The organism is Streptosporangium sp. G12, assembly GCF_052983175.1.
In genome coordinates, this window is the sequence record NZ_JBRIQO010000024.1 from 55,782 (window position 1) to 171,124 (window position 115,343).

Genomic DNA, 115,343 nt, shown 5'->3' on the forward strand with positions numbered 1-115,343 from the left:
CATCCGCCCGGTCCCGCTGATGCCGAGGCCGGAAGCCATGGCCTGCAGCTCAGGCAGCACCATGGCGGAAAGGCCTGTGCCGGAGCGACGGCGCGGCTTGGCCGCGGGGCGGGTGGGGGTGTCGCCGGACGCCGGCGCCGTGCCGGTGACGTCGGAGAGGAGTTCGGTGGTGTCGCTCACTAATGGGTCCTTCCCAGGGGTCGGGCGTGGCCATGATCAGCCAATCGTCCCGGTGGTGCGATCGACCCGGTGGGACAGACCGGGTCGGGTTGCACGTCGCGATCCTCGGCGGCCCATGGAGAGCCGCCGCCACTGTCGGAGAAGGGCGGATCCAGGCCGTCACCATCGCGAATCGCCGACGGTGGGACTTGGAGGACACCCCCCCGGATTGCTACCGGCAACCAGATGTCGAGGTAGATCGAACGCGCATGTCCCCTAAAACGCCGCTTCTCGTTGCCCCAACCGAAATCTGGAGCATTCGGAGGCGACGGATTCGGGGAGGCCACTGCGGCGCTCATGTCTCACCAGGTGAGACATGATGCAGCGATGTGTGGCTGACAAGCACGCACCCAACGCGGGGCACCTGGTGCGGCTATCAGCCTAACATCACCAGCGCACACAGCTATTCCCTGAAGGTCGAAGAGTCGTCAGCGTGTCTCAAGAGAAACAACGCGGGCGCCCCTGGTTTCGACTTCCAGTGGCTGGATGTGCCAGTCATTACCCACTTCCGGTGCGATCAAATCCTGCGTATTCATCGTTGACAACGCAAGAACCGTGGGCCCCGCACCCGAGACGACCGCGGCCACTCCCGCCCTCCGCAGCCGTCGTACCAGGTCGGCGGTGTGCGGCATCGCGGGCGCGCGGTAGTCCTGGTGGAGGCGGTCCTCCGTGGCTGCCAGCAGCAGGCCGGGCTCGGGCCTGGCGGTCAGCGCCGCGACCAGCAGGGCGGCCCGGCCGGCGTTCGCGGCGGCGTCGGCGTGCGGGACCTCCTTGGGCAGCAGCCCGCGGGCGGTCTCGGTCGACAGCCGGTGCGCGGGGACGAGGACCACGGGCCTGACGGCCTCGTGCGGGAGGAGCCGCACCAGGTGCGGCACGCCTCCGGCGTCCGTCCACGCGACGGTGAGCCCGCCCGCCAGGCACGGCGCCACGTTGTCGGGATGGCCCTCGATCTCGGTGGCCAGCGCGAGGACGCCGTCGTCGGTCAGCCCGGGCGGATGATCCCGGCCGGGGTGGGAGCCGTGCTCGGACGAGGGCGCGTACGGGGTCGTGGCCAGCGCCCGGGCGGCGAGGATCCCGGCGCAGATCGCCGCGGAGGAGGACCCCAGGCCGCGGGCGTGCGGGATCCGGTTGAGACAGCGCAACCGGATGCCGCGCGGCTGCGGGAGACCCATCCTGTCGAAGGTCGCGCGCATCGTGGTGACGATGAGGTGCCCCTCGCCCAGGTCGAGCTCGCCGGCCCCCTCGCCCTCGACCGCGATGTCGATGCCGGGGGACTCGAAGATCTCGGCCTCGATCTCGTCGTGCAGGCCCAGGGCGAGTCCCAGCGTGTCGAATCCGGGGCCGAGGTTGGCCGACGTCGCGGGGACCCGGACGGTCGCCTTCGCCCCGCCGGTCATCGGGGTCCCGTGGGGGCCGTGTGGTCCGTGGGGGGCACGTCGCTTCTCCTGAGATCCACTAGGCGAGTTCGAGGGCGGTGGCCGCGGCGTGCGCGTCGATCGGGATCGTCACCGGGGTGGGCGCGCCCGAGATGGCCCAGTCGGGGTCCTTGAGACCGTTTCCGGTCACCGTGCACACGACACGCTGCCCAGGTTCGACCAGCCCCTGCGCGTGGGCCTGCAGGAGGCCCGCCACACTGGCGGCGGAGGCGAGCTCGACGAACACGCCCTCCTCCTGGGCGAGCAGCTTGTACGCGGCGGCGATCTGACGGTCGGTGACGGCCTGGATGACACCGCCGGACTCGTCGCGGGCGGCCTCGGCGAGCTGCCACGAGGCCGGGTTGCCGATGCGGATCGCGGTGGCGATCGTGTGCGGGTGGGTCACCGGCGCGCCGTTGACGATCGGCGCGGCGCCGCTGGCCTGGAAGCCGAACATGCGCGGCGTCCTCGCCGCGACGCCGTCCCGGGCGTACTCGGTGTAGCCCATCCAGTACGCCGAGATGTTGCCCGCGTTGCCGACCGGGATGCAGTGGATGTCGGGGGCGTCCCCGAGCGTGTCGACGATCTCGAAGGCGGCGGTCTTCTGGCCCTGGAGCCGGAACGGGTTCACCGAGTTGACCAGCGCGATCGGGTAGTTCTCCGACAGCTTCCTGGTCATCTCCAGGCAGTCGTCGAAGGACCCCTCGACCTGGAGCAGCCTGGCCCCGTGGACCAGCGCCTGGGCCAGCTTGCCCATCGCGATCTTGCCCCGGGGCACCAGCACGGCGCAGGTCAGGCCCGCGCGGACCGCGTAGGCGGCGGCGGAGGCGCTGGTGTTGCCGGTCGAGGCGCAGATGACGGCCTTCGCCCCGTCCTCGACGGCCTTGCTGATGGCCATGGTCATGCCACGGTCCTTGAAGCTTCCGGTCGGGTTGAGGCCCTCGACCTTCAGGTAGACCTCGCAGCCGGTCAGCGCCGACACCCGGTTCGCCGGGACGAGCGGGGTGCCGCCCTCCAGGAGCGTGACGACGGGCGTCGCCGTGTTCACCGGCAGTCGGTCACGGTACTCCTCGATGAGGCCACGCCACGCCCTGGTCATGATTGCTCCTCACCGCGCGCGGCCGGTCCGTGCGCGTGCTACCTGCGGTATTGGAAAACGAGTCTACGGGCAACACGTTCGGCTCTGGGATGCGTTGTCCACCAAATGGACAAGCCGGGCGTCCTGTCTCCAGGGAACTCTAAGGATCGACCGGTATGGTCTGCGGGGCTTGACAGAGCTTGACAGACGGGGAACACGACAAGGGGTGTCACATCATGACGGGCGGCACGGCGGCGGACCTGCCACCGATCCGGCACAACGACTACTCGCCCCTGGACCCGCCCGCACTCGGCGAGTGGGATCCGGAGCTCCCGGTGAGCGTGATCATTCCGGCCCACGGCGGGCAGCACAGGCTCGACCTCACCCTCGCCGCGCTGGCCGCGCAGACCTACCCGGACCACCTCATGGAGGTGATCGTGGTCGACGACGGCAGCGAACCGCCGTTGCGGCTGCCGGAGATCGCCCCGGGTGGCACCAGGATCGTGACCGCCGGCTCCTCCGGCTGGGGCATCGCCCACGCGGTGAACACCGGCGCCGCCCTCGCCGAGGGGCGGATCATCCAGCGTCTCGACGCCGACATGGTCGTCTGCCGCGAGCACATCGAGGCACTGGCCCGATGGCACCACCTGGCCGGGTACCTGGTCACGATCGGCGCGAAGAAGTTCGTCGAGGAGCCGTCGCTGACGGCCGCGCAGGTGCACGAGGGCGTGCGGGCGGGCTCGCTGGGCTCCCTCTTCGACCTGTCGGGCGCCCTGCCCAGCTCCACCGAGCAGACGATCTCCCGCACCGACGGCCTGCGGGCCAGCCGCAACCCCTACCACGTGTGCACGGGGCCGACGGTGTCGATGCGGCGCGAGATCTTCCACGCCGTGGGCGGGGTGGATCCCGGTGTGCTGCGGGGCGAGGACACCGAGTTCGCCTACCGGCTGGCCGCGCACGGCGTGGTCTTCGTCCCCGACATGGCCGCCCAGGCCGTCCATCTGGGGCTTCCCGCCCAGCGCCGCGACCCGCAGCGGGCGGTGCGCGTCGTCGCCCCCTACCTGGCCCACCGGGTGCCGCTCCGCCGTGACCTGCGCAGGGACCGGGGACGCCACTGGCTGGTCCCGTACGTGGAGGTGGTGCTCCACGTCGACGGGCCCGAGGAGCGGGTACGCGAGGCGGTGGGCGCCGCGCTCGACGGGTCGTTCGGCGACGTGATCGTCACCCTGGTCGCCCCGTGGTCGAAACTGTCCGGGGACCGCCGGCCGGTGCTGGACGACCCCCTGTTCGACCTGCGGCTGCTGCGCGAGCACTTCGCCCACGACGAGCGGGTGCGGTTCGCCGACGAGGTCTCCGCCACCCCCGCCCCGATCCCGTTCCGCTACACGGGCCCGGTCTCGGTCCCGCTGGGACGCGACACGCTGGAGCGGATGATCCGCGTGATGCAGGACGACCGCGCGGGCATGCTCGTCGTCGGGCTCGGCGGCGACGGCGAGGCGACGCTGGAGCGGACCGAGGCGCTGGGCCGGGCGAGGCTGCTCGGCGCGGACGACGTCGCCGCGTCGATCGAGGCCACCCACGGCGTGCGGCGTGGCGACCGGCCGGAGTTCTGGCCGGCCGGGCCCACGCCCCCGGCCTCCACTCCGCCCCCCGCCCGGGTTCCGGCCTCGCCCGGGGCCAAGGCCCAGGGGCCGGAGGCCGCGAGGCCCGCGGCGGAGCGGGCCCCCGGACAGGAGCAGCGGCGCCAGGAGGAGAAGCGCGGGGAAGGGAGGCGCCAGGAGGGGCGCGACTCCCTCCTCGGCAGGCTCCGCACCGCCCTCAGGAACTGAGCGGCGGCCCGGTGGCGGCCGGGTGCCCGGGGACGGTCAAGGCCGGCCGGCGCCGCCGGCGAGCCGGAGGCCGGGCGCACGGCGCGAGCCGGGGCCGGACACGCGCTCCGCGAGACAGAGGCCGGGCGCATGCCGCCGGCCGGGGCCGGACGCGCGCCGCGCGGGGGAGGCCGGGGGGCGGCGCGAGGGGAGGCCGGCCATGACGCGATCTCGCTCGTCCGTTAAGGGCTTCCCCAATGTTATGAGTGGCTACGATCTATGCAATTCTGAAAATTTCATTACCTGGGAGCGGCACGTGGCCGACCAGATACCCAAGGGTGTCCAGACGCATATTCCCAACGTCGCGCGCATGTACGACTACTACCTGGGAGGCAAGGACAACTTTCCGGCGGACCGGCAGGCCGCGGAGAGGGCCCTGGAGATCGTCCCCGAGATGCGGCAGGGTGCCCGCGCCAATCGCGCGTTCCTGGGCCGGACGGTCGGTTTCCTCGCCGAGTCGGGGATCGACCAGTTCCTCGACCGAGGAACTTTCGTAAAGGTCCCCTAACAATCCATCGGGCATGGGCAGACCGGAAGTTGATCTCTGCCCATGCGAGAGACCCCATCTGACCTGCGAAAACGAGCGCCATGGGCAGATAAGTCTCTAAGTTTTAGTCTCCCCGGGCATGCGGTCCAGCACGCGCGGGCGCGTGCGCGCACGCGAGGACGGCCCCCGACCCCGGACACGAGACAGGGCCACCGCTCCCTCCAGATCGGTGGCCCTGTCGGCTCGTGAGGCTCCCCTACTTCCCGGCGGGAGCGATCGATTTCCAGATCTCTTCGACGTCGCAGACCCGGCCCCGGGCGGCCTCCGTGATGATGCGTCGGCCCCCGTGGCGGACCGTGCGACGGATCACCATCTGACCGCCCTCGGCGCACAGCTCGTATTCGGCGACCCCCCGCACGACGTACGCCCGGACCCGGCTTGTACGGCCCTGCCGGGTGTACGGCCTCCACTCAAGAGCGGGGGTCATCGGGGCACCCACAGCGCGGGCAGGGGAACGCCCGGGTGAACATCGCGGAGCACGCACGACAGAAGCGGATCACGAGCGGCGGCGGGTCGTGGTCCAGCGCCACCGTGGGGGAAGTGCCTAGCTTGCCCATGGGTCAAGAGTAGGTGTGGCGGACCAGGTGCGCTAGGTCCTCTACGTGCGCCGCTCTCGCCTGGCGGATCTGGAGTACCTAGCTTGACCGTGTGGCAAAGATCGAGACGGACCCGCCGAGGTGGCGCCAGGTCCACGAGGTGATCAGCGGGCGCATCCGTTCCGGAGAGCTCAAGGTGGGTGAGCGCGTCCCGTCGCTCGTGGATCTCATGACCGAATTCGAGATCGCGAACGCCACGGCCATGAAGGTGGTCCGGCAGCTCCGTGAGGACGGCTTGATCCGCACATCGCCCGGAATCGGCTCCCGCGTGGCAGATCCGGAGCATTGGGAGCCTGCCTCCACCCCCTAGCGCACCTAGCGCGCCACGTACGCCACACTGACGGGCGTGGAGGCGTCCCGGGTCTCATCTATCCGGCCGGTGCGAGATAGGCCGTCTCCGTGGATCTGAGAGCCTCGCGATTTCCATGATCGGGCGCCCGTCACGGATCGTGACCAGACTCCGGCCGGAGGGGGTCCGGACATGCCGAGACCCCCGCCCAAGCCGAACGGGGGTCTCGTGGTTCCGGCCGGAGGCGGAGGAGATCGGGAGCCGACGCCTCCGGCCGGAGTCTGGGGTTACGCCGTGGTCGGCACGTCCAGCATGCGGAACGCGTTCGGGACCACCACGTCCGATCCGGTCCGGAACCACATGAACAGGCCGCGCTGACCGGTCGGGCGCCCGTTCGCACCCATCAGATTCGGGATGAGCTCGATCGTGGTCCCGATGCGGTCCACGATGACGAACTGCGAAAAGTCCCCGTAGATCAGGGCGTAGTTGTTCGCCGTGGCCGCCGGGTTGATCGCGCCGTCCATGTTGCTGTTCTCGTTCACGGGCCGTCCCAGGAGTTGACCACTGGCCAGCTCCGGGAACTTGAGGGCGCCGCTCGTGGTCTCCATCTGGCGGAGGGCGTTGATCGTGGCCAGGTGGCCCGTCCACTGAGCGTTGGCGGAGAACCGGGGCGGGAGCGCGTTCTGGAGAGCGAACGCGTCGGCGGCCACGAGGGCCTCCGTCCCGGTGCTGTTGATCTCGGAGGCGGTCCCGGCCAGCGCGGTCACGATGCCCTTGGGCTTCCCGATGCCGTCGCCGACCGTATAGGCCGTCGCCATGAGCTGGTCGGCGGCGTCCAGGAGGAGCTTCTGGAGTTCACGGGCGAACCCGTAGCCGTCCATGCCCACCTCATAGGAGTACGGCACCCACGCGGACCCCTTGTGGACAGGGATCTCCGGGCTCCCGAACGTCGGGGACGCGTCGGCGGCCTCGTTGGCCTCCGCCAGCCATTCGGCCGTCACTCCGGCGGAGCTCACGCCCTTCCACGTGTCCGTGACCGTCTGGACGACACGGGAGATCCGGCGGAGGGGGTTGCTCGATCCGCCGGAGGTGAGGAGGACGGTCGGGTCCAGAGTCAGGGGCACGAGGAATCCACCGGAGGCGTCCGTGAGCGACAGGGCGCGCATGTCCGCGTGGAGGAACTCCACGGCCCGGTACGCCTCTTGCTCCTCCTGGCTCCACAGCATGTGCCCGCGCTGGGGGTCACCCAGGAGGGACACGAACGCGCGCAGATAGGCCGGGTCACCCGTGGCCGTGGCCCACCGGGCGGCCATGTCCCTGTCCATCTGGGAGCCGGAGGTGATCAGCTCCACGGCGCGCTCCGCGCCGTGGTCGGGCAGGAGGCCGGAGCGGTGGGCCATGTCCACGGTCCGCCGGGCGCGGGCATGGAGGCCGTCTCCGCCGGAGTGACCGCCAGAGGAGCGCGAGGTGGGGCCCTCGTGGGAACGGATGTCCATGGCGGTGGCGCGGGCACGGGAAACGCGCTCCTCGTGCTCCTCCTGAGTCCGGCACATCTCGTCAACGTGCTCAAACTGGACCAGGAGCGCATCCGATTCCGAAGCCTGTTCCTCTGTCGGTTCGGTCAGTTCGGCCAGGGCCGCGATGTCGGCTCGGATGCTCTCGCGCTGGGCCTTGAGCTCCTCAAGGCGGGAGTTTCTACGCATGGGGTTCTCCCAGGGGTTCGTGTCTCAACCGCGCTGATCAGCGCGGGAGGTTGCACGAGACGGGCCCGGGTCCTGCGGCGGATCGATCGGGCCCCCTGGGCCGGGTCGCTCTACGCCGGGGAATGGTGCGTCTGTCGTGCTGCCGTACGGAGTGCAGGGTTCCGGCGCGGCCGGTGCGGGTCCGAGAGGGCCGTTCACGGGCGGGTCCCTCCGCCGAGGCGGTGAGAGTGCCCGGTCCCCGGGCGGGTCCCTCCGCCGTCGCGGAGTGAGTGCCCGGGGTCGTGCTGCTGATCAGCGTAAGCGATCATTCGGGCAGGGGCATGACTCCCCCGGCCTGCCACGCGGCCAGCGCCTCATCCAGCGCCTCCGCGCTCCCGTATGCCCGCTTGCCGTAGTAGTCGGCCAGGTAGGCCAGCCAGTAGCACAGCTCCCGGGGGTCCACCTGGTCCAGGATCGCCAGGGCGTCGGCCTCACTCTGCTGGAGGCCAGCGCGGAGGAGCGCCACGGCGTCGGGCAGGGTGGCCTCGTCCACCTGGAGGACTTGGATGGGCTGGGAAGAGGAGACGCGCGTCGTGTCGGTGACCATGCGCGCGGCGGCGGCAATCCGGGACTTGGCGGTCCCGGGCGTGGGGGTCTGGGGGTCGGTCATGATCAGAGCCTTTCCGAGTGCGGGCAGTCGTCACGGGGCGGGGCGTGGAACCGGCACGAGGGCCCGGGGAGGGACGGAGCGCGCCCGGGGCGTCCCTCTGCCTCCTTGCGGTAGGCGATCAGGGCCCCCGTGGACGCGCCCAACAGGGTGTTGCAGCGACGGCACAGGGTCCGGCAGTTCTCCAGGGTGCTCCGGCCCCCCTCCGCCCGGGGCTTGATGTGGTCCACGGTGGCCGCGTACCGGCCGGTGAGGGGTCCACGTCCGCAGTTCTGGCACGTCCAGTTGTCCCGGTTCAAGATCAGAAGTCGGAACTCCTTCCACGCTTGAGAACGGACGTTGTCCACTCCCAGGGTGCGCATACGTCCCACGCTGGCCTCCTTTCGTGTTTGTGCAGGTCAGGCATGATCGTTTCCTGTGACGTATCGGGGAGAGGGGAATGTCGATTGTGCGGTCGAGCTGCCGTCCGGTTTCGGCCCCGTGCCATACCCGCCCCCGGATGCCCCCTCCTCCCTCCGCCCGTGCGCCACCTTGTCCGGGGTGGCGCGGACCCGAACCGGAATGGCACACGTGGTGCGCCACCGATGCGCCATTCCGGTCCGGGGGTGGCGCAGACCTGGGCCAGAACGGCACAGAGCGATCCGAAGTGGCGCATAGCTCTGTACCGAAATGGCTCATCGCAGGTCAGCGCACCAATACGAGGACCAAGAGCAGGACCAAGACCACGAGCAGCGCGGCACAGCGGGCAACATGCCACGTGATCCACAAGGTGAACAGCGCCAGGACTCGCACGGGCACGACCACCTTGGACCACTTCTCTTGCACCGTGCCGTCGATGTACGGCGGACGAACTTGGTTAGCCCAAGGCCAGTCACGGACGTTCTGGGACGGGGTGATCAGCTGAGGACGGAAGTCCTCCGCCTCCTCTGCCTCTGCCTGCTGCACGGGTACGGGTGCGCTGGCACGCGGGAGCATGGTCATCACGCGGCCCTCCCCTCGTGGCTGTGGGCCCGGGTATCGCACGATGCACCCACGACATGGGCCACCTCCACGGCCCCCCTGCTGATCACCATGGCCGCCTTGCACTCCAGGCAAGGCGCGGGATGATTGGCGGTCAGGGACCGGGCTGATATCAGCAGTCCGGTCCCGCCGGTTGCGGTCATGATCGGCTCTCTCTCTTCCGTTCGCGGTCGCACGCCCGGCACGCTCGTGTGCCGTCCGTCCTCACCCGCGTGTTCTTCGTGTCGTACAGGTGGCCGTGCTTGCAGTGCGTACGTGGCCCTGAGGGGTCCGCCTCCCGCTCCGTGGTCATGCGCCGAATGATCAGGTCGTGGCCGGGGTCCGGAGACGTCACGAACAGGCTCACGAGCTCGGCCAGCCACGCGCCCGGCACGAGGTAGAAGGGCCCCATACGGGGGACCTCCAGGCCGTCCCGACGCGCCCGGCGGGACAGGTAGGCGTGGAGGCCAGGGTGTTCCGCGTGCTTGGAGACCCGCACGGCCACGCGTCCCGGCCAGACGTTGCGGAGGAGCCTCGGCGTGGTGGGTTCCGTGGTCATGGTCATCCCAGGGCCGACATGAACGTGAGCAGAGAGTCCCCGGCGGTCACGGCGTGACCCATGAGCGCGGTGGCCGTGTCGGCGGCCTGAGAGGGCCGGGTGATGACGAACAGGACCACGAGGGCCAGGACAAGCCAGCGCACGAGGCGGCGGCCTCGGCGTCCGTGGGAGGCGATGGGAAGCATGATCAATTCTCCTCTGCGGTGGTGATGTGGTTCCGGCGGGCGCTGTAGGTGACGGTGTGGCCCTGGCTCCGCGCGGCCTGGACGACCTTGGCCAGGGACGTGATCGGGGCGTTGGGCCCCCCACTGGGCCCCCAGGGGATGAGCTCCCCCCGGTCGTGGTCCCGCTGCCACGCCACCACGAGGTGACGGGACATGCGGGGCCCCCGCCGGACACACAGCCACAGCGGGTAGGACTGCGGGGTCAGGGTCGGTTCGGTGGTCATGTCGCGCTCCCTATGGGGTTGTTGGACAGGTCGATGAAGTGCGGGCACTCACGGTCGTGGAGCGGGCCGGAGCCGGAGCACGAGGCGCACGGCTCCGGCTGGACGGCCTCCATCTGGTTCGGGGACTCGCAGTACGGGGCGTGGACGGTCCGGAGCATGACCAGACCGTCCGGCCTCCGCCCGGCGTAGACCATGACGGGCCCGACGCAGATGCACGGCGGGACGGGCGGGGGGACGTCGAGCGGGTCGATGATCATTTCGTGGTCCTTTCTGGGGGTGCGCGTGCTCGTGCCCGGTCGGGGGTCGGGGTTGGGGGTGGGCTTCGGAATCAGATCTAGATCTTGTTCTGATCTCCGAGGCGTGCCACCCTCCCGCTTATGTGCGGGCTTCGGGATCTTGTGCGCTTTGCGCTTTAGTGCGGTTTCCTGGAGTCCACTGCTCCGGAGACAGGGTGTAGGTGTCTTCATCTACACCCCATCTCCTAGAGAGGGGGAGCTGAGAAACCGCATCAAAGCGCAAAGCGCAGATTCCGAAGCCCACCCCCAACCCCTGGCGCTTACGAGCCCGGCTCTCCCCACTTGACGATCTTGTATTTAGCTCTCCGGGTAGATGCCTCGTCCCGATGCACAGTCAGACCTCGTGACCATCTCCCGGCGCGGTGCCCGAACCATTTCCCCAGCGATTTTGTGAATCCCGCCGCGCTGCCCCGGCCCATGGCGGAGTGCTTATTTGCCATATCTCCGGGGAGGAGGGCCGCGTCAATTGCTCCGCTGCCGCCCCTGTCGTATGGGTCCGGGGTGAGCTTGTCCACGAGGTCCTTTATCTCGAACCACCGTTCTCCGAACGCGCGGTGAACCTCCTCCAGGAATCCACCCCATTCGTCGTCATCACTGGACTCCACGCGCGTAACCGCCTCCCGGTGCGCGAACTCCCCGGGGAACCCGGCCCAGGACAGCAGCCCCCGGAGGTTGGCCACCCAGTGCGCGTAGTCGTCGCTCCGGCCAGGATCCGCCGTGGGGGCTCCGTCCAGGACCCATGCACGGGCGATCGTGAGCATGGCGTGGAGCACCGCGCCACGGTTGTCCCGTGCCCAGGTCCCGGGGTTGAGCCGGAACCCTGTCCGCTCGTGGGGGTTGGGCATCTGGGGGTCGATCGTGACCCACAGACATCTCCGGGCCAGGTCCCCGCCGATGACCGCGTTGTTCCCGGTCATCGTCCACAGACGGTCATTCGGCACCGTGACGTTGCTCGTGTGTCCCAGGGGCCGGTCTGACCACGAGGCCGTGGTCAGGAGTCCCTCCAGGACCGAACTCCGGATGACTCCACGGACGTTGTCGAACGTCACCACGGGGGCCGTGGTGCCCACGAGTGTGGCCGTGACCGCCTTACGGAGTTCGTCCGCGTCGGCGGGGAACTCCGATCGCAGAACTCCGCCGTGGACGATCCGGAGCATCGTGGCCAGGTAGCTCTTGCCGGAGCCGGGGCTGGGCGCGTCGATCACGCCCAGCTGGTACGGCGGGGGGAGCATGGGCCGAAGCGCGGGCGTGAACAGCATCCCGTGCCAGTTGGCCCGGTAGTGCTCCTGGACGAACGGGAACTCTGCCACGGGCCGCATGAGGAGTTCCACGGCGGCCTTGACCTCCGCCGGGGTGGGCCGGAGGGAGACGGGCGGGACCTCCAGGCCCACGGCGGGGAGGTACAGCAGCCGCGTGGCCGTGTCGTACCCGGGGGTGTCCACCACGCTGCCGTCCGGGCGCATGACGGGCGTGTGGGACACGCCTGCCAGGTGGCGGAGGTTGGGGACCCCGTCGTTTGTCAGGGCCGCATTGTGCGCGTGCTGGGTGGCCGCAACCGGGAACAGGTGGGGCTCCCATTCCTTGCGGATCACCACCTCCTCCTCCCCGGTGCTGGGGTCGGTCTTGCCGGTCTTGCGCGGGACCTCACGACTCCGGCCCACGGCGTAACGGACCTCCACGCGCGCCTTGAGTTCGGCCATGGCCAACGGGCGAACCTGTGCGGGGCCGTCCTCGTCCCCCTCGCGCGGCGGAATGTATCCCTCCTGACCGATGCGGGGGGTCTGGACGATCAGGCCATCCCGGCGGAACACTCCGGCCAGCTGACCGCGTCCCAGCTCCTCCCGGAGCCACGCGGCGGCCACGGCATGGCTGGAGATATTGACCCTCTGGCGACCGTCACGGGATTGGCCATCCTGGACCGCTTGCTCATTTGTCAATGGACCATTTGGCGGCGTAGAGTCGTTCTTAGCGTCATTTGCATTTGAATCGCCGTCCTGGCCGGGGCGGCGATTTGCATTCTCCGACATGTCAGGCCGCCTCCCCGCTCGTGGCAGAGGAGCGGAGGAGGTTCGCGATGCGGTCCGCAGCCTCCGGCTTGAGCGGAGGCGCAGAGGAGACCACGGCCTTGATGTAGTCCGCGATCTTGACCTCTGCCAAGTCCTGGCGGAGGTCGGTCAGGTCCCGGTCCGGGTGATGGCGCCGCATCACGTTGATCCGGTTCGTGATGCTGAGTGCCTCAGAACTGGCGTTAAGGCCCACGAGAGGAGTCCCTTTCCGACTCGAATCTGTCGGCCGTGGGGAATCCTGAGCGGCCCTGCTGTTTTTGCTCCCCGGGTGCCTTCGTGGGCTTCGTACTGCTCTTTCAAGATACGTCTTACGATCGCAGTTCGCAAGTTTGCGTTTATGTCAAGCCCAGTTATCCAGCCCAATTACTTGACTTAATGGCAATAGCAAAGGCCCCGGCTATTCAGCTGAATAGTCCAGGGCCTTTGTCGTGCAGGTCAGGAGGCGTCTCGCCTCCACACCATGCGCTCCGTGACGGGAACCCGGTGGTTCTTGACCGGGGAGCGGGTGATCCGAACCTCTCCCAGGTACTCCGGCGTGAGGAGGATGGCGGCGGTCTTCCGGCGGGCGGAGACCGGGGCGGCCTCCCAGCGATCGGCGACGTCGGCCCCGGGCGCCATGAGCGCGGCCAGAGCACCGGGCGTGGACAGCTCGTGGACGCGTGCCTCCGCCTCCTTCACCTTGCCCGTGAGCTCGTCAATGAGGGCCCCCATCATCCGTACCTCCCCCAGGGTCGCGGGCTTGGCGTTCTCCGCTTCCTCCAGCTCCGCCCGCAGGCGGGAGAGCTCCGCCTGAGCCTCCGTCGCCTCGTCCGACGTGGCGCGCGAGGTCCACGACTCATAGACGTCGGGGCGCGAGAGGTAGTCCAGGATGACGCCGGTCAGGATCTCGTCCACGGCGGGCTTTTCGATCCGCACGCACCCCTTGCCCTGGCACTTGTACTCCGGCCGTCCCCGGTTGCCGAGTACACCGATCGCCGCTCCGCAGACGTCACAGCGGATCGTGGACGTGTACTCGTGCAGGATGCTCCCGGGTCGCTCGGCCCTGATCTGGTGGCCGGGCTCCGACAGGATGCGCTGGACGTCCCAGAAGAGGTCACGAGGCACGATCGCCTCCCACGTGCCCTCGATCAGCTCCGGCTTGGCCCCGGTGCCCTTAAGGGCTTTGGGGAGGTACGGCCGGTATCCGGCGTATACGGCTTTGGTGGCCATGTCGCGGAGGTGCTGGTGAGAGAACGGCTCGCCCTTGCGGTTCACGATCCCGCGCGCTGCGTAGTCCGCCGTGATCGCCTTGAAGCTGTGCCCCTCCCGCAGGCGCGTGAACAGCTCCAGGACGATCGGGGCCTTGTCCGGGTCAGCCCCCCACGTGATCAGACGGCCAGTGCGGGAGTCGTGAACGGGGACGAGGCCGAACGGGCACACGCCGTGCGGGCGACCTTGAGCCGCGTTGGCCTTGGTGTCTCGCAACATCCTGTCTCTCGTCTTGGCGCTCTCGTATTCGCTGTCCACGGCGTCCTCCAGGAGGGTCCGCCGGTCACGGGGGTTGGCCGGGTCGTAGGTGCGGCCGTGGGTCGTGACGTGGACCAGCTTCCCGCGATCCTCCAGGAGGTCAAGCATCGTGACCCACTCACCAACGCGGCGGGACCCACGGGAGGACTCCCACAGGACCAGGACGTCCGCGCCGAACCGGCCGGTCTCCAGGTCGTCCATCAGGATCTTGAACTCGTCGCGCTCTTTGGTCGAGAACCGCGATGCCGACACGGCCTCGTGTTCGGCGTAGGGCTTTCCGAGCGTGATCCCGTGGTGGTCGGCCGCAGCCATGTTCTCGTCGTGCTGCTGAGTCGTGGACTTGAGGCGCCCAGACCGGTCCTTGGAGACCCGGAGATACTCCCGGCCCGTGAGGAGGATGTGAGCCGGGAGCGCGGCGGAGGCGTCGGGGGCGGCGGTGCGGCGGCGGGGAAAGAGCGTGATCGACATACATCCACGGTACCTCTAGGAAAGTTCCTCGACCTCGGCGCCGGACTGCCCACCCGGAACAACGTGCACCAGGTCGCTCCCGGCGCCCGGGTCGTCTACGTCGACAACGACCCGACCGTCCTGGTCCACGGCAGGGCGATCCTCGGCAAGAACGAGAACGTGACCATCGTCGAGGGGGACGTCCGCCGGCCCGGGGAGATCCTGGAGCACCCGGACGTGCGCGCGGCGATCGACTTCGACCGGCCTGTCGGGATCCTCCTGGTGGCGATCATGCATTTCGTCCCCGACGCGGACGACCCCCTGGGCATCATCGCCACCCTGCGCCGGGCCATGGCCCCCGGCAGCCACCTCGTCCTGTCCCACGTCGCGACCGACGTCCGCCCGAAGGCCGCGGACGAGGTGGCCCAGGTCTACGACCGGGCCTCCGCCCCCTTCGTCACCCGTACCGGCAAGGAGATCGTCCGCCTGTTCGACGGTTTCGACATGGTCGAGCCCGGCATCGTCAACCTGCCCGAATGGCGGCCGGCGCCCGGCACCGCCGTGCCCTACCGGGGGATCGGCTCCTACTTCCTGGGGGGCGTCGGCGTCGTCAGCGACGGCGGGTGATGACCCGCCTCACCGAGGACAGCAGCCCGTACTGGACGACCTTCCTGGCGGCGGCCAGTTCCCTTCGCAGGGTGCCGACCTCGCGCCGCAGCTCGACCGTGCTCCTGCGCCAGCGGCCCGCCTCGTCGCGCCACTTGGCCACCTGCTCGCGGAGCCGCTCCGTCTCCTTGGTGAGACGGGCCACCTCGGCCGCCGCCTCGGCCCTGGCGCGGTAGGCGCCGCGACGGCCGGTGAGGACACCGGCCTCGGGCGCGAACCCGTAGGTCTCGCCGTCCACCCAGATCACGCCGAAGGTGTCGTCCACGGCGTCGTCGAGATCCTCCCCCTCCTCCAGCACGATCGCGGCGCGCGCGAACGCGGCGGCACGTTCCAGCCGCGCCCTGACGACCGTCCTCCCCGGGCCCGCGCCCGCCGCGCCCGCCGTGTCCGCCGCGCCGTCCGCGCCGCCGTCCCCACCGGCCGCGTCGTCCTCCTCGGCCAGCAGCACCGAGACCAGGCCGTACCCCTCGTCCCTCGCCAGGTCGAGCAGGCGGGCCAGGGTGTCCTCGCCTGGCACCCATCCGGCGGGCAGTCGCAGACGGTACGGGACCGCCCAGGCGGGGCCCGGCGCGGCGGAGCCGTCGGTCCGGTCGGGGGGGACGGCCGGGACGGCGGAGGCCGCGGAGACCTCGTCGGCGAAGCGGACCCTGGGCTCGTGGGCGTAGTGGCCGCGGATCAGCACCAGGTCCAGGTCGGGGTTCTTCAGGGGAGCGCGCCCCTCGGCGCCGACGCGGTCCCATGGCCCCGTGAGGGTGACCGCGACGTCGGGCAGGGTGCCGGCGAGCACGGCGTCGACGGTGGCGCGGACCTCGTCGTAGGTGTAGCCCTTCCCCGGCCACCCCGCGGGCTCGACGACCACCTCCACGTACGGCACCTTCCACTGCCGGGCCGGGTGGGAGCGGAGCCAGCGGTAGGACGGGATCCGGTCGGCCACGAAGGCGTGGCTGACCCGGTCGATCGGGGCCTTGTCGCGCATGCGCATCGTCGGGCCCAGGTGGAAGGCGCGCGACAGCGGCTCGGGCACGAAGACGGCGCCCGCCTGGGCGAGCCGGTAGCCCATCTCGGTGTCCTGGCCGAGGATCAGGTCGGTGTCCATCGGCCCCGCGGCGGCGAGCAGCGCGGCGTTGACCGAGGTCGCGCCGCCGACGTGCAGGCTGAACGCGCGGTGCGGGTTGGCGGTGAGGCCGTCGGTGCGCTCGACCAGGTCGACCAGCCAGGCGTGCGGCTCGGCGGGCTCGAAGAGCTTGGCCAGGTCGTCGGCGGCGGCGACCACCTCGGGGGCCGGCAGCCCGGCCGGGGTGAAGCGCAGGTAGCCGGTCACCACGAGGTACGGGGCGGCGTGGTGCCAGCGCATGTGCGCCTCGACCGACCGGCGGTCCAGGACCACGTCGGAGTCGAGCCAGTGGATCACGTCGCCGGTGGCGGCCGCCAGCCCGGCGTTGCGGGCGTGGGCGCGGCCGGGGACCGGGCAGACGATCAGGCGGGTGTCCGCGGGGCACAGGGCCGGCAGGCGCAGCGGCGGGCTGCTGCCGTTGTCGACCACGACGACCTCGGTCAGCGCGGCCGGGTAGGTCTGCGCGGCCAGCCCGGCGAGCGCCAGGTCGAGTTTCTCCTGGTCGCCGTACGCGGGAACGACGACGCTGACCCGGAGCGAGGGGGTCCAGGAGCCCAGGGCGGGCGGCGTGAGGCTCCGGTAGTCGTTACCGGCGATCCGTGCTGTCATGGCGCTTCCAGGATCGGGCTCGGACGGGGGCCGCGCCACCGGTTCGGCGCGACGCGCGGGAAACGGGCCGGGGAGAGCCGCCGGGTGTGCTCGGTGCCGGCCGGGCGGCGAGAACCGTGGGCGCCGCGGCCCCCGTGGACCCCGGGGGCGCGCGTCCCCGGCACCGGCCGCGGGAGGCTCACCGGGGTGGCGGGAGGGGGCGGGGGAAGGGCGGTCGGCTGCGCGGGCACGAGCGAAGGATAGCGAGGTGAGAAGATCCCTTCTCGCCGCACATCACACTTGACATCGAGGATCACCACCGAACACTCACAGCTGTCACACAGGTCACAGGAACCTTCGAATTTCCTATTTATCGACGTATCTGCACTTGAGAAGCCGATAACCTCATTTACCACCCACAAGGACAGGTAAAGACAGAGCGGCACGGAAGGTAAGCGCGGATGCCCACGCCCCGAAAACTGACGCTTCTGGCGGCGATCCTCGGCCCGGTGTTCCTGATCGCGCTGACGCTGCTCGCGAGCACCGGGATCATCTCGGTCACGGCGGCCATCGTGCTCGGCGCGATCGCGACGGTACTCGCCGTCCAGGTGCTGGCGGTCGCGACCGTACGCAGGGTCGACGGCAAGGCCCAGCGGATCGACGCCCGGGTCAAGCGCTACGAGGCGGAGCTGGCCACGGTCAAGACGGCCACCCAGCGGCTGGACCGGCGGCTGGACGAGATCGTCGAGCTGCTCAAGGATCACGAGCGCAAGCGGGACGAGGACCTGCAGGCGATCCTGGTCTCCCTGGGCGAGGACCGCCTGGCCTCCGTACCCCGGCGCCAGGAGATCGAAGAGATCGTCCACGACCTGCTGCCGCGCCTGGCCGCGGAGGAGGCCGGGACCGAACGGGCCGCGGAGGAGAGAGCGTGACCGGAACCGGCTTCGCCACCTCCGGCGCCGCCCCGTCCGCCCGCCCGCGCGACGACCGGGCCGATCGGGGAGACCGGGCCGGCCGCGCCGCTGTCCCGCGCGCCAGGATCAGGCACAACGACTACGGGTCGCTTCTCCCGCCCGACCTGGGCGGATGGGAGCCCCGGCTCAGGGTGAGCGTGGTGATCCCGGCGCACGACTGCCAGGAGGCCCTGGAGCGCACGCTCGCCGGGCTGGCCGCGCAGACCTACCCCGCGCACCTCATGGAGGTGGTCGTCGCCGACGACGGCAGTGACCCGCCGTTGCGCGTCCCCGAGATCACCCCGGCCAACACCAGGCTCGTCCGGGTGCCCGACGGCCGGTGGGGACGCGGCTGGGCCCGCCAGACCGGCGCCGCCGCGGCGGCGGGCGACATCCTGCACTGGGTCGACTCCGACATGATCCTCGACAGGGATCACGTCGAGGCGCACATGCGCTGGCACCATCTCGCCCCCTACGCCGTCGTGATGGGCGACGTCCGCTTCACCCCCGGCGGGACCGGCCCCTCCGCCGGGGAGGTCTTCTCCGCGGTGGAGGCCGGGGACGCGGAGAAGCTGTTCAACGAGTCCGCACCGCACGAGTGGCGGGCCGGGGTGCTGGAGGAGACCCGGTGGCTGCGGGACGCGGGCGCCGGGGCCTACCGGCTCCACTCGGGCGCCACCACCTCGGTCCCCGTGGCGCTGCTGCGCTCGGTCGGCGGGGTGAACACCACGCTGAACATGGGTGAGGACACCGATCTCGGCTTTCGCCTCGCGCAGGCGGGCGCGGTCTTCGTCCCCGACCCGCGGGCCCGCGCCTGGCACCTCGGGCCGTCCACGGTCATGATCCGGGAGAAGGAGGTGCACCGGCACAACTGGTCGGTGCTGCCCGACCTCATCCCCGACCTGCGCTGGCTGCGCACCCACCCGCGCAGGGCCTGGCTGGTGCCGTACGTGCACGTCGTCGTCGACGCCCGCGGCGCCTCCTACGAGGACGTGCGGGCGAGTGTGGACTCCGCGCTCGCGGGCACCCTCGTCGACGTCGCCGTCACCGTGGTCGGGCCCTGGTCGGACCTTCCCCCCGGACGCCGCCCCTCCCTCGACGAGCCGCTGCTCGACCTGCGCCTGGTGCGCAACCTGTACGTCCACGAGCCGCGCGTCTCCTTCACCGAGGAGGTGCCCGCGGGCTCCGCTCCCGCGCCGTTCAGGCTCACCTTCCCCGCCGGGTGGGCGCTCGGCGCCGACAGCCTGGCCGAGCTGGTCAAACTCGCCGAGCGTGAGGAGTACGGGCTGCTGAGCGCCGCGCTCGACGAGGGGGCCTCCGGGGTCAGGGCGGCCAGGTTCGAGCGCACCGCCGCCTTCGCCAGGGCGGCACTGGTGAACGGCGATCCCGGCGACGACCCCGGAGCCGACCTCGACGATGTCGTCCACGAGATGTTCGGCTCGCTCTGGGTGAGCGCCGCGGAGGTCGGCGTGACGACCGCCGACGAGGCGGAGCCCGTCGCCGGGGACACCGCGAAGTGGCGGGCCGACTCCGCGCGCTGGAAGCGCGAGGCGGAGGGCCTGAAGGACGAGGTGGAGAGCTTGCGCGCCGAGACGGAATGGCTGCGGGCGGAGGCCGCGCGCCTGGCGGCCGAGCGGCGGCGCGGCCCGCTGGGAAGGATCACTTCCATGGCCAGGCGTCGGGGGAGGACCGGCTGATGTCCTTTCTGATCGAACTGGTCCGCGCCGCCCTGGAGCGGAGCGGCAAGCGACGCGTCCTCGTCTACTGCGCGGGCTTCGAGACGCTCGGCGAGCTGGAGCCGTACGGGGCGATGGACCTCGACGGCGACCTCGACGGCATCCCGCGCGCCGAGGAGGGCGCCGCGGAGATCCTGGTGCTCGCCCGCACGGCGACCGACGTCCGCAGGGCCGCGAGCCTGCAGTCGCTGCTGCCCATGGCCCCCCGGGTCGTGGTCGCCGTGCGGGAGACGCCGCACTGGTACACCGCGCCGGTGATCTCCCCCACCCCCGCCCACCGCTGGCGCGCTCTCGTGGAGCTCCGCGTCCACCAGCCGAAACAGCACGCCTGGGTGGTCGAGGCGAGCTTCTCCAAGCCGGTGCCGGCGGGTCGGACGCTCGCCGCGGCCGCGAGGGCGTTCGGCGGGCACCGGATGGACGCCGTCGCCGGGCCCGTCGCCGGCCTGGCGGGGCCGGGAGCGGCCCACTGGCGCCCCGGCGACCCGAACGCGGCCCCGGCCCCCCTGACGGGGCCCGTCCCCGACAGGTTCGGCGCCCGGGGCGCCGACCTGGTCGTGCGGACGGTCGGTGAGGAGCCGCCGCCGTGGACCGGCGCGGAGACCTCGATCGACCGCCCGGCCGCCGGGCTGATGACCTGGGAGAGGCTCGGCCGTCCCGGGGGCGGCAGGATCCTGGAGAACGGCCTGGGCGACCTGTCCGAGCCCTGGACCATCCCCCCCGTCGACGACCGTTCGGTCAACCCCATGAACTTCGTCACCGTGCCGTCCCTCGGCACGGCCGACCTGTCCGCCGAGTCCGGCCGCTGGACGATCACCTGCGAGGGCAGGACGCTCACCTCCTTCGACGCCTCCGGCCGCGTCACGGACGTGGACGTCAACCGGATCAGGCAGGTCAGAGCGGTACAGGTGGACTGGCGGCGCAGCCACACCGGCCCGGCCGCCGCGCTGCGGGTCGTCACGGGACTGGCGGCGGCCGGGGTGCCCCTGGTCTCCGAGGCCGTACCGCGCTGGGCGGGCGCCCTCGGCCCCGAGCTGGCCAGGCTGATCACCTCGGTCGGCGGGCCCGCGCTCAAGGACGACCTGGAGCGCGAGGAGCACAGCATCCGGCTGCGCCGCGAGGCGCTGCGCCTCCACGGGGTCCGCGCCCGCTGGGAGCAGCTGGGCGCCCCCGCGGCGCCCGTGCCGACGGTCTCGGTGCTGCTCGTCACCCGCCGCCCGGACATGGTGGGCTTCGCGCTGGAGCAGCTGTCCAGGCAGCGCGGCGCCGAGTTCGAGGTGATCCTCGCCCTGCACGGCGTCCCCGCGACGCATCCCGGCGTGGCCGGGGCCCTGGCGTCCTTCGAGCGGCCGGTCACCGTGGTCGAGGCCGACGGCGGGACCGTTTTCGGGACCGTGCTGAACCAGGCCGCGGCCAGGGCGTCGGGGTCGTTCCTGCTGAAGATGGACGACGACGACTGGTACGGGCCCGACTTCATCTCCGATCTGCTGCTGGCCCACTCCTACTCGGGCGCCCAGGTCGTGGGCATGGTCCCCGAGTTCGTCTATCTCGCCTCGATCGGGGTGACCGTCCACCGCGAGCAGATCACCGAGCAGATCACCAACTTCATCGCCGGGGGCACCATCTTCTCCGAACGCTCCGCCTTCGAGGCCGTGGGCGGCTTCCGTCCGATGCCCGGCACGATCGACGCCCAGTTCCAGCACGCCGTGCAGGCCGCGGGCGGGCAGATCTACCGGACCCAGGGTCTGGGCTACATCCTGCGGCGTGGAAACGTCGCCAACCACACCTGGCGCGAGCCGATCGGCACGTTCCTGCGGCGCAACAAGCGCCAGTGGCGCGGTTTCCGGCCCAGCGCGCTCATGGAACTCCCCCCGGAGGCACCGTGAGCACGTCGCGGATCCCCTCTGACGCGCCGTACGCGACGCCGGTCCCGGCCGGAGGTGGCGCGAACATCCCGCCGGTCCCGGCCGGAGGCGACGTGAACATCCCGCCGGTCCCGGCCGGAGGCGACGTGAACATCCCGCGGATCCCGGGCAACGACTACGGGGTGCTGGCCGTGCCCGCCCCCGGCACGTGGGAGCCGCGCCTGACGGTGAGCGTGGTGATCCCCGCCAAGGGACGGCAGGACAGGCTCGACCTCACGCTGGCCGCGCTCGCCGCCCAGACCTACCCCTCCCACCTCCTAGAGGTGATCGTCGTGGACGACGGCAGCTCGCCCCCGCTGCGGCTCCCCGAGATCGTCCCGGAACACACCCGGATCGTCGGCGACGCCTCCGGCCGCCGGGGCATCGCCCGGGCCCTGGAGACCGGTACGGCCGTCGCGGACGGCCAGGTGATCCACCGGATGGACGCCGACATCGTCTCCTACCGTGAGCACGTCGAGGCGCACATGCGCTGGCACCACCTGGCCGGCTACCTGGTGGTGATGGGGACGCTGCGCTTCACCGCGATGGCCGGCATCCCGCCCTCCCCCGCCGAGGTCCAGATCGCCGTCGCCAAGGACAGGGCGGGTCTCCTCTTCGAGGAGGATCCCGAGCACGGGCACGACTGGATCGGCGAGCTCGTCGCCGCCCACCGCGACTTCCGCGACGCGCCCAGCTCCTTGCTGCACCGCGTCCACGTGGGCGCGACGGTCTCGCTGCCGGCCGCCCTGCTGAGGGAGACGGGAGGGCTGGACACCTCCCTGGCCCTCGGCGAGGACACCGAGCTGGGCTACCGGCTCACCCAGACGGGCGCGGTGTTCGTCCCCGACGCCGAGGCGCTGAGCTGGCATCTGGGCACGACGACGGCCATGCGCAGGCCCGCGGACGTCAGGCGGCACAACGACCCGTTCATCGCCGACCGGATCCCGTACCGTCGCCACCTGCGCACCGACGCGGGCCGGCAGTGGCTGGTCCCCTACGTCGACGTCGTGGTGGACGCCGGGGGCGCCTCCTTCGAGGACGTCAGGGCGAGCGTCGACGGGGCGCTGGCCAGCACCCTGCCCGACGTGCACGTCACCCTGACCGGGCCGTGGGCGTCACTGGCCGGCGAGCGCCCGGCACCGCTGGACGACCCGCTGCTCGACCTGCGGCTGCTGCGCGGCCAGTACGCCCACGACGGCCGCGTCTCCTTCGCCGAGCGGGTCCCCTCGACCTCGGCGCCCGCGCCGTTCCGCCTGGTCTGCCCGGCCGGGTGGGTACCGGGGGCGGACTCGCTGGCCAGGCTGATCGAGCAGGCGGAGAAGGACGACGAGGGCCTGCTGCTCGTGGCGCTGGACGAGGACGAGTCGGGAGTGCTGGCCGCCCGCCTGGAGCGGACCTCCGCCGTCGCGAGGGCGACGCGCGTGCTCCGCGAGGGCGAGCGGCTCGACGACGTGATCGCCGACCTGCACGGGGCGACCTGGCTGGACGCGGAGTCGTGGAAGATGCGGCCCGCCGCCCGTGCCTACCCCTACTGGGCCGTGAACCGCAACCGGGAGGCCGCGCGCTGGAAGGCCGCGGCCGAGTCGCGCGCGCGGGAGGCCGAGCGGGCCCAGCGGCAGGTCGCCGCGCTCAAGGCCGAGCTGAAGGAGCTGCGCGCCAAGGCCGCCAAGGGCAGCCGCGACACCGTCAGGTGGAAGGAGAAGGCCGAGCAGCGCCGCCTGGAGGCCGTCGCCCTGCGCCAGGCCCAGCAGCGCTCCCTGCTCGCCCGCGCCGCCCGCCGCCTCCGCAGACTCACCGAGGGCTCCTGACGCCCTGCCGCCACGCCCTGCCGCCACGCCCTGCCGCCACGCCCTGCCGCCGAGGACGCCCCGGACACCGGGCGTCCTCGGCGGCCCGGTCACTCCTGCCTGGGCAGGGGGCGGTATCGGGCGCCGACGGCGCTCTGCAGGGTCCGCACGACCGTGCCGTGGGCCTTGCGGCTCACCAGCCAGTCGAGGAACTGGCCCATGAGCTCGGGAGTCGTCGAGTAGAGGCCGCAGTCGTCGCAGACGCGGTGGAACACCATCGGGACCAGCCCGCCACCGTTCTTCTCGGCGTTGAGCACCTGCTGCTTCATGTGCCGCAGCAGGGTGTCCTCGCGGATGGAGCCCGGCGTGCGGATGTCGTAGCGGTTCTTCGGGCGCAGAGTCTCACCGGCCGGACAGCCGGGGCACCCCCACTCCTTGAGCCCGCCGACCCCGCGGGCCGCGTCGTAACCACACCGCCGCGCCACCGCCATGGCGTCGGAGTCGACCGCGCCGAACGGGTAGGCGAGGGTGGCGGGCCGGTACCCCCACGCCACCAGCGTCCTGCGGTCGTCGCAGATCTGGCCCTCCTGCTCGCTGCGGGTCAGCTCGGTGAGACGCACGTGGGTCAGCGTGTGACCGCCGATCTCGTGACCCTTCCTGGCGATCCCGGCGAGCCCGCGGCGGGTCAGTTTCTGCTCGCCGCCGACGGTCTCGGTGTTGACGTAGAACGTTCCACGCATGCCGCGTTTCTCCAGCATGCGGGCCACGGCGGGGTGGGAGGAGTCGCCGTCGTCGAAGGTGAGCGCGACGACCGTCCTGGCCTTCTTCGCGGGTCGCCCGGCCGCCGCGTGGGCGGCCGGGCCCAGCGCCGCCACGACGGCCAGCGCCGTGGCGAACGCCGCCGCCCGGCGAAAGACCTTCCCGGTGAGCCCTCTTTCGCGGAACGGCAAATAAAGCATGAAAACACCTTATAAGCCGATAGAGGCCACCAAATAATCTGTTACCAAATGCCCAGGAACCCGATGCCGAGCCGGCATGGCACGATCGCCGCGAGGGCCGCGACCGAGTCCCCTGACAGTGCCGGCGACGGCGGGACGCGCCCGCGTCGAACCGGCGCGGGCCGAGCAGACCAAGCAGACCGACGGGCCGACACCGAACCGGCGCGGACCGGCCCGGCCGGGCGGCGCTAGGGGGTGTCCTCGCCCTCGACGCGCATGACGCTCACCACGTCGCGGACGATGTCCAGCTCGCGCAGGCCCTCGATCGTGGCGGAGAGCGCGGCGTCGCTGGCCCGGTGGGTGACCAGCACCAGCTGGGCGTCCGCGCCGTGCCCCTCCTGCCGGACGGTCTGGATGGAGACGTCCTGCTTGGCGAACATGTCGGCGACCCTGGCGAGCACGCCGGGCTTGTCGGCGACGTCCAGGGAGACGTGGTAGCGGGTGACGGTCTCACCCATCGGGTGCACGACCAGGTCGGCGTACGTGGACTCCTCGGGCCCCCGGGTGCCCGCCAGCACGTTGCGCGCCACGGCCACGATGTCGCCCAGCACGGCGCTCGCGGTCGGGGCGCCGCCCGCGCCCGCGCCGTAGAACATGAGCTGCCCGGCGGAGCGCGCCTCGACGAACACCGCGTTGTAGGCCTCGCGGACCCCGGCCAGCGGGTGCGTCCTGGGGATCATGGCCGGATGCACCCGTACGCCGAAGGACCTGCCGTCGTCGGAACGGGCGCAGATCGCGAGCAGCTTGATGACGTATCCCATGGCCTTGGCGCTGGCCACGTCCGTCGCGGTGATCTCGGTGATGCCCTCGCGGTGCACGTCGGCGGCCGTCACCCGGCTGTGGAAGGCGATCCCGGCGAGGATCGCGGCCTTGGCCGCGGCGTCGAAGCCCTCCACGTCGGCGGTGGGGTCGGCCTCGGCGTAGCCCAGCGCCTGCGCCTCCCCGAGCGCGTCGGAGAACGAGGCCCCGCTGGAGTCCATCTGGTCGAGGATGTAGTTGGTGGTGCCGTTGACGATGCCGAGCACCCGGTGCACGTGATCTCCGGCGAGCGACTCGCGCAGCGGCCTGATCAGCGGGATGGCGCCCGCGACGGCCGCCTCGAAGTAGAGGTCGGCGTCGCCGGCCCTCGCCGCGGCGTGGACGGTCGCGCCGTCCTCGGCGAGCAGCGCCTTGTTGGCCGTGACGACCGACTTGCCGTTGTTCAGCGCGGCCAGGATGAGCGATCTGGCGGGCTCGATGCCGCCGATCACCTCGACGACGATGTCGATGTCGTCCCGGGTGACCAGGGCCTCGGCGTCCGTGGTGAGCAGGGCGGGGTCCACGTCGGCGTCCCGCCTGCGGCCCAGGCGCCGCACGGCGACCCCGGCGAGCTCCAGCGGCGCCCCGATGCGGGCGGCGAGGTCGTCGGCCTGCTCGTGCATGAGCCTGACCACCTGGGAGCCGACGACGCCGCATCCCAGCAGTGCGACTTTCAGTGCCATGCGGTCACGCCCCCTTGTCGCTCACACTGTGGACGGGTTTCTCCGCCTTACGGGCTTTCCCCGCCGCTCCGGGTCGTTTCACAGCTGTCCTCTCAGGAGGTCGTCCTCGGTCTCCCGGCGGACGATCACGCGGGACACCCCGTCCTTGACCGCGACCACGGCGGGCTTGGGGAGGTAGTTGTAGTTGTTGGCGAGCGAGCGGCAGTAGGCGCCGGTGCCCGCGACGGCGATCAGGTCGCCGGTGGCCAGGTCGGCGGGGAACCACAGGTCGCGCACGACCATGTCGCCGCTCTCGCAGTGCTTGCCGACCAGGCGGGAGAGCATCGGCCTCGCGGCGCTCTCGCGGGAGGCCAGGCGCGCGGTGTAGTCGGCCCCGTACAGGGCGGTGCGGATGTTGTCGCTCATGCCGCCGTCGACGCTGACGTAGGTGCGCAGGCCCTCGACGTCCTTGATCGTGCCGACCTCGTAGAGCGTCACCCCGGCCAGCCCGGCGATGGCCCTGCCCGGCTCGACGGTGAGCTTGGGCACCGGCAGGCCCGCGGACCTGGCCACCTTGCTGACGATCTCCCGCAGGTTGTCGGCGATCTCCTTGACGTCGGGCGCGGTGTCGCCCTCGACGTAGGGGATGCCGTAGCCGCCGCCGAGGTCCAGCTCGGGCAGCACGACGTCGTGCTCGTCCTTGATCTTGACCAGGAGGGTGGCCAGACGGGCCGCGGCCACCTCGAACCCGGCGGTGTCGGTGATCTGGGAGCCGATGTGGGAGTGCAGGCCGACGAGCTCCAGCTGGGGCAGGGCGAGGATCCGCCTGGCCGCCTCGGCCGCCGCGCCGCTGCTCAGCGAGAAGCCGAACTTCTGGTCGTCGTGGGCGGTCGCGATGAACTCGTGGGTGTGGGCCTCGACGCCCACGGTGACGCGGATCATCACCTTGGGACGCCTGCCGTGCTTGTCGGCGAGGAAGCCCAGGCGGGCGATCTCCTCGAAGGAGTCGGCCACGATGTGCCCGACCCCGGCCTCGACGGCCTTCTCCAGCTCGGCGAGCGACTTGTTGTTGCCGTGCATGGTGATCCGCTCGGGCGGGAACCCGACGCTGAGCGCGACGGCGAGCTCGCCGGCGCTGCAGACGTCGAGGCCGAGACCCTCCTGCATGATCCAGCGGGCGACCTCGCGGCACAGGAACGCCTTGCCCGCGTAATGGACCTCGCCCCCGGAGAACGCGCTCGCGTAGTCGCGGCAGCGGGAGCGGAAGTCTTCCTCGTCCACCACGTAGAGCGGGGTGCCGTGCTCCTCGACGAGGTCCCTGACATCCGCGCCGCCGATCGTGATCGAGCCGTCGGCGCGGCTCGACGTTCGCGGCCAGATGGTGGGGTCGAGCGTGTTCAGATCGGCAGGTGCGTGCGGAGGGCGCTCCTCGGGCAGCACTTCTGCATGCCGGTCACCGGCGGGGTGGGCGAATCGACTCACCCGATCGAGGCTATCGGACCCGGTGATCCCCCTGAGACGATTGCCCACCTATCGAGACGCGATCCACCTCGAACACGCGAACTTTTTACGTTATGTGCCACTTTGGCGACATATTTTAACGTCGTACGGCGGCATGATCTTCGGGAGAGACCGGAGCGAACCAGCTCCGGGGAGACCCGGGCGAGCCTAGGAGACCGACTCGGCGGGAGCCGCCCAGGTGTTGCAGGACCCCACGGTGCCGCCCTCCTGGCCACGCCGCATCCACTCGGCGCTGCTGGCCCCCGAGCCGTGCGACTGCCGGTAGCCGGCCTCGACGCCCTCGTCGGCGCCGGAACCGCGCCCGGCGAGACGGCGCAGGCTCTCCAGCCGGCGCGGCGCGGCGGCGCGCAGCGTCACCGCGGCCAGGCAGTCCGCCTGCAGTTCGAGCCGCCGCGACCACGCCTCGTCGAAGGCCTCCGAGCCTCTGCGGTCGGCGATCCCGCTGACCTCCTGGACGTGGTGGGCGTACTCGTGCGCGAGCGTGAACATCATCGGGAAGGCCCGCTCACCCTCGACCAGCACGTTGACGACGCGCGGCTCGGGACAGTAGATCCCGGCCCAGTCGTAGTCGTCGATCCCGCACGCGGCCTCCTCGGGGGCGTCGACCAGCCGCACCTCCTCCGGCGGCTCGTAGTCGATGCCCGCCCGCGCCAGGGTGGCCGCCCACATCCGGTCCAGGCACCCGCCGAGGGCCTCCAGCGACGTCGTGAGGTCGGCGTCGAGGTCCCGGGGAAGCGTGCCGCAACGGCCGTCGACCGGCCGGGTCTCCTGGTAGAGGCGATGCGTCGCCGCGGCCGAGCGGGACGAGCCCGGGGCGGTCCCGAGGAGTTCCCTGAGGTCTCCGCCCAGATAGGCGAGCCCGCCGAGGACGACGGCGAAGGCGAGCAGGGTCGGCAGCACCCGCCGGACCATCCCGGATCGGCGCGGCTCGCGCGCCTCCCAGTCCCGGGGCCCGGCCATTCACCTCTCCCCTGATCTCTTTAAGCTTCTTTGGGAGGGTCTATCACAATCTGTCGGGCGCCGTCTCGCCAAGTGCCGCCAACGCCTCGGCCAGCACGTCCCGCACGGCCCGCGCCAGGCGCACCCGGGCGGCGTGCAGCTCCGACGGCTCCTCGTCCCCCGAGGGAAGCGCGGCGGCCCCCTCGAACGCGTCGTGGTAGGCCAGGGCCAGCTGCTCGGCGTAGGCGGCCCACCCCGGGTCCCGGCTCACCCGCCTGCCGTGCACCTCGGCCAGCAGCCTGAGCACCGCCCGGTCCCTGCGGTCCTCCAGCAGCTCGGGCCTGAAGTCCCCGCCGACGCCGAGTTCCGCGGCCCAGCGCTGTACGGCGACCGCCCGCGCGTGCGCGTACCTGACGACGAACCCGGGGTTGGCCCACGTCCTGGGCAGGTCCTCCCACGGGGACCCGGCCGCGCCCGCGACCCCGCCCGCGACTCCGCCCGCGACTCTGCCCGCGCCGATGACCCCGGCCGCGCCCGTGCTCCCGCCCGTGACGGCGGGAGCGTCCGCGCCGATCTCCGTGACCAGCTCGCCGGGCACCGCCACCACGATCTCCAGGAAACCGCCGGGCCGCACCCGGACGGCCGTGATCCCCGGCAGCGCGCGGAGCCGGCCGGCCGTCTCCTCGGGGTCCTCGCCCCGGCGCAGCGCGGCCGGGGAGACGTAGAGCGCCTCCCCGGCCCACGTCCCCCTGGGGATCGGTGGCAGGCCGAGGACCTCGCCGAGCGCGCCGGGCGTCATCCCGGCAGCCTAACGACCCCCGGACGGCCCGCGCTCGGACCGGGGCGTGCGGGCCGGCCGGGCCGTCCGCCGCCGTCACGGCGAAGAACGCGCACCCGAGGACGCGCTCAGATCAGGGCGTGCGGGTCGGCCGGGCCGTAGTCGACGAGCTGGGCCGAGCCGAGCAGCCAGCGGTCACGGTCGCGGAGGCAGACGTATCCGAAGCGGTCGGCGGAGAAGACCTTGATCCCGTCCGCGCGGCACTGGCGCATCAGCACGTCGGCCCAGTTGTCCGAGACGTCGGCGAAGCCGATGCCCCGCAGGACCGCGCGGCGGGCCAGCAGGGTGGCCCCCGCCACGTCGGGCAGGTAGGAGTACTCCGCCGAGGGCTGGCGCAGCACGGTCGCCGCGACGTCGCGCAGGTGGGCGTAGTAGGCCGCCTTGCCCACGATGTCGGCGTTGGCGAACAGGAAGGCCCGGCTGAGATCGGACAGGTAGTGCTCGCCGTACCGGTCGCGGGCGTCCATCACCGCCACCAGGTCGCCCTGGCACAGGTCGAGGGCGCGGTTGAGCAGGCCGCCCGTGGTCAGCTCGGTGTCGGAGCGGCGCACCGCGACGTCCACCCCGTCGGGCATCGCCTCGCGGGCCCGGACGACGGCGTCCGGGGCGTCCGACAGCAGCACCAGCTGGACGACGCCCTTCTGCGGCGCGACCTGGGCCAGCGCGTAGTCGAGGTCGCCCCGGTCGATCATGATCACCGAGATGTTCAGGGTGGCCCTGCCGCTGGGCAGGCCGATCGCGTCCAGCAGGTCGTCGACCTTGTCGGTCATCGTGCCCGAGGCGTACGCCTGGCGGAGCGCCAGGTGGGCGCGGCGCGGGTCGGGCTCGGTGCCGATGGGGGTGCCGCAGGCGGCCAGCTCGGCCATCCGCCAGGGTTCCGTGCCCGGCGGGCAGTCGACCGCGACGGGCCAGCGGTAGGAGGTGAGCACGTCCGGGTACGACAGGTGCCCGGGAAGCAGCTCCTCCAGCGAGAGCACCCGCCCGAACCGGTCCCCGGCCAGCGGCAGCGGGTTGTGCACGCGCGGCTGGACGGCGAAGGGCAGGATTCCCAGCGAGGGCGCCCGGCGTCCCTGCTCGGGCTCCTGGGCCGCCAGCGCGGCGCCCCACGGTCCCACGGACCTGGGCAGCGCGGTCACCACGTGCTCGAACAACCTGGCCGCGGCTACGAACTCGCCGGGCTCACCCTCGGTGTGCCAGAAGACGGTGCGGATGCCCCGCTCCGCGCACCAGGCCAGCAGGGACCGCAGCCCCTGGTCGGGACTGCGCAGCTCCGCGGCCCACGGCCCCTCGGTCACCGACTCGACCAGCAGCAGGTGCGGGACCTCGGCGGCCAGCACCCGGGCGAAGTCCCTCGGCGTGAAGCCGGTGGTCTGGCGCCACTCGTAGCGCAGCAGCGCCTCGCCGTGCGGCGCGGCGATCACGGCCGCGGTCAGGTGCGGGCGGGTGTTCGGGCCGGTCGGCACGCGGTACGGCTTGAGCTTCACCGACCTGCCGCCGACGGTCCTGACGGAGCTGGTGGCCTGGAAGGACGCCCCGGGGACGGGCGCCTTGTCCCCCGCCTTGCGCGGCACCGGCTGGCGCTTGGGAGCGGTCGGGCGCTTGGCCGGCTTGGCCGCCCCGCGCAGGCCGCGCGCCAGCCGCACCGGGTTGCTCTTACCCGTCTTGATCGCGTCACCCAGCCGCGACCAGCGGGCCACCTGCACCGAGGAGAGCTTCCACCTGGCGACCTCGGCCTGGTAGCGCTGCTCCGCCAGGTCCTTGCGGAGCTTCTCCTCGGCCGCGTTCGCGGCCTCCAGCCGCTCCTCGGTCTCGCTCAGGAGTTCCTTCACCCCGCGCAGTTCCTCGGCCGCACGCTCCGCATCGGCGATCTTTGCCTGTGCCGCGTCAAGCAGGCGGGCCAGCTCGGAAGCCCTCTCCGCGTGCGCCACCGCCTCCCGCAACGCCTGTCGTGTGCTTTCGAGTTGCTCGCCCGCCACGCCGTCCTCCGTTTCGTGAGCCGGGCGAAAGGATACCCTTTGGTCAATCGCGACACAGAGGAGTCAGCACGGTGCAGTGGCCGACGTTCAATGTGAGGCCGTACGTCTGCGGTGGCATCGGGCACCTCGACGAGGCCGTCCTGGAGACGCTGCGCGGGGCCGGGCCGCGGGTCAGGCCGGCCGTCCAGGCCGGGAACGCGGCCCTGTTCAGCTCCTCCCCGCTGCCTCCCTACCAGCGGGACGAGCGCACCTGGGCCTTCGCCTGGGGGGAGCGCAAACCCGGCGGGGCGGCCCCGTGGATCACCGTGGCGGAGACCTACGAGACGCCCGGCCTGATCGACGACGGCGAGCGGATCACGCTGCACGCCGGAGGTCTCGGCCTCGTCGACGTCTACTACCTGTCCCACGGCGGGGCTGTCTACTTCTCCTCGCTGCTGGAACCGCTGCTCTCCCTGGCGCGCACGCCGTACGAGATCAACTGGGACGCCTGGGCCTCGATCATCCAGATGACCTTCCCGCTGCGCGACGACACCCCGTACACGCAGGTGAAACGGCTGCCGGGGGCGAGCGCGCTGGTCTTCGACCGGGCGGCGGGCCGGGTCGGCGTCGAGCGGATGCTGCCCAGGTGGCTGCGCGAGGAGCCCTACGAGGCGGGCCGGACCGCCGGGGAGATCCTGGAGATCCTGCACGAGGTCTACAAGGAGTTCGACGGGCGCCCGCTGCTGGTGCCGGTCAGCGGCGGCTACGACTCGCGGCTGCTGTGCTCGGTGGCGGTGGCGCGCGGGGCCGACGTGGAGTCGTGGACGACCAGCCCCGACGACGGCACCGACACCGACATCGTCTTCGCCAAGGCGATCACCCGCGAGCTGGGCGTGCGCCACCGGGTGATCCCCCAGGACGCCGCCGCCTACCCCGACGACGCGCTGGCCGCGGCGCGGCGGCTGGAGTTCCTCACCCCGCACCACGCCTGGTACACCCCGTTCGCCCGCGAGGTGCACCGGGCGGGACGCACCCTGGTCGACGGGCTGGCCGGGGGGCCGCTGCTGAAGAACTTCATGGTCAGCGGGGCCGCGCTGGACGCCTCCACGCAGGCCGAGCGCAAGGCCGCGCTGCTCGGCTCGCTGACGCTGGGCTCCCCGTCCGTGCCGTTCCTGTCGGAGGAGGCCGAGGCCTGGATCACCGACAGCGTCGGGCACGCCTTCACCCAGTCGACCGCCATGCTCAACGGCCACCGGGCGGAGCTGCCGCTGTCGGTCCTGCACACCAGGACCGCGCGGGGCATCGCCCGCTCGCCGGTCAACCTGGTCGGCCCCGAGGCCTCGTTCGCGGCGCCGTTCATCCACCCCGCCTTCTTCGACGCGGCGCTCTCGGTCGGCGTGCACCGCAAGGACCAGGGGCGCTTCTACCGCGAGATCCTGTACGCGGCCAACCCCCGCGTGGCCGCGCTGCCCTCCACCAACGTGGTCAAGCAGCCGCTCCAGCGGGTCCCGCTCCGCTCGGCCGCCGCGCCCGCCAGGGAGTACGGGCACCGGATGCTCAGCCGGGTCGCCGGCACCGTGCCCTCGCTGCTGTCGGAGCAGCTCCACGCCGTGATCGCCGAGGGTCCCGACGGGCTGGCGCGGTTCAACGGCTGGAACGACCGCTTCTGGGTACGCGGCCTGGTGCTGTTCGGCGCCTGGCTCGGCGACTACCGGGACGACCTCCCCGACCTCACCCCTCCCTGGGCCTGACCCACCCGCCCCGGTCCCACCCCCTTTTCCCCTTCTCCAGGCCCGGCTCACCCCGCCCCGGACCCACCCCTGCCCGGGCCCGACCCACCCCGCCCCGGGCTCGGCCCGGCCCCTGTGACCCACCCGCCGGACCCCTATGACGTGGTCCGGCGGAGCCTCGCGACGCCTCCGGGGGCCGGGTCTGGAACCCCTGAACCGGGGGCCGACCCGTACTCTCTCCGGGCACCGCGCGTACGGGCCTGACCTGCGGGCACAGCACGAGACCGTTCTTTCGGGGCGTCCCATGTTTCGCCTGTGAAAACGGTGAGCGACGCCACGATTACGCGGCCTCGACGCGATGCGCGCGGCGATTCCGTGGGGCGGTGGCGACGTCCCACGCCAAGGGGGGTTCCACGGCGTCGGACGGCTGGTAGTGTTCGGCCCAGAAAGCGCCACAAGGGACGGCACAGAATCACAAATTCGGTCCGCCCGAGAGCATGGAGCTCGTGGGGATGACGGCTCCCGCCGGCGCGGTCACCAAACATCATCAGCCGGAGCATCCGGTGACTTCGTCCTGCCCTCCATCACCGTGAGCGAGAACACGATGACCCCATCCCCCCTCCCCTCCCCTTCCCAAGAGTCCGTGGCCGAGGACTTCGTCTCGGCGGACCCTCAGTGGTACAAGCGTGCGGTCTTCTACGAGGTCCTGGTCCGCGGGTTCAAGGACTCCAACGGCGACGGCACCGGCGACCTGCGCGGCCTCATCGAGAAGCTGGACTACGTCGAGTGGCTCGGCGTCGACTGCCTGTGGCTGCTCCCGCTGTACGAGTCTCCCCTGCGTGACGGCGGATACGACATCTCCGACTACATGAAGATCCTGCCGGACTTCGGCGACCTCGGAGACTTCGTGGAGCTGATCGAGTCGGCGCACAAGCGGGGCCTGCGCATCATCACCGACCTGGTGATGAACCACACCAGCGACAGACACCCCTGGTTCCAGGCGTCCCGGCACGACCCCGAGGGTCCGTACGGCGACTTCTACGTCTGGTCCGACGACCCGACAGGGTATCCCGACGCGCCGATCATCTTCGTCGGCGCCGAGGAGTCCAACTGGACCTACGACCCGGTCCGCAAGCAGTACTACTGGCACCGCTTCTTCCACCACCAGCCCGACCTGAACTACGAGAACCCGGCGGTCCAGGAGGCCATGCTGGAGGTCCTGCGGTTCTGGCTGGACCTGGGCATCGACGGCTTCAGGCTCGACGCGGTGCCCTACCTCTTCGAGCGCGAGGGCACCGACTGCTCCGGCCTGCCGGAGACCCACGCGTACCTGAAGAAGGTCCGCGCCGAGGTCGACCGCCTCTACCCGGACCGGGTGCTGCTCGCCGAGGCCAACGGCTGGCCCGAGGACGTGGTCGAGTACTTCGGCGACCCCTCGGTCGGCGGCGACGAGTGCCACATGGCCTTCCACTTCCCGCTCATGCCGCGCATCTTCATGGGGGTGCGGCAGGGCAGCCGCGAGCCGATCTCCGAGATCATGTCGCGGACGCCGAAGCTCCCCGACAGCGGCCAGTGGGGCATCTTCCTGCGGAACCACGACGAGCTGACGCTCGAGACGGTCACCGAGGAGGAGCGCGACTACATGCACGCCGAGTACGCCAAGGACCCGCGCATGCGGGCCTACCTCGGCATCCGGCGCCGTCTCGCCCCGCTGCTGGAGAACGACCGCGACCAGATCGAGCTGTTCACCGCGCTGCTGCTGTCGCTGCCCGGCTCCCCGGTCATGTACTACGGCGACGAGATCGGCATGGGCGACAACATCTGGCTGGAGGACCGCGACGCGGTCCGCACCCCGATGCAGTGGAGCCCCGACCGCAACGCGGGCTTCTCCAAGGCCGACCCCGGGCGCCTGTACCTGCCCGTCGTCATGGACCCGATCCACGGCTACCAGGCGATCAACGTGGAGGCGCAGCAGAAGAACCCCGCGTCGCTGCTGCACTTCACCAGGAACATGCTGGCCATCCGCCGTGACCACCAGGTCTTCGGCACCGGTGTCTACAACGAGCTGTGGTCCAGCAACCAGGCGGTGCTCAGCTTCGTCCGCGAGGACGGCGACGACCTGATGCTGTGCGTCAACAACCTGTCGAAGTACCCGCAGCCGGTCGAGCTCGACCTGCGCCGCTTCGCGGGCATGACCCCGGTCGAGGCCAGGGGCGGGGTGCGGTTCCCCCCCGTGGGCACCCTGCCGTACCTGCTGACCCTGCCCGGCCACGGCTTCTACTGGTTCTCGCTCAAGAACGCCGACATCCCCGGCGTCGAGGGCTGAGCCCCTCCTGAGAGGGAGCGCCCCGGGACGGCCACCGTCCCGGGGCTATCGCGCGGTGACCGGGACCTGGGCGCGGGCCGCGCGCCCGGCCGGGATCAGCGTCACCAGCAGGGCGGTCCCGACCGCGACGAGCATCGCGACGGCGAGCGTCAGGGCCGAGGGCGTACGGCCGATCCCCGCCCCGACGCCGCTGGTGTGCCCCTGCAGGTCGATCAGCCCGCCGGCCAGCGAGGCACCGGCCGCGGCGCCCGCGACCACGCCCAGCACGATCAGCAGACCGGTCCCGGTGACCAGGGTGGCGGCCACCTGCCGGGGCGTGAGACCCATGGCCTTGAGCACCGCCAGGTCGAAGGCGTGGTCCCGCAGGCCCAGCGCGCTCGCCGTCAGGAGGTTGGCCAGGCCGAGCAGGGCGAGCACGACGATCAGCGCCACGATCACCACGCGGATGATCGCGAGCCGTTCCGCCGGGTTGACCACCCGCTGCACCTCCAGGGCCTCGCCCGAGGCGATCAGCAGCCGCGCCCTGACCTCCGCCGGGTCGGCGCCCGGCCTGAGCACCAGGCTGTAGAACTGCGGCGGCACCGCGTCCTTGGCCGCGAGGCTGTCGATGCCGAAGGAGAGCACCTCGCCGTCCTGGTCGGGCTCCACCACCCGGCCCACGAGGTGCACGATCAGCGGGGTGCCGCCGACGGTGAGCCGGACCCGGTCCCCGATCTTCACGTCCAGCAGGTCGAGCAGCCCCTGCCCGGCGACGGCCTCGCCCCTGGCGGCGTACATCCGCCCCTCGACGACCGAGAAGGGGTACGGCTCGGCGGAGGTTCCGGCGGCGCGGGCCAGCACGCTCCTGGTCTGCTCGGGCTCCAGCGCGGGCACCTCGGTGCCGGGGTAGACGGTGAGCACCCCCGGATCGGCTCTCGCGATCCGCAGGGCGTCGTCGGCCGGGAGCTTGTCCGGGCGCACGGTGAGCGCCGCCGCCTGGCCGACCCGCTCGGGGTGGCGCAGGAAGTCGTCCAGGGTGGCCCAGCAGCCGAGCCCGATGGTGATCATCATCATCGGGACCGCGACGCCGAAGATGCTCAGGAACGCCGGGGCGCGCCGGGTGAAGGCGTCGCGGGTGCCCAGGACCAGGGCCGGAGGCAGCCGTACGAGCAGCGCCAGGCGCGCCAGCCGCGACAGGTGCCCCCTGGGCGGCGCCGCGGGGGCCGCGGGAACGGGCGGGGTGCGGCCGCCCCGCCAGGCGGGCAGGGCCACCGCCACCAGGACCACGGCGGCGGTGCCGCCGGCGATGGCGAGCAGCGGGACCGGGGAGAGCGGCAGGATCGGAACCCCGTCCAGGACGAACGAGGCGGCGACCTGGCCGCAGACCAGCCCGATGACGATGCCGAGCAGCCCGAGCGCCCCGTGCTCGGCCATGAGCACGCCGAAGACCTGGCCCCGGGTGTAGCCGAGGGACTTGAGGGTGGCGATGTCGCGCGTCTGGCTCAGCACCCGGCCGCCCACCGCGTTGGCGATGGCGAGCGCGGCGGCGACCAGCCCGGTGATCCCGAACAGCGCGAGCAGCAGGCCGAGCAGCCGGTTGTCCAGCTCCATCGAGGCGCGGACCTCGCGCCAGGTGGACATCCGCTGGATCTGCCCCTCCAGGAGGGTGACGGCGCCGTGGACGGCGGGCAGCGTGGCCTCGCCGTCGGACAGGCGCAGCCCGGTGACCGACTCGCTGCGGCCCAGCGCGGGCTCGACCCTGGCCAGGACGGGCGCGAGCGTCCAGGCCAGGCCGGGCGTCCACTCGGGGTAGAAACCCTGGTCGGCGGTGTCGGCCAGGCCGACCACGACGAGCGGGTGGGTGGCGCCGTTGAGCGCGGTCACCGGGAAGGTGCCGCCCACCCGCAGGCTGAGCGCCCTGGCGAAGGAGCGCTCGACGACCACGCCGTCGGTGTCGCCGGGGCGCAGCGGGCGCCCCTCGCGGATCAGGGGGACGGCGACCCGCGGCGGCGTCGCGGACATCTCCCTCAGCGCGACCGGTGACTTCTTCCCGTCCAGCGTGAGGGTGACCGGGGCCGACCGGTAGGGTCCGGCGACCTGGACCACGCCCGGGAGTCTCGACAGCGCGGTCCGGTCGGGGGCGTCCTTGGTGTGTATCCACACGTGCGCGCCCCTGGACTCGGCGAACAGCCCGCGCCACGGGTTGGTGCCGTCCTCCAGCAGGGTCGCGGAGGTGATCAGCGCGGTGACGATCCCGGCCACGGCCAGCACCGTCAGCAGCGCCTGGACCCTGCGGGCCCTGAGGTCGGCCCGGATCCACCTGACGGAGGCGCGTACGGTGCTCACCGCGACGCTCCCCGCACGGCTCGTGAAACCCGTGAGGCCCGCGCGGCCGCGGGCCGGGGAATTCGCGCGGTCGCGGGCGGGGAAGGCAGGAAGCGCACCGTCAGCCTCTCAGCTCGACGACGTCGCCCGCGCTGCCCTTGGGACGGCGGCGGGCCAGCCCGGCGCCGCCGTCGTCGACGATCTGGCCGTCCAGGAGGGAGACCACCCGGTCGGCCAGGCTGGCCACCCTGGCGTCGTGGGTGACCAGGATGACGGCCTGGCCCTCGCGGTGGACCTCGCCGAGCAGGCGCAGGACGTCGCGGGTGTTGCGGCTGTCGAGGTTCCCGGTGGGCTCGTCGGCGAGCAGCAGGCTCGGTTCGTTGGCCAGCGCGCGGGCCAGCGCGACCCGCTGCTGCTCGCCCCCGGCGAGCTGGGAGGGGGCGGCGTCGGCGCGGGCGGTCAGGCCGAGCTCGCCGAGGAGGTACTCGCGGCGCCGGCGGGCCTCGCGCGTGGAGGCGCCGGCCAGCAGCGCGGGCAGCTCGACGTTGTCGGCCACCGTCATGTTGGCGACGAGGTTGAAGAACTGGAAGACGAAACCGATCTTCCGGCGGCGCAGCAGCGCCCAGGCGCTCTCGTTGAGCGTGTCGGCCCGCTGCCCGTCGAGCCAGATCTCGCCGCTGGTCCTGGCCTCGAGGCCGCCGATCATGTGGACCAGGGTGGACTTGCCGGAGCCGGACGGGCCCATGACCGCCACGAACTCCCCCGGGCTCACCCGCAGGTCGACCCCCCGCACCGCGGGCACCGGAATCCCGCCGTCCTGGTAGATCTTGACGAGGTTGACGGTTTCGACCACGGGAACCACGGGAGACGTCAACTCAGCTCCTCCTGGCAGCGTTCGAGCCAGTCGAGGTCGGCCTGGAGGTGCAGCATGGCCCCCTCGACCAGCAGGAGCGCGACGCGGTTGTCCGGGTCGGTCCGCTCGGCGAGCTCGTTGAGGTCACGCATGAGTCCGAGGTAGTGACGGCGCTGGCGGTTGATCATCGCCATCCTGTCGGCGATGCCGGTCATCGGGGCCAGCACGAGTTTCATGAAGAACTCGTCCCGGACCCTGGGCCCCTCGGTGGGCTCGTCCACCCACGTGTCGAGGATCTCGCGGCCGGCGGCCGTCAGATAGTAGACCTTCTTGTTCGGCCGGTTGGACTGCTCGACGTCCACGGCACGCACCAGGCCGTCCTTCTCCAGACGGCCGAGCGTGACGTAGATCTGCCCGATGTTCGGTGAAGGGTAGGCGCTGCCGAAGATCTGTTCAAGTGCCTGTTTGAGCTCGTAGCCGTGGGCAGGTTCCTTCGCGAGGAGCGCCAGCAGCGTCAGCCGCACGCCCCACCTCCTCGGAGAGCTCGTTACGTGAGCGTTACGGGGTTATCCGTTGACGGTGATGTTATCGCTATGCATAACATGCATGCATCTACCTAACACGTATGTAACCAACTGGAAACCGGGAGGTCATGGTGCGCCGACTCATCCCCGTCGCGCTCACCGTGCTTCTCGGGCTTCTCGGGGCGGGGTGTTCGGCGGCCGGCGAGCGGGAGGGCGAACGGTTCGGCGGGACCGGTCCGTTCACCCTGGTGATCGGACGCCCCGCGACCGCCTACCTGCAGCCGCTGCTCGACCGGTGGAACCAGACCCACCCCGGGGAGCGGGCGACCCTGCTCGAACTCCCCGAGGCGGCCGACGAGCAGCGGGCCCAGATGGTCGCCAACCTCCAGGCCAGAAGCGACCGGTACGACGTGATCGGGCTGGACGTGATCTGGACCGCCGAGTTCGCCGAGGCCGGCTGGATCCTGCCGCTGGAGCGCGCGATGTTCCCGCTCGGCCGGTTCCTGCCGCCGGTCGTCGACACGGCGGTCTACCGGGGCAAGCTCTGGGCGGTCCCGTACACCAGCAACGCCGGCCTCCTCTACTACCGCAAGGACCTGCTGGCCAAGGAGGGCTTCAGGCCGCCGAGGACCTGGGAGGAACTGCGCGCCCAGGCGCGCGTCCTGCACGACAAGTACGGCATCGGCGGCTACGCGGGGCAGTTCCTGGCCTACGAGGGCCTGACCGTGAACTTCGCCGAGGCCGTGCAGTCGGCGGGCGGGCAGATCCTCAGCCCGGACGGCACCAAGGTGACCATGGACGTGGCCAGGGCGAAGGCCGGCCTGGACTTCCTGGTGGACGGGTTCCGGGAGGGGTGGATCCCGCAGGAGTCGCTCTCCTTCAAGGAGGACGAGGCGCAGCTCGCCTTCGAGGAGGGGCGGCTGGCCTTCGCCCGCAACTGGCCGCACGCCTACGGACCGGCCACCACCTCGGCGGTCGCCCGCAAGTTCGGGGTGACCCGGCTGCCAGGTCTCGACGGCCCCGGCACCGGCTCGCTCGGCGGCTACAACCTCGCGGTGAGCGCCTTCTCCAAGCGGCAGAAGTCGGCCACCGAGTTCATCCGCTACTTCACCAGCCTGGAGAACCAGCGGCGGGTGCTCGCCGACGGCTCGTTCCCGCCCGTGTGGGCCGAGCTGTACGACGACCCCGGCCTGATCAAGCGTTTTCCCTACCTGCCGGTCCTGAAGCAGAGCATTCTCTCCGCCCGGCCCAGGCCCGCCAGCGCCAACTACGACCAGGTGAGTCTGGTGATCGCCAGCGCGGTCTCCAACGCCCTCACACCGCCCTTCACCGAGCACGACAGCGAGGACGTCGTCTCCTCCATGAAGGGCCAACTCGAAGAGATCATCCGGGCTCAATGACGCCGGGCCGGCCCCCGGCACAAGCCGTCATCCCCATTTCGGCTGCTTGTTCGTCCCATATATCGCTCCATTGTCTGCCTCAACGTCTCAGGAGGTCTGTTCAGCATGCGCAGAACCATTGCCGCGGTGACGACGGCGGGACTCGCTCTGGCACTCGCCGCGTGTGGCGGCGGCGAGTCGGCCACCCCGGCACCGACCACGAGCGGCGGCGCGTCCGCGTCGGCGCCGGCCGCCGCCAAGACCCTCGAAGGGGTGACCGTCGAGGTCGCCGCCAAGTGGACCGGCGCCGAGCAGGCCAACTTCGAGGCGGTGCTCAAGGCGTTCCAGGCGAAGACCGGCGCCAAGGTCACCTACGCCTCCACCGGCGAGGACACCGGCGCCTACCTCGGCCCGCGCATCGAGGGCGGCAACCCGCCGGACGTCGCGATCCTGCCCCAGCCCGGCCTGGTCCAGCAGTACGCGGACCAGAAGGCGCTCAAGCCGCTCACCGCCGAGGTCCTGAAGCAGATCGACGACAACTACACCCCGTACTGGAAGGAACTCGGCTCCGCCGACGGCCAGTCCTACGGCGTGCTGGTGAAGGCGGCCCACAAGTCGCTCATCTGGTACCGCGACCAGGCCTTCCAGGACGCCGGCGCGACGCCGCCGGCCACCTGGGACGACCTGATCAAGACCGCCCAGACGGTCGCCGACTCCGGCACCCCGCCGTTCTCCCTCTGCGGCGCCTCCGGCTGGACCCTGACCGACCTGTTCGAGAACGTCTACCTGTCCACCGCGGGCCCGGAGAACTACACCAAGCTCTCCAAGCACGAGATCCCGTGGACCGACCCCAGCGTGACCACCGCGCTGGAGAAGATCGCGCAGCTCGTCGGCAAGAAGGAGTTCCTGCTCGGCGGCTCCGCCGGCGCCCTGCAGACCGACTTCCCGACCTGCGTGACCCAGGTCTACGGCCAGGACAAGTCGGCGATGGTCATCGAGGCCGACTTCGTGGGCGTCACGGCCGAGCAGTCGGGCGCGAAGCTCGGCGAGGAGGCCAAGTACTTCCCGTTCCCGAAGGCCGGTGAGACCGAGCCGGTCGTGCTGGGCGGCGACATCGCGGTGGCGCTGAAGGACTCCAAGGGCGCGATGGCGCTGCTGGAGTTCCTCGCCTCCAAGGAGGGCGGCGAGGTCTGGGCGAAGCTCCCCGGCTACCTCTCTCCCAACCGCAACGTCTCGCCCGACAACTACCCGGACGAGCTGACCAAGAAGCTCGCCGAGACGATCATCGCCGCCGGCGACGCCGTCCGCTATGACATGTCCGACCTCGCGCCCAGCGCCTTCGGCGGGACCGACGGCAAGGCCGAGTGGAAGTACCTGCAGGACTTCGTCCGCGATCCCTCGGACGTCAAGGGCATCCAGGCCAAGCTCGAAGACGCCGCCAAGCAGGCCTGGAAGTAAGGGGGAGCGGCCGTGACCGATCGGTTAGACGGCCCGCAGGGCTCGCGTGGCGGCGACGCCGCCCGCGACCCCTCCTCCGGACCGGACGACACCCAGCGGCCGGCGCAGGACGCCGGCCCCGCCCACACTCCGGAACCCACCCCGGAGCCCCGTACGACCGGCACTCCGGCCGCCGCGGCCCCGGAGGCCCCTGAGCCCTCCGGGGCGACGGCCTCCGGCGAGGGGGACGGCCACCCGGCCCTGGCCGACGTCAGGTCGGACGACCCCGCCGCGCCGGTCGCCGAGCCCGTCGCCGAGCCGGAGCTCGCGACCGCCGGGGCCGCGGCGCCCGCGGCGGCGCCGGCGGTGATACCCGCCGGGGCCTCCCGGCTGGGGCCTCCGCCGACGCTGGCGCTCTGGTTCCTGCTGCCGGGCGCGCTCGTGCTCGGCGTGATGGTGATCTACCCGATCATCTACTCGATCTTCCGGAGCCTCTACGACGCCAGCGGCGGCACCTTCGTCGGGGCGGACAACTACGCGACGATCTTCAGCGACTCCTCCACCCTGACCACGATCAGGAACAACCTGATCTGGGTCGCGGTGGCTCCCGCCCTGGTCACCGTGATCGGTCTCATCTTCGCGGTGCTGACCGAGCGGATCCGCTGGGCGACCGCGTTCAAGCTGGTCGTGTTCATGCCGATGGCCGTCTCACTGATGGCCTCCGGCGTCATCTTCCGCCTGGTCTACGAGCAGGCCCCCGACCGGGGCGTGGCCAACGCCGTGATCACCTCGGTGACCGGTCTCTTCGGCTCGGACCAGGGCTATCCGGACGCCCGTCCCAGGGAGAACGACCAGTCCCCGGTCGCCCCCGGGCAGGGCGGCGGGGTGGTGGCCAAGCGGCCCGCGCAGCCCGGGCAGGCGGTGCTCCTGCCGCTCGTGGGCGTGAAGCCCGCCACCCTCGCCTCGGCCTCGACGGCGAAGGCGGCCCAGCCGGGCCCCGGCGAGCTGGCCGGGACCGTCTGGTTCGACTTCACCCAGGGCGGCGGCGGCGCGCCCAACCAGGTGGACGGCACCGAGAAGGCCCTGGCCGGGATGACGGTCGAGGCGGTGCAGAACGGCGCCGTCAAGGCCACCGCCACCAGCGGGGCCGACGGCACCTTCCGCTTCACCGGGCTCGCTCCCGGCGAGTACCAGGTGCGGCTGCCGCAGTCGAACTTCGACGCGGCCTTCGGCGGTATCCCCTGGCTGGGCCCGACGCTGATCACCCCGGCGATCATCGGCGCGTTCATCTGGGTGTGGGCCGGGTTCGCCATGGTGCTGATCGCGGCCGGGCTCGCGGCCATCCCGCGGGACGCGCTGGAGGCGGCCCGCATCGACGGCGCCACCGAGTGGCAGGTGTTCCGCAAGATCACCGTTCCGCTGCTCGCCCCGGTGCTGCTCGTCGTGTTCGTCACAATGATCATCAACACCCTGAAGGTCTTCGACCTGGTCTTCGTCATCGCGCCGGGATCGGTGCAGCCTCAGGCCAACGTGATCGCGCTGGAGATGTGGCGGGTCTCGTTCGGCGGGGGCAGCAACCAGGGGCTGGGCAGCGCGCTCGCCATCTTCCTGCTGGTCCTCGTCCTGCCCTTCATGATCATCAACATCCGCCGGTTCAGGAGGGACAACCAGTGACGACCTCCACCCTTGGCGCCCCGCCCCGCAGCGCCCTCGGCAGGATCGTGGACCGGCTGGGCGGCGGCCTGGTCCAGGCGGTACTGGTGGTGATCGGCCTGTTCTGGCTGGTTCCCACCCTGGGCCTGTTCGTGGTCTCGATCCGCGACGAGACGGCCAACAACTCCACCGGCTGGTGGACGGTCCTCACCAAGCCGGCCGAGCTGACCTTCAAGAACTACTCCGACCTGCTGGCCACCGGGTTCACCGCGTCGTTCTGGAACACCGTGTTCATCACGGTGCCCTCGACCGTCCTGGTGATCGGCATCGCCGCCATGGCGGCGTACGCGTTCGCCTGGATGGAGTTTCCCGGCAGGGACGCGCTGTTCCTGGTGGTGGTCGGCCTGCTGGTGGTGCCGACCCAGATCGCGCTCATCCCGATCGCGAAGCTGTACGGCTCCGCCGGGATCTTCGGCTCCATCGTGAGCGTGGTGCTCTTCCACGTCGCCTTCGGACTCCCCTTCGCCATCTTCCTGCTCCGCAACTTCTTCGCGGGCATCTCACGCTCGCTGCTGGAGGCGGCGCGGATGGACGGCGCGGGGGAATGGAAGATCTTCTCCACCGTGGTGTTCCCGCTGGCCAAGCCGGCGGTCGCCTCACTCGGGATCTTCCAGTTCCTCTGGGTCTGGAACGACCTGCTCGTCTCGCTGGTCTTCGCCAACACCGAGAACCAGCCGATGACCAAGGCCCTGCAGTCCCAGATGCGGCAGTTTGGGACCAACGTGGACATTCTTGCGCCAGGAGCTTTCCTGTCGCTGATCATCCCGTTGATCCTCTTCTTCGCCTTCCAGCGGTATTTCGTCCAGGGGATGATGGCCGGTTCGGTGAAGTGAGTCACAGGGGCAGGCCCGGTGCGACACGCTGATTTCCAACACTTTCCAGCACGCGCCGTACCGGGCCTAAAACCTCGATAGGGTCCTGCACATGGCCGCACGCCCCTTGAACGAAGTCGTGGAAGCCGGGTGGGCCAAGGCCCTCGAACCCGTCGCCGAGAAGATCGCCGAGATGGGCGAGTTCCTCCGGAAGGAGGTGGCGGAAGGCCGGCAGTACCTCCCCGCGGGCGCCAACGTGCTCCGGGCCTTCCAGCAGCCCTTCGACCAGGTCAAAGTGTTGATCGTGGGCCAGGACCCGTACCCCACGCCGGGGCACCCGATCGGCCTGAGCTTCTCCGTGGCCGCGGACGTGCGCCCGATCCCGGGCAGCCTGCGCAACATCTACAAGGAGCTCACCGAGGACCTCGGGCTGCCGATGCCGAGCAACGGCGACCTGACCCCCTGGACCGAGCAGGGCGTGCTCCTGCTCAACAGGGTGCTCACCGTCATGCCGGGCAAGCCCGCCTCGCACCGAGGCAAGGGCTGGGAAGAGGTCACCGAGCAGGCCATCAAGGCCCTCGTCGCCCGCGACAAGCCGATGGTGGCGATCCTGTGGGGGCGCGACGCCCGCAATCTGCGCCCGATGCTCGGGTCCACCCCGGCCATCGAGTCGGCCCACCCCAGCCCCCTGTCGGCCCGCAGCGGCTTCTTCGGCTCCCGCCCGTTCAGCAGGACGAACGAGCTTCTCGAGCAGCAGGGCGCGGGCCCCGTGGAGTGGAAGCTCCCCTAGGCAGTTCTCACCCCACCCAGGCACTAGGATTTACACCATGAGTGATGTATCGGGCACCGAACGCTATCTGCGTCTGACCGTTGAGCTGACCGTGGAGGTGCAGGACCTCGCCGCCCTGCAAACCGCCGCGCTGAAGGAGATCAACCACCCTGACGCCGATCTGGACGACGACGAGCGTAAGGAGCAGGCCGAGCTGGTCTCGGCCGACGACACCGGCGCCAGCGCGCTGCAGTGGCTGATCGAGCCGGACCACGTCCTGGGCCTGATCGAGCACGTCGACCAGATCGAGCCCCGTGAGGCCGTGCTGGGCGTCGAGCCCTCCGACGGCCCCTCGGACGAGGATGAGGACGACGACCACGCGGGCCACGACCACAGGCACTGAGACCACGGCACTGAGACGATCACCGCCGGGGCTTTTCACTGCCGGGGCTCTTCACCGCCGGGGCCCACCGGGAAGGCCCGCGCCTCAGCCGGTGACGATGACCTTCTCGCGGCGGGCCACCAGGGCGTCCCGCTGCCGGGCCAGCTCTTCGAGGCGAAGGTCCAGACCGTCGACCGTGCGCCTCACCCACTCGGCGACGTCCGCGACGGCCGCGCCGGTCTCCGCGATCCGGTGGTGCTTGATCGCGTCGGTGATGATGTTGTCGAAGAACATGTCGGCGAACCAGCGGGTGTCCACCTTGGGAAGCTTCGGGGTGACGTGCACGCCGATGTCGACGAGCTCCCTGGAGAAGGTGTCCAGCAGCTGCTGGGCGTGCCAGGCGGCCTCGTCCGCGTTGCGCAGGTGGCCGTGCTCCACCATGTCCGCGAAGCCGCCCCCGGCCAGCATGTCCCACCTGGAGGCGCCACGGGCGCCGCCGAGGCAGCGCAGGACCTCGCCGACCCCGTGGAGCGCGTCGACCCCGGCCTGGTGGGCCTCCTGATGCTCCACGAGGCCGGCGCGGGTGTCGGCGAGGCGGTTGCCGATCTCGACCAGCTCACGACCCTCGTGGGCGCCGGAGGCGACCAGCCGGCGCTCCTCCCGCTCCAGCAGCGCGTCGTACTCCTCCCGCGCCGTCCCCAGCCCGGCGAGCCCCTCGTCGACGGCCGCCCGGTCGGCGTTCAGCCATTCGAGGCGGTTGCGCTGGCCGTCCAGGCGTTGCCGTACGGCCAGCGCCTCGGCGCGCTCCCTGGCGAGCCGCTCCTCCCTGGACCCGGTGAGCCCGGACAGGAGGGCCGCGAAGCCGCCGCCCTCCAGTTTGGAGACGTCCCGCTCCTCCTTGGCGAGCTGCTCCTCAAGGTCGCCCAGGAGCGCCCCGACCTCGTCGAGCTGCACGGCCACCGCCTCGCGCCTGCTGGTCAGTTGTTCGAGCCGGCGCACCCGTTCGCGGGCGGCGAGCAGGGCGTCGGCGGCGTTGTCATAGGGGGTCACACCTGTGCGACGCGCGGGGAGGACGATTCGTTCCGAACCTCCCCGGATCATCGCTCACGGCCCCCGCCCGGCCGGGCTCAGCCCATGGACACCAGGGGCGCCGGATAGCCCGGGACGCCCGAGGGGAGCCTCCAGGGCTCGTGGATCATCCGCGTGGGCACGGCGTCGAGTTCGGGGACGTGACGGCGGACGTACTCGCCGTCCGGGTCGTACCTCTTGGCCTGCCGGATGTGGTTGACGGGCCGGTTGGGCCGGGTGTCGTTGCCGGTCCCCGCCACCCACTGCCAGTTGCCGTAGTTGTTGGCGACGTCGCCGTCGAGCAGCAGGTCGAAGAAGTGGTCGGCGCCGACGCGCCAGTCGACGCCCAGCCGCCGGACGAGGAACGAGCCCACGATCAGGCGCGCACGGTTGTGCATCCAGCCCTCGGTGAGCAACTGCCGCATCCCGGCGTCCACGATCGGAACCCCGGTCATGCCGGCCTTCCACGCCTGCGCCGCGTGGTCGTCGTCGCGCCACTCGTGCCCGCGCGGCCGGTAGTCGTCCCGGTTGACGCGCGGGAAGGCCCGTGTCACCTGGTAGAAGAAGTCACGCCAGCACAGCTGCCTGACGAACTCGTCGGCCCCCCTGCGGTCCTCGCCCTCCTCTTCCACCTCCCCCACGTCCCTCGCGTCACCCGCGCCCCCCGCCTCCCTGGCGAGCGCCTCCAGCTCCAGCGGCGAGACGCAGCCGAAGCGCAGGTAGGGGCTGAGCCTGGAGGTGCGGTTGCCCGCCATGTCGTCGTGGCCGTCGGCGTAGTCCTCCACGCAGTGCTTCAGCCACTGCTCCATCCTCCGGCGCCCGGCCTTCTCGCCGCCCCTGAACAGCTCGTACGGCTCACGCCCCGGCTCGGGCAGCTTCCCGGCCCTCAGGCCGCCGGGGACGTGCACCATGTCGGGGGCCTTGAGCACCTCCCTGCGCGGCTGCCGGGCCCAGGCCCGCAGGTAGGGCGTGAAGACCCGGTAGTGGTCACCTCCGCCCGTCGGTCTCAGGGCGTCGGGGGGTACGATCGTCAGGCCGGGGAACATCCGGAACGCCGTCCTGAGGCGCTCGCACTCCTCGGCCAGGCGCCGTTGCCTGCGTCGCGCGAGGGTGCTGACGTCCAGGCTGGTGTGGACGGCCTGGGCCTTCGTCTCCTCCGCCAGGCGCATCGTCTCGGCGACCGGGTCGCCGTGGCGCACGACCAGCTCGCCACCCCGCTCGCGGAGCGATCCACGCAGGTCGGCGAGACATTCGGCGAGGAACCCCCCGCGGTTTCCCGAGGGAATGGCGGGGTCGGAGACGAAGAGCGGTATGACATGACGTGCGCGCTCGCACGCCGCGGCGAGCGCCGGGTGGTCGTGCACCCGGAGGTCGCGGCTGAACAAAACGATCACAGTATCGGTCACGTTTTTCCTTCGCCCGGTAACGCTCCGTCGGTTGCGTCCGCCAAAGGCCCGGAACTCGAAAGAACGTTCAGGGAGCGACCGCTCCCCTCGCCTGTCACGCTGGTACCGCACATAGCAGGCTCGAAATGGGATGAGATGGACGAGCAGCGTCAAGTGGTAGCCGACGAGGAGCCCGGATACGGCATCGGAGCCGTCGCACGGCGCCTCGGAGTACCCGCCCCCACGCTGCGGACCTGGAACCTACGTTACGGCGTGGGCCCGAGCCGCCGGAGCCCGGGGGGACACCGGCGCTACGACGCCCGTGACCTGTGGCGTCTGGAGGAGATGAACCGGCTCATCAGGAGCGGGATTCCGGCCTCCGACGCGGCACGGAGGGTCCTGCGGATCGAGGTCGTCCCCCCCGCGCCTCCTGCGGAGCGGGAGCGGGAGCGGGAACCCGAGTGGCCGACCCCGAAGGGGATCCCGTCCCTCACGGCCGATCGGCGGCCGGGCGTGCCGACGGTGGCGATGCTGGCGCGGGCGGCGATGATGCTGGACAGCGGGGCCGTGCACGACTGGATCGGCGCGGCGCTGGCCAGGCACGGCGTGCTGTGGACCTGGGAGCGCCTGGTGATGCCGGTCTTCGAGACGATCTGCAGGCGCCAGTCCGAGAGCGGGGCGAGCATCGAGGTCGAGCACCTGTTCTCCGACCGGCTGATGGCCGCGCTGATCGGGCTCACCGAACGTCCCGCCCGGCCGGCCGGCCCGCGTCCCGTGCTGCTCGCCTGCGCCGAGAACGACCTGCACAGCCTGCCGATCTACGCGCTCGCCGCCGCGCTGACCATCGAACATCAGGTGGAGACCCGGGTGCTGGGCGCCCGGACCCCGTACCCGGCGCTGGCGGACGCGATGCGGCGGCTGGGGCCCTCGGTGGTCTTCGTCTGGTCCCAGCTGCCCGAGACCGGGGACCCCGCCCCGCTCGTGTCGCTGCCCGTGCTCCGCCCGCCGAGCCTGGTCGTCGCCGGCGGCACGGGCTGGTGGGAGGGCCTGCCCGCGTCCATCCCGCGCGTCGCGTCGTTCCAGGACGCGATCACCCGCGTCACGGCCGCCGCCCTGGCCTGATCCTTTCCCGGCACGCCTCGCCCCTCCCGGCACACCTCCGACCCTCCTGAAGGGCGCCTCCTCCTCTCCCGATCGGCCAGGCGCACCACCGGCCCCCGGGCCCGCTCCCCCCGCCGTTCCGCCTGCCCGGCCCCCGCCGCCTCAGGCCGCCTCAGGCCGCCTCAGGCCGTCCCAGGCCGTCTCGCGCCACCTCTCCCCGCCCACGCACCTGCGGGCACCTCCGTGCCGCTCGCTTGCGATCACGGCCGTTGAGCGAGTATGAATAAGTTTTGAGTAGCTTTTCTCGGTAAGAGGAGGCATCATGACAGACCCCCTGAACACCCGGTTCGCCGCGGGCGACGAGGCGGCGCTGGTCGAGTGCTTCCAGGTCCACGGACCCCTCGTCCGTTCCTACCTGCGGCGGTTCGTTCGCCCGCAGGATGTCGACGATCTTCAGCAGATCGTGTTCGTGGAGGTCTGGCGTTCCAGGCACCGCTTCGACCCGGCGCGCAGCCTCCCCGCCTGGATGCTCGGCATCGCCCACAAGCGGGCGGTCGACCAGCTGCGGATCCGCACCCTGCAAACGGTGCCGCTGGACGTCGTCGCGGACCGCACCGGAGCCGACGGCCGGACCGACGGTGACGGGCTGGCGGAGCGCGACCAGGTGCAGCGGGCGCTGGCCGAGCTGCCCGCACCGCAGCGCCAGGCGATCGAGCTCGCCTACTACGGCGACCTGACCCAGCGGGAGATCGCCGAGAGGCTGAGCGTCCCGCTCGGCACGATCAAGGCACGTACGGCACGCGGCCTGCGCCGCCTGTCCGGCATCCTCGGCACGGCCTCGACGGGCGGCCTGCACGCCGAACCCCGCCGGGGTGAAGTGGCCGCCGCGCGTGGCGCGGACGGTACGGGCGCGATCGGCGCGATGGACAAGGTGGGCACCATGCACGGAACCGGCCGGATCGACGAGACGGGCGAGCAGGTCGTCAGACCGAGAATCGCGGTGTCCAGCTGCCTGATGGGCGAGCCGGTCCGGTTCGACGGCGGGCACAGCCGCAACCGGTTCCTCAACGGCGAGCTCGACAGACACGTCGAGTGGGTGCACATCTGCCCGGAGATGGAGATCGGCCTCGGCAGCCCGCGCGAGACCCTCCGCCTGGAGCTCTCACCGGACGGTACGCGGCTGGTCTCCAGGAAGAGCCGGGTGGACCTCACCGACAGGATGACCGCCCTCGCCGAAGAACGTGCTCCGGCCCTGCGCGAGGTGGACGGCTACGTCCTCAAGTCCAGGAGCCCCAGCTGCGGGGTGCACGGCATCCCCGTCCACGCCGGGGGCACGACCGTGGACCACAAGGGCACGGGGGTGTTCGCGGCCGCGGTGCTCGGCACCCATCCGCTGCTGCCCGTCGAGGACGAGGGACGGCTCAACGACGCCCTGCTCCGCGAGACCTTCGTGGAACGGGTCTTCGCCCGTGCCCGGCTCCGCGCGCTGCTGGAGAGCGACTGGCGCCCTCGTGACCTGGTGTCCTTCCACGCCCGGCACAAGATGCAACTGCTGGCCCACAACCCCGCGGCCTTCCGGGAGGCGGGCAGGGTGGTGGCCCAGGCGGGCACGAGGCCCCGTGAGGAGCTGGCCGCCGACTACGCCCGCGTCTTCGGCACGGCGCTCGCCGCCAAGGCCAGCATCGGCCGGCACGTCAACGTCCTGCAGCACTGCGTGGGCATGGTGGGCGACGCGCTCGACCCGGTGCGCCGGGCCGACCTGGCCGAGGTCATCGCCTCCTACCAGGCCGGGCGGGTGGCGCTGAGCGTACCGGCGACCCTGATCCGCCACCACGCCCAGGGCCTGGCCGCCGGCTACGTGCGGGACCAGACGTACTTCTCCCCGTACCCCGAGGACCTCCGGCTGCGCAACCACGTGCCGGCCTGAGCCCGCGGCCGGCCCGGACGACAGGCTCCCCGCGGACGGCCGCCCCCTCACCGCCGCGAGGGAGCGGCCGGGGAAAGCTCAGAGGGCCGGATCCAGCCTCACCACCGCGAGCGAGCGAGGAGGCAGGAACAGCTCCTCCCCCTCCACGGTCGCCGACGGGTCGGAGGCGAGCAGGATGTGGCCGGGCGCGAACCGGCCCGTCCCCAGCTTGACCGTGAGCGCGACCGGGCCGAGGTTGGCCGCAACCCTGAGCCCTCCCCGGTGCACGACCAGCCAGGACTCGCCGTGGTCGACCCGTACCCGATCCAGCCTCGGGTCCGTCAGCTCGGGGTGGGCGCGGCGCAGCGCGATCAGGGCGCGGTACCAGTCGAGGTGGGCCCGGTGGGCGTCGTCGTCCAGCTCGCTCCAGTCGAGCTTGGAGCGCAGGAACGTCAGCTCCTCGCCCGGATCGGGAGCCTTGTCCGCCCAGTCGTCGTAGCCGAAGCCGACGAACTCCCGCCGCCGCCGCTCGCCCTCGCCCTCGCGCAGCTGCGGCTCGACGTGGTCGGTGAAGAACAGGAACGGCGCCCGCGTCCCCCACTCCTCCCCCATGAACAGCATGGGCGTGAACGGCGAGGTCAGCAGGAGCCCCGCGGCCAGCCGCAGCGCCTCGGGCGCCATCCGGTCGCCCTCGGCCCGGTTGCCGATCTGGTCGTGGTTCTGCGCGCAGCAGACGAAGCGGTAGCCGGGCACGTGGGACGCCGGGCGGCCGTGGGAACGCCCCCGGAAGGACGAGTAGGTCCCGTCGTGGTAGTAGGCGCGGGTCAGCACCTTGGGCAGGGCGCCGTAGAAGTCGTCGTAGTAGCCGTGCCGCTCACCGGTCGCCGCCACGTGCAGGGCGTGGTGGACGTCGTCGTTCCAGGCCGCCGCGAGGCCGAACCCGCCGGCCTCACGCGGGGTCATCAGCCGGGGGTCGTTGAGGTCGGACTCGGCGATGAGCGTGAGCGGTCTGCCCACCGCCGCCGACAGCGCCTCCGTCTCGACGGCGATCTCCTCCAGCAGGTGCACGGCCCGGTCGTCGTGCAGCGCGTGCACGGCGTCCAGTCGCAGGCCGTCGATGTGGTAGTCGCGCAGCCACTGCAGCGCGTTGCCGACGAAGTAGGCGCGCACCTCGTCGGAGCCGGGACCGTCCAGGTTGACGGCCTGCCCCCAGAAGGAGGAGGCGCTGGAGTGGAAGTACGGGCCGAAGGGGGCGAGGAAGTTGCCCGAGGGGCCGAGGTGGTTGTAGACGACGTCGAGGATCACGCCGAGCCCGCGCCGGTGGCAGGCGTTCACCAGGCGCTTGAGCCCGTCGGGGCCGCCGTAGTTCTCGGTGACGGCCCACAGGTCCACGCCGTCGTAGCCCCAGTTGCGCCCGCCGGGCACCGGCGGCACCGGCATGATCTCCACGAAGTCGACGCCGAGCTCCACCAGGTGCTCCAGCTTGCCGATCGCCGCGTCGAAGGTGCCCTCGGGGGTGAAGGTGCCGATGTGCAGCTCGTAGATGACCGAACCCGGCAGGTCACGGCCCTTCCACAGGGCGTCGCCCCACTCGAAGCGGTCGTGGTCGTAGACCCGGCTCGGCCCGAAGATCCCCTCGGGCTGCCGGCGGGTCCTGGGGTCGGGCAGCGCCTCGCCCCCGTCCAGCCGGAACCGGTAGTCGGTCCCGTGCCCGGCGCCGGGCACCTCCGCCGTCCACCAGCCGCCTCCGGCGGACGACATCGGGTAGCGGACCTCGCCGATCTCCACATCCACCGCCGTCGCCCGCGGTGCCCATACCTCGAACATCGGTCAGCCCCTTTCCAGCAGCGCGACAGGGTGGATGGACAGCAGGTGGGCCAGCGGGATCCGGCCGGTGTACTCGGCACCCGACAGCAGGTCCCGCCACGTGCCGTGCGGCAGGGTGAGCGTGGTGCTCCCCCAGCCGCGCCGCTCCAGGCCGACGGGCAACCGGGTGGCCACCGCCACGGCCCGCTCCCCCCTGGCGAAGGCGATCGCGTGCTCCCCGGCCTCGATCGGGACGTACGGCGCCTCGGGGTCCAGCCTCCGCCGCAGGTCCAGGGCCTGGGCGGTGACCACCAGCTTGGCCTCGTCCCACGACAGGCTGCCGGTGGCGGCGGGGCTCGGGTGGGGCTCGTCCGGGTGGGCCTGGCTCGCGTGGGCCTGGGCCGACGAGAGCATCCGGCGGCGCAGCGGGAAGTCGACCGGGCGCCGGTTGTCCGGGTCGACCAGGGAGAAGTCGGTGATCTCGTTGCCCCAGTACAGGTCGGGCACGCCGGGCATCATGAGCTGGACGAGCTTCTGGCTCAGCGAGTTGGACCTGGCGTACGGCTCGATCCTCGCGGCGAACTCCGCGACCGAGGCGCCGCACTCCTCGACGGCCCGGCCGACGAAGTCGCGGATGCCGCGCTCGTAGGCCGGGTCGGGGGTGGCCCAGGAGATCGAGGTCTTGGCCTCGCGGGCGGCCTTGAACAGGTAGTCGAAGAACCTGCCGGGCCCGATCGGCCAGGAGGCCATCAGGTTCTGCCAGGCCAGGTAGTCGAGGGCCGGGTCGAAGGAGACCTTCGAGGACCACTCGCCGACCGCCGCCGCCCACTCCCCCGGCAGCTCGGACAGCACGGCGAGCCGGGCCCGTACGTCCTCGGAGCGCTTGGTGTCGTGCGTGGAGAGCGTCGTCATCGTGCCCGGCGACATCTCCCGGCAGAACGCGTGGAACTCCTCGACCGACCCGCCGAACCGGTCGGGCTCGCCGCCCACCTCGTTGAGGCAGGACAGGGGGTACCAGCGGTAGAGGGCGGTGTCCTCGACCCCCTTGGCCATCACCGGGCCGCAGGTCTGCTGGAAGCGGGTGACCGCCTCGGCGGGCCCGTTCAGGACCCGTTCGACGACCTCCGCCACCGGGGCGCCCTCGGGCAGCCGCCCGGCGGCGACCCGCCCGGCCTCCTCGACGATCCTGATCGAGGTCTCGGGCACCGGCTCGCCCGGCACCGCGTAGGCCCGGTAGACCGGCATCGCGGCGAGCAGCTCCACCAGCGTCTGCCGGTCGGAGCCGACGACGGCGTGCAGCCGGTCGATCTCCGCGCCGAAGAACAGGTTCAGCACCTCCGCCTTGGACTCGCGGACCACGGTGGCGTAGTCGTCCCGCACCCCGGTCTGCTGGGCGAACAGCTCGACCAGCGGCTCCCTGCCCGCCGGGTCGACGAACAGCCCGGTGATCCGGTTGAGCGTCTCGTAGCCGGTGGTGCCGTCGCACTCCCAGTCGGCGGGAAACCGCTCGGAGCCGACCAGGATCTTCTCCGCCACGGTCCACACGCCCGACTTCTCGCGCAGCCGCGACAGGTAGCCGCGCGGCTCGGCGAGCCCGTCGGGGTGGTCCACCCGCAGCCCCTGGATGACCCCCTCCTTGACGAGCGAGAGGATGACGGCGTGCGTGGCGTCGAACACCTCCGGGTCCTCCACGCGCACCCCGATCAGCGAGGACACGTCGAAGAACCGGCGGTAGCCGGGCCCGCGCCGCCAGTCGACGAGCCGGTAGTGCGTGTCGGGCAGCGGGAACTCGTGGTCGTGGTAGCGCAGCACGTCGCCGTCGGCCACCACCTCGCCCGAGTCGCCGAGCACCGGCATGTTCACCTTGCCGCCGCCGACACCGCCGACGTCATCGTCCTCGCCGTCCTCGACGGACCAGTCGATGTCGAACCACGACGCGTACGGCGAGTCCCGCCCGTCCCTGAGCACCGACCACAGCTGCGCGTTGCCCGACTCGGGCACCGGGATCGTCATGTGGTTGGGCACGATGTCGACGACGATGCCGATCCCGTGCTGGGTCAGCGTCGCCGACAGCTCCCGCAGCCCCTCGACGCCGCCGAACTCCTCGCGGACGCGCGAGTGGTCGGTCACGTCGTAGCCGTGCCGCGACTCCGGCACGGCCTGCAGGATCGGTGACAGGTAGACGTGGCTGACGCCCAGGTCCCGCAGGTACGGGGCCAGCTCGGCCACCTTCTCGAACCCGAAGTCGGGGGTGAGCTGGAAGCGGTAGGTCGAGACCGGCACCGCGTACGAACCCGGCGGCGGCGGGGGCGCGGGCACCTCCTCGGGAAGGGCCCGGGGGTCGGGGACGTCCACGCCGGTCCTCGTCCCGGGAACGGACTCCGGCAGGATCTCCTCATGGGCGACCTGCGGCGGGACGACACCGGGCGGGGTCTCGGGCGAGATCTCCGGCAGCGGGTCCGGCGGCATGCCGGGCCCGGGTCCCGGCGCGGGGCCCGGCTCGGGCACCGACTCCGGGGGGACGATCCCGGGCGCGGGCTCCAGCGGAACGGGCTCGGGGGCGGGCTCGGGGACGGGCTGGGTCACGGGATCAGACACGGCGCAGCACCCTCACCGAGCGGCCGACGACCGGCACGCTCTCTCCGGCCCGGCAGACCCGGGTGTCGACCGTGATCGGCATGGCCGTGTCGATCTCCGTCAGCCACATCTCACCGTAGTCCTTGGGCAGCGTGAACTTGATGACGTCGTGGTGGGCGTTGAACAGCAGCAGGAACGAGTCGTCGACGATCTGCCGGCCCCGGCGGTCGGGCTCGGTGATGGCCTCACCGTTCAGGAAGACGGCGAGCGACTTGGCGTACCCCACGTTCCAGTCGGCGTCGGTCATCTTCTCCCCCCTCGGAGTGAGCCAGGCGATGTCGCTGAGGTTCTCCTCCGAGCCGCGTACCGGCCGCCCGTAGAAGAACCGGCGCCGCCGGAAGACCGGATGGTCGGCACGGAGCTTGGCCAGCCGCCGGGTGAACTCCAGCAGCAGCCAGTTCTCCCTGATGTCGGACCAGTCGACCCAGCTCAGCTCGTTGTCCTGGCAGTACACGTTGTTGTTGCCCCGCTGGGTACGGCCCAACTCGTCGCCGTGGGAGATCATCGGAACGCCCTGGGACAGGAACAGCGTGGTCAGGAAGTTGCGTTTCTGCTGCTCGCGCAGGGACTCGATCGCCAGCGAGGCGGGCCCCTCCTCGCCGCAGTTCCAGGAGCGGTTGTCGTCGGCGCCGTCCCGGTTGTCCTCGCCGTTGGCCTCGTTGTGCTTGTTGTTGTACGAGACGAGGTCCTGCAGGCTGAAGCCGTCGTGGCAGGTGACGAAGTTGATGGAGGCGGCGGGACGGCGGCTGTCGTCCTGGTAGAGGTCGCTGGAGCCGGTCAGCCTGGACGCGAACTCGGGCAGCGAGGCGGGCTCGCCCCGCCACAGGTCGCGGATCGTGTCGCGGTACATGCCGTTCCACTCGGTCCACCTGGCGGGGAAGTTGCCCACCTGGTAGCCGCCGGGGCCGACGTCCCACGGCTCGGCGATCAGCTTGACCTGCGACAGCACCGGGTCCTGCTGGACCAGGTCGAAGAAGGCGCTCAGCCGGTCGACCTCGTGCAGCTCGCGCGCCAGCGTCGAGGCCAGGTCGAACCTGAAGCCGTCGACGTGCATCTCGATGACCCAGTAGCGGAGCGAGTCCATGATCATCTGAAGCACGTGCGGGGAGCGCATGAACAGGCTGTTGCCGGTGCCGGTGGTGTCCATGTAGTAGCGCTTGTCGCTGTCGACCAGGCGGTAGTAGTCGGCGTTGTCGATGCCGCGCATGCTCAGCGTCGGACCCAGGTGGTTGCCCTCGGCCGTGTGGTTGTAGACCACGTCGAGGATGACCTCGATGTTCGCCTCGTGCAGGGCCTTGACCATGGCCTTGAACTCCAGCACCTGCCCGCCGCGCTGCCCCGTGCTGGAGTAGGCGTTGTGCGGCGCGAAGAACCCGATGCTGTTGTAGCCCCAGTAGTTCGTCAGCCCCCGCTCGGCGAGGACGTGGTCGGTGACGAACTGGTGCACCGGCATGAGCTCGATCGCCGTCACCCCGAGCGCGGTCAGGTGATCGATGATCTCCGGGTGGCCGATCGCGGCGTACGTGCCGCGGATCCGCTCGGGGATCTTCGGGTGGTTGATCGTCAGGCCCTTGACGTGCGCCTCGTAGATCACCGTGTTGTGGTACGGCGTGCTCGGCGGCCGGTCGTGCCCCCACCCGAAGAACGGGTTGATCACGATGGAGCGCGGCACGAACTCGGCGGAATCGGCGTCGTTGCGGCTGTCCGGATGGCCGAAGCGGTAGCCGTACACCGCCTCGTCCCATTTCACGTCCCCCTCGACCGCCTTGGCGTACGGGTCGAGCAGGAGCTTGGCGGGATTGCACCGCTGCCCTCTGGGCGGGTCGTACGGGCCGTGCACGCGGTAGCCGTACCGCTGCCCCGGGCCGACGCCCGGCAGGTATCCGTGCCAGACGAAGCCCTCACACTCGGTGAAGGTGACCCTGGTCTCCTTGTTCTCCTCGTCGAACAGGCACAGCTCGACGCGTTCCGCGGCCTCGGTGAAAAGCGCGAAGTTGGTTCCCGCGCCGTCGTAAGTGGCCCCGAGAGGATAGGGGTCACCCGGCCAAATCTCGATCATCAGTCCCTCTTGAACGTGGAGACCTCCGCCTTGAGGCGGAGGAGAGAACACGGCACGACGCCGTACTGCGGATTTCTCTCGAAAGTCTGAGCGAACTCGGCCGATGGGGGGAGGATGTCAACGCGCCGCCTTCCAGCGGTGCAGGAATATGCCCCGTGCTCGCGTGGCCATGCGCACATTCCCACTCCTGTGACGGTGATCTCAGATCCTGGCGATGACGTGCGTCGACCGAGCGTAGATCAGACCGGGGTGGAGATGTCCACCACCGGCCCGCCGGGGTCGAGCGGCGGGCGGCCGCGCCGGCCACGGAACCGGTCGCGCGGGGGCGCGACGACCGTGGTCCCGGCCGGACCGCCGGACAGGATGTCGGTCACCACACGATTGACGGCCATGCACGCTCCTCGCTCCTCCTGGCCCCCCGGCCACGGACGCCCTCAGGCCTTTACCACCTAACCCTCTCGTCGCAGGCGAAACGTGCCCGCCGGTGCGCGGGCCGCGGGGCGTCGCGGCCGATCACGCCCCCGGCGGGCGGAGCGTCTCGCCCAGCGCGCGGAGCGCGGGCCCGTAGACGCGCAGCCCCGCCCCGGCGGCGAACGCCTCGGCCGCCCACAGATGGGCCTGCGCCCGGTCCGCGTCGCCGCCGAGCAGGGCCAGCCTGGCCAGGCACAGGTCGGTCAGCGACCAGCCCAGCAACCGGCCCGCGTGCGGGGCGAGCCTGCCGTACAGGACGCTCCCCGCCGCCTCGTCGCCGAGCGCCGCGCAGATCTCGCTGACGGCGTCCGGGACGAACCGGTAGGCCAGCTCGGGACCTATCGCCGCGAAGCCGTCGCGGGCGAGTTCGGCGAAGGCGTCGCGCGCCTCGGCCGTCCTGCCCAGGTCGATCAGGGCGAGGCAGCGCAGGATCCGCCAGGGCTTCTGGCCCGGACGGCGGGCCAGCATCTCGTCGGCCAGCGCGAGCGCCTCCCCCGCCCTGCCCTGCTCGTGAACCCCGCCCGGCTCATGAAGAGCATCCGGCTCGTGGCCCCTGCCCGCCGCCCGCAGGGACAGGAAGCGGAACACCTCCCGCCGCAGCGACGCGTCGTCCCGGCCCAGCGCCCCCTCGGGATGGGCCGCGCCGGACGCGTCGGCCGCGGCGAGCGCGTCGGCGAAGCTCCCGGACAGGTAGGCCCGGACCGCGGCCTGCCAGGCGGCCAGGCTGACCATCGAGGGAAGCCTGAGCCGCTCTGCGGTCTCCCGCAGCCGGTCCAGCAGTTCCGCGGCCCGCCCGGCGGCTCCCCTGGCGGTCAGCTCGACGTACTCGTTCTCCCTGCCGATCCACTCGACGGCCGGGTCACCGGTGCGGCGGCCGATCTCCACGATCTCGCCGGCGACCGCCTCGCGGCGCTCGTGGTCGTGGCCGGAGCGCAGCAGGATCTCCAGGACGATCAGCGTCCTGGCCAGGGTGGGCTCGTCACCGGCGAGCCGGGCCAACCGCACCGCCTCCCCCGCCGTCTCCACGCTCCGCTCGACGGGCCGTACGGTGGAGCCGGTCAGCGCGGCGGCGGCGAGCAACCGGGCCCGCCACGGCGAGTCCGCGGCCAGGTCCGAGGCGAGGACCCGGTCGATGCGCCCGGCGAGCCGGTCGATGCCGGTCATCTCCTCGTACATGGCCAGAGAGATCGGGTCGGAGAACCCCAGCACCGCCCTGGCCAGCCGGTTGTCGTCGCCGAGCCGTTCGGCGATCTCCGCGGTGGCCTCCAGCGAGGCATGGGCCGCGGCGCTCATCCCCGCTGCGGCCTGCGCCTCGGCCAGGTCGAGCAGGAGGTCGCAGCGGAGCGCGTCGTCGGGCTCCGGCAACCGGTCGATCATCGCGATCGCCCTCTCCAGGCCCTCCACCGCGTCCTCGTGGGCGAACTGCGCGCTCGCCTGGGCCGCCGCGCGCCGGGTGTAGCCGATGGCCCTGCCCGCCATCCGGGAGTTCAGCAGGCCCTCGCGACAGTGGTGGGCGATCTCGGTCAGGCGCGTCCCACTCCGTTCCTCCAGCACCTCCGCGATCCGCGCGTGCAGCCTCCTGCGCCGCAGCGGCGGCAGCGCCTCGCGCAGCACGTCGCGGACGATGTCGTGGACGAAGCGGCAGCTCGGCCCGTCCCCCTCGACCAGCAGCCGGGCCCCCACGGCGGCGTCGACGATGTCGAGGACCCGCTCCTCGGGCAGTCCCGCCACGCGCGTGAGGACGTCGGTCGCCGCCTCCCTGCCGAGCAGCGCCGCGACGGTCAGCACCTCCTCGGTGCCGGGCGGCAGACCGGCCATCCGGCCGCGCACGACGTCCGACAGCGCCTCGGGGGTCTCCCCCAGCCGCAGCACCTCCCCCAGGAAGAACGGGTTGCCCGCGGTCAGCCTGCCCATCTCCGCGGCCAGCGCGGGGTCGGCGCCCGCACGTCCCAGATACTCGCGGATCTCCTCCTCCGCCAGGCCGCGCAGCAGGAGTCGCCGCACGTGCGGCAGCCGCAGCAGCGCGCCGAGGGCGTGCTCCAGCGGTTCGCCGGGGCGTACGTCGGTGTCGCGGTACGTGGCCACGACGGTCAGCTCGGGACAGAGCCGGGTGGAGGCCAGGAACTCCAGCAGGCGCAGCGACGAGGTGTCCGCCCACTGGAGGTCGTCGAGGACCACCAGGACCCGGCCGTGCTCGTTCAGCAGCCGGGCGAACGCCTCGTACAACGCGAACTGCCCAGCCTGCCCAGCCTGCCCAGCCTGCCCAGCGGGTCCGGGTCCGGCTCCGGCCAGCCGCGCCAGCTCACCGTCCCTGCCGACCAGGTCCCGCGCGGCCTGCGTCCAGGGCCAGAAGGGCGGCGCGCCGGTGCCGCCCCAGCAGCGGCCCCACACCACCCGGTGGCCGCGGGCCCGCGCGGCCCCGGCGGCGTGCTCGGCCAGGCTGGTCTTGCCGATGCCGGGCTCCCCGGCGAGCAGCACCACCCGGTGCCCGTCACCGGCGACCGCCCGTTCCAGCACCTCCGCCTCGGCGTCCCTGCCCACCAGCCCGGTGCCCTTCTCCTCCTCTTCCTCCCGCGCCGCCGTCCTTCCCTCCCCCGCCGCGAGGCGGGGCGCCAGCGCGGGATCCTGGCCGAGGATGCGCCGTTCCATCTCCCTCGACCGGGGATCGGGGTCCAGCCCCATGTCCTCCATCAGCAGCCGGCGCCCCTCGGCGAGCACGCCGAGCGCGTCGGCCTGCCGTCCCGCCTGGTAGAGCGCGTGGGCGGCGAGCACGCGCAGCCTCTCCCTGAACGGATGGGCGCCGACCAGGTGGACCAGCCCGCCCGTCAGCGCCGCCCCCCGGCCGAGCGCGAGTTCCGCCTCGGCCAGGTCCTCCTCGATCGTCAGCCGCAGCTCGGCCAGGCGCGCGCTCTCCTCCACCGCCCAGGAGGTGTCCGGCAGGTCCGCGAGCGGCTCCCCGTTCCACTCCCCCAGCGCCAGCCGCAGCTCCCTGACCGCTCCCTCGTGGTCGCCCCCGGCCCCCAGGCTCCTGCCTCCGGCCGCGTGCCCCCGCGCCCTGCCCAGGTCGATCGCGCCGCCCGGAACGTCCAGCGCGTAGCCCCCCGGCCTGCTGACCAGGACCACCGGGGGCACGTTCCTCGTCCTGCCCGGCTCGAAGACGCGGCGGAGCTTGGAGACGTACGCCTGCACGGTGTTGAGCGCCCCCGGAGGAGGGTCGCCCTCCCAGAGCGCGTCGATCATCCGGTTCGGGCCGACCGGCCGAGGGGCGGCGAGGACGCACATGGCCAGCACCAGCCGCTGCTGGTAGGGGCCGATGTCCAGCGCCGCCCCTCCGTCGGCGAACACCCCGACGGGGCCCAGCACACGAAAGTCCATCCGACCGCCTCGCTCACGAACTGAGCCGATGGTAGCCTTCCGCGTTCACCGCCCCGCCCGGCCCGTCCACCCCCGCGCGGCGACGTTCCGGCACTGTCCCTTTTCTGCGGAACACCCGGAAAATACGGAAGTTTGGCCGTCGACAGGGGGGTAGTCCGACCGTCCTCACGAGTGGAGGACATGAGTGATGGGCGGATTCAAGAAGTTCCTGCTGAGGGGCAACCTCGTCGAGCTCGCCGTGGCCGTCGTGGTCGGGGCGACCTTCAGCGGGCTGGTGCAGGCACTGGTCAAGGACCTCATCACACCGTTGATCGGAGCGATCACGGGCGGCAGGAATCCGGACTTCTCGCAGTACGTGTTCACGATCAACGGCTCCCGGTTCATGTACGGCGACTTCATCAACCACCTGCTGAGCTTCCTGATCATCGCCGCGGTCATCTACTGGCTGGTCGTGATGCCGATGACCCGGCTGATCGGTTTCTTCGACAGGAACAAGAAGGCCACCGAGAAGGAATGCCCGGAGTGCCTGAGCGACATCCCGATCGACGCCAAGCGCTGCGCGTTCTGCACCGTGGAGCTGTCGCGGGTCGCCGCCGCCGACCGGCCGCCCGCCTAGCGCCCGCCTAGCGGGATCCCCCTGGATTCCCGGGTTCCGCGGCCCGTTCCGACCCCCGGGAATCGTTAACGATCATTGACGGTCGGGGGGAGGTCGGGCAAACTTGGCCACTGCGAAACCTTCCAGGGGAGTGGTATGGACTTCTCCGTCCTGGGGCCGGTCGAAGTGAGAGCCGACCACCAGCCGCTTCCCCTGGGCGGACGCAAGCAGCGGGCCCTGCTCGCGATGCTGCTCCACCACGCCAACCGGTCCGTGGCCGACGACCTGCTCGTGGACGCGCTCTGGAGCGAGCACCCGCCGAAGACGGCCGACAACAACCTGCGCCTGTACGCCTCCCGCCTCCGCCAGTGCCTGGGCCACGAGCGGGTCCTGCGCCGGCACGGCGGCTACCTGCTGGTCGTGCACCCCGGTGAGCTGGACTTCCATCGATTCCAGTCACTGGCGAAGAACGGCCGCGACGCGTTCCTGCACGGTGACCACCACGAGGCCGCGGACTTCCTCCACCAGGCCCTGCGGCTGTGGCGCGGCCCCGCCTACGGCGATCTGCGGTTCGTCGAGGACCTGTCGGGCGAGGCGGCGCGCCTGGAGGAGCTGCGGCTCACCACGCTGGAGAACCGCGTCGAGGCCGACCTCGCGGTGAGGTTCCAGCCGGAACTCGTCGCCGAGCTCACCGGTCACGTGAACGCGCACCCGCTCCGCGAGCGCCTGCGGGCGCACCTGATGGTGGCGCTCACCCGCGCCGGCCGGAGTTCCGAGGCGCTGACGGTGTACGCCGACACCCGGCGCCTGCTGAACGAGGAACTGGGCGTCGAACCCGGGGACCGGCTGCGCGACCTGCACCGGCTGATCCTGGCCGGGGAGCGGGCGAGCCCCGGGCACGTCGCGAGCGTGCTCGCGAAGGACGACCGGGACGAGCAGCCGAGAACGAAGCGGGGGCCGGCCGAGCCGCGCGAGCCTCCCGCGGAGCTGCCGATGAACATCGCCGACTTCGCGGGGCGCGAGCAGCACGTCAGGGAACTCGTCGCGCGGCTGGACGACCGTTCCGCGACGACCGTCTCGGTCATCACCGGAATGGGCGGCATCGGCAAGACGGCCCTGGCGGTGCGCGTGGCGCACCAACTGGCCGACAGGTTTCCCGGGGGACAGCTCTACGTCGACCTGCACGGCGCGCACGAAGAGGAGCAGGAGCACCCCGGCGACGTGCTCGGGCGGTTCCTCGTCGCGCTGGGCGTACCCGGGTCGAGCGTCCCGGAGTCGGTCGAGGCCCGTGCCGCGCTGTACCGCAGCCGCCTGGCCCGCGCGAACGTCCTGATCGTCCTCGACAACGCGGCGTCCGAGCAGCAGGTGAGACCCCTGCTCCCGGGCGTCTCCGGCTGCGCGGTGATCGTCACGAGCCGCGCGAGGCTCTCCGGCCTGGAGGGCGTGCGAGCGGTCGAGCTGGACGTCCTGAGCACCCAGGAGGCCGTGGAGCTGCTCTCGCGGCTGATCGGACACGACCGCGTCGCCGCGCAGCTCTCCGCCGCCACCGAACTCGTCTGGCTGTGCGACCGCATCCCGCTCGCCGTGCGCGTCGCGGGCGCGCGGCTGGCCGCCCGCCCGCGGCAGAGCATCGCCTGGCTCGTCGGGCGGCTCGGCGACGAGCGCGGGCGCCTCGACCAGCTGGTCGTCGGCGACCGCGCGGTCAGGGCGAGCCTGGCCCTGAGCTACGTCGGTCTCCCCGCGGACGCGCGGCGCGCCTTCCGGCTGCTCGGCCTTCTCGACGTCCCCGGCTTCGCGAGCTGGGTCCCCGCCACGCTGCTCGACCGCCCGCACGAGGAGGGGGAGACATACCTGGAGTCGCTGGTGGACGCACAGCTCGTCACCATCTCCGGGGTCGACGCCACCGGGCAGGCCCGCTACCGCTTCCACGACCTCGTCCGGCTGTACGCCCGCGAGCGCGCGGAGGCCGAGGAGGAACCGGCCGAACTCCTGCTCGCGACGACCCGGGCGTTCGGCGCGTGGCTCTGGCTGGCGGAACAGGCCATGGAGCACGTCCACGGCGCCTGCTACGCCGTGCTCCACGGCCCGGCGCCACGCCGGGCACTGCCCGGCGACGTCGCCGCGTCCCTCCTGCGCGACCCCCTCGCCTGGTTCAACGCCGAGCGGACCGCGCTGGCCGGTCTCGTCGAGCAGGCCTGCGTCCTGGAGCTCGACGACTTCGCCTGGGACCTCGCCGGATGCCTCGAACGCTACTTCGACTCCCACGGGTTCTTCTCCGAGTGCCGGCGCCTCAACGAGCGGGCCATGCTGGCCTGCCGTACGGCCGGGAACCTGCTCGGCGAGGCCGTCATGCTGCGCGGGCTGCTCGACGTGACCACCTGGACCGGTGTCGAGCACGAGGGCGGCGCCATGGTGGCGCTGCACAACAACGCCGTCCGGCTCACGGAGATGTTCACCGAGGCCGGCGAGTTGCGCGGGCTGTCGGACGCCCACGTGATGTGCGCCTGGGGCCTGGCCGCGCAGGGATTCGTCGAACCGGCCGTGGAGTCCGCGGAGACGGCGCTGCGCCTCGCGGAGGAGACCGGCCACCTCGGCGGCCGGGCGCGCGCCCACCTGGCGCTCGGTATCACGCACGGCCAGCGGGACGTCCACTCGGCGATCCCGCACCTGGTGAGCGCGCTGGAAGTGGCGGAGACCATGGGAAACCCGCGCTTCGAGGCGACGTCCCTGCAGTTCCTCGGCCTCGCGTACGTCGAGACCGGCCAGCCGGAACCCGCGGAGCGGTGTCTCAACCGCTCCCTCGTCATGTCCCGGGTGGCGCGGGACCCGGCGTCCGAGACGATGACCCTGGTCACGCTGGCGAAGCTCTACAGCGGCGAGGGCGACGAGCGGGCGCGCCCCACGGCCGTCACCGTGGAGGAGCTCAGCCGCCGCTACAACCTCACCCACCACCTGGCCGACGCCCTCTGGATCCTGGGCGACCTCGACCGTGCCGACGGCGACCACGCGCGGGCGGTCGAGCGCCTGACGGAGTCCGTGGCGCTGTGGCGGACCCGCAGCTGGACGACGTACCTGGGAGGCGCGCTCCGCAGCCTCGGCCTCGCCCACGCGGCGGCCGGCGACAGGGAGAGGGCCCTCAGATGCTGGCGTGAGGCCCACGAGCTCTTCACCGTCATCGGGGACGGGACGAAGGCGGACGACCTGGCCGGACTCCTCGGGTCGTCGATCACCGGCTGCCCCTGATCGGCTTGTCCGGCATATGCGGAAAATATGCAGCGGCTCCGTAGCGTCCGGATGGCAGGAGATCATGTGGTCGTTCGAGGCTTCACGATCCGTACGAGGATGAGCGGGTACGGCGGGCTCATCTCTGGCAGGGTCACACAGGGGCTGACCCTTCCCGCGCATCGTGAGCCCTCAGACCACCGGCGCGTCCTCCGGGTCGATCACCCGATCGATCCGGCCCTTTCCACCGGGAGAGGCACCCGGAGGACAATGGAGCCGTGAGTTTCGAACTGGCCGTCTGGTACGAGCCCAAACCGATCACCAGGGAACACGCGGAGAAGGTCTTCCGGTCCCTCCACCGCGGGGCTTCGGAGGACCCTGGAACGCCTCCCCCCGGGGAGCCGGAGACGACGCTCCCGCATGGCGAGGATCCCCGTCCCGAGGAGCGGGAGGACGCCGAGGCGCACCCGGGGGTGACGGCGTTCGCCGATCGGCTGCCCGGGGCCGAGTGGCTCTCCCCCGACCACGTCCTGGTCAGCGTGGACCCGGAGCGGGCCGACGAGGTGTCCGCCGAGGTCTTCGCCCTGGCCGCCGAGTGCGGGCTGGTCTGCTACGACCCGCAGCGCGGCCTGGTGCACAACCTGTCTCCGCGAGGCGTCTACCCGAGCATGGAGATGCGGACGGGCGACGGGATGATCGTGGTCGGCCCCGACCTCCGGCTCATCTCCGACGCGCTCGCCACCATGTCCCCGCAGAACCCGTTCACGGCCCTGGTCGTCTTCGGCGAGCACTTCGTCCAGAGCTCCCCGGAGATCTCGGGCTACGAGCTGGAGTACAAGGACAGCGTCAGGAACCGGATGTTCCGCACGCACGTCCCGGACCTGGGGGCGGTCCAGGAGGCCTTCACCGAGTACGCCACCGGCGGGCGCGCCTTCCTGGAACGCCACGACTGGAAGCTCGTCTGACAGTGAGGATGGAGGTGAACGCCTCCCGGTGGAGAGGCGGAGGTCATGGCATGGGTGCTCTGTTACGGCTTACGGTGGCCGCCCACAGGCCGGCCCGCGGCGGCGTGGCCGAATCTCCGGGGACGGGCATGGGCCGGGTCAGGCCGGCGCGGGCGCGGCCGGTGTCGCCTTGCGGGTAGTGGCCCAGCGCCGGGCCGGGCGCGGCGACGATGATGCGCACGACCTGGCCGAACGCTTCGCGACGGTCGCGCCGGCGCACGGCGAGGGCGAACATGGCGATGTGGTCGGCCGTGTGCGGCCAGGGCCAGGGCTGGGAGATGAGATGCCCCGCTCCGGATGCCGCCACCGGTCGTCGGGGTTGGTGTTGGTGCGGGCGGCGCGCATCTCGGCGCGGTAGGCGGCCCGCACCGGTACGGGCATCAGACGGCCGATCATCACGTGCCCTTCGGCGTGTCCTGGATGGATGAGCAGCAGCCGTCCGCGCAGCCGTCGGTCTCCGACACCGTGCCGCCGGACACCGTGCCGCCGGACACCGTGCCGCCGGACAGGGTGGCGGAGGGGACAGCGCAGCAGGCGTCCCCGCGCCAGGCCTGGCGGCCTTCCTTGACCGCCACGGCGGCGATGACCAGGGCGGCGATCGGGTCGGCCCAGGACCAGCCGAAGGCGCTGTTGAGCGCCAGGCCCACCAGCAGCACGGCTGACAGGTAGGTGCACAGCAGGGTCTGCTTGGAGTCGGCGACCGCGGAGGCGGAGCCGAGCTCGCGGCCGGCGCGGCGTTGGGCGGCCGACAGGAACGGCATGACGACCAGGCTCAGGGCGGCCAGGATCAGGCCGGGGGTGGAGTGCTCGGCCTCGCCGGTGCCGAGCAGGGCCCGGACGGCGTCGAAGGTGACGTAGGCGGCCAGCGCGAAGAACGACAAGGCGATGACCCGCAGCGCAGTCTTCTCTCGGCGTTCGTGGTCGGTGGCGGAGAACTGCCAGGCGACCGCGGCGGCGGAGGCGACCTCGACGATGGAGTCCAGGCCGAAGCCGATCAAGGCGCTCGAGGAGGCGACGGTGCCGGCGGTGATGGCCACGGCGGCTTCGATGACGTTGTAGGCGATGGTCGCGGCCACCAGCAGCCGGATGCGGCGCGCCAGCGCGGCGCGGCGGGCCGGAGTGGGGCCGAGCGTGATGGCGGTCATCAGCAGCAGCCCTTCTCATCAGCGTCGGCGCAGGTGCGCTCGGCGTCGGCGGCGACCGCGATGACGGCGCTGCTCAGGTCGGCCAAGGCGTGGCCGAGCCGGGGGTCGGCCAGCTCGTAGCGGGTGCGGCGGCCGACCGGGACGGCGACGACCAGGCCGCAGTCGCGCAGGCAGGCCAGGTGGTTGCTCAGCCGGGTGCGGGAGATGCCCAGGAGGTCGGCCAGGTTGGCGGGGTGGGCGGGGGCCTCGCGCAGCGCGAGCAGGATCCGGCAGCGAATCGGATCGGCCAGCGCGCGGCCGAAACGCGTCAAGACCTCGATCTCGGAGGCGATCGTCAGCATACCTCCAAAGTACAGGATTCCCTGAATTCAAAAAACCCTGTACTCAGTGGAGTTAGATGAGGGTGCTCCAAAACGACCAGAAGCGCACCGCGATCAGCGCGATGAGCGCGCCGAAGCACAGCGCGATCGCGACCGAGTGGTGGTTCCTCAAGGCCACCACGACGCGAGCACCGCGGTAGACGTGGAGTCGTTGGCGATACCTGATGATCATGGCGGTGTGGGGGCCGGGCGGCGGGCGATCAGGGCGGTGATCACCGTCACCAGCGGGCCGATGGCCAGTAGGACGGCGAGAGTGGCGAAGCCGTGGGTGAGGGTGAACAGGGTCGCGACGCCGGCGACCAGGAGGGGGCCGCCGGCGTCGCCGAGTTCGCGGCCGAGTTCGGCTGAGCCCATGGTCTGGCCCAGGCGCTCTGGCGGGGTGGCGGCGGCCAGGGCGGCGAAGCCGAGCGGGGTGATCAGTCCGGTCCCGGCGCCGATCAGCGGCGCGCTGGTGAGAATGCCACCCAGGCCGGGGAGCATGGCGCAGCCGAGACCGGCCGCGGTGATCAGCAGGCCGGCGGTCAGCCCGGTGCGTGTGCTGAGGCGACCGGCGTCCAGGGCCCGCCCGGCAAGCGGCTGAACGAGCGCGGCGCAGGCCGCCAGGACGGAGACGGCGGCGCCGGTGGCCACGGGGCCCAGCCCGGCGGCGGCGCCGGAGACGGGCAGGAAGCCGACGCCGACCGACAGCGCGGCGGTCGCTCCCGCGAGGGCTGCGGTGGGGGTGAGGAATGCGGGCGCACCCAGGCGGCGGGCCAGGTCCAGTACGGTCTGGCGGGCGCGCGGCAGTGGCGGCATGGCGGGTACGGCCAGCGCGGCCCACAGGGCGACGCCCGCGCCGAGCAGCGCCATCACCGCGAACAGCAGGCCCATCCCGCCGGCCCAGACCAGGACGCCGCCCAGCAGCGGGCCCAGGGTGTAGCCGATGGACTTGTAGAAGCCGTAGCCGCCGAATGCCCGCCCGCGCCTGGCGGCCGGGTTGAGCCGGGCGACCAGCGCGGAGGCCGACGGGGAGAACGCCGAGGCCGCCGCGCCCTGGCCGAGGCGGGCCGCCCACAACCACGACGGGCTGTCCGCGACCGCGTACAGCGCGGAGGCGGCGGCGAAGGCGACCAGCCCGCCCAGCAGTACCGGCCGGGCGCCGATGCGGTCGGCCAGACTGCCGAAGAAGGGCTTGAGCAGCACTTCCGCCCCGTCGTAGAGGGCCAGCAGGCCGCCGAGCACCAGCAGTGAGGTGACGGCGTCGGCGGAGAAGCCACCGAGGTTGGCGGCGATGGCGTGCGCGCCGAACGCGGTGGTGAAACCGGCCGCATACAGCGGCCACATCGCGGCCCGGGAGGCCGGGCGAGCAGCGGCAGAGGGGTTCACGCCTGCTCCGGGGCCGACCGGTGTAGTTCCGCGAAGACACGCTCGGCGTAGTCCTCGCAGAGGCGTTCGCAGTCTTTGAGTCGCTCGGCGGCTTGGGACGACTCCGGTGCGGTGAAGACGTCGCGGGCGCTCAGGTCGCGATGCCAGCGTCGCAGCCGCGCCAGGCTCTGTTCCTCTTCCTCCAGTTCGGCCAGGGTGAACTTGGCGATCCGGATCTCTTTGGCGATCTCGGTCTCGAACTTGGCGCAGTCGGCCAAGAATTCCGTCCAGTCGGCCGACCGCGCGGCGGTGAACATCTGCTGGAAGCGGGCCGCGTCCTGGGGTTCGCGTCCGGTGGCGGTCAACGTCATGGCCTGGCCGCCGGCGGTGTCGGCGAGCTGCAGGACGCGGCGGATGCCATCGGTGAAGGCGGGGACGTCCGGGACCGCCCAGGTGCCCTGTCCGAGGGTGATCGCGCCGGCTTTGCGTAGCTCGCGCCAGACTGCCACCCGGTGGCGGGACGGTTCGGCGGGTAGCTTGATCACCAATACCAGCCATTGCATCTCACGGGTCGTCACGTCGTGGAATGTAGCAGCCGTTACGTTCTCCCGATATGCCACGTGGAAGACCCCTCGGTCATGCCGACGCGACATGGCGCAAGCGCCACCCAGCGACCCGGGTATGCACCGCGGTCCATGCCCCGCGCTGAGGCAGGTGGTCAGCGTCTGCCCCCGCTCTCATGACGCATCTACTGATGCTCTCGTATCGCTTGGCAGTCCGCGCACTGACACTCTCGCGGCGGTTGGCATCAGCCGGCCGATGATTTCGCGGCGTGCTCAGTCGCCGTGTCCGTCGAGTCGGCCGCCTGGCTCGGGATCGGCGACGGGGCCCTTTCTGTTGGCGATGGAGCCGATCGCTCGCTGCCACTTCGCCGTTAGTGGCCCTGACCTGCGTGGAGGGCCTGCTGAGCCTGGTCGTGGCGGGCGAAGATGTCCAGCAGCACGCCGATGGGCACATCCGCCTCGGTGGGGTAGCGGAAATGCTGGTCGGGGTTGATCGTGTAGTGGTTGCGGCGGCCCACCTTGGAGCGGGTCAGGTAGCCCGCCTGGTGCAGGTCGGTCACGATGCCCTGTGCCGCGCGCTCGGTGATACCGATGACGGCCGCGATGTCGCGCAGCCGCGCCTGCGGGTCACGGGCGATCTCCAGCAGGACCCGGGCATGATGGGTCAGAAAGGTCCACGAGGACGACGGCTGATCGGAACTGTTCTCGGCCACGTCACATCCTTCCGGCATCGCAGAGCGGCTCGCCACGGAAGCAGGCGGGGACAGACATCACCATAGGAAGAAGCATACCGGAAACATCTTTCGTGTATCTTCTTTCCGACATAGGGTGGAGACGCCCAGGTTCGTTGGCGTGCATCAGAGCAGGTAAGGGGATCGATCACATGGCTGTCGTGCAGCACCGGTCGGCTCACCGCGCCCGGCAACACCGGCTACCGGCTTCATCGGCCGGCGGGCCGCGACGAACGCCCTACGGTGAAGCCTGGACCATCCAAGAGCAGCAGGAGCAGGTCGTATCCGGCGAGCGCGGGGTCAACGCCATCCTCTACCTCGATCGCACGCTGCGCGTCACCTACGACCCGGCCCCGCCCGGAGGCGCGGTCCGGCTGATCGGCGAGCTCGACATCACCAACACTCAGGCAGTCGCCCGAACCCTGGCCCAGGCCCAGACCGCCGAGGACATCCTCATCATCGACGTCGGCCGGTTGGAGTTCGTCGACCTCGCGGGCCTGCGCATGCTGACCGGCCTGTGCCACGACGGCGTGGCCCACCTGATCAGCGTGCCGACCGGCATGCGCCGCCTGCTCGGCCTGCTGGACCGGGCGGACGTCCTCGACAAGTGCGCATGACGGCGACCCGCCGGCGTGCCGAGGCGGCCTGCGGCTGATCTTCACGCTCGGGCCGCGATCAATCGCCTTAGCCATCGAGTCAGCCCTCTCTGGAGTGCTCGCGAAACGGACGCCCCATGCAGCAACCAGGACAATGGCCACGTTGGCGCAGTATGCGACCGCGAGGGGGATGGCGTCGTGCCGGCTGATCGAGCCGCGCCGCAGGTGCAGAGCTGGCGGCTGGGGTCGGTGCGGGTGCTTCGCCTGGTCGGAGAGCTGGACGCCGTGACGATCCCGGACGTGGCGGTGACGCTGGATGAGGCACTGCTCACCTTCGAGGACCTGCGGCTGGTCGTCGACCTCACCCAGGTGACCTTCATCGCCTCGGTGGGGGTGGGCGCTCTGGTCCGGATGCGCCAGGACGTCCAGCGGCGCCAGGGACGCTTGATCGTGGTCCTGCCCGCGCAAGGGCGTGCGCGGCGCCTCTTCGAGCTGACCCGCATGGTGGATCACTTCGAGGTGCGCCTGACGCTACCCGAGGCGGTGTGCGCCCTGCGGCAGCACGAGCCGCGCCCCCCTCTCCCCCAGCAGATCAGGCCGGCTCCGGAGCCGACACCGCCGCCGACACCGATGCCGAAAGGCCCTGCCGGCTAAACGGGGAGGGCGCCGTGACCGGACCGGTCGACGACGCCCTTCATTGTGATCGGCCGCATAGCGCGGGCCCGCCTACGCTGCCGCGGGCCCTGGCTCAGGCCGCACTCGGTGACCGGTCAGTTCGTTTCCGCGGTTTCCTTCGCCTTCTTGGCGGCGTCCTTCGTCGCGTCCTTTTCCGCGTCCTTTTCCGTGTCGCTGAGCTTGTCGCGGGCGGGGTGCTTGCCGTGCTCGGGCCGGTGGGGGATGTCGGTCGAGCAGGTCAGCGGCGCATCCGTAGAGGCCAGGATCATGGTCGCGCCGAGCGGGTTGGGGTTGTCCGGCTGGTAGTCGGGGGTGCGGATGCCGATCAGTAGTTTGGTGCCGGCGGGCATCGCGCTCGGCGTGATGATCATCTGCGGTGCCTGGTCGCCGACCTTGTCCATGGTGACGACGTCCTCCAGACCGTCCTGGCCGCCAGGAGGCGTGGTGTCGCACCACTTGTTGATCGTGACCTCGGCGGGCACCCCGGCCCGGGCCAGAGCGTTCTTCATCGTCGCCGGATCCAGGGACTCCTCCTTGGTGAGCTTCACGGTCACGGTGCCGTCGGCGTTGGAGTCGATGGAGAAGGCCGCCATCTGCACGTGCACCGCCGGTGGCGCGTTGACCTGTTGACCGCCGAGCGTCAGGGTCCACGCGACCGCCGCGGCGAGCACGCCGCCACCGGCCGTGGCGGCAAGGCGGCGATGTCGCCGGCGGGCGCGGGCCGCCGAGATCACTTCATGGGCGGGTGTGCTCATCCGGACGCCCGACATCGAGTCGCGCACCACGTTCAGTACGTCGTCGTCGTTCATCTGTGCTCCTCCAGGCTGGTGGCGGTGGCAGTGGTGAGGTCGCCGCGCAGCGCCGCGATGGCGCGCGCCAGGTGCGCGGTGACGGTTCCCGGAGCGATCCCGAGGGTCGTGGCGGTGGTCTGGGTGTCCAGGTCCAGGAAGACCCGCAGCGCCACCACCTCCCGCTGCCGTTTCGGCAACCGCCGCAGGGCGGCCAGCAGGGCGGGGTCCACGTCCTGCTCATCAGGCCGCGCCGGCTGGGCGGTGTCGTGACCGGCCAGGACGACCTCGTGACGACGCCGCCGCCACCAGCTCACCCGCGTGTTCAGCGCCACCCGGACCACCCACGCGCGCGGCGCGGGATGCCGCCTGACCGTGCGCCAGGACAGCCAGGCCCGCGTGAACGCCTCGGCGACCAGGTCCTCGGCCAGATGCCGGTTCCCTGTGGCCGCCACGACGGCGCGCAGGCACGCGTCCCGGGCGCTCTGGTAGAAGTCCTCGAACTCCATGTGCTCCACACCCCCCTTACGCACAGGCGGGCCGATCCGCTTACTTCGAGTCGTTGATCCAACGGCGCATGGGACGTCGTCGAAAGTCCTGGGCCGCCATCGATTGACCGGCCCGTCTCCCGTGCTCGCAGACCAGGCAGCAGCCGGCCGGGACGGTCGCGGCGAGGTCGGCCAGGAGGCGCTCGACGTCGGTGAGCTGATGGGGGCAGGGGTCCGCGGTCGGCCCGGCAGTCCTTGTAGGTCTATATCTGCCGAATTTTCGGCCAGGGGGCCAGGGGTCCGCAGTCGGCGGTGGAGTCAGGGGGCAGGGGCCGAGCCGGCCGGATCGAGCAGGATGATGAGGGTCAGCAGGGCGATCCAGGCGATGACCGCGGCGAGCAGAAGCTTGCCGACGGAGAGCCCGCGGGGGAGGAACCTGGGCGTTTTCACAGCCATCCGCTCCTGCGCAGCAGCCGGTGGACGATCAGGACGGCGACGACCATGACGCTCAGGCTGAGCGGGTAGCCGAGTAGCCAGTGCAGTTCGGGCATGTAGTCGAAGTTCATGCCGTAGATACCCGCGATCATGGTGGGAACGGCGATGAGGGCCGCCCATGAAGAGATCTTGCGCATGTCGGCGTTCTGCTGCATCGCGACCAGGTTCTGCTCACGGCCCATCAAGGCCAGGTGCGCGCTCAAGGCGCTGGTGAGCAGTTCGTTGTGCTCATCGACTTGGGCATCGACACGCAGCAGGTGATCGAGGACGTCGCGGAACTGTTCTCGGTTGGCCATGCACAGCTCCACCCGGCCTTTGACGATCTCTTCCAGCACCGGGATCAACGGATCCTGGGCGGTGCGAAACTCCAGCACCTCTCGCTTGAGTGAGTAGATGTCGGCGGTGGCGTCGGCCTGCTCGCCGCTGAACACGCGATGCTCCAGCGCGATGAGGTCTGCTTCGACTTCGTGGGAGACGCGCGAGTAGGTGTCGACGACCTCGTCGCAGATCGCGTACAGCACACCGGCCGGGCCGGCGGCCAGTAGATCGGGGTTGGACTCGATGCGTCCGCGTACCCCGTTCAGGGGGTTGGCCTGGCCGTGGCGGACGCTGATGACGAAGTCGCGGCCCAGAAACAGGTTGATCTCGCCGACCTCGATGTCGGAGGTCTCCTCCAGGTACAGCAGCGGCTTGAGCACGATGAACAGGGTGTCGTCATAGCGTTCGAGCTTGGCTCGCTGGTGGGCGTGGATGGCGTCCTCCACGGCCAGTGGATGCAGCTTCACCTCGCTGGTGATCAGGTCGAACTCCTGCTGGGTGGGCTCGTGCAGGCCGATCCACAAAAAGCAGTCTCCCCGCGCTCGGGCGGCGGTGACCGCATCGCTGATGTCACCGCTGATGGTCTCGCGCAAGCCGTCGCAGTAGATGGCCTTATCTACGATCACATCCGGCATTCTCGCGTATCCGGAAAGCCGAAAAGCCTCACCTGTTCTGGCAATTGGAGCGAAAAGCGCAAACCCCCTCAAATGCGGACTGTGTGATGCCACTGTCCGGTCCGGGTGTCGGCGGCCGTCCTCGCCCGCGCGTTGAGCAGCGGCTTCGGTGTTTCGACGCCACAGGCGGTGGCCGGGCGGGTCAATCAAACGGCTCTGTCGCAGATTCGGCTCCGGCTCACTTTCGGTGGTGACCGAGCGGGCTCACAGGTGATGAGGCGCCGGGGACGAGTTAGCCGGCCGCAAGAGTGCCGTGGTGCGGTCCGGCGAACAGAGCCCGGGCTCCGCGCGGACGGCCGACGCCATCGGTGCTCGGTCCGTATAACCTTCCCAACGACCTTCTCGGAAATGCCAAAAGGGCCCCGGCGCCATGATGCGCCGGGGCCCACGAGGTTCAACACCATCTACCGGCCCTGGGGCCGACTTACCTGCTTCCGCATGTGGCCGCCCGATGGGGGCGGGGATGCGGGGATCGCGAATGCGTGACCGTAGACCACCGTCCAATCCGGGGAACTGCGGTACCCGTGCGGCGAACAGCAGCCGACAACGGGCGATCCTGATGGCGTTCAACACTCCTTTCACTTTTCGCCGGCGCTGCTTCCTCAACTTCATGCATCACTTGGTGCAGCTGCTTCGTCCACGGCCGGGACCCTTCACTTTCTACCTGCGCTGGTCCTGGCACGTCCGACGGTGTCTCTTGTTTCACTGCTGTGGCAGCGCGTCCACGGCCGGAACCCTTCAACCGCTTGGTCCTGGCACGTCCGACCTTCTGCCCCTCTTCACTGCGTCGTCTTTGTCGTCCAGCTGTCCACGCTCGTCCGGGCAGTTCGTCGTGATGCCTACGTCCTGCTCTGCCCTCGTGGATCCGTTCCTTGCGATGCCAGGAACTCTATCCCCACCAACCACGAATGTCTACTTCAGCCACTACAGATTTTCAGTGCCGAGGAAGCAAAGGCTGAGCTTCACGCCTTCGGGAGCAGGTCGGCGACGGCTTGGTCGACGCTGTCGCCCAGCACGAAGCGGGGCAACGGGCCGGTGCGCCGCAGCAGGTGCCGCAGCCCGGCCGGCAGACCCACGAACACCCGCCGGCCGGTGGCGGTGGCGTGGATGCGTTGGCGGGTGTGGGCCAGTACCGCCAGGGCGACCGAAAACCCACCCATGCTCTTCCACTTCCTGCCGAGAAGTGAAAGGAGAGCCGGCCGGGTCACCTGACCCGGATGCCCGCGCGGAAGACCGCTCGGACGTCTCGGAGCCGGTCGAGATCGTCGAGGGGATTCCCGGTCACGGCCAGCAGGTCGGCGTCCGCGCCCACCGTGATCCGTCCCTTCCGCTCGGGAACCCCGCACGCCTGGGCGGCGAGGCTGGTCGCCGCCGTGAGTGCCTCCAACGGGGACGGGCCCTCCGCGGTGAACTGGGCGACGGCGTACGGCAGCACGTCGTGCGGCTTGACCGGCATGATGCCGGCGTCCGTACCGAGCACGATGCGGGCACCGAGCCTGTAGAGGGCCCTGAGGGCCTCGTGTACGGCCTGCACACGCCTGGCGACCTCCGGCGGCAGGACGAGTGGTGAGTCGCCGGGGACGACTCCGATCGTCACGCTCACGAAGGTGTCGCTCTCGGCGATGGCGGCGAGCAGGGTGGGATCCGCGTCGACGCCGTCCGCGGTCACGAATGTCGCGTGCTCGATGCTGTCCACTCCCGCCGCCAGCGCGTCCCTGATCGCTTGCGTGCCGTGCGCGTGGGCGGCGACGGGCAGGCCGAGCCGATGCGCTTCGCCGACGACGACCCGCAGGTCGGCCGCCGAGTACTGCGACTCGTGGGGCGGCGGCGAGCCCGGCGTCATGTTGCCGCCGCTCAGCATGATCTTGATTACCGCGCAGCCCCGCTCGTGCCGGTCCCGTACCGCGGCGCGCAGGGCGGCGGCCCCTTCGGCCGCGCCGCCCATGAAATGGCAGTGGCCGCCGGGCGTGGTGATCGGAGGCCCGGCGGCGAGGATCTCCGGCCCCCCTCCGGGGCATCGCCCCATCTCCGCGCTCAGCGCCAGCGCCAGGTAGTCGCGGTCACCGAGGTCACGCACGGTCGTGATACCGGCCCGGAGCGCCCTGCCGGCCGCGGTCCGCATCATGGCCAGCAGCTCCGCGTCGTCGGCGGTGGTGAACGCGGTCACCGGGTCGAGGCCCGCGTCGAAGCCGAGATGCACATGAGGGTCGACGAGTCCCGGCATCAGGAAGGTGTCCGTGCCGAGGTCGATCAGGTCCACCCCGTCCGGCGGAAGGGCTCCCGTGGTGTCCAGGCCGGTGATCCGCCCGTCCTCCACGAACACCGTCGCGGGGCCGGACAGGCTCGTGCCGTCGAACATCAGTCCGGCGTGAATCGCGAGAGGAGTCATGGTCGGGAAGCTCCTGGGGGGAAGTGGCATGTGTGGCCCCCGTCCCGTTCCCCCGGCGTTGCGGGTCTGGTGACGGCGGCGGGCACAACAACATCACGAACGACCTGAGAGGCTCCTGAACCTCCCTGAGAAGATCCTGAGAAGGACACCACGGGTCCCGTACATCCGACATCGACGAGCCAGGGCGACCTGCGGCGCCTCAGCCCTGGACCGGGTCGTGCACGGGGCGCTTCAGCTACGGCGACCCGCCCCGAACGGTCCCGAAGTGACGCTTCAGCGGCGGTGGGACCACTGGGCGACCGGAAAGCGAGCGACTACGGCCCGAACCCTCTACGGCCGGAACACCCGCCCACCGCAGCGAGCACCGACAACAACCACCCGGTACACCCGGCAGACGCCCCACCCGCACACCCGGAAAACACCTCAGGTGTGCGGGAAGGGAAACGTCTCACACACCCGGATCAGTTATTCACCAGGAAAACGGACACCCACCTGCGAGCGGACCTCGTCCATGACGCCCATCACGTCGAGAGTCGCCTGCCAGGGCATCAGCGGGCTCTCCAGCAGGCCCTCGCGCAGGCAGCGCATGGCCTCGGCCGCCTCGTGCAGCATGCCCTTCCCCTCGAAGGGGACGTGGAAGGTCTCCGGCTCGCCTTCCGTGCGGTGCAGGGTGAAGGTGTCAGGGCGGAAGAACGGGCCCGGCAACTCGATCCGGCCGAGCGTGCCGGAGATGGACGCGGCGACCGGGCTGTGCGTGGTGATGCCGCAGGACAGCAGGGCGACCGCCCCGCTGTCGTAGCCGAGCAGCACGCCGGTGTTCTCGTCCACTCCCTCGGGGGTCAGCCGCGCCCAGGATCGCACCCCGGCGGGGGCGCCGAGCAGCATGTGGGCGAAGGAGATCGGGTAGACGCCCACGTCGAGCAGGGCGCCGCCGCCCAGCGCCGGGTTGCGGAGCCGGTGCTCGGGCGGGACGGAGACGGAGAACCCGAAGTCGGCGTGAATGGTCTGGACCGGGCCGACGACGCCGCCCTCGACCAGCTCCATGATCTTGCGGACGGCCGGGATGCAGCGCGTCCACATGGCCTCCATCAGGAACAGGCCCCGCTCCCGCGCGAGGTCGACCAGTTTGGCGGCCTCGGCCCGGTTGAGGGTGAACGCCTTCTCGCACAGTACGGCCTTGCCTCCTTCGAGGCAGGTCCGTACGGCGTCGTAGTGGGCGTTCTGGGTGTTGGCGACGTAGACGATGTCCACGTCGGGATCGGTGGCCAGCTCCGTCCAGCTCCCGTGGGCCCGAGGGATGCCGTGCCGGTCGGCGAAGGCCCGCGCGGACTCCTTCGACCGCGATCCGACCGCGGCCACCTCGGCGTCCGGCAGGAGCTTCAGGTCCTCGGTGAAGGACGCGGCGATGCCGCCGGTCGCCAGAATTCCCCACTTAATCGCGCTCATAACGACATATCTCACCACGAAAGCCTGACGGGGAGGCCCCGGGCACCAGGACCTCCCCGTCTCACCTCATACGACCCGCCTCATGTCACGCGACCCGCACTCCCCGAGGGGAGGTCAGCCGCGCGTGTCGGCGAGCAGGGCGTTCAGCACCAGGTCGGGGTTGTCACGCATCACGCCGCGCATGCGCCACTCGTCGGTGAACAGCGCCAGCAGGGCACCGTCGAGCGAGCGGGTGAAGACCTCCACCCCGCGCTGGCGGGCCAGGAACGGCGCCGACTCGGCGTCGGTGAGCCTGGCGATACCGAAGTCGAGCCGGTCCATCAGGATCTCGGTGTTGAACTCGGCGGCCATCCGGTGCTTGACCACGTCGAACTGCATCGGGCCCACCGCCGCGAGCACCGGCGACTGGTCGCCGCGGACGTCGGAGCGGAGCACCTGGACCACGCCCTCGGCGTCGAGCTGCTCGATCCCCTTGCGAAACTGCTTGGACCGGCTGGAGTCGCGGACCCTGGCCGTGGAGAAGTGCTCGGGGGCGAAGCTCGGGATCCTCGGGAACTCGACGGGCGGGCCGTCGTAGAGCGTGTCGCCGGGACGCAGGGCGCTGGCGTTGACCAGGCCGACGACGTCGCCGGGGTACGCCTCGTCGATCGTGGCGCGTTCCTGGCCGAAGACCGACTGGGCGTACTTGGTCGCGAACGGGCGGGCGGTGGCCGCGTGGACGAGCACCATGCCGCGCTCGAACCTGCCCGAGCAGACCCGGACGAAGGCGATGCGGTCGCGGTGCGAGGGGTCCATGTTGGCCTGCACCTTGAAGACCAGGCCGGAGAACGGCTCCTCCAGCGGGCGCGGGTCGTCGGCGACGTCCGGGCGGGGCGTGGGGGCGGGGGCGATGTCGACCATGGCGTCCAGCAGGCGGCCGACGCCGAAGTTGGACAGCGCGGCCCCGAACAGCACCGGGGTCGACTCGTGCGCCTCGAAGGTCTTCTGGTCGTGGTCGGCGCCGATCGCGGAGAGCAGGTCGATCTCGTCCTTGGCCCGCTCCCAGTCGCCGCCCAGCTCCGCCAGGGCCTGCTCGGCGCTCAGGTCGGTCTCGATGGCCTTGGTGGCGCCGCCGGGGGTGCGGGTGTAGCGGACGATCCGGTCGGCGGTGCGGTCGGCCACCCCGTGGAAGAAGCCGCCGGTGCCGATCGGCCAGGTGATCGGCGTGGGCTTCAGGCCGGTGCGCTCCTCGATCTCGTCCAGCAGCTCCAGTGCCTCGCGTCCCGGCCGGTCCCACTTGTTGACGAAAGTGATCACCGGGATGCGGCGGTGCCGGCAGACCTCGAACAGCTTCAGGGTCTGCGGCTCCATGCCCTTGGCCGCGTCGAGCAGCATGACCGCGCAGTCGACGGCGGCCAGCACCCGGTAGGTGTCCTCGGAGAAGTCGGCGTGGCCGGGGGTGTCGACCAGGTTGAACATGTGGCCGCGGTACTCGAACCGGAGCGCGGCGGAGGTGATGGAGATGCCCCTGGCCTTCTCCATCTCCATCCAGTCGGAGGTGACCCCGCGCCGCCCGGACTTGCCGTGCACCGCGCCCGCCTGGCTGATCGCGGAGGCGTGCAGCGCCAGCGCCTCGGTCATGGTCGACTTACCCGCGTCAGGGTGGCTGATCACCGCGAACGTGCGGCGACGAGCCGCCTCCTGAAGGATCGCGGCCATTACTGATCTCCTAGCGATGCGTAAGGTGGGGTACTTCGGGCACAGTGCGGGGGCACTGAAGAGGCGGTCGGGTGGCACCGAAACCAGCTTACGCGCCACCACAGGTGTCAACAGATGTGGCAACACTTCCCCAGGCCGCTTGCGCCACCATGGTGTTAAGTGGATCGTGGAACATCTCGGTTCGCCCTATGCCCATCCCAACTGTCCGAAAGCGGCTCAGCTCGTGCAACTCGACGATCTAGTGATGTGCAGATGATCACGCTGCGCTATACGGCAGGCTCCGACGTCGGCCGGATCCGGCAAGGCAACGAGGACGCCGCCTACGCGGGCGCCCGGCTTCTCGCCGTCGCCGACGGGATGGGCGGCCACGTGGGCGGGGAGGTCGCCAGCTCGGCGGCGATCGCCACCGTCGCGTCCCTGGACCAGGAGTGCCCCGGCGACCTCGCCGCCGCCGCCGAGGCCGGGGTCCGCAAGGCCAACCAGCGCCTGCGCGAGCTGGTCGAGGAAGACCCGTCGCTCACCGGCATGGGCACCACCCTGACCCTGATGCTCTGGAACGGCTCCCGCGTCGCCCTCGCCCACATCGGCGACTCCCGCGCCTACCTCCTGCGCAACGGCGATCTTTACCAGATCACCTACGACCACACCCTGGTCCAGACGCTGATGGACGACGGCCGGATCACCGCCGAGGAGGCCGCCCGCCACCCGCACCGGTCGATCCTGCTGCAGGTCCTCGACGGCGGCGACAACCTCGAGCTCGACCTCTCCCTCCGGGACGCCGAGCTGGGCGACCGCTACCTGCTCTGCTCCGACGGGCTGTCCGGGGTGGTCGACGCCGAGCGGCTCCGCCAGGTGCTCGCCGAGGTCGACGACCTCGACGAGGTGACGCGTCAGCTGATCGCGCTCGCCTGCGAGGCGGGAGGCCCCGACAACATCACCTGCGTGGTCGCCGACGTGGTCGAGGGGGAACTCTCGGACACCCCGGTGGTGGTCGGCTCGGCCGCCCCCTCGTAACGGCCGCCCCCCGCGGGAACCGGCCCCTCGCGGGAACCGGTCTTCAGCCGCGGGCGAACCGGTGCGCGACGGGTCCTGGTCGCCGCCGGGAACAGCGGCTATCGTCGGAAATCCGCGCTCCTCGCCGACCACCGCTCCGGAGGGATGTTCCTCATGTACAAGGAGTTCGCCATCGAGGCGATCGTGTGGCTCATTCCCGTCGTGATCCTCGTCGGTCTCGCCTACATGATCACTCGCCCCGCCTGACCTCCCGGGACGGCTCTCCGGGACAGGGCCGAGGACGCGGAGCCCCGCTCCCGCTCCTCCGCTTCTCCATGCCCCGGCTTCTCAGTGCTCCGGTTTTCCCCACCCCGGCTTCTCCATGCCCCGCCGCGCCCTGCCTCCGCGCCTCGGACGGCGGCCGGGTGAGCCCCGCGCGTCGATAGCCCCCGCGGGCGAGAAATCCATGCGGATATTTTTCCGCTTTGGGAACTATTCCCTTTAACGAAACTTTATCTGTATATAGTCACCTACACGTGCTCGGGGGAGCACGTTCCGGTATGCCAGCAGGGGGATCTCACACGCCGATGGGCCAGTTCGTCGATGCCGCACTGTCTTTTCCGACCGTCCTGTTCACGTTCCTGCTCCTGGTGATCATCGCGTACTGGGTGCTCGTCGTGTCCGGGGTGTTCGGGTTCGACGGCGGCGGTGACGGTGACGGGTCCGAGGCGACAGGGGCCGGTGGCCTCCTGAGCGGTCTGGGACTCGGCGGAGTCCCCGCCGCGGTGGCCGTCTCGCTGCTGGTCGTCGTCGCGTGGTTCGCGAGCCTCGTGGGCGGCACGCTGTTCACGAGCACCCCCGCCCTGGTCGCGGTGCTGGTCGCGGCACTGGTCTGCGCCTGGGCGTGTACGCGCCTCGTCGTCCTGTCACTTCGGCGTCTCGTCCCGAAGGAGCGCGTCCCCTCCCGCGCCGACTTCGTGGGCCGCGTGTGCGTCGTCCGCACGAGCCGCGTCGGTCGCACCTTCGGCCAGGCCGAGGTCACGTCCGCCGACGGCTCCTCCGCTCTCGTTCAAGTACGGCAGACCGGCGACGAGGTTTTCGCAGCCGGCAGCGTCGCCCTGATATTCGCCTATGACTCCCCCGGCGAATTCTTCTGGGTGATGCCGTACGACGCGGAACTCGACCCTGATCGTCCTATTTAACCGAGGGACCACATTGGACGTCATCTCCACCGGGCTCGGCATTCTCCTCGCCGTCGTCCTCCTCGTCGTCATCGCCGTGCTCTTCATGATCAGCCGGCTGTTCCACAAGGTGGAGCAGGGCAAGGCCCTGATCATCTCGAAGATCAACAAGGTTGACGTCACCTTCACCGGGGCCGTCGTGCTGCCCGTCTTCAACAAGGCCGAGCTGATGGACATCTCGGTGAAGACCATCGAGATCGCGCGTACCGGCCGTGAGGGCCTGATCTGCCGCGACAACATCCGCGCCGACATCCGCATCACCTTCTTCGTCCGGGTCAACAAGACCGTCGAGGACGTGGTGAAGGTCGCCCAGGCCATCGGCACCGCGCGGGCGAGCGACCAGGAGACGCTGCAGGAACTGTTCAACGCCAAGTTCTCCGAGGCGCTCAAGACGGTCGGCAAGCAGCTCGACTTCGTGGACCTCTACACCCAGCGCGACCAGTTCCGCGACCAGATCATCCAGGTCATCGGCACCGACCTCAACGGCTACAGCCTCGAGGACGCGGCCATCGACTACCTGGAGCAGACCTCGCTGCTCTCCCTGGACAAGAACAACATCCTCGACGCGCAGGGCATCAGGAAGATCACCGAGCTGACCGCCATCGAGCACGTGCGGACCAACGAGTTCCAGCGGCGCGAGGAGAAGGAGATCACCCGCCAGAACGTGGACGCGCGGGAGGCCATCCTGGAGCTGGAGCGCCGCCAGGCCGACGCGGAGACCAAGCAGAAGCGCGAGGTCGAGACCATGCGCGCCCGCGAGGAGGCGGAGACCGCCAAGGTCCAGGCCGAGGAGCGGCTCAAGGCGCACGCCGCCCACCTGCGTACCGACGAGCAGCTCGGCGTCCAGCAGGAGAACCAGGCCCGCGAGATCGCGGTGGCGGCGAAGAACCGCGAGCGGGTCCTCGCCATCGAGACCGAGCGGATCGAGAAGGACCGGCTGCTGGAGGTCATCGCCCGCGAGCGCGAGACCGAGCTGTCGCGCATCTCCAAGGACAAGGAGCTGGAGGGCGAGAAGCGCTCGATCGCCGAGGTGATCCGCGAGCGGATCGTGGTGGAGAAGACGGTCGCCGAGCAGGAGGAGAGCATCAAGCGCCTGCGCGTGGTCGAGGAGGCCGAGCGGACCCGCCAGGCCGTGATCATCCAGGCCGAGGCCGAGGCGCAGGAGAGCCTGGTCAAGGACATCAAGGCGGCCGAGGCCTCCGAGGCCGCGTCCAAGCACCGGGCGCGCGAGGCGCTGGTGCTGGCCGAGTCGCGGCAGCAGGCGGCCGAGCTCGACGCCCGCGCCAAGATCCGCATGGCCGAGGGCGTGCAGGCCGAGATGGCCGCCGTCGGCCTGGCCGAGGTGCAGGTACGCGAGCGGGACGCCGCGGCGATCGAGAAGGTCGGCCGCGCCGAGGCCACCGTCGAGCGGGAGAAGGCGCTGGCGGTCGCCGAGGGCGAGCAGGCCAGGGCCCACGCCGTGGCCACCGCGGTGCGCGAGAAGCTCAAGGCCGAGGCGGAGGGCGAGCAGGCCATGGCGCTGGCCGCCGCCGCGACGGTCGGTGAGAAGCTCAAGGCCGAGGCCGAGGGTCTCACCGAGAAGGCCGCGGCGATGGCCGCGCTCACCGACGCGACCCGCGCCCACGAGGAGTACCGCCTGCGGCTGGAGGCCGAGAAGGAGATCCGCCTCGCCGGGGTGAACGTCCAGCTCAAGATCGCCGAGGCGCAGGCCTCCGTGGTGTCGGCCGGACTGTCCAAGGCCAACATCGACATCGTCGGCGGCGACACCGTGTTCTTCGACCGGCTGATGAGCTCGATCAGCATGGGCAAGGCCGTGGACGGCTTCGTGGAGAACTCCGACGTCGCCCGCACGCTGGCCGGGCCGTACCTGGACGGCTCGGCGAGCCTCCCCGCCGACCTGGGCAGGGCCCTCGGCTCGATCGACACCGCCGACGTGCGCAACCTCTCGTTGTCCGCGCTGCTGATGAAAATGATCAAGGAAGGCGGTCCCGACGCGGACAGGCTGCGCGGCCTGCTGGGCGAGGCCCAGGCGGCCACCACGACCGAGGTCCCCGTCGCCGCGCTCGCCGGGGGCGCCGGCTCCGGCAACTCCGCCGGTAACTCCGCCGGTTCCGCCAAGCAGTGACGTCCTCCACGGCGGAGGCCGTCACCGGCGCCCCCGGCGAGGGGGCGGGGCTGGACGCGGGCACCTACGAGGTGCTCCGCGCCCGGCTGGCCGAGCAGGCCGCCGAGCTGGCCCGGCAGTCCGACGCGCTCAACGCCGAGCGCCTGGCGGTGTTCGGCGGGACCGAGCTGCGCCTGGTCGGCACCGAGCGGATACGCACCGAGAACAACTGCGTGCCGCGCGACATCGTGTCGGTCGGCGGGCTCATGCTCTTCGGCTACAACGTGTTCATCGGGATGAAGCCGGAGACGACCGTCGAGGACGTCTTCTCCGTGCACACGTTCGTCCGGGACGGCGGGGAGGGCGGGAACGGCGGGAACGCGTTCCGGTTCGACCCCGCGCCGATGTTCCGCGACCCGCGCTTCGAGCGGGACTTCGCCGAGCTCTACCGGTACTACCGGGAGACCCGGCTGCTCCAGCTCCGCCGTGTCGAGGGCAAGATGCTGGCCGTCTTCCAGACCGGCCCGCAGGACACCCGCGTGCTGCGCTGGCAGGTCGAGGCGGACGGCACGCTCTCCTACATCGACGACCGGGGGGAGCGCGACCACACGTTCCCGCCGTCGCACGACTTCGAGTGGATCCCGGCCACCCGCGACGATCACGTCATGGGCCGCCACCCGCACATCTCGATCGAGGGCGAGGTGTTCGTCGAGACCGTCGGCGGCGACCTCACCATCAAGATCGAGAACAACACCGAGACCGGGGAGGGCGTCTACCGCGAGCCCGTCGCGGAGCCGCTGCAGAGCCTCGCCGACGCGGAGGTCCACCACGCCAGGATCGGCCCGCTGATCCTGCTGCGGGTGCGGCCGTACAAGGAGCCCGAGTGGCGGCACCTGGTGTTCAACACCCGGACCAAGGGCGTGGTCCGCCTCGACGGCATCGGGCAGGCCTGCCAGCGCCTGCCCGAGGACCAGGGGATCATCTTCCCCGGCGGCTACCACCTGTCCACCGGGGTCAGCAAGACGTTCGACACCGACGTGTCCGAGCTGGAGTTCGAGCGGGTCATCCGCTCCCCCAACGGCGAGGACGTGCTGTACGTCTTCCACGCCCGCGCCGAGGGGCGGTCGCTGCTGCTGCCGTACAACGTGATCCGCAAGCAGGTGGAGACGCCGCTGTCCTGCCACGGGTACTCGCTGTTCGACGACGGCACGCTGGTCGTCTTCAGGGCCACCTCCGACGAGCCCACCCGCGTCCACCCCATGCAGGTCTGGCAGACGGCCTACCAGTCGGACCTCTACGCCGCCGGACGTCCGGTCGGCACCGGGCCGCTGGAGCGGATCGGCAACGCGGAGCTGGTACGGGGCATCTCCGACTGCCTGTCGGTGGCGCGGATGGTCGAGGAGATGGCGCCGTCCGTCCCGGTCTTCGAGGCGCTGATCGCCTCCTGCGCCCGGGTCTTCGACCACTACCACTGGCTGGGCGAGCACCGGCTGCGCGGCCCGCTCGCCGACCTGCGGGCCACCGCCGAGCAGGTGCTGGACGAGTTCGAGAAGGTCCAGTCGCTCACCCGGCAGGCCGCCGAGGCGCTGAAGAGCGCCGCCGCCGAGGTCACCGCGCTCGTACGGCACGCGCGCGGCGAGGCGCCCAGGTCGGCGCAGGGCTGGGTCGACCGGCTGTCGGAGCTGCGGCGGTCGCAGGGACACCTGGTGACCCTGCGCGAGCTGCGCCACGTCGACACGGCCAGGATCGACGCGCTCGACGCGGAGCTGGCGGCCGAGCTGGACAGCACCGCGCAGCGCGCGGCGGGATTCCTGCGGGGCGACGACGCCTTCGCCGGATACCACGCGGAGGTCGAGCGGCTGGTCTCCGACGCGGGCGCCATCGCGACCGTGGCCGAGGCCGGGCCGATCGGCGAGCGGCTGGAGCGGCAGGCCCGGGGCCTGGAGATCGTGGTCGAGGTGGTCGGCACGCTCGACATCGCCGACGCCACCGTGCGGACCGCCATCCTGGAACGGGTCGGCGAGGTGCTCGGCGGGGTCAACCGCGCCCGCGCCACGCTGGAGGCCCGGCGCGGGGAGCTGCTGGCCGGTGAGGGGCGGGCGGCCTTCGCGGCCGAGTACGCCCTGCTGGGGCAGGCGATCACCGGGGCGCTGGCGATGTCCGGCACCCCCGAGCGCTGCGACGAGCAGCTGGGCCGCCTGATGCTCCAGCTGGAGAACCTGGAGTCGCGCTTCGCCGGGTTCGACGACTTCCTGGGGCAGCTGGCCGCCAAACGGGAGGACGTCTACGAGGCGTTCTCCTCGCGCCGCCAGGCGCTGCTCGACGAGCGGGCCCGCCGCGCCGACCGGCTCGCCGACTCCGCCACGCGGATCCTGTCGAGCGTGCGGCGGCGGGTGGCCGGGCTGGCGTCGCTGGACGAGGTCAACACCTACTTCGGGTCCGACCCGATGGTGCTCAAGCTGAGGGGCGTGGCCGGGGAGCTGCGCGCGCTGGGCGACCAGGTGCGCGCGGAGGAGCTCGAGGGCCGGATCAAGTCCGCCCGCCAGGAGGCGGGCCGCGCCCTGCGCGACCGGCTCGACCTCTACACCGACGGCGGGGAGACCATCCGGCTCGGCCGCCACCTGTTCGCGGTCAACACCCAGCCGGCCGACCTCACCCTGGTCCCGCACGAGGACCGGATGGCGTTCGCCGTCACCGGGACCGACTACCGCTCCCCGGTGCGCGACGCGGCCTTCGAGGACACCCGGCCGTTCTGGAACCAGCTGACGGTCTCGGAGTCGCCTGAGGTCTACCGGGGCGAGCACCTGGCCGCCTCGATCCTGGCCGCCGCCGAGGCCGGAACGCCGTCGTCCCCCGACACCGGCGGGGCCCCGGTCTCCCTGGACGCGCTGCACGAGGCCGCGGTGACCGGCGGGGAGTTGCTGGAGATCGTCCGCCGGGTGGCGGAGACCAGGTACGACGAGGGCTACGAGCGGGGTGTCCACGACCACGACGCCACCGCGATCCTCCAGGCCGCGCTCCGCCTGTACGCGGGCGCGGGACTGCTGCGCTACCCGCCCGCCGCGAGGGCCGCCGCCCAGCTCTTCTGGACCTTCGGCGCCGACGAGGCCGCCCGGGCGGCGTGGACCACCCGGGCGACGTCGCTCGTACGGGCACGGACCCTGTTCGGCAGGGTGGAGGCGGTGGAGGAGACCCGCGCCGCCCTCGGCTCCGCGATCGCGTCCTTCAGTCGGGGCCTGCACGGCGACACGGGAGACGCGGGAGACACGGGCGTCTTCGAGCTGGCCGGGGAGTATCTCTTCGAGGAGCTGCCGGGCAAGCCGTTCGGGTTCGTGACGAGCGCGGGGGCGCGGTCGCTGCTCGACCGGTTCGACCGGGCGCTGGGGCCCGCGCGCGCGGAGTTCGAGGACGACCTGCGGGCGCTCGGCGACGACCTCGCCGCACGCCACCGCCTGGCCGAGGCGTGGCTCTCCGCCTTCGACGTCTCGGCTCCGCGCTCCGGCCGGGAACCGGGCACGGGTACGGGGACGGGGGCCGGATCGGCGGAGCTGGTGGAGGCGGTGGCCGTACTGCTGTGCGAGGTGCCGCGGCACGACTCCTCGGCGGCGCTGACCGCCACGGTCGAGGGGCTGCTCGGCGCGCACCCCCGCGTCTCCGGGCGCGCGATGGAGCTGCGCCTGGACGAGTTCCTCGCCAGGACCCGGCACTTCCGCGACCACCGCGTCCCCGCCTACCGCGCCTACCAGCGGCGGCGCAACGAGCTGGTCGCGGCCGAGCGCGAGCGGCTGAGGCTGGAGGAGTTCCAGCCGAAGGTGATGACCGCCTTCGTCCGCAACCAGCTGCTCGACGAGGTCTACCTGCCGCTGATCGGCGACAACCTGGCCAAGCAGCTCGGCGCGGCGGGAGACGCCAAGCGGACCGACCAGATGGGCATGCTGCTGCTCATCTCCCCGCCGGGCTACGGCAAGACCACCCTCATGGAGTACGTGGCCAACCGGCTCGGGCTGATCTTCGTCAAGGTCAACGGCCCGGCCCTGGGCCACCTGGTGACCTCGGTGGACCCGGCGCAGGCGCCCGACGCGACGGCGCGGCAGGAGATCGAGAAGATCTCCTTCGCGCTGGAGATGGGCAACAACGTCCTGCTCTACCTGGACGACATCCAGCACACCTCCCCCGAGCTGCTGCAGAAGTTCATCTCCCTGTGCGACGGCCAGCGCCGGATGGAGGGCGTCTGGGAGGGGAGGACCCGCACCTACGACCTGCGGGGCAAGCGCTTCGCGGTCTGCATGGCGGGCAACCCGTACACCGAGGCGGGCAAGCGCTTCCGCATCCCCGACATGCTCGCCAACCGCGCCGACGTGTGGAACCTGGGCGACGTGCTGTCGGGGCGCGACGAGCTGTTCGCGCTGAGCTACATCGACAACGCGCTCACCTCCAACCCCGTCCTGTCGCCGCTCTCCACCCGCGACCGGGGCGACATCCGCCTCCTGGTGCGGCTGGCGCGCGGCGACTCGGGGGTCCGGGCCGACCAGCTCTCCCACCCGTACTCCTCGGTGGAGCTGGAACAGGTCCTCGCGGTACTGCGCAAGCTGCTGCGGATCCAGCGGGTGGTGCTGGCCAACAACCAGGCCTACATCGCCTCGGCCGCCCAGGCGGACGCGTCGCGGACCGAGCCGCCGTTCCAGCTCCAGGGCTCGTACCGGAACATGAACAAGCTCGCGGCCCGGGTCGTCCCGGTGATGAACGACGCCGAGCTGGAGGCCGTGATCGACGACCACTACCTCGGCGAGGCCCAGACCCTCACCTCGGGCGCGGAGGCCAACCTGCTCAAACTGGCCGAGCTGCGCGGCACCATGACCCCCGTACAGGCCGCGCGGTGGGCCGAGGTGAAGGCCGCCTACCTTCGCGCCCAGGCCCTCGGCGGCGCCGAGGACGACCCGATGACCCGCGCGGTCGGCGCGGTCGGCCTGCTGGCCGACCGGGTGAGCACCGCCATCGAACACGCCGCCGACCGCCTGTCCCCCGAACCGTGAGGCCCGGGGCCGGGCCACCGCCGAGATCCGCGAGGCGGGCACCCCGGCCCCGGGCGAGCTCACCCCGGCCATGCACCGGCCTCGACCCGTCGCACACCGACATTTGCCACTACCTGTGGCTGCCGTCGCCGGTCGCCGGGGAACGGTCACCGTATGGCTGCCGAACCAGAGGTACGGGTGCGCCGGGTCTACGAGGAGCCGGAGCCCCGGGACGGCGCCCGGGTGCTGGTCGACCGGATCTGGCCGCGCGGGCTGTCCAAGGAGAAGGCGCACCTGGAGGAGTGGTGCAAGGCGGTGGCGCCCTCGACCGAGCTGCGCACGTGGTACGGCCACGATCCGGCCCGGTTCGAGGAGTTCGGCCGCCGCTACCGGGCCGAACTCGAGGATCCCGAGCGGGCCGCCGCGCTGGAGCACCTGCGGGAGCTGGCGAGGAGCCGGACGGTGACGCTCCTGACCGCGACCAGGCAGGCCGACATCAGCGAGGCCGTGGTCCTCGCCGACCTGCTGCGAAGATGAGTGATGTCGTGGTCCTCACCGGCCTGCGGAGGTGAGGGCGGCCGCGGTCCTCGACGGCCCCGCCGTCGTTCTCGTCCCGGTCGGGCCCGGCACATGGGCGGGGGCGGGGCCGGTCGTCCGGCAGGGCGGGCGCGGGGCGTCGCCGGGTGTCGAATACGGTGAGCAGGTGTCGGTCAGCGACCGGCGGCCCGCAGACGGCCGCCGGGTCGAGCGAGAGCAAGGAACGCAGTGAAGCTTCTTCATTCCGGGAAGGTCCGCGACGTCTACGAGGATCGCGGGGACATCGTCCTCGTGGCGTCCGACCGGGTGTCGGTGTACGACGTGATCCTGCCCACCCCGATCCCCGACAAGGGGAAGATCCTCACGCGGCTGTCGCTGTGGTGGTTCGAGCAGCTCGCCGACATCGTGCCCAACCACGTGATCTCGGCGACCGACGTGCCCGCCGAGTTCGAGGGGCGTGCGGTGCGGTGCCGGAGGCTGGAGATGGTGCAGGTCGAGTGCATCGCGCGCGGTTACCTGACCGGCAGCGGGCTGAAGGAGTACCGGGCGCACGGGTCGGTCTCGGGCGTGCCGCTGCCGCCCGGACTGGTCGACGGCTCCAAACTCCCCGAGCCGATCTTCACCCCGAGCACCAAGGCGCCGCTCGGGCAGCACGACGAGCCCATCTCCTTCGAGGACGTCGTCTCCCGGGAGGGCGCGGAGGCCGCCGAGGAGTTCAGGCGGATCACGCTGGAGGTCTACCGGCGCGGCTCCGAGCTCGCCGCGGAGCGGGGCGTCATCATCGCCGACACCAAGATCGAGCTGGGCCGGGCCGCCGACGGCACGCTCGTGCTCGGCGACGAGGTGCTGACCTCCGACTCCTCCCGCTTCTGGCCCGCCGACCAGTGGGAGCCCGGCCGCCCGCAGTTCTCCTTCGACAAGCAGTACGTGCGCGACTGGGCCACCGGCACGGGCTGGGACAAGCGGGAACCCGCCCCGGAGGTGCCCGCCGAGATCGTGGAGGTCACCCGGGCGCGCTACATCGAGGCGTACGAGCGCATCACCGGCAAGACCTGGTGAGTTCCCAAGGCTCGTAGCCCGCCCGGCGAGGATGCCCGCCGACGAGGAGGTCCGCCGACGGGGGCCGGCTCTCGGGTCCCGCCAGGCCGGGAGAGCCGGAGCCCTGGAACCCGGGACCCGGGGATCGGGCCCGCGGGCCAGAGGGTCAGAGGGTCAGAGGGAGAGCCTCCGCTCGACCGCGGCGCCCACGATGGTCGGGCCCGCCGGAGCCGCGTCGGTGGGCGTCCCGAAGTCGGCCACGACGCAGGTGATGTTGTCGGGGCCGCCTCCCCGGTTGGCCAGGTCGATGAGCCAGCGGGCGGCCTCGTCGGGGTCGGAGATCTCGGTCAGCGTGTTGAACAGGGTCTCGGGACCGACCACGGCGGTCAGGCCGTCGGAGCAGAGCAGGTAGCGGTCCTCGGGATAGGCCTCGCGCAGCGACAGGTCCAGCTCGCCGTCACCGGTGCCTTCGAGGACCCGCAGCACCATCGACCGGCGCGGGTGCTCGGCGGCCTGCTCCGGGGTGATCCGCCCCTCGTCCACCAATGACTGGACCAGGGTGTGGTCGTGGGTGATCTGGTAAAGGGCGCCGTCACGCAACATGTAGGCCCGGGAGTCCCCGACGTGGGCCAGGGCGAAGGTGGCGCCGTCCCAGAGCATGGCGGTCAAGGTGGTGCCCATGCCGCGCAGCGTGGGGTCCTGCTCGCTCATGTCGCGCAGCGTGTGGTTCACGTCCCTGGCGGCGCCCTTGAGCGCGGCGAGCAGGTCGACACCGCCGGCGGGCAGAGTGTCGTCCAGCTTCGCCATGGCGGTGACGGCAAGTGAGCTGGCGACCTCTCCACCCGCATGACCACCCATGCCGTCGGCTATGGCAAGCAGGCGGGCGCTCGCGTAGCCCGAGTCCTCGTTCGCCTCACGGCGGACACCCACGTCCGAGCGGGCCGCGTAGCGCAGTGCAAGTGGTTGGTTCAGTGCCATGAGGGCAGTAAATCATTGGTTGAAGCACTTCACAAGCAAAGTCGTTGTAGACCGTTGCGGCACAGTCAACTACTGTGGCCCACCATGGAGGAGAGCCAGGAGATCACCGTGAACGCGGGCGACATCGCCCGGCTCGCCGGGGTCGGCAGGGCAGCGGTGAGCAACTGGCGCCGCCGCCATGAGGACTTTCCCCAGCCGGTGGGCGGCACCGCCTCCAGCCCGCTGTTCTCCCTGCCCGAGATCGCCGTGTGGTTGCGCGCGAACGGCAAGTCCTTCGAGGTCTCGCTCGGCGACCTGGTCTGGCAGCGGATGCGCACCTCGGTCGACGATCTCAGGCTGGGCGAGCTGGTGGCCAAGGTCGGCGCGTTCCTGCTGTTCCTGCGCCGCGAGCCCACCGCCTGGCGTGATCATGGCACGAAGTCTCTCACCCGCGTGGCCGAGGTGACGACGGATCTCCCCGGCTCCGCCGATCTCCGCCTGGACGACCTGGCCCTCGTCCGGCTGGTCGCCGAGCTGGCCGCCGAGCGCGGCCCCCTGGAGGTCTTCGAGTTCCTGTTCGGGCGCTACGCCGAGGCCCACTCCCGCCAGCTCCCGGTCACCAGGGACGACGTGGCCGCGCTCATGGTCCGGCTGGCGGCCGGGAACGGGGGCGTCGTCCTCGATCCCGCGTGCGGCGTCGGGACACTGCTGCTGGGCGCGGACTCCCTGGCCGGTCGGGGCGGCGCCTCGGCGGGCGGGGGGACGAGCGTCCGGGCGGGACGCGGGGCCGTCCTGATGGGGCAGGAGATCAACGAGACGAACGCGCTGCTCACCGCCGTACGCCTGCTGCTGCGCGGGGCCGAGGCGCGGATCGTCGCCGGTGACTCCCTGCGCGAGGACCGCCTGGCCGGTGAGCCCGCCGACGCCGTGGTCTGCGACCCGCCGTTCAACGAGCGGGTCTGGGGACACGAGGAGCTCGCCGGCGACCCGCGCTGGGAGTACGGGTTGCCGCCGCGCGGGGAGTCGGAGCTGGCCTGGGTGCAGCACTGCCTGGCCCGGGTGAGGCCGGGCGGCCTGGTGGCGATCCTGATGCCCACCGCCGCCGCCAGCCGCCGTCCCGGCAAGCGGATCCGCGGCAACCTGCTCAGGACGGGGGCGCTGCGGGCCGTGGTGACGCTGGCGCCCGGCGGCCCCGACCTGTGGATGCTCCGCAGGCCCGACGGCGGGCGTCCGCCGTCGCAGCTGCTGGTGGTGGACGCCGCCGAGGACCTGTCGATCGTGGAGCCCGCCTGGCGCGCGTACGTGGAGGACCCGGAGGCCGAGCTGTCCGGGGAGAGCCGGACGGTGCGCATCATCGACCTGCTCGACGACGAGGTCGACCTCGCCCCGTCCAGGCACCGCCCCCAGCACGGCGGCCTCGACTTCCTGCGCGACTTCACCGACGCCCTGACCAGGTTCAAGGAGACCTCGGCCCTGCTGCCGGACGCCACTCCCGCCCTCCAGCCGCTCGCCGAGCGGCAGGACCTGCCGACCACCACGGTCGGCGAGCTGGCCAAGGCCGGGCTGATCACGATCCTGCAGGCGCCGGCGAGGATGTCCGCGGACGAGGGCCCGCTTCCGGTGCTGACCGCCGACGACACCGCGGCGGGCGTGCCGCCCTCGGGCCGCACCACCCTCGACCCGGCCCTGGTCATGATCAGGCCGGGCGACGTGGTGACCACCGCGCTGGGCGCGGTCAGGGTGATCACCCACAGTGGCGCGGCGCTCGGCCCGCAGCTCACGCTCTACCGGGTCGACCCGCAGCGGCTCGACTCCGGATTCCTGGCCGGGTTCCTGCGCTCGGCCGACGCGGCGAGGATCCATCCCAGTTCCAGCCGCCTCGACGTGCGACGGGCGCGGGTGCCCATGCTGCCCCTGTCCGACCAGCGGATGTACGGTACGGTCTTCCGCGAGCTGTTCGACCTGGAGGACAGACTGCGCGAAACGCGGACGCTGGGGGAAACGCTGCTCCGGCTAGGCTTTGACGGACTGGTCGACGGCCATCTCCGGCCGTGCGACCAAGGGGCGTGACGCCCGCAGGTCCAGGGGAGGGTCGATGGTCATCGGCGACCGATACGTGCTCGACGACCTTCCCCTCGGCCAGGGGGGCATGGGGGCCGTCTACGGCGGCCACGACAAGCATCTCGACCGCAGGGTGGCCGTCAAGTTCCTGAAGTTCCTCACCGGCCCCGACGAGGAGCTGAAGCGGCGTTTCCTGCGCGAGGCCCGCATCCTGGCCAGGCTGGAACACCCCGGCGCTCCGGTCCTGTACGACTTCGGCACCTTCGACCAGCGGCTGTTCCAGGTGATGCAGTTCATCGAGGGCGTCACCGTGGCCGACGTGGTCAGCGAGCACGGCCCGCTCCCGGTGCCGTGGGCGGCGGCGATCGCCGCGCAGGCCTGCGCGGTGCTGACGGCCGCCCACGCGCTGTCCATCTACCATCGCGATCTGAAGCCGACCAACCTGATGCTCTGCCCCGACGGGAGCGTGAAGGTCCTCGACTTCGGCCTGGCCGTGCTCCGCGAGTCCGGTTCGACCCAGTTCACCCGGGTGGGCCAGATCCTCGGCACCCCGTCGTACATGGCGCCCGAGCAGATCCAGCGCGGCCTGTCCGGCCCCCGCAGCGACCTCTACGCCCTCGGGTGTGTGATCCACGAGATGCTGACGGGCCGCCAGCTGTTTACCGGCCCCACCGAATACGCCGTGTTCGAGCGCCAGGTGAAGGAACGCCCGCCGGAGGTGCCCGGCGTCCCGGACGAGCTGAACCGCCTCGTCGCCGACCTGCTGGAGAAGGATCCCGACAACCGTCCCTCGGGCGCCGACGTCCTCTACGAGCGGCTGCAGCCCTTCGCGGTGGACCTGCCGATGCTTCCCGGCTTCCTGCACCCGTCGTCGGTGCCGAGCCCGGGACGGATGTACGCGCGGATGGTCGGCCGGGTCCTGGGCTGACGGGTTCGCGGCCCCTGTGGCACCGCCGGGCGGGCCGGGAACAGGTCCTCGCCCGCGTTTTCCCGCCGAGGGCGCCGAGCGGCGGCCGGCGTTCCCGTGGTGCTCTGTTCCAACGTCTCAAGCTCCCTTTACCGGCATTTTCGGTACGTAATGCAGTTCGTTCAGGCCGCTGCCGGGGTCGTAGGTGCAGTAGTAGTCGCGCCAGGGGTATCTGGCGTGCGCGCTGACCTCTTCGTACAGGCAGAGGTAACAGTTGCTGAAGCTTGTGACGTACACGCTGCCAGGGCGGACGGAGGTCGGGAAGTCGCAGTTGCCCACCGTGATCGACGTCGATTCCCGCATGGCGTCGTCACCGGTCACGGCCGCGCACCCTGACGCGCCCAGCACGCCCAGGCCGAACCACAGCGTGACACTCGTACCGGCGAGCGCGATCGCCCGAGCGGAATTTCCCTTCTTCACGAACATCCCTTTCTTGACGCGATCTTGATGATTCCGACCGCATGGTCGCGGTGTCCGCGGAGCCGCGCGGAAACCATGTTCCGGCCGGTCGGCACCCTGATCGGAGGCGGTGACCGCCTCCGTGGTCTCGCGGCCGGGGGCGGTTGGGCAGCGGGCGAAGGGGTAAGGGCCGAGCAGTGAACCGAGGCCGGACGACCAGATCCCACCTGCGACGACCCCGATGACCTCGACCAGGCCGGTCTCGCGAGCATCGAACTCGATCGGCGGCGGCGGGGCGTTCGCCGCGGCGGCGCCGGCGCGCACGACAGACTCGATGAGAATGAGGTGGCACAGGTCAGGCCTGACGGCTTTTTGGCTGGTCATCGGGCCGCTCATACCGTCTGGACCAATCTTTCATCAGATTTCGCCATAAGTCCAAGGCTTGTTCTGACGTCATCGATGCCCTCCGGACATCGGCGAACGCGATCAGGGCGGGGGTGGTGCTCGAATGGATCTTGATCTCCGCAAGCTTCGCTACTTCATCGCGGTGGCGGAACGGCTGCATTTCGGCCGGGCGGCCGAAGCACTGCACATCACACAACCCGCGCTCTCCCGGCAGATCAGACAACTAGAACATGACGTGGGCGCCGACCTCTTCGTCCGTACCAGCCGGGAGGTCACCCTCACTCCCGCGGGCGAGCAGCTCCTGCACGACGCGGGGCGGCTGCTCGCCGCCAGCCGCGCGGCCCGGGACAGGGCGCGCCGCGCCGGCGAGGACGGGCGCCACCTGACCGTCGGGTTCATGCTCGGCATAGACACCGCCCCGGCCCTGCGGTGCTTCACCGAGCGCCACCCCGACGTGATCATCCACCTCAAACGCCTGCACATGAAGAACCGCAGCGAGGCTCTGCTCGACGGCCGCGTCGATGTCGGCTTCGTCCGGCTTCCCTTGGTCTCCGAGGGACTGAGCACGATGTTCCTGTACACCGAGCCGTTCACCGTCGTGCTGCCCGCCGACCACCCTCTGGCGGGCAAGACCTCGCTGAGCATCGACGACGTCGCCGACGAGCCCGTCCTGCACTACGCCGACGCCGACCCGGCGTGGAACGCCTTCTGGAGAATCGACCCACGCCCCGACGGGACCCGGCCCCGCTCCGGGCCCGCCGTGCACGACATCGAGGAGATCGTGGAGTACGTCCGGGCGGGGCGCGGTGTGGTGTTCCTCCCTCCCGCGATCATCTCCTTGTTCCCGCGGCCCCACGTCACCTACGTTCCGGTCGCCGACGCCCCGCTGGGCACGGTCGTGCTGGCCTGGGACAGCACCCGGCGCTCCCCCCTGATCGCCGCCCTGGCCGAGGCCATCCTGGAGGCCGGTCCCCCCGGGCGGTGAGCCGGAGGTCGTTCACCGGCCGGTTCCGGCGATCGGGGAGAATACGGCCCGTGGAAGGTCGATGGGTCGAGGTGGCGGACCGGGTGCTCGTGCGGCGGTACGCCGAGCTGGACCTGTCGGTGGGGCTGGTCATGGGCGACGGCGGCTGCCTGGTGGTCGACACGCGGGGGGACGAGCGGCAGGGGGCGGAGCTGCTCGCGGAGGTGAGACGGATCACCCGCGACCCGTGGACGGTGGCGATCACCCACTCGCACTTCGACCACAGCTTCGGCACCCGGCCGTTCCTCGGCCGCCCCGTCTGGGCACACGAGAGCTGCCGCGCCGACCTGGTCGAGAACGGCGGCCGGGCCAGGGACGAGTGGGCACGGTACTACCGGGATCTGGGACGCCCGGACATCGCCGGCGACATCGCGAGGACCGAGATCGTGCCGCCGGACCACCTCGTGACCGACCGGGCCCGGCTGGTCGTCGGGGGCCGCCCGGTCGTCCTGGCCCACCTCGGCCGCGGTCACTCCGGCAACGACATGGTCGTCCACGTGCCGGACGCCGGGGTGATCTTCGCCGGGGACCTCGTGGAGAACGGCGCGCCGCCCGCCTACGAGGACGCCTACCCCCTCGAATGGCCCGCCACGGTCGCCGGGCTGCTCGACCTGCTCGACGGGGGTCCCGGCCCCGGTGGCGCGGTCGTCGTTCCCGGTCACGGCGACCCGGCCGGCCGCGCGTTCGTCGTCGCCCAGCACGCGGAGATCTCCGCTCTGGCCCGTCTCTGCGAGCGGGTGAGCGCGGGTCTCCTGTCCCCCGCCGACGCCGTACGCCGGTCGCCGTACCCCGAGGAGACGACCAGGATCGCCCTCGGCCGCGCGGGTCGCCCCTGACGGCGGCCGGGTCGCGTCGGCCGCGGAAGAGCACGCGGGCGGGGCGGGCCCGGCGCGGTGCCGGGCCGGTGTCCGGCGGTCCCCTCAGGAGCGGGTGAGGTCGGTCAGGTAGGCGGTGAGGGCGTTCAGATCCTGGAGGAACCAGGTGTCACCGCCAAAGTCGATCATGATGTCCAGCTCCGCCTCGATGGCGTCGACCAGGCGGATCGTGGCGATGGAGGTGATCCCCATGGCGACGAACGAGCTGTCGGAATCGAGGATCTCCTGGGCGGAGGGTTCCCCGTCACACGCCGTGGACAGCGCTCCGGCCAGCCACGTCCGGAGGGAGTCCCCGGAAGGGGGGACGCCCGTCCCCGTCGTTCCCCCGGCCCGCTCGGCCGGCGCGGTCTGCCCGGCGGGCTCCACCGGTTCGACCGGACCCGCCGGACCGGCGACGTCTGGGTGACTCATTCGATACCTCCAGTGGGAAACCCGGGTTCCGGTCCCGGGAGGGTGCCGGGTTCTCCCCCGGCCCGCCGGTCGTCACGGGGAAGGGGTGAGCGTGTTCAGGAACCGTCCGTGCCGAGCATCCGGGCGACCTCCTCGTCCGTCAGCGCGGACAGCTCCTCCATCAGGATCCGCTCCACCACGACCGCGAGATCGGCCACCGTGCGGTTCCTGAAGAGCTCGCGGACGGGAACGTCGATCCCGGCGGCCGTGCGCAGGCGGGAACCGACCCGCACGACGAGCAGGGAGTGACCGCCCAGCGCGAAGAAGTCGTCGAGCGCGCCGACCTTGCCGACACCCAGCACCTCCTGCCAGACGCCCGCCACGAGGATCTCCGCGTCGTTCCTCGGCTCCACGAAGGGCCGGTCCTCGTCGAGGTCGAAGCCGGGCGCGGGCAGCGCGCGACGGTCGATCTTCCCTCCGGTGGTCACCGGCAGCTCGTCCAGGGTCACCCAGACGTCGGGAACCATGTACGGCGGGAGCGCCGCGGCGAGGTCGCGCCGGAGCTCCGCCGGGTCGGCGGGGCCCGCGACGTAGGCGACCAGCCTGTCCTCGCGGGCGGTCACCGCCGCCTGCCGCACGCCGGGGTGGGCGAGGAGACGTCCCTCGATCTCGGCGGGCTCGATCCTGAACCCGCGGACCTTCATCTGGTCGTCGACGCGGCCCAGGAACTCCAGCAGGCCGTCCGCGCGCCACCGGACCAGATCTCCGGTGCGGTAGAGCCGCCCCAGCTCCGGGTCGTCGAGGAAACGCCCGGCGGTCAGGTCCGGACGGCCGAGGTATCCCCTGGCGAGTCCCGCGCCGCCGAGGAGCAGTTCCCCCGGGGCGCCGGGCGGCGCGCGGTGCGGAAGCTCGGACGGCGTGCGGCGCGGAGGCGCTCCGGAGGCGCCGGGCGGTACACGGGGGTCGCGGGGGTCGACGACGACCGCCCGGGTGCCGCCGATCGGCCGCCCGATCGGAGGGCGTCCCTCGGTGTCGGCGGAGCCGAGATCGGCCGCGGTGGCGATGATCGTGGCCTCGGTGGGCCCGTAGGTGTTGACCAGCCGCACCCGGTCGCCGAACCGCTCCCGCCAGCGGGCCACGGCTCCGGCGTGCACCTGCTCGCCACCGAGGATGACCAGCCGCAGCCGTTCCGGCCAGGCCACGTCGTCGATCTGGTCGACCAGCCGGTGCCAGTAGGCGGTCGGCAGGTCCAGCACGGTCACCTCGCGCCCCCGGGGTCCGGCGAGGACCTCGGGAAGGGTGACCGCGCCGCCCGGCAGGAGTTCGAGGGCCGCTCCCGAGGCCAGCGCGGGGTAGATCTCCTCGGCGTGCGCGTCGAAGCCGAGCGCGGCGAACTGGACCACCCGGTCTCCCGGCCCCAGCCCGTACGCCTCCCTCATCCAGGCCACCCGGTCGGCCAGGGCCCGGTGCTCCACCACCACGCCCTTGGGCTGCCCGGTGGACCCCGAGGTGTAGATGACGTACGCGGCGTCGTCCCCGTCGACGCGATGCGCGGTCTCCTCGGGCCTCTCGTGCTCCAGATCGTCCAGGACCAGCACCGGGACGTCCCCCGGCGGCGGGCCGCCGAGGCGGCGGGCCGTCACCAGGAGGGCGGCTCCGCTGCCGGACAGGAGCGTCCCCACCCGTTCCTCCGGGAGTTCGGGGTCGACGGGCAGGTAGGCGCCACCGGCACGCCACACGGCGAGCATCGCCGCGACGACGTCGATCGACCGGTCCGCCACGACCGCGACGACCGTCTCCCGTACGACACCGCGGCGCCGGAGCAGCGCGGCCAGCGCGGCGACGCGGCGCTCCAGGCCCGCGTAGGTCAGCGTCTCGTCGCCGCAGCCCACCGCCGTCGCGTCCGCGTGCAGGACGGTCGCCTCCCGGACGAGGTCCGGCACGAGAGGACCGGGGAGGAGGGCCGTCGCCTCCTCGTGGACGCGCAGCCGGGCGTCGTCCTCGTCGGTGCGCAGCGGCAGCGCGGAGAGGGCCCGGCGGGGGTCGGCGGCGATCGCGCGGCACAGGACGCCGAACCGGCCCGCGAGGCGGGCGGCGGTCTCGGCCTCGAACAGCTCGGCGTCGTAGCCGAGCACCAGGAAGAGCCCGTCGTCGTCCCGCCACATCTCCAGCATGAGGTCGAACTTGGCCTGCCGGTATCCGGCGTCGAAGAACTCCAGGTCCAGGTCGGCGAGGGAGTCCCTGGTGCCGTCGTCCTGGCTGTGCAGGATGGCCATGGTCCGGAAGAGCGGCGTACGGCTCAGGCCGCGCTCCACCTCCAGCTCCGTCGCGAGCCTCTCGAACGGCACCTCCTGGTGCGCCATCGCCTCCAGCACGATCTTCCGCGTACGGCCCACGAGGTCGGTGAAGGAGGGGTCTCCCGACAGGTCACCCCGCAGGACCAGGGTGCTGGCGAGATAGCCGACGACCGGCTCCAGCTCGACGCGGTCCCTCCCCGCGTAGGAGGAGCCGACCATGATGTCGTCCTGGCCGGTGTGGCGGGCCAGCAGCACCTGGTACGCGGCGAGCAGCACCATGAAGAGGGTCGCCCCGCACTCCTGGGCCACCTCCTCCAGCCGCGCGGCGAGATCGGCGGGCAGGCGGAAGGAGTGGAACCCCCCGGTGTGGGAGGAGATCGGCGGGCGGGGGTGGTCGAGCGGCAGCTCCAGCACGGGAAGGTCGGCGAGCCGCTCGCGCCAGTAGCCGAACGCCGCCCCGTCGTCGCGGCTCCGCTGCCAGAACGCGATGTCCCCGTACGTCACCGGCGGCTCGGCGAGACCGGGTTCCGTCCCGTTCCGGTGCGCGGCGTACAGGGCGGCCAGGTCGTCGGCCAGGACGTTGAGCGACCAGCCGTCGCCCGCGATGTGGTGGAGGACGAGGCAGAGCACGTGGTCGTGCTCGGCCAGGCGCAGCAGGCTGACCCGGAACGGGGGCGGTCCCGTGAGGTCGAAGGGGGCGTTGGTCCGCTCCGCGACCAGCCGCCGCGCCTCCCGCTCCCTCTCCGCGAGTTCCCCGCCGCTCTCTCCTGCGGTCTCTCCTCCGGCGGTTCCGGGGCCGGCCCCTCCCGCGAGCCGCTCTCCCCCCGCCGGTTCCCCGCCGGAGAGGTCGATGTGCTCGATCAGCGGACCGGTCGCGGGGTCGGTGATCGCGACCGGCCCGCCGTCCACCTCCGGGTAGCGGGTGCGCAGGGTCTCGTGCCGCGCCGCCAGGTCCCGGAGAGCGTGTTCCAGCGCGGCGGTGTCGAGATCGCCGCGCAGGCGCCAGACGTTGAACATGTTGTACGCCGCGTCGTCCGGATCGAGCCGGTGCAGGAGCCAGAGCCGCTCCTGCGCGGGCGAGAGCGCGAGCGGCGCGCCCTCGGGGCGCGGACGCAACGGGACGGCACGACCGTCGTGGTCGTCCGCGGGGCCGGACACGGCGCTGCCGACGACCTCGGCGAACCCGGCGACCGTCGGCCGGCCGAACAGCTCCCTGACGGGAACCTCCACGTCGAGCAGCGCCGCGATCCGCGCGGTGACCTTGACCGCGAGCAGCGAGTGCCCGCCCAGGCCGAAGAAGTCGTCGTCGGCGCCGAGCCGGTCGGCGGCCACGCCCAGCACCTCGGCGAAGATCCCGGCCACCCGCCGTTCCAGGGGGGTCTCCGGCGGGCGGCCGTGCCCGGCGGACGGCCTGCCGGGCGCGGGGAGCGCCTTGCGGTCGACCTTGCCGTTCGGGGTGAGGGGCAGCGCGGGCAGCGGCACCACGACCGCGGGCACCATGATCGCGGGCAGCGACCGCGCGACGTGCTCCCGGAGCCTCGCGAGGTCCACCTCACCGGTGACCTCGACGCCTCCGGCCGCGGCTCCGGTTCCCGCTCCGGTTCCGGCCTGGGCTCCTGCTCCGGCTTCTGCGGCACGGTCCTCTCCGGCGGCGGGTGGGACCCCGACCACGTACGCCACCAGGGTGTCGTCGACGATCGCGGCGACCGCGCGGGAGACCTCGGGGTGGGTCTCCAGGACGGCCTCGATCTCGCCCAGCTCGATACGGTGGCCTCGCAGTTTCACCTGGCCGTCGGCCCGGCCGAGGAACTCCAGCCGCCCGTCCGCCAGCCATCTCACCCGGTCGCCGGTCCGGTACAGACGCGACCCCGGCGGGCCGAACGGGTCGGGCAGGAAGCGCTCCGCGGTCAGGCCCGGCCGCTTCAGGTAGCCCCGCGCCAGCCCCGTCCCCGCGATGAACAGCTCGCCGACCACCCCGAGGGGCACCGGGTCGAGCCTGTCGTCGAGCACGTGGACACGGGTGTTGGCCAGCGGCCTGCCGATCGCCACCGTCCCGGGCTCGGCGGGCACCGGCTCGTAGGTGGACCAGATCGTCGTCTCGGTGGGCCCGTACACGTTCCACATCGCTCGCACGCGCCCTCGCAGCGCGCGGGCGAGGGCGGGCGGCAGCGCCTCGCCCCCGGTCAGGGCGGTCACCCTCGGCCCGTCGAATCCCGCGTCGAGGAGCGCCCGCCAGCCCGACGGCGTGGCCTGGACGTGCGTCACGCCGTGCGCGGCGGCGAGCCTCACCAGCGCGAGCGCGTCCGACGCCTCCGCGCCTCCCGCGACGACCACCCGGCCGCCGGTGACCAGCGGGAGGAAGAACTCCAGCACGGAGATGTCGAACGACAGGGAGGTGAGCGCCAGCCAGACGTGACCGGGACCGGCGCCGAGCAGGTCCCGCATGGCCAGCAGCAGGTTGACCACGGCGCGGTGCTCGATCGCGACCCCCTTGGGGCGGCCCGTCGAGCCCGACGTGTAGATCACGTACGCGAGGTCGTCCGGCGTCGCGAGCGGCACGGGGGGCGTGCCGGGCTCACCGGCGAACACCAGGGGGTCCTCGATGAACAGGACCCGGGCTGTACTCCCGCCGCTCCCGCCGCTCCAGGCGTCCTCGGGAAGCCGTCCGCGCACGCGCTCCTCGGTGAGGAGCAGTTCCGCGCCCGAGTCGCGCAGCACGAAGGCGAGGCGCTCGGCGGGGTAGTCCGGGTCGAGGGGCAGGTAGGCGCCGCCCGCCCTCATCACGGCCAGCAGCGCGACCAGCGTCTCCAGCGAGCGGGTGGCGCACACGGCCACGACGGCGCCGGGCCGCACGCCCTCGCGCCGCAGCCGGTTGGCCAGCCGGTTGACGCTCGTCTCCAGTTCCGCGTACGTCAGGCTCCGCCCGCCGCACGTGGCCGCGACCGTCCCGGGCTCACCCGCGACCAGGTCGTGGAGGGTGGCCTCCGGGCGCGGGGCGGCGGTGTCGTTCCACACGGTGAGGGCCAGTTCGCGTTCGGCCTCCGGGGGGAGACCGAGCTCCGACAGCCGCGTGCCGGGGTCCTCGACGGCCCTGCGCAGCATGGCCGCGACGTGCGCCGCCATCCGCTCGGCCGTGGCGTGGTCGAACAGGGCGGTGCTGTAGACGAGGGAGAGTTCGAGGTCGCCGTCCCGCCGCCCGAACTCCAGCGACAGGTCGAACTTCGCCGACCGTGCGTCGCCCAGGTCGACCGCCTCCGCGGTGACGCCGGGCAGGGTGAGGGCGGTGCCCTGATAGTCGTGCAGGACGAGCTGGGCCTGGAAGAGGGGCGTGCGGCTGAGGTCCCTGGGGACGTTCAGCTCGCTCACCAGCCGGTCGAAGGGCAGGGCCGCGTTGGTGTACGCCTGCAGGGCCGCGCGGCGGACCCTGACGAGCAGTTCCCCGAAGGTCGGGTCGCCCGACAGGTCCCCGCGGATCACCAGCGTGTTGAGGAAGAGCCCGATGAGCGGCTCCAGCTCGTCCCTGTCCCGTCCGGCGATCGGCGTGCCGACGCAGATGTCCTCCTGGCCGGAGCGGCGCGACAGCAGGACCAGGTACACGGCGAGCAGCACCATGAACGGCGTGGTGCGGGTGCGCCGGGCGAGCCCGTCGACGGCGTCGGCCAGCTCGGCGGGGAGCAGGAGCAGGGCGCAGCCGCCCTCGGAGGTCCTGACCGGGGGACGCGGCCGGTCCGTCGGGAGCTCCAGCGTCGGCGGGTCGGCCAGCCTCCGCCGCCAGTGGCCGAGTTGCTCGTCCGCCAGGTCGTCCGGACGCTCGCGCTGCCACAGCGCGAAGTCCGCGTACTGGATCGGCAGCGGCTCCCACAACGGCCGTTCACCGGCCAGGAACGCTCCGTAAAGCGTGGCCAGCTCGCGCGCGAACACGCCGATCGACCAGCCGTCCACGGCGATGTGGTGGAACACGACGTAGATCGCGTGCTCCCGCTCGGACAGGCGCAACAGGCCCGCCCGGAGCGGCGGCTCGCCCGCCAGGTCGAACCGCCGCTCGATCTGCTCCCGGACGAGCCGCGTGGTCCGCGCCTCACGTTCCGTCTCGGGAAGATCCGACAGGTCCAGCAATTTCAGGTACGGCCGGTCGCCGGCCGGGTGTGGCTCGTCGACGACCTGGACGGGAGCGCCGTCCCTGCTCGGGAAGCGGGTCCGCAGGATCTCGTGCCTCGCCACGATCTCGGCGAGCGCCCGCTCCAGGGCGTCCGGGTCGAGCGGTCCCCGGAGCCGTTCGGCGATGAAGACGTTGTGGGCGCCGCCGCCTCCGGCCCCTTCCAGCCGGTCGAGGAACCACATGCGCTCCTGGCCGTACGAGAGCGGCAGCTCGCGGATGCCATCGGGCCGGGGTGTGATCCCGTCCCGCGCGAGCATGTCCATCCCTAGACCTCCCGCCGGAGAGGCGCGGGAACCGTTCTCATGACGGCCTCCCTGCTGGCAGATCGCGAGCCCGAAAGGAGATCCCTCATAATCACGACAAAAGACTGTCAGATAAAAACATAAATCCGCAAGGAGCAGACATTCAGCGCCGGATATCGGTGCCGCCTTCGGCGAAGGCGCTGACTTCGCTCCGGACCGTCCGCGCCGCCGCCGGGCGTACCGCTGACATCATGTCGCCTGACACTAGTTGCCGGTGCCCACGCCGTGAAGGCGGGGGCGGGAGGTTGACCGCGCCGCCGCCGGGAGTGTCTGATCATTGTGGGCGAGCGGCTTCACGGGCGGGTCGCGCGGCTCGCGGAATCGCGCCGGACCCGGTCCGGGCGTTCACCCACGACGTTCTCTCCCTCCGCTCGCCGTTGCGTCCGGGTCATTGTCGGCGTCCGGCCTCGGGAGAGGTTTCCGATATTCGAAGGCGGGGGCTTTGCTGATCGGACCCGGCCGGTCTCCGGACGCGAGGGTGGTGCGCGACGGGCCGCTCACCTGGGCCCAGCACGAGTGGATCCAGTGGATCCCCACCGACACGGACACCTCCTACGAGGACAACATCTGCGCCGCCGTACCGGGGCGGAACCTGCCCGTCGGCCAGGTCGTCGCGGCGGTACGCGACGTCCTCGCCCGGCACGAGGGACTGCGGTCGCTGGTCCGCCGCGCGGGCCGCGAGGACAGCCTCCAGTACGTCTGCCCGGTCGACGACCGGCTGGACGACGTGATCCAGGTGATGGATGACGAGGCGTCCTTCAGGCGGCGGTTCGACACCCCGTGGCGGCGCACCTGCTTCAGGATCGGCGAGCAGTGGCCCGTCAGGGCCGTCCTGGACGCGGCGGGCGGGCGCGTGCGCCGGATCGACCTCATCGTCGACCACGTCGCGATCGACCCGTGGGGGATGCGGGTCCTCTGCGACGACCTGAGGCACGCCCTCCACACGCGTGCCACGGGCCGCGCGTCGTTCCCCGGCCCCGCCGCCGAGCAGCCGATCGACGTCGCCCTGTCCGAGAACTCCCCCGCCGGGCGGGCCTACCAGCGGCGGGCCCTGGGCTACTGGGAGCGGCGGCTGGGCGAGATCGGCAAGGCGCTCGACGGCCACGTGCCCTTCGCGCCCTCGCGAGCCCCCCTCGGGCGACCCGGCGACGCACGGCCCGGCGCGTCACAGCCCGGCGAGTCCGGTCAGGGAGAGTTCCGCTCCTGCTGGCTGACGTCCCGCCGCGCGGGGTCGGCGGCCGGCGCCATAGCGCGGGCGACGGGCGTCTCCCCCTCCGCCGCCTTCCTCCTCGCCTTCGGCGCCGCCGTCTGCGCGGTGGAACGGTCGTCGCGGGCCGGGATCTTCGCGATCTCGGCGAACCGCTTCTCCGCCGGGGCGGGGCGGTCGGTGCGCAAGGCCACCATGACGATGCCCGTGCTCCTGCCCGCCGTGTGCCCCGACTCGCCGGGGGCCGCGTACCGCAGGGCGCTGGCGGACTGCGCCGCCCAGCAGCTGTCCGGCCACCGGTTCGCCAACGCCGACCCGTACGCCACGGAGCGGATGTGCGAGGAGATCCTCGGCGGCCTGTACAAGACCGGGGTGGCCTATCCCCGGTTCAGCTACATGGACGAGGGGGTCGCGGACGACCTCAACACGCTGTGGCCGGCGGGTGACGACGGGTTCCCCGGCGACGCGGACGACCGGGTCGTCACCTTCTCACCGCCCCGCCCGCTGGGCGCCCGCTACATGATGACCGTCCTGCACCGCCCCGCGGGCGCCGTGTTCAGCCTCCAGTGGAGTGACGCGACCGGCTGGGGGGCGACCGCGGAGGACATGCTCCTGTACGTCGAGGACCTGATGGTCTGGGCCGCGTCGGAGTGCGCGGGGAGCCCTCCGGCGCTCGGCGGCGCGGGACCGGCGACCTGAGGCGAGACGGCCACCGCGGACACGGCGGTGACACGATCGCCGCGGACACGGCGGACACGGCGGTGACACGATCGCCGCGGACACGGCGGACACGGCGGTGACACGACGAGACATCGGGAGGCTCTCACATGGACGCTCAACGTGATGAACGAGGTCGCGGAGGGCCGGCGGTCTCCGGCGGCGCCGTCGTCCCGCGGGACCGGCACCTCGACTGGGACGGCTGCCACAACGTCCGCGACCTGGGCGGCATGCGCACCGCCGACGGACGCGAGACGCGCTGGGGCGCCCTCATCCGTTCCGACGCCCCCGAGCGCCTCAGCCCCGCCGGATGGCGGGCGCTCGCGGACCACGGCGTCCGCACGGTCGTCGACCTGCGCAACGACGGCGACTGGCGGGGCGAGGCGGGGCGCCGTCCCTCCGGCCTGACCACCGTGCGCGTGCCGCTGGACGACCAGGGGGACACCGAGTTCTGGTCCGGGCTCACCGGCCTGTACGGCACTCCCCTGTACTACCGGCCCTTCCTGGAGCGGAAGGCGGAGCGGTGCGTCGCCGCCATATCGGCGATCGCCCGCGCCGAGCCCGGCGGGGTCGTCGTGCACTGCATGGCGGGCCGCGACCGCACCGGGCTCGTCACCCTGCTGATGCTCGCCCTCGCGGGCGTGCCGGCCGCCGACATCGCCGCCGACTACGAGCTGAGCGCGGAACGGCTGCGCCCCCTCTTCGCCAAGCTCGGCGAGGCCGACGAGGGTCCCGGGATCCAGGCGGCGCTCGCCCGCGCGAACACCACGGCCCGCGAGGTCATCGTGGCCACGGTGGAGTCGCTCGACGTCGAGTCCTACCTGCGCGGCGCCGGGCTCGGCGAGGCCGACCTGGCCGCCGCCCGCGCCCGGCTCGTCGGCCCCGCCACCTGAGCGTCGGCGTACACCTCCGTCAGCCTGCCGACCGCCCGGTCCCAGCCGAACCGGGACGCGTGGGCGAGCGCGCCGGCGCCGAGTGCCCGCAGCAGCCGGGGCGCGGCCACGAGGTCGCCGAGCACCCGGGCGTACGCGGCCGGGTCGTGCCCGTCCACGAGCACGCCGGAGATCCCGTCCCGCACCGCGGTGCGGAGGCCGCCGACGGCCGCGGCGACCACGGGGGTGCCGCACGCCTGGGCCTCGACGGCCACCAGGCCGAACGTCTCGGCGTGGGAGGGCACCACGACGGCGGTCGCCGCCCGGTACCAGTCGGCGAGCCGGCGCTGCGGGCAGGGCGGCTCCAGCCGTACCTGGCCGGTGATGCCGAGGGTGGCGGCGAGCTTGCCCAGGTGGTCGGGGCGGCCCCAACCGGCTCCGCTGGGCCCGCCCACGACCGCCACGACGAGGCGCCCGGCGAGGCCGGGGTCGCGCCGGATCATCATGGCCGCGGCGTGCAGCAGGACGTCCGGCGCCTTGAGCGGCTGCACCCTCCCGGCGAACAGCAGCACGACGGCGTCCGGAGGGAGGCCGAGCGCGCGCCGGGCCTCGGCCCGCGAGCCGGGGCGGAACAGGGACAGGTCGACGCCGGGATTGACGGTCCGCACCCTGGCCGGGTCGGCCCCGTACAGAGTGACCAGCTGGTCGGCCTCCTGCACGGTGTTGGCGACGAGCCGGTCGGCGGCGGCCACCACCTCCGTCTCCCCCGCGATGCGCCCGGCGGGCTCGGGCTCGTCGCCCGCCGCGAGCGACGCGTTCTTGACCGCGCCGAGCGAGTGCATGGACTGCACGAGGGGAACACCCCAGCGCGCCTTGGCGATCGCCCCCACCCGTCCGGCCAGCCAGTGGTGGGCGTGCACGAGGTCGTACCCGCCGTCCGGCCCCCTGGCGGCCCCCGCGCGCAGCATCTCGGCGGTGAACGGGCCGAGGGTGTCCGGCAGGTCGTTCTTGTCGAGTTCCCTGGGCGGTCCCGCGGCCAGGTGCCTGACCAGCACGCCGGGGAAGAGCTCGGCCAGCGGCGGCGCGCCGGGCGCGCCGGCGCGCGTGAAGATGTCCACCTCGACGCCCAGCGCCGCCATCCGCCGGGCGACCTCGACGATGTAGACGTTGAGTCCCCCCGCGTCGCCCCCGCCCGGCTGGGCGAACGGGGAAGTAAGGACGCTGACGGTCGCGATCCTCCGGGGAAGGGGAAGGCGTCGCGGCACGGGCATTCACCTCCGCTCGAGCATTCGCCCGGGGCGCGTCGTTCTTCGCTCCCGCGGCTGGGAATCTCCGGTGACCGGGACCCGGCACCGGCGCCGGGTTCCCGGGCGGCGCGGCGCGAGCCGTCCCGCCTCCCGGGCGACCGCGCCGTCGGGGATCTCGGCGGAGGCGTGGAGAAGCCGGGCGAGGTACGGCTGCCGCACGCGGCGCCCCCGCCGTTCTCCCGGGACGGAATCCTGAAAGTCGTGCCCGGCCGTCGCGGGATCACGGGAGGCCGGGGGTGGTCGTCGCGATTCGGCGGGACGCGCCGGTCGCGAACTGTGAATGATCAGACACTCTCGCCCGCGGCGTCGTCAACCTGTTGACGGGGGCGTCACGGCGCAGGGCATTGGCAACAACCGGCCACCCCGATGGTGCCGGCGCTCTGGTGTGCGGTTACGTCCGCGGTCCCCGGGAGAGGCCCGGCGACGACCGCCGCGGCCCGCCGGTCCCTCACGGCAGCCAAGAAAGCGATCCAGACAGTTCTTCACAACTATCTAGCAATGCTGTGCAATTTTCTGGCACACTCTGGCAAGAATAGCCGCAAGGGGGATAAGGCTTGTGGGTGGACTATCTGACCAATTACGTGCCCTGGACGAGGACACCGCCTCCGTCTACTTCAGGGCGCTTCACAGGGGCCATATCGGTACGGCCCGCGACGTCGCCGAAGAGCTCGACCTCGACCCCCGCACCGTCGAGGACGCGATAGAACGGCTGACCCGCCTGCACCTGCTCCGGCCGGAGCCGGGACATCTGACCAACCTCGTACCGGTGAACCCGGAGATCGCCGCCGCGTCGCTGATATCGCCGATGGAAACGGAGATCCACCATCGTCGCGACCTGATCACCGGCATCCGTACGCGGATGCACTCCCTGATGCACGGATACGACGAGGTGCAGCGCACCAGGAAACCGGCGAACCCGGTGGAGGCGCTGCCCGACGGCGCGGCCGTGCGCGGATCGCTGCACCTGGCGGCGGAGGCGTGCGAACGCGAGATGCTGAGCGTCGAGCCGAACACGCCCTCCTGGGCCGACCTCGACGACACGCTGACGCGCAACCTCGCCATGCTGGAGCGGGGGGTGCGGATGCGGATGCTCTACCAGCACAGCGCCCGCGCCGACCTGCCCACCAGGGGACACATCAAGAAGCTCGTCGCGGCCGGTGCCAGCGTGCGCACCACGCCCCAGCTGCCGAACCATCTCGTGATCTTCGATGGGGAGATCGCCTTCATGTCCCGGCCGGGCGAGGCGGGTGCGGCGCCGGGGGCGGTCGCCGCACGCGACCTGTCCGTCGTCGGGTTCCTGTCGGAGGTCTTCGAGCACCTGTGGAACTCCGCGACCCCCTACTCCGCCTCCGACCTGGGCTACCAGGGCGCGACGGACGAGATACAGCACGCCATCGTCACCCTGCTGGCCCAGGGGTTCACCGACGAGGCCGTCGCCCGCAGGCTGGGAATGTCCGTGCGCACCTGCCGCCGTCACATCGGCGCGCTGCTGCAGAACCTGAGCGCGGTGAGCCGGTTCCAGGCCGGGATCCGGGCCGCCGCGAGCGGGTACGTCGACGCGCGGTGACCCCCGTGGAAGGCCCGGTGGCGGGAACCCTGCGCAGCGATCACCACGGAAACAGAGAGGGCGGAACGGAGCCATGCCGTACGACCGTCGCATTCTCCTCGTCCACGCCCATCCCGACGACGAGTCCATCGGGACGGGTGCCACGATGGCGAGGTACGTCGCCGAGGGCGCGTACGTCTGCCTGGTGACGTGCACCCTGGGCGAGGAGGGCGACGTGGTCCCTCCCGAGCTGGGCCACCTCGCCGCCGGGCGGGAGAACCGGCTGGGCCCGTACCGCGAGGGCGAGCTGGCGGTGGCGTGCGCGGCCCTCGGCGTGGACGACCACCGCCTCCTCGGCGGGCCGGGACGCTGGCGCGACTCCGGCATGATGGGCTCGCCGTCCAACGACCACCCGGACTGCTTCTTCCGCGCCGACCTCGACGAGGCCGCCGCGGAGCTGGTCCGGATCGTCAGGGAGGTCAGGCCCCAGGTCGTCGTCACCTACGACGACAACGGCTACTACGGCCATCCCGACCACATCCAGGCCCACCGGGTGGCGTGGCGGGCGTTCGAGAAGGCCTCCGACCCGTCCTTCGGCGAGGGCGAGCCGTGGCGGCCCTCCCGGTTCTACGTCACCGCCATGCCGCTGGACGAGCTGGAGCGCGCGGTGGGCACCGGCCCGTTCAAGCGGGTCGGCTCCGTTGAGGAGTTCGGTTTCGGCGTCCCAGGCGAGCAGGTGACGACGCAGGTCGACGCGAGGGCGCATCTGGGTGCCAAGATCACCGCGTTGCGCGCGCACCGCACGCAGCTGAGCGTGGACGGCTCCTTCTTCGCGCTCTCCGACCACGTGGGACAGCCCGCCCTGGGCGTGGAGTACTACACGCTGCTGGCGGGAGAGCCGGGCCCGCCCGGCGAGGACGGCCGCGAGACCGGCCTCTTCGGCTGACCCGCCCGGCCCGTGCCGCCGTCGCCCGCACCCGGTCCCCGTTCCGCGCCGCCGCCGGCCACGTCCGGCCCGGGACGATCGTCCGGCCGCCCCGGGGCGTGACGACCGTCCGCGCCGGCTCGGCGCGGACGGTCAGATCTCCTCCTTGAGCCTGGCCGCCGGGTCGAGCTGGCGCGGCTGCATCGCCACCCTCGGGTGGTGCAGGTCGAAGGCCGGTCGCTCCGAGCGGATGTTCGGGATCGAGGTGAAGTTGTGCCGGGGCGGCGGGCAGGAGGTGGCCCACTCCAGCGAGTTGCCGAAGCCCCACGGGTCGTCCACCGTCACGCGCGGAGCGTGGCGGGCGGTGTGCCAGAGGTTGTAGATGAACGGCAGCGTGGAGGCGCCCAGCAGGAACGCGCCGACCGAGGAGATCAGGTTGAGGCCGGTGAACCCGTCGATCGCGCTGTAGTCGGCGTAGCGGCGCGGCATGCCCTGCGCGCCCAGCAGGTGCTGGACGAAGAAGGTGGTGTGGAAGCCGATGAACAGCGTCCAGAAGTGCAGCTTGCCCAGCCCTTCGTTCAGCATCTTGCCGGTCATCTTCGGCCACCAGAAGTAGAAGCCCGCGAACATCGCGAACACCACGGTGCCGAAGACCACGTAGTGGAAGTGCGCGACCACGAAGTAGGAGTCGTGCACGTGGAAGTCCAGGGGCGGGGAGGCCAGGATGACCCCGGTCAGCCCGCCGAGCAGAAAGGTGATCAGGAACCCCACGGCGAACAGCATCGGTGTGGCGAGCACTATGTGCCCGCGCCACATGGTGCCGGTCCAGTTGAAGAACTTCACCCCCGTCGGGATCGCGATCAGAAAGGACATGAAGGAGAAGAACGGCAGCAGCACCTGGCCGGTCGGGAACATGTGGTGCGCCCACACCGTCATCGACAGGCCCGCGATGGCGATGGTCGCGCCGATCAGGCCGATGTAGCCGAAGATCGGCTTGCGGCTGAAGACCGGGATGACCTCGGTGATGATGCCGAAGAACGGCAGCGCGATGACGTAGACCTCCGGATGGCCGAAGAACCAGAACAGGTGCTGCCACAGGATCGGCCCGCCGGTCTGCGGGTCGTAGATGTGGGCGCCGAACCGGCGGTCGGCCAGCAGGGCGAGCAGCGCGGCGGCCAGCACCGGGAAGGCCATCAGCACGAGCACGCCGGTCAGCAGCGTGTTCCAGGTGAAGATCGGCATGCGGAACATCGTCATCCCGGGGGCCCGCATGCAGATGATCGTGGTGATGAAGTTCACCGAGCCGAGGATCGTGCCGAGCCCGGCCATCACCAGGCCCACGACCCACAGGTCGCCGCCGAGCTGCGGGGAGAAGGTTCCGCGGGAGAGCGGCGTGTACCCCGTCCAGCCGAAGTCGGCCGCGCCCCCGTCGGTGAGGAAACCGAAGCTCGCGATGAGGCCGCCGAACAGGAAGAGCCAGAAGCTCACCATGTTGAGCCGGGGGAAGGCCACGTCGGGCGCGCCGATCTGCAGCGGCATGACCACGTTGGCGAACCCGGCGAACAGCGGGGTGGCGAACAGCAGCAGCATGAGGGTGCCGTGCATGGTGAACATCTGGTTGTACTGCTCCTGGCTCACCACCTGCAGCCCCGGATGGGCGAGCTCGGCGCGGATGACCATGGCCATCAGCCCGGCGAACACGAAGAAGACGAACGACGTTATCAGGTACATGTAGCCGATGACCTTGTGGTCCGTGCTCGTGAGCCAGCGTACGACGATCGAGCCCTGCGCCTTCCCGCGCGGTGCCAGCGGTGAGGTCAGCGGCTCCTCGCGCGACTGTTCGAAGGTCGTCACGACCCACCCCCTTCGAACCGGCTCGCCCCCGAACCGGCCCGTTCCCGCGAACCGGCCCGTCCACGAACCGGACGTCCTCGGAAGCGGCCCGTCCACGAAGCGGCCCGGCCACAGGGTCGGTCCGTCCACGAACCGGACCGTTCCCGAACCGGCGCGGCATCCGATTCCCACCGCCTTCCCCCGGCCATCCCCAGGGAAAGCGACTCCCACTCGCCCGCGCTGTCATCTTGCCCGCGCGATGACCTGGCGATTAATCCCTCTTGTCCACCTTCTGGCGGCCCCCGCCCCACCGGCCGGCATCACGGGCCCGTACCGTACGCGCCGTCCGGGCAACATGGGACGGCCCGTCGCGCTTGACCCGGGGCAGAAAGGGCACGCCGCTGGAAACGGAGTACGGAAAGGAGCGACGTCATGGTCCAGCGACAGCGAGTCGTCGTGATCGGAGGAGGGTTCGCGGGTTTCACCGTGGTCCGCACCCTTTCCCGGATCGCGAAGGGCGCGATCGAGATCGTCCTGATCAATCCGACCGACTACTTCCTCTACCTGCCGCTGCTGCCGGAGGTCGCGGCGGGCATCCTCGATCCGCGCAAGGTGGCGGTCCCGCTGGCGGGCGACCATCCCGGGGTGCGGCACCTGCTCGCCACGGTGGACACCGTCGACGTCGAGGCGCGTCGCGTGAAGTGCACCGACACCGAGGGCAACCACCGCGAGCTGGACTACGACCGCCTGGTGATCGCGGTCGGCAGCGTCAACAAGCTGCTGCCCGTACCCGGCGTCGCCGAGTACGCCCACGGCTTCCGCAGCATCGCCGAGGCCCTCTACCTGCGCGATCACCTGATCCGCCAGGTCGAGCTCGCCGACGCGTCCGACGACCCCGAGGAGCGCAGGGCCAGGTGCACGTTCGTGGTCGTGGGGGCCGGGTACACCGGGACCGAGGTGGCGGCGCAGGGCCAGCTGCTCACCCGCCACATCCGCGAACGGCGGCCGGGGCTGCGCGACCAGCCGGTGCGCTGGATCCTCGCCGACATCGCCCCGCGCATCCTCCCCGAGCTGGACGAGCGCCTGTCCCGGATCGCGCACCGGACACTGTCCGAGCGAGGCGTGGAGATCCGCACCGGGACGAGCGTGTCCGAGGCGACGGCGGAGGGGGTCGAGCTCTCCGACGGGGAGTTCGTGACGACCAGATCCCTGATCTGGTGCGTCGGGGTGCGCCCCGACCCGATGGTGGAGTCCCTGGGGCTGCCGACCGAGAAGGGGCGCCTGCTCGTCGACGAGTACCTGAGGGTGCCCGGCCACCCGGAGATCTTCGCCTGCGGCGACGCGGCCGCGGTTCCCGACCTCACCCGGCCGGGTGAGTACACGGCGATGACAGCCCAGCACGCCAGCCGCCAGGGCAAACGCGCCGCCCGCAACGTCGCCGCCTCCTACGGTCACGGAGAGCTCCAGCCGTACAGGCACCACGACCTGGGGTTCGTCGTCGACCTCGGCGGGACCGGCGCCGCCGCGAACCCGCTGGGCGTGCCGCTGTCGGGCGCGGTGGCCAAGGCGGTCACCCGGGGTTACCACCTGCTGGCCATCCCCCGCAACCGGGCGCGCATCGCGGGAAGCTGGCTGCTGGACCTCCTGGTGCCCCGCCAGACCGTCCAGCTGGACCTGATCCGCGGCCCGGAGGTCCCGCTCACCCACGCCACCCCCGAACACCCCCACGGCCCGGGCGGGAAACCGCCGGAGACGGACGCCTCCCGGAAGGCGGACGTGGCGTCGAAGGCGGGGGTCTCGTCGAAGGCGGGCGATTCGTAGGGCACCGCGGTTCGTGAGGGACGGCGGGTCGTAAAGGACGGCGGTTCGTAAAAGGACCGCGAGATTTTCGGCTCCTCCGGCGATGCTTCCGGAGAGCCGGGTAGGGGGCGGGGTATGGCAAAGATCGGTTACACGATGATGTGCGAGCAGACGCCCGCCAGGCAGCTGGTCAGGGACGTCACCACCGCCGAGCAGGTCGGCTTCGACTACGCGGTCATCTCCGACCACTACTTCCCGTGGCTGGAGGAGATGGGCCACTCCCCGTACGCCTGGTCGGTGCTCGGCGCGGCCGCGCAGGCCACCCGGGAGCTGCCCCTGATGACGTACGTGACCTGCCCGACCATGCGCTATCACCCGGCGGTGGTGGCGCAGAAGGCGGCGACCATGGGCGTGCTGAGCGAGGGCCGCTTCACGCTGGGACTGGGCGCCGGGGAGAACCTCAACGAGCACGTGACAGGCCAGGGCTGGCCTTCGGCCGACACCCGGCACGGGATGTTCCGCGAGGCCGTGCAGATCATCAGGGAGCTGTTCGAGGGCGGGTACGTCACCTACCGCGGGGAGTTCTTCGACGTCGACTCGGCCAAGCTGTTCGACCTGCCGGACGAGCCCGTCCCGCTGGCGATCGCCG

Annotated in this window: 92 protein-coding genes and 1 pseudogene (2 of these 93 cut by a window edge); 41 read left to right on the top strand and 52 right to left on the bottom strand. The window is 71.6% G+C overall.

Features of this window, described 5'->3' with window-relative positions; genetic code table 11:
- The 3 genes from rho to thrC form a co-directional block, all read right to left on the bottom strand.
- A protein-coding gene (rho, locus tag ACVCAG_RS32685) for a transcription termination factor Rho (protein WP_440087235.1) crosses the window boundary here: on the bottom strand, positions 1-180 show its start. Its footprint begins 1,899 nt before the window's first position; only the first 180 of its 2,079 coding nucleotides appear in the window; it begins with the start codon at positions 178-180; its stop codon lies off the left edge, out of view.
- 467 nt (positions 181-647) lie between these two features.
- On the bottom strand, positions 648-1,616 hold the full coding sequence (locus ACVCAG_RS32690; RefSeq protein ID WP_440087234.1) for a GHMP family kinase ATP-binding protein: 969 nt from the start codon (positions 1,614-1,616) through the stop codon (positions 648-650).
- Between the two features lie 58 nt (positions 1,617-1,674).
- Entirely contained in the window at positions 1,675-2,733 is a 1,059-nt protein-coding gene (thrC, locus tag ACVCAG_RS32695; RefSeq protein ID WP_440087233.1) for a threonine synthase, read from the bottom strand.
- Between the two features lie 215 nt (positions 2,734-2,948).
- On the opposite strand from thrC, the gene ACVCAG_RS32700 reads away from it, so the two are divergent.
- Positions 2,949-4,541, top strand: coding sequence for a glycosyltransferase (locus ACVCAG_RS32700; RefSeq protein ID WP_447191021.1), 1,593 nt, complete (start codon positions 2,949-2,951; stop codon positions 4,539-4,541).
- Between the two features lie 295 nt (positions 4,542-4,836).
- Positions 4,837-5,088: an SAM-dependent methyltransferase gene (locus ACVCAG_RS32705; protein ID WP_447191022.1), complete on the top strand. Its 252-nt coding sequence runs from the start codon at positions 4,837-4,839 to the stop codon at positions 5,086-5,088.
- A gap of 235 nt (positions 5,089-5,323) precedes the next feature.
- On the opposite strand, the gene ACVCAG_RS32710 is transcribed toward ACVCAG_RS32705, so the two are convergent.
- The gene (locus ACVCAG_RS32710) at positions 5,324-5,554 is read right to left on the bottom strand and encodes a hypothetical protein (RefSeq protein ID WP_447191023.1); all 231 of its coding nucleotides are present in this window, start codon (positions 5,552-5,554) and stop codon (positions 5,324-5,326) included.
- Positions 5,555-5,775: 221 nt separating this feature from the next.
- On the opposite strand from ACVCAG_RS32710, the gene ACVCAG_RS32715 reads away from it, so the two are divergent.
- Positions 5,776-6,033, top strand: a complete 258-nt coding sequence (locus ACVCAG_RS32715; RefSeq protein WP_447191024.1) for a GntR family transcriptional regulator — start codon at positions 5,776-5,778, stop codon at positions 6,031-6,033.
- A 266-nt stretch (positions 6,034-6,299) separates the two neighbouring features.
- Here the strand turns inward: ACVCAG_RS32715 and ACVCAG_RS32720 are convergent, their stop codons facing one another.
- The 11 genes from ACVCAG_RS32720 to ACVCAG_RS32770 form a co-directional block, all read right to left on the bottom strand.
- The gene (locus ACVCAG_RS32720; RefSeq protein WP_447191025.1) at positions 6,300-7,715 is read right to left on the bottom strand and encodes a phage major capsid protein; all 1,416 of its coding nucleotides are present in this window, start codon (positions 7,713-7,715) and stop codon (positions 6,300-6,302) included.
- A gap of 304 nt (positions 7,716-8,019) precedes the next feature.
- The gene (locus ACVCAG_RS32725) at positions 8,020-8,364 is read right to left on the bottom strand and encodes a hypothetical protein (RefSeq protein ID WP_447191026.1); all 345 of its coding nucleotides are present in this window, start codon (positions 8,362-8,364) and stop codon (positions 8,020-8,022) included.
- A 2-nt stretch (positions 8,365-8,366) separates the two neighbouring features.
- Positions 8,367-8,723: an HNH endonuclease gene (locus ACVCAG_RS32730; protein ID WP_447191062.1), complete on the bottom strand. Its 357-nt coding sequence runs from the start codon at positions 8,721-8,723 to the stop codon at positions 8,367-8,369.
- 322 nt (positions 8,724-9,045) lie between these two features.
- Positions 9,046-9,345, bottom strand: coding sequence for a hypothetical protein (locus ACVCAG_RS32735; RefSeq protein WP_447191027.1), 300 nt, complete (start codon positions 9,343-9,345; stop codon positions 9,046-9,048).
- Between the two features lie 175 nt (positions 9,346-9,520).
- Positions 9,521-9,919, bottom strand: a complete 399-nt coding sequence (locus ACVCAG_RS32740; protein WP_447191028.1) for a hypothetical protein — start codon at positions 9,917-9,919, stop codon at positions 9,521-9,523.
- A gap of 2 nt (positions 9,920-9,921) precedes the next feature.
- Positions 9,922-10,104: a hypothetical protein gene (locus ACVCAG_RS32745; RefSeq protein WP_447191029.1), complete on the bottom strand. Its 183-nt coding sequence runs from the start codon at positions 10,102-10,104 to the stop codon at positions 9,922-9,924.
- A 2-nt stretch (positions 10,105-10,106) separates the two neighbouring features.
- Complete coding sequence (locus tag ACVCAG_RS32750; protein ID WP_447191030.1) at positions 10,107-10,367, bottom strand: hypothetical protein; 261 nt, start codon at positions 10,365-10,367, stop codon at positions 10,107-10,109.
- On the bottom strand, positions 10,364-10,624 hold the full coding sequence (locus tag ACVCAG_RS32755) for a hypothetical protein (RefSeq protein ID WP_447191031.1): 261 nt from the start codon (positions 10,622-10,624) through the stop codon (positions 10,364-10,366). The genes ACVCAG_RS32750 and ACVCAG_RS32755 overlap by 4 nt, the downstream gene beginning before the upstream one ends.
- A 299-nt stretch (positions 10,625-10,923) precedes the next feature.
- Positions 10,924-12,525, bottom strand: coding sequence for a hypothetical protein (locus tag ACVCAG_RS32760; protein WP_447191032.1), 1,602 nt, complete (start codon positions 12,523-12,525; stop codon positions 10,924-10,926).
- A gap of 166 nt (positions 12,526-12,691) precedes the next feature.
- Positions 12,692-12,922 carry a hypothetical protein gene (locus tag ACVCAG_RS32765; protein ID WP_447191033.1) on the bottom strand — a complete coding sequence of 77 codons (231 nt, stop codon included), beginning with the start codon at positions 12,920-12,922 and terminating at the stop codon, positions 12,692-12,694.
- 242 nt (positions 12,923-13,164) lie between these two features.
- Positions 13,165-14,703 (bottom strand): recombinase family protein, encoded by a 1,539-nt coding sequence (locus ACVCAG_RS32770; protein ID WP_447191034.1) that lies wholly within the window; start codon positions 14,701-14,703, stop codon positions 13,165-13,167.
- On the opposite strand from ACVCAG_RS32770, the gene ACVCAG_RS32775 reads away from it, so the two are divergent.
- Positions 14,635-15,309, top strand: a complete 675-nt coding sequence (locus ACVCAG_RS32775; RefSeq protein ID WP_447191035.1) for an SAM-dependent methyltransferase — start codon at positions 14,635-14,637, stop codon at positions 15,307-15,309. The two genes, ACVCAG_RS32770 and ACVCAG_RS32775, sit on opposite strands and share 69 nt — an antisense overlap.
- Here the strand turns inward: ACVCAG_RS32775 and ACVCAG_RS32780 are convergent.
- Positions 15,293-17,071, bottom strand: coding sequence for a glycosyltransferase (locus ACVCAG_RS32780; protein ID WP_447191036.1), 1,779 nt, complete (start codon positions 17,069-17,071; stop codon positions 15,293-15,295). The two genes, ACVCAG_RS32775 and ACVCAG_RS32780, sit on opposite strands and share 17 nt — an antisense overlap.
- Before the next feature lie 440 nt (positions 17,072-17,511).
- On the opposite strand from ACVCAG_RS32780, the gene ACVCAG_RS32785 reads away from it, so the two are divergent.
- Genes ACVCAG_RS32785 through ACVCAG_RS32800 form a run of 4 tightly spaced genes read left to right on the top strand, consistent with a single transcriptional unit; the run spans position 17,512 to position 23,448 of the window.
- The gene (locus tag ACVCAG_RS32785) at positions 17,512-17,982 is read left to right on the top strand and encodes a hypothetical protein (protein WP_440087229.1); all 471 of its coding nucleotides are present in this window, start codon (positions 17,512-17,514) and stop codon (positions 17,980-17,982) included.
- The gene (locus ACVCAG_RS32790; RefSeq protein WP_447191037.1) at positions 17,979-19,700 is read left to right on the top strand and encodes a glycosyltransferase; all 1,722 of its coding nucleotides are present in this window, start codon (positions 17,979-17,981) and stop codon (positions 19,698-19,700) included. Before ACVCAG_RS32785 ends, ACVCAG_RS32790 begins: the two co-directional genes overlap by 4 nt.
- Complete coding sequence (locus ACVCAG_RS32795) at positions 19,700-21,622, top strand: glycosyltransferase (RefSeq protein WP_440087227.1); 1,923 nt, start codon at positions 19,700-19,702, stop codon at positions 21,620-21,622. The genes ACVCAG_RS32790 and ACVCAG_RS32795 overlap by 1 nt, the downstream gene beginning before the upstream one ends.
- Complete coding sequence (locus ACVCAG_RS32800) at positions 21,619-23,448, top strand: glycosyltransferase (RefSeq protein WP_447191038.1); 1,830 nt, start codon at positions 21,619-21,621, stop codon at positions 23,446-23,448. Before ACVCAG_RS32795 ends, ACVCAG_RS32800 begins: the two co-directional genes overlap by 4 nt.
- 89 nt (positions 23,449-23,537) lie before the next feature.
- Here the strand turns inward: ACVCAG_RS32800 and ACVCAG_RS32805 are convergent, their stop codons facing one another.
- The 6 genes from ACVCAG_RS32805 to ACVCAG_RS32830 form a co-directional block, all read right to left on the bottom strand.
- Positions 23,538-24,386, bottom strand: coding sequence for a polysaccharide deacetylase family protein (locus tag ACVCAG_RS32805; RefSeq protein WP_440087225.1), 849 nt, complete (start codon positions 24,384-24,386; stop codon positions 23,538-23,540).
- A gap of 227 nt (positions 24,387-24,613) precedes the next feature.
- A complete protein-coding gene (locus tag ACVCAG_RS32810; protein WP_362679840.1) occupies positions 24,614-25,906 on the bottom strand; it encodes a homoserine dehydrogenase in 1,293 nt (430 codons plus the stop codon).
- Positions 25,907-25,984: 78 nt separating this feature from the next.
- Positions 25,985-27,367 carry a diaminopimelate decarboxylase gene (lysA, locus tag ACVCAG_RS32815; protein ID WP_440087224.1) on the bottom strand — a complete coding sequence of 461 codons (1,383 nt, stop codon included), beginning with the start codon at positions 27,365-27,367 and terminating at the stop codon, positions 25,985-25,987.
- 186 nt (positions 27,368-27,553) lie between these two features.
- The gene (locus tag ACVCAG_RS32820) at positions 27,554-28,366 is read right to left on the bottom strand and encodes a neutral zinc metallopeptidase (protein WP_440087223.1); all 813 of its coding nucleotides are present in this window, start codon (positions 28,364-28,366) and stop codon (positions 27,554-27,556) included.
- A 43-nt stretch (positions 28,367-28,409) separates the two neighbouring features.
- Positions 28,410-29,144 (bottom strand): DALR anticodon-binding domain-containing protein, encoded by a 735-nt coding sequence (locus ACVCAG_RS32825; protein ID WP_447191039.1) that lies wholly within the window; start codon positions 29,142-29,144, stop codon positions 28,410-28,412.
- 107 nt (positions 29,145-29,251) lie between these two features.
- The gene (locus tag ACVCAG_RS32830) at positions 29,252-31,159 is read right to left on the bottom strand and encodes a hypothetical protein (RefSeq protein WP_440087220.1); all 1,908 of its coding nucleotides are present in this window, start codon (positions 31,157-31,159) and stop codon (positions 29,252-29,254) included.
- A 71-nt stretch (positions 31,160-31,230) separates the two neighbouring features.
- On the opposite strand from ACVCAG_RS32830, the gene ACVCAG_RS32835 reads away from it, so the two are divergent.
- The gene (locus ACVCAG_RS32835; protein WP_447191040.1) at positions 31,231-32,889 is read left to right on the top strand and encodes an asparagine synthetase B family protein; all 1,659 of its coding nucleotides are present in this window, start codon (positions 31,231-31,233) and stop codon (positions 32,887-32,889) included.
- Between the two features lie 583 nt (positions 32,890-33,472).
- Positions 33,473-35,194 (top strand): maltose alpha-D-glucosyltransferase, encoded by a 1,722-nt coding sequence (treS, locus tag ACVCAG_RS32840; protein WP_447191041.1) that lies wholly within the window; start codon positions 33,473-33,475, stop codon positions 35,192-35,194.
- A gap of 45 nt (positions 35,195-35,239) precedes the next feature.
- Here the strand turns inward: treS and ACVCAG_RS32845 are convergent, their stop codons facing one another.
- The 3 genes from ACVCAG_RS32845 to ACVCAG_RS32855 form a co-directional block, all read right to left on the bottom strand.
- Positions 35,240-37,519: an FtsX-like permease family protein gene (locus ACVCAG_RS32845; protein ID WP_440087217.1), complete on the bottom strand. Its 2,280-nt coding sequence runs from the start codon at positions 37,517-37,519 to the stop codon at positions 35,240-35,242.
- Between the two features lie 100 nt (positions 37,520-37,619).
- The gene (locus ACVCAG_RS32850; RefSeq protein ID WP_440087216.1) at positions 37,620-38,372 is read right to left on the bottom strand and encodes an ATP-binding cassette domain-containing protein; all 753 of its coding nucleotides are present in this window, start codon (positions 38,370-38,372) and stop codon (positions 37,620-37,622) included.
- Positions 38,369-38,875 (bottom strand): helix-turn-helix transcriptional regulator, encoded by a 507-nt coding sequence (locus ACVCAG_RS32855; RefSeq protein ID WP_440087215.1) that lies wholly within the window; start codon positions 38,873-38,875, stop codon positions 38,369-38,371. The genes ACVCAG_RS32850 and ACVCAG_RS32855 overlap by 4 nt, the downstream gene beginning before the upstream one ends.
- A gap of 128 nt (positions 38,876-39,003) precedes the next feature.
- Here ACVCAG_RS32855 and ACVCAG_RS32860 point away from each other — a divergent pair, with 128 nt between their 5' ends.
- The 6 genes from ACVCAG_RS32860 (at position 39,004) to ACVCAG_RS32885 (ending at position 45,388) form a co-directional block, all read left to right on the top strand.
- Complete coding sequence (locus ACVCAG_RS32860; RefSeq protein ID WP_440087214.1) at positions 39,004-40,275, top strand: ABC transporter substrate-binding protein; 1,272 nt, start codon at positions 39,004-39,006, stop codon at positions 40,273-40,275.
- A gap of 105 nt (positions 40,276-40,380) precedes the next feature.
- Positions 40,381-41,712, top strand: coding sequence for an extracellular solute-binding protein (locus ACVCAG_RS32865; protein WP_440087213.1), 1,332 nt, complete (start codon positions 40,381-40,383; stop codon positions 41,710-41,712).
- A gap of 12 nt (positions 41,713-41,724) precedes the next feature.
- Positions 41,725-43,365, top strand: coding sequence for an ABC transporter permease subunit (locus ACVCAG_RS32870; RefSeq protein ID WP_440087212.1), 1,641 nt, complete (start codon positions 41,725-41,727; stop codon positions 43,363-43,365).
- Positions 43,362-44,237, top strand: a complete 876-nt coding sequence (locus ACVCAG_RS32875) for an ABC transporter permease subunit (RefSeq protein WP_440087211.1) — start codon at positions 43,362-43,364, stop codon at positions 44,235-44,237. Before ACVCAG_RS32870 ends, ACVCAG_RS32875 begins: the two co-directional genes overlap by 4 nt.
- A gap of 91 nt (positions 44,238-44,328) precedes the next feature.
- Positions 44,329-45,006 carry a uracil-DNA glycosylase gene (locus ACVCAG_RS32880; protein WP_440087210.1) on the top strand — a complete coding sequence of 226 codons (678 nt, stop codon included), beginning with the start codon at positions 44,329-44,331 and terminating at the stop codon, positions 45,004-45,006.
- A 37-nt stretch (positions 45,007-45,043) separates the two neighbouring features.
- Complete coding sequence (locus ACVCAG_RS32885; protein WP_362844853.1) at positions 45,044-45,388, top strand: hypothetical protein; 345 nt, start codon at positions 45,044-45,046, stop codon at positions 45,386-45,388.
- Positions 45,389-45,472: 84 nt separating this feature from the next.
- On the opposite strand, the gene ACVCAG_RS32890 is transcribed toward ACVCAG_RS32885, so the two are convergent.
- Together ACVCAG_RS32890 and ACVCAG_RS32895 are read right to left on the bottom strand one after the other, a co-directional pair.
- On the bottom strand, positions 45,473-46,417 hold the full coding sequence (locus ACVCAG_RS32890) for a hypothetical protein (RefSeq protein WP_440087209.1): 945 nt from the start codon (positions 46,415-46,417) through the stop codon (positions 45,473-45,475).
- A gap of 77 nt (positions 46,418-46,494) precedes the next feature.
- The gene (locus ACVCAG_RS32895) at positions 46,495-47,841 is read right to left on the bottom strand and encodes an FAD-binding domain-containing protein (RefSeq protein ID WP_440087208.1); all 1,347 of its coding nucleotides are present in this window, start codon (positions 47,839-47,841) and stop codon (positions 46,495-46,497) included.
- A 135-nt stretch (positions 47,842-47,976) separates the two neighbouring features.
- On the opposite strand from ACVCAG_RS32895, the gene ACVCAG_RS32900 reads away from it, so the two are divergent.
- The 3 genes and pseudogenes from ACVCAG_RS32900 to ACVCAG_RS32910 all read left to right on the top strand — a co-directional run bounded on the left by ACVCAG_RS32900 (position 47,977) and on the right by ACVCAG_RS32910 (position 50,848).
- Positions 47,977-48,942, top strand: coding sequence for a MerR family transcriptional regulator (locus tag ACVCAG_RS32900; RefSeq protein ID WP_447191042.1), 966 nt, complete (start codon positions 47,977-47,979; stop codon positions 48,940-48,942).
- Between the two features lie 301 nt (positions 48,943-49,243).
- Positions 49,244-49,729: pseudogene (locus ACVCAG_RS32905) on the top strand (RNA polymerase sigma factor); the annotation flags it as partial.
- 132 nt (positions 49,730-49,861) lie between these two features.
- The gene (locus ACVCAG_RS32910; RefSeq protein ID WP_440087284.1) at positions 49,862-50,848 is read left to right on the top strand and encodes a YbgA family protein; all 987 of its coding nucleotides are present in this window, start codon (positions 49,862-49,864) and stop codon (positions 50,846-50,848) included.
- 78 nt (positions 50,849-50,926) lie between these two features.
- Here ACVCAG_RS32910 and treZ read toward each other — a convergent pair whose 3' ends face one another.
- From treZ to ACVCAG_RS32935, 5 genes are all read right to left on the bottom strand, one after another.
- Positions 50,927-52,654, bottom strand: coding sequence for a malto-oligosyltrehalose trehalohydrolase (gene treZ, locus ACVCAG_RS32915; RefSeq protein WP_440087206.1), 1,728 nt, complete (start codon positions 52,652-52,654; stop codon positions 50,927-50,929).
- Positions 52,655-52,657: 3 nt separating this feature from the next.
- On the bottom strand, positions 52,658-55,231 hold the full coding sequence (treY, locus tag ACVCAG_RS32920; protein ID WP_440087205.1) for a malto-oligosyltrehalose synthase: 2,574 nt from the start codon (positions 55,229-55,231) through the stop codon (positions 52,658-52,660).
- Positions 55,224-57,329, bottom strand: a complete 2,106-nt coding sequence (gene glgX / locus ACVCAG_RS32925; RefSeq protein ID WP_440087204.1) for a glycogen debranching protein GlgX — start codon at positions 57,327-57,329, stop codon at positions 55,224-55,226. The genes treY and glgX overlap by 8 nt, the downstream gene beginning before the upstream one ends.
- A 239-nt stretch (positions 57,330-57,568) precedes the next feature.
- Positions 57,569-57,721, bottom strand: a complete 153-nt coding sequence (locus ACVCAG_RS32930) for a hypothetical protein (protein WP_440087203.1) — start codon at positions 57,719-57,721, stop codon at positions 57,569-57,571.
- A 121-nt stretch (positions 57,722-57,842) separates the two neighbouring features.
- The gene (locus tag ACVCAG_RS32935) at positions 57,843-61,175 is read right to left on the bottom strand and encodes a BTAD domain-containing putative transcriptional regulator (protein WP_447191043.1); all 3,333 of its coding nucleotides are present in this window, start codon (positions 61,173-61,175) and stop codon (positions 57,843-57,845) included.
- 187 nt (positions 61,176-61,362) lie between these two features.
- Between ACVCAG_RS32935 and mscL the strand changes: the two genes are divergently transcribed.
- From mscL to ACVCAG_RS32950, 3 genes are all read left to right on the top strand, one after another.
- The gene (gene mscL, locus ACVCAG_RS32940) at positions 61,363-61,791 is read left to right on the top strand and encodes a large conductance mechanosensitive channel protein MscL (RefSeq protein ID WP_440071879.1); all 429 of its coding nucleotides are present in this window, start codon (positions 61,363-61,365) and stop codon (positions 61,789-61,791) included.
- 135 nt (positions 61,792-61,926) lie between these two features.
- Complete coding sequence (locus ACVCAG_RS32945) at positions 61,927-65,013, top strand: AfsR/SARP family transcriptional regulator (protein WP_447191044.1); 3,087 nt, start codon at positions 61,927-61,929, stop codon at positions 65,011-65,013.
- A gap of 257 nt (positions 65,014-65,270) precedes the next feature.
- Positions 65,271-65,957, top strand: a complete 687-nt coding sequence (locus tag ACVCAG_RS32950; RefSeq protein WP_440087200.1) for a hypothetical protein — start codon at positions 65,271-65,273, stop codon at positions 65,955-65,957.
- A gap of 43 nt (positions 65,958-66,000) precedes the next feature.
- Here ACVCAG_RS32950 and ACVCAG_RS32955 read toward each other — a convergent pair whose 3' ends face one another.
- The 3 genes from ACVCAG_RS32955 to ACVCAG_RS32965 all read right to left on the bottom strand — a co-directional run bounded on the left by ACVCAG_RS32955 (position 66,001) and on the right by ACVCAG_RS32965 (position 67,482).
- On the bottom strand, positions 66,001-66,303 hold the full coding sequence (locus tag ACVCAG_RS32955; protein WP_440087199.1) for a DUF3703 domain-containing protein: 303 nt from the start codon (positions 66,301-66,303) through the stop codon (positions 66,001-66,003).
- Positions 66,304-66,391: 88 nt separating this feature from the next.
- Positions 66,392-67,141 carry a cation transporter gene (locus tag ACVCAG_RS32960; protein WP_447191045.1) on the bottom strand — a complete coding sequence of 250 codons (750 nt, stop codon included), beginning with the start codon at positions 67,139-67,141 and terminating at the stop codon, positions 66,392-66,394.
- Entirely contained in the window at positions 67,141-67,482 is a 342-nt protein-coding gene (locus ACVCAG_RS32965; RefSeq protein ID WP_440087197.1) for a metalloregulator ArsR/SmtB family transcription factor, read from the bottom strand. The genes ACVCAG_RS32960 and ACVCAG_RS32965 overlap by 1 nt, the downstream gene beginning before the upstream one ends.
- 56 nt (positions 67,483-67,538) lie before the next feature.
- Between ACVCAG_RS32965 and ACVCAG_RS32970 the strand changes: the two genes are divergently transcribed.
- Positions 67,539-67,661, top strand: a complete 123-nt coding sequence (locus ACVCAG_RS32970) for a hypothetical protein (protein ID WP_447191046.1) — start codon at positions 67,539-67,541, stop codon at positions 67,659-67,661.
- Positions 67,662-67,689: 28 nt separating this feature from the next.
- On the opposite strand, the gene ACVCAG_RS32975 is transcribed toward ACVCAG_RS32970, so the two are convergent.
- From ACVCAG_RS32975 to ACVCAG_RS32985, 3 genes are all read right to left on the bottom strand, one after another.
- Positions 67,690-68,886 (bottom strand): MFS transporter, encoded by a 1,197-nt coding sequence (locus tag ACVCAG_RS32975; protein ID WP_447191047.1) that lies wholly within the window; start codon positions 68,884-68,886, stop codon positions 67,690-67,692.
- On the bottom strand, positions 68,883-69,443 hold the full coding sequence (locus tag ACVCAG_RS32980) for a Chromate resistance protein ChrB (RefSeq protein ID WP_440087194.1): 561 nt from the start codon (positions 69,441-69,443) through the stop codon (positions 68,883-68,885). Before ACVCAG_RS32980 ends, ACVCAG_RS32975 begins: the two co-directional genes overlap by 4 nt.
- A gap of 356 nt (positions 69,444-69,799) precedes the next feature.
- Positions 69,800-70,141 (bottom strand): MarR family transcriptional regulator, encoded by a 342-nt coding sequence (locus ACVCAG_RS32985; protein WP_440087193.1) that lies wholly within the window; start codon positions 70,139-70,141, stop codon positions 69,800-69,802.
- A gap of 170 nt (positions 70,142-70,311) precedes the next feature.
- On the opposite strand from ACVCAG_RS32985, the gene ACVCAG_RS32990 reads away from it, so the two are divergent.
- Both ACVCAG_RS32990 and ACVCAG_RS32995 read left to right on the top strand, forming a co-directional pair.
- Positions 70,312-70,776: an STAS domain-containing protein gene (locus ACVCAG_RS32990; RefSeq protein ID WP_440087192.1), complete on the top strand. Its 465-nt coding sequence runs from the start codon at positions 70,312-70,314 to the stop codon at positions 70,774-70,776.
- Positions 70,777-70,953: 177 nt separating this feature from the next.
- Positions 70,954-71,409, top strand: coding sequence for an anti-sigma factor antagonist (locus ACVCAG_RS32995; protein WP_440087191.1), 456 nt, complete (start codon positions 70,954-70,956; stop codon positions 71,407-71,409).
- A gap of 116 nt (positions 71,410-71,525) precedes the next feature.
- Here the strand turns inward: ACVCAG_RS32995 and ACVCAG_RS33000 are convergent, their stop codons facing one another.
- The 8 genes from ACVCAG_RS33000 to ACVCAG_RS33035 all read right to left on the bottom strand — a co-directional run bounded on the left by ACVCAG_RS33000 (position 71,526) and on the right by ACVCAG_RS33035 (position 79,726).
- Complete coding sequence (locus ACVCAG_RS33000) at positions 71,526-72,239, bottom strand: hypothetical protein (RefSeq protein WP_447191048.1); 714 nt, start codon at positions 72,237-72,239, stop codon at positions 71,526-71,528.
- On the bottom strand, positions 72,236-72,727 hold the full coding sequence (locus ACVCAG_RS33005) for a sigma-70 family RNA polymerase sigma factor (protein ID WP_440087188.1): 492 nt from the start codon (positions 72,725-72,727) through the stop codon (positions 72,236-72,238). The genes ACVCAG_RS33000 and ACVCAG_RS33005 overlap by 4 nt, the downstream gene beginning before the upstream one ends.
- A 297-nt stretch (positions 72,728-73,024) precedes the next feature.
- Entirely contained in the window at positions 73,025-73,162 is a 138-nt protein-coding gene (locus tag ACVCAG_RS33010) for a hypothetical protein (protein WP_440087187.1), read from the bottom strand.
- Entirely contained in the window at positions 73,153-74,145 is a 993-nt protein-coding gene (locus ACVCAG_RS33015) for a magnesium and cobalt transport protein CorA (protein WP_447191049.1), read from the bottom strand. Before ACVCAG_RS33015 ends, ACVCAG_RS33010 begins: the two co-directional genes overlap by 10 nt.
- Positions 74,146-75,155: 1,010 nt before the next feature.
- A complete protein-coding gene (locus ACVCAG_RS33020) occupies positions 75,156-75,353 on the bottom strand; it encodes a hypothetical protein (protein ID WP_447191050.1) in 198 nt (65 codons plus the stop codon).
- Positions 75,354-75,397: 44 nt separating this feature from the next.
- On the bottom strand, positions 75,398-76,582 hold the full coding sequence (locus tag ACVCAG_RS33025; protein WP_440087184.1) for an amidohydrolase family protein: 1,185 nt from the start codon (positions 76,580-76,582) through the stop codon (positions 75,398-75,400).
- Positions 76,583-77,047: 465 nt separating this feature from the next.
- Entirely contained in the window at positions 77,048-78,028 is a 981-nt protein-coding gene (locus ACVCAG_RS33030; protein WP_440087183.1) for a Gfo/Idh/MocA family protein, read from the bottom strand.
- A 114-nt stretch (positions 78,029-78,142) separates the two neighbouring features.
- Positions 78,143-79,726 carry a peptide chain release factor 3 gene (locus tag ACVCAG_RS33035; protein WP_440087182.1) on the bottom strand — a complete coding sequence of 528 codons (1,584 nt, stop codon included), beginning with the start codon at positions 79,724-79,726 and terminating at the stop codon, positions 78,143-78,145.
- 252 nt (positions 79,727-79,978) lie between these two features.
- Between ACVCAG_RS33035 and ACVCAG_RS33040 the strand changes: the two genes are divergently transcribed.
- The 6 genes from ACVCAG_RS33040 to ACVCAG_RS33065 all read left to right on the top strand — a co-directional run bounded on the left by ACVCAG_RS33040 (position 79,979) and on the right by ACVCAG_RS33065 (position 90,672).
- Positions 79,979-80,740: a protein phosphatase 2C domain-containing protein gene (locus ACVCAG_RS33040; RefSeq protein WP_440087283.1), complete on the top strand. Its 762-nt coding sequence runs from the start codon at positions 79,979-79,981 to the stop codon at positions 80,738-80,740.
- Between the two features lie 566 nt (positions 80,741-81,306).
- Positions 81,307-81,921 carry a hypothetical protein gene (locus tag ACVCAG_RS33045; protein ID WP_440087181.1) on the top strand — a complete coding sequence of 205 codons (615 nt, stop codon included), beginning with the start codon at positions 81,307-81,309 and terminating at the stop codon, positions 81,919-81,921.
- A 13-nt stretch (positions 81,922-81,934) separates the two neighbouring features.
- Positions 81,935-84,085 (top strand): flotillin family protein, encoded by a 2,151-nt coding sequence (locus ACVCAG_RS33050; protein WP_440087180.1) that lies wholly within the window; start codon positions 81,935-81,937, stop codon positions 84,083-84,085.
- Positions 84,082-89,097: a DNA repair ATPase gene (locus ACVCAG_RS33055; RefSeq protein ID WP_447191051.1), complete on the top strand. Its 5,016-nt coding sequence runs from the start codon at positions 84,082-84,084 to the stop codon at positions 89,095-89,097. Before ACVCAG_RS33050 ends, ACVCAG_RS33055 begins: the two co-directional genes overlap by 4 nt.
- Positions 89,098-89,250: 153 nt before the next feature.
- Positions 89,251-89,613 (top strand): DUF488 domain-containing protein, encoded by a 363-nt coding sequence (locus ACVCAG_RS33060; protein ID WP_440087178.1) that lies wholly within the window; start codon positions 89,251-89,253, stop codon positions 89,611-89,613.
- A gap of 228 nt (positions 89,614-89,841) precedes the next feature.
- On the top strand, positions 89,842-90,672 hold the full coding sequence (locus ACVCAG_RS33065; RefSeq protein WP_440087177.1) for a phosphoribosylaminoimidazolesuccinocarboxamide synthase: 831 nt from the start codon (positions 89,842-89,844) through the stop codon (positions 90,670-90,672).
- Between the two features lie 153 nt (positions 90,673-90,825).
- Here ACVCAG_RS33065 and ACVCAG_RS33070 read toward each other — a convergent pair whose 3' ends face one another.
- On the bottom strand, positions 90,826-91,629 hold the full coding sequence (locus ACVCAG_RS33070; protein ID WP_362679730.1) for a PP2C family protein-serine/threonine phosphatase: 804 nt from the start codon (positions 91,627-91,629) through the stop codon (positions 90,826-90,828).
- Positions 91,630-91,713: 84 nt separating this feature from the next.
- Between ACVCAG_RS33070 and ACVCAG_RS33075 the strand changes: the two genes are divergently transcribed.
- Together ACVCAG_RS33075 and ACVCAG_RS33080 are read left to right on the top strand one after the other, a co-directional pair.
- Positions 91,714-93,678: an N-6 DNA methylase gene (locus tag ACVCAG_RS33075; protein WP_440087176.1), complete on the top strand. Its 1,965-nt coding sequence runs from the start codon at positions 91,714-91,716 to the stop codon at positions 93,676-93,678.
- Positions 93,679-93,703: 25 nt separating this feature from the next.
- On the top strand, positions 93,704-94,597 hold the full coding sequence (locus tag ACVCAG_RS33080; RefSeq protein ID WP_362849110.1) for a serine/threonine-protein kinase: 894 nt from the start codon (positions 93,704-93,706) through the stop codon (positions 94,595-94,597).
- A gap of 117 nt (positions 94,598-94,714) precedes the next feature.
- Here the strand turns inward: ACVCAG_RS33080 and ACVCAG_RS33085 are convergent, their stop codons facing one another.
- Entirely contained in the window at positions 94,715-95,419 is a 705-nt protein-coding gene (locus ACVCAG_RS33085; protein WP_447191052.1) for a hypothetical protein, read from the bottom strand.
- Between the two features lie 124 nt (positions 95,420-95,543).
- On the opposite strand from ACVCAG_RS33085, the gene ACVCAG_RS33090 reads away from it, so the two are divergent.
- On the top strand, positions 95,544-96,425 hold the full coding sequence (locus ACVCAG_RS33090; RefSeq protein WP_440087172.1) for a LysR substrate-binding domain-containing protein: 882 nt from the start codon (positions 95,544-95,546) through the stop codon (positions 96,423-96,425).
- Between the two features lie 50 nt (positions 96,426-96,475).
- Positions 96,476-97,300 carry an MBL fold metallo-hydrolase gene (locus ACVCAG_RS33095; RefSeq protein ID WP_440087171.1) on the top strand — a complete coding sequence of 275 codons (825 nt, stop codon included), beginning with the start codon at positions 96,476-96,478 and terminating at the stop codon, positions 97,298-97,300.
- Between the two features lie 84 nt (positions 97,301-97,384).
- Here the strand turns inward: ACVCAG_RS33095 and ACVCAG_RS33100 are convergent, their stop codons facing one another.
- Positions 97,385-97,750: a phosphopantetheine-binding protein gene (locus tag ACVCAG_RS33100; RefSeq protein WP_447191053.1), complete on the bottom strand. Its 366-nt coding sequence runs from the start codon at positions 97,748-97,750 to the stop codon at positions 97,385-97,387.
- A gap of 95 nt (positions 97,751-97,845) precedes the next feature.
- The gene (locus tag ACVCAG_RS33105; RefSeq protein ID WP_447191054.1) at positions 97,846-104,448 is read right to left on the bottom strand and encodes an amino acid adenylation domain-containing protein; all 6,603 of its coding nucleotides are present in this window, start codon (positions 104,446-104,448) and stop codon (positions 97,846-97,848) included.
- A gap of 481 nt (positions 104,449-104,929) precedes the next feature.
- On the opposite strand from ACVCAG_RS33105, the gene ACVCAG_RS33110 reads away from it, so the two are divergent.
- Positions 104,930-106,393, top strand: coding sequence for a hypothetical protein (locus ACVCAG_RS33110; protein ID WP_447191055.1), 1,464 nt, complete (start codon positions 104,930-104,932; stop codon positions 106,391-106,393).
- A gap of 128 nt (positions 106,394-106,521) precedes the next feature.
- A complete protein-coding gene (locus ACVCAG_RS33115; RefSeq protein ID WP_447191056.1) occupies positions 106,522-107,304 on the top strand; it encodes a tyrosine-protein phosphatase in 783 nt (260 codons plus the stop codon).
- Here ACVCAG_RS33115 and mshA read toward each other — a convergent pair.
- On the bottom strand, positions 107,229-108,554 hold the full coding sequence (gene mshA, locus ACVCAG_RS33120) for a D-inositol-3-phosphate glycosyltransferase (RefSeq protein WP_447191057.1): 1,326 nt from the start codon (positions 108,552-108,554) through the stop codon (positions 107,229-107,231). The genes ACVCAG_RS33115 and mshA overlap by 76 nt on opposite strands.
- A 592-nt stretch (positions 108,555-109,146) precedes the next feature.
- On the opposite strand from mshA, the gene ACVCAG_RS33125 reads away from it, so the two are divergent.
- Together ACVCAG_RS33125 and mshB are read left to right on the top strand one after the other, a co-directional pair.
- Positions 109,147-110,157: a hypothetical protein gene (locus tag ACVCAG_RS33125; RefSeq protein WP_447191058.1), complete on the top strand. Its 1,011-nt coding sequence runs from the start codon at positions 109,147-109,149 to the stop codon at positions 110,155-110,157.
- Between the two features lie 73 nt (positions 110,158-110,230).
- The gene (mshB, locus tag ACVCAG_RS33130) at positions 110,231-111,082 is read left to right on the top strand and encodes an N-acetyl-1-D-myo-inositol-2-amino-2-deoxy-alpha-D-glucopyranoside deacetylase (protein ID WP_447191059.1); all 852 of its coding nucleotides are present in this window, start codon (positions 110,231-110,233) and stop codon (positions 111,080-111,082) included.
- 132 nt (positions 111,083-111,214) lie between these two features.
- Here the strand turns inward: mshB and ctaD are convergent, their stop codons facing one another.
- Positions 111,215-112,882, bottom strand: coding sequence for an aa3-type cytochrome oxidase subunit I (ctaD, locus tag ACVCAG_RS33135; protein WP_440087281.1), 1,668 nt, complete (start codon positions 112,880-112,882; stop codon positions 111,215-111,217).
- Positions 112,883-113,326: 444 nt separating this feature from the next.
- Here ctaD and ACVCAG_RS33140 point away from each other — a divergent pair, with 444 nt between their 5' ends.
- On the top strand, positions 113,327-114,715 hold the full coding sequence (locus tag ACVCAG_RS33140; RefSeq protein ID WP_447191060.1) for an NAD(P)/FAD-dependent oxidoreductase: 1,389 nt from the start codon (positions 113,327-113,329) through the stop codon (positions 114,713-114,715).
- A gap of 114 nt (positions 114,716-114,829) precedes the next feature.
- Positions 114,830-115,343 carry the 5' portion of a TIGR03557 family F420-dependent LLM class oxidoreductase gene (locus ACVCAG_RS33145; protein WP_440087160.1) on the top strand. It continues 452 nt past the right edge of the window, so only the first 514 of its 966 coding nucleotides appear in the window; its start codon is at positions 114,830-114,832; the stop codon falls past the right edge of the window.

Coding starts and splice junctions, on each gene's coding strand:
- ACVCAG_RS32690 (WP_440087234.1), bottom strand. CDS start 1,616: ATGACCGGCGGGGCGAAGGCGACCGTCCGGGTCCCCGCGACGTCGGCC.
- thrC (WP_440087233.1), bottom strand. CDS start 2,733: ATGACCAGGGCGTGGCGTGGCCTCATCGAGGAGTACCGTGACCGACTG.
- ACVCAG_RS32700 (WP_447191021.1), top strand. CDS start 2,949: ATGACGGGCGGCACGGCGGCGGACCTGCCACCGATCCGGCACAACGAC.
- ACVCAG_RS32710 (WP_447191023.1), bottom strand. CDS start 5,554: ATGACCCCCGCTCTTGAGTGGAGGCCGTACACCCGGCAGGGCCGTACA.
- ACVCAG_RS32720 (WP_447191025.1), bottom strand. CDS start 7,715: ATGCGTAGAAACTCCCGCCTTGAGGAGCTCAAGGCCCAGCGCGAGAGC.
- ACVCAG_RS32725 (WP_447191026.1), bottom strand. CDS start 8,364: ATGACCGACCCCCAGACCCCCACGCCCGGGACCGCCAAGTCCCGGATT.
- ACVCAG_RS32730 (WP_447191062.1), bottom strand. CDS start 8,723: ATGCGCACCCTGGGAGTGGACAACGTCCGTTCTCAAGCGTGGAAGGAG.
- ACVCAG_RS32740 (WP_447191028.1), bottom strand. CDS start 9,919: ATGACCACGGAACCCACCACGCCGAGGCTCCTCCGCAACGTCTGGCCG.
- ACVCAG_RS32745 (WP_447191029.1), bottom strand. CDS start 10,104: ATGCTTCCCATCGCCTCCCACGGACGCCGAGGCCGCCGCCTCGTGCGC.
- ACVCAG_RS32750 (WP_447191030.1), bottom strand. CDS start 10,367: ATGACCACCGAACCGACCCTGACCCCGCAGTCCTACCCGCTGTGGCTG.
- ACVCAG_RS32755 (WP_447191031.1), bottom strand. CDS start 10,624: ATGATCATCGACCCGCTCGACGTCCCCCCGCCCGTCCCGCCGTGCATC.
- ACVCAG_RS32770 (WP_447191034.1), bottom strand. CDS start 14,703: ATGTCGATCACGCTCTTTCCCCGCCGCCGCACCGCCGCCCCCGACGCC.
- ACVCAG_RS32780 (WP_447191036.1), bottom strand. CDS start 17,071: ATGACAGCACGGATCGCCGGTAACGACTACCGGAGCCTCACGCCGCCC.
- ACVCAG_RS32785 (WP_440087229.1), top strand. CDS start 17,512: ATGCCCACGCCCCGAAAACTGACGCTTCTGGCGGCGATCCTCGGCCCG.
- ACVCAG_RS32795 (WP_440087227.1), top strand. CDS start 19,700: ATGTCCTTTCTGATCGAACTGGTCCGCGCCGCCCTGGAGCGGAGCGGC.
- ACVCAG_RS32805 (WP_440087225.1), bottom strand. CDS start 24,386: ATGCTTTATTTGCCGTTCCGCGAAAGAGGGCTCACCGGGAAGGTCTTT.
- ACVCAG_RS32810 (WP_362679840.1), bottom strand. CDS start 25,906: ATGGCACTGAAAGTCGCACTGCTGGGATGCGGCGTCGTCGGCTCCCAG.
- ACVCAG_RS32820 (WP_440087223.1), bottom strand. CDS start 28,366: ATGGCCGGGCCCCGGGACTGGGAGGCGCGCGAGCCGCGCCGATCCGGG.
- ACVCAG_RS32825 (WP_447191039.1), bottom strand. CDS start 29,144: ATGACGCCCGGCGCGCTCGGCGAGGTCCTCGGCCTGCCACCGATCCCC.
- treS (WP_447191041.1), top strand. CDS start 33,473: ATGACCCCATCCCCCCTCCCCTCCCCTTCCCAAGAGTCCGTGGCCGAG.
- ACVCAG_RS32860 (WP_440087214.1), top strand. CDS start 39,004: ATGGTGCGCCGACTCATCCCCGTCGCGCTCACCGTGCTTCTCGGGCTT.
- ACVCAG_RS32865 (WP_440087213.1), top strand. CDS start 40,381: ATGCGCAGAACCATTGCCGCGGTGACGACGGCGGGACTCGCTCTGGCA.
- ACVCAG_RS32880 (WP_440087210.1), top strand. CDS start 44,329: ATGGCCGCACGCCCCTTGAACGAAGTCGTGGAAGCCGGGTGGGCCAAG.
- ACVCAG_RS32885 (WP_362844853.1), top strand. CDS start 45,044: ATGAGTGATGTATCGGGCACCGAACGCTATCTGCGTCTGACCGTTGAG.
- ACVCAG_RS32900 (WP_447191042.1), top strand. CDS start 47,977: ATGGACGAGCAGCGTCAAGTGGTAGCCGACGAGGAGCCCGGATACGGC.
- ACVCAG_RS32910 (WP_440087284.1), top strand. CDS start 49,862: ATGCACGGAACCGGCCGGATCGACGAGACGGGCGAGCAGGTCGTCAGA.
- treZ (WP_440087206.1), bottom strand. CDS start 52,654: ATGTTCGAGGTATGGGCACCGCGGGCGACGGCGGTGGATGTGGAGATC.
- glgX (WP_440087204.1), bottom strand. CDS start 57,329: ATGATCGAGATTTGGCCGGGTGACCCCTATCCTCTCGGGGCCACTTAC.
- ACVCAG_RS32930 (WP_440087203.1), bottom strand. CDS start 57,721: ATGGCCGTCAATCGTGTGGTGACCGACATCCTGTCCGGCGGTCCGGCC.
- ACVCAG_RS32935 (WP_447191043.1), bottom strand. CDS start 61,175: ATGGACTTTCGTGTGCTGGGCCCCGTCGGGGTGTTCGCCGACGGAGGG.
- mscL (WP_440071879.1), top strand. CDS start 61,363: ATGGGCGGATTCAAGAAGTTCCTGCTGAGGGGCAACCTCGTCGAGCTC.
- ACVCAG_RS32945 (WP_447191044.1), top strand. CDS start 61,927: ATGGACTTCTCCGTCCTGGGGCCGGTCGAAGTGAGAGCCGACCACCAG.
- ACVCAG_RS32960 (WP_447191045.1), bottom strand. CDS start 67,141: ATGACCGCCATCACGCTCGGCCCCACTCCGGCCCGCCGCGCCGCGCTG.
- ACVCAG_RS32965 (WP_440087197.1), bottom strand. CDS start 67,482: ATGCTGACGATCGCCTCCGAGATCGAGGTCTTGACGCGTTTCGGCCGC.
- ACVCAG_RS32970 (WP_447191046.1), top strand. CDS start 67,539: ATGAGGGTGCTCCAAAACGACCAGAAGCGCACCGCGATCAGCGCGATG.
- ACVCAG_RS32990 (WP_440087192.1), top strand. CDS start 70,312: ATGGCTGTCGTGCAGCACCGGTCGGCTCACCGCGCCCGGCAACACCGG.
- ACVCAG_RS33000 (WP_447191048.1), bottom strand. CDS start 72,239: ATGAACGACGACGACGTACTGAACGTGGTGCGCGACTCGATGTCGGGC.
- ACVCAG_RS33005 (WP_440087188.1), bottom strand. CDS start 72,727: ATGGAGTTCGAGGACTTCTACCAGAGCGCCCGGGACGCGTGCCTGCGC.
- ACVCAG_RS33010 (WP_440087187.1), bottom strand. CDS start 73,162: ATGGCTGTGAAAACGCCCAGGTTCCTCCCCCGCGGGCTCTCCGTCGGC.
- ACVCAG_RS33020 (WP_447191050.1), bottom strand. CDS start 75,353: ATGGGTGGGTTTTCGGTCGCCCTGGCGGTACTGGCCCACACCCGCCAA.
- ACVCAG_RS33025 (WP_440087184.1), bottom strand. CDS start 76,582: ATGACTCCTCTCGCGATTCACGCCGGACTGATGTTCGACGGCACGAGC.
- ACVCAG_RS33030 (WP_440087183.1), bottom strand. CDS start 78,028: ATGAGCGCGATTAAGTGGGGAATTCTGGCGACCGGCGGCATCGCCGCG.
- ACVCAG_RS33035 (WP_440087182.1), bottom strand. CDS start 79,726: ATGGCCGCGATCCTTCAGGAGGCGGCTCGTCGCCGCACGTTCGCGGTG.
- ACVCAG_RS33040 (WP_440087283.1), top strand. CDS start 79,979: ATGATCACGCTGCGCTATACGGCAGGCTCCGACGTCGGCCGGATCCGG.
- ACVCAG_RS33045 (WP_440087181.1), top strand. CDS start 81,307: ATGGGCCAGTTCGTCGATGCCGCACTGTCTTTTCCGACCGTCCTGTTC.
- ACVCAG_RS33060 (WP_440087178.1), top strand. CDS start 89,251: ATGGCTGCCGAACCAGAGGTACGGGTGCGCCGGGTCTACGAGGAGCCG.
- ACVCAG_RS33070 (WP_362679730.1), bottom strand. CDS start 91,629: ATGGCACTGAACCAACCACTTGCACTGCGCTACGCGGCCCGCTCGGAC.
- ACVCAG_RS33075 (WP_440087176.1), top strand. CDS start 91,714: ATGGAGGAGAGCCAGGAGATCACCGTGAACGCGGGCGACATCGCCCGG.
- ACVCAG_RS33080 (WP_362849110.1), top strand. CDS start 93,704: ATGGTCATCGGCGACCGATACGTGCTCGACGACCTTCCCCTCGGCCAG.
- ACVCAG_RS33085 (WP_447191052.1), bottom strand. CDS start 95,419: ATGACCAGCCAAAAAGCCGTCAGGCCTGACCTGTGCCACCTCATTCTC.
- ACVCAG_RS33090 (WP_440087172.1), top strand. CDS start 95,544: ATGGATCTTGATCTCCGCAAGCTTCGCTACTTCATCGCGGTGGCGGAA.
- ACVCAG_RS33100 (WP_447191053.1), bottom strand. CDS start 97,750: ATGAGTCACCCAGACGTCGCCGGTCCGGCGGGTCCGGTCGAACCGGTG.
- ACVCAG_RS33105 (WP_447191054.1), bottom strand. CDS start 104,448: ATGGACATGCTCGCGCGGGACGGGATCACACCCCGGCCCGATGGCATC.
- ACVCAG_RS33115 (WP_447191056.1), top strand. CDS start 106,522: ATGGACGCTCAACGTGATGAACGAGGTCGCGGAGGGCCGGCGGTCTCC.
- mshA (WP_447191057.1), bottom strand. CDS start 108,554: ATGCCCGTGCCGCGACGCCTTCCCCTTCCCCGGAGGATCGCGACCGTC.
- mshB (WP_447191059.1), top strand. CDS start 110,231: ATGCCGTACGACCGTCGCATTCTCCTCGTCCACGCCCATCCCGACGAC.
- ACVCAG_RS33140 (WP_447191060.1), top strand. CDS start 113,327: ATGGTCCAGCGACAGCGAGTCGTCGTGATCGGAGGAGGGTTCGCGGGT.